This is a genomic window from Methylocapsa sp. S129, from assembly GCF_009765995.1.
Lineage (GTDB): Bacteria > Pseudomonadota > Alphaproteobacteria > Rhizobiales > Beijerinckiaceae > Roseiarcus.
In genome coordinates this window covers 53,708-167,213 of the sequence record NZ_LMUI01000030.1, presented here as the reverse complement: position 1 = coordinate 167,213, position 113,506 = coordinate 53,708, and the positions used below count along the sequence as shown (strand labels likewise).

Annotated in this window: 106 protein-coding genes and 1 tRNA gene (2 of these 107 cut by a window edge); 60 read left to right on the top strand and 47 right to left on the bottom strand. The window is 62.3% G+C overall.

Annotated features, from left to right (window positions below; genetic code table 11):
* The 4 genes from GSQ90_RS18430 to GSQ90_RS18415 form a co-directional block, all read right to left on the bottom strand.
* A protein-coding gene (locus GSQ90_RS18430) for a tannase/feruloyl esterase family alpha/beta hydrolase (protein WP_158816345.1) crosses the window boundary here: on the bottom strand, positions 1-914 show its 5' portion. The gene continues 817 nt to the left of window position 1, outside the view; only the first 914 of its 1,731 coding nucleotides appear in the window; it begins with the start codon at positions 912-914; its stop codon lies off the left edge, out of view.
* A gap of 284 nt (positions 915-1,198) precedes the next feature.
* A complete protein-coding gene (locus GSQ90_RS18425) occupies positions 1,199-3,328 on the bottom strand; it encodes an alpha/beta hydrolase domain-containing protein (RefSeq protein WP_158816344.1) in 2,130 nt (709 codons plus the stop codon).
* Between the two features lie 129 nt (positions 3,329-3,457).
* Entirely contained in the window at positions 3,458-4,492 is a 1,035-nt protein-coding gene (locus tag GSQ90_RS18420; RefSeq protein WP_158816343.1) for a Gfo/Idh/MocA family protein, read from the bottom strand.
* A 159-nt stretch (positions 4,493-4,651) separates the two neighbouring features.
* Positions 4,652-6,556, bottom strand: coding sequence for a bifunctional sugar phosphate isomerase/epimerase/4-hydroxyphenylpyruvate dioxygenase family protein (locus GSQ90_RS18415; RefSeq protein WP_158816342.1), 1,905 nt, complete (start codon positions 6,554-6,556; stop codon positions 4,652-4,654).
* Positions 6,557-6,627: 71 nt separating this feature from the next.
* Here GSQ90_RS18415 and GSQ90_RS18410 point away from each other — a divergent pair, with 71 nt between their 5' ends.
* The 8 genes from GSQ90_RS18410 to GSQ90_RS18375 all read left to right on the top strand — a co-directional run bounded on the left by GSQ90_RS18410 (position 6,628) and on the right by GSQ90_RS18375 (position 15,068).
* Positions 6,628-7,386 carry a GntR family transcriptional regulator gene (locus GSQ90_RS18410; RefSeq protein WP_158816341.1) on the top strand — a complete coding sequence of 253 codons (759 nt, stop codon included), beginning with the start codon at positions 6,628-6,630 and terminating at the stop codon, positions 7,384-7,386.
* Positions 7,387-7,568: 182 nt separating this feature from the next.
* Positions 7,569-9,353, top strand: coding sequence for a carboxylesterase/lipase family protein (locus GSQ90_RS18405; protein ID WP_158816340.1), 1,785 nt, complete (start codon positions 7,569-7,571; stop codon positions 9,351-9,353).
* 49 nt (positions 9,354-9,402) lie between these two features.
* On the top strand, positions 9,403-10,236 hold the full coding sequence (locus tag GSQ90_RS18400; protein WP_158816339.1) for a shikimate dehydrogenase: 834 nt from the start codon (positions 9,403-9,405) through the stop codon (positions 10,234-10,236).
* Between the two features lie 132 nt (positions 10,237-10,368).
* Complete coding sequence (locus GSQ90_RS18395; RefSeq protein WP_158816607.1) at positions 10,369-11,481, top strand: ABC transporter substrate-binding protein; 1,113 nt, start codon at positions 10,369-10,371, stop codon at positions 11,479-11,481.
* 235 nt (positions 11,482-11,716) lie between these two features.
* Positions 11,717-12,592 carry a branched-chain amino acid ABC transporter permease gene (locus GSQ90_RS18390; RefSeq protein WP_158816338.1) on the top strand — a complete coding sequence of 292 codons (876 nt, stop codon included), beginning with the start codon at positions 11,717-11,719 and terminating at the stop codon, positions 12,590-12,592.
* Complete coding sequence (locus GSQ90_RS18385) at positions 12,589-13,587, top strand: branched-chain amino acid ABC transporter permease (RefSeq protein ID WP_158816337.1); 999 nt, start codon at positions 12,589-12,591, stop codon at positions 13,585-13,587. The genes GSQ90_RS18390 and GSQ90_RS18385 overlap by 4 nt, the downstream gene beginning before the upstream one ends.
* Position 13,588: 1 nt before the next feature.
* A complete protein-coding gene (locus GSQ90_RS18380) occupies positions 13,589-14,332 on the top strand; it encodes an ABC transporter ATP-binding protein (protein WP_158816336.1) in 744 nt (247 codons plus the stop codon).
* Between the two features lie 43 nt (positions 14,333-14,375).
* Positions 14,376-15,068, top strand: a complete 693-nt coding sequence (locus tag GSQ90_RS18375) for an ABC transporter ATP-binding protein (RefSeq protein WP_158816606.1) — start codon at positions 14,376-14,378, stop codon at positions 15,066-15,068.
* Here GSQ90_RS18375 and GSQ90_RS18370 read toward each other — a convergent pair whose 3' ends face one another.
* The gene (locus GSQ90_RS18370) at positions 15,069-15,911 is read right to left on the bottom strand and encodes an EamA family transporter (RefSeq protein WP_158816335.1); all 843 of its coding nucleotides are present in this window, start codon (positions 15,909-15,911) and stop codon (positions 15,069-15,071) included.
* A gap of 351 nt (positions 15,912-16,262) precedes the next feature.
* Between GSQ90_RS18370 and GSQ90_RS18365 the strand changes: the two genes are divergently transcribed.
* Together GSQ90_RS18365 and GSQ90_RS18360 are read left to right on the top strand one after the other, a co-directional pair.
* Positions 16,263-16,973, top strand: coding sequence for a ribonuclease activity regulator RraA (locus tag GSQ90_RS18365; RefSeq protein WP_210254930.1), 711 nt, complete (start codon positions 16,263-16,265; stop codon positions 16,971-16,973).
* A gap of 29 nt (positions 16,974-17,002) precedes the next feature.
* Positions 17,003-17,947: a dihydrodipicolinate synthase family protein gene (locus GSQ90_RS18360; RefSeq protein WP_158816333.1), complete on the top strand. Its 945-nt coding sequence runs from the start codon at positions 17,003-17,005 to the stop codon at positions 17,945-17,947.
* 397 nt (positions 17,948-18,344) lie between these two features.
* Here the strand turns inward: GSQ90_RS18360 and GSQ90_RS18355 are convergent, their stop codons facing one another.
* The 7 genes from GSQ90_RS18355 to GSQ90_RS18325 form a co-directional block, all read right to left on the bottom strand.
* Entirely contained in the window at positions 18,345-19,604 is a 1,260-nt protein-coding gene (locus GSQ90_RS18355; RefSeq protein ID WP_158816332.1) for an LVIVD repeat-containing protein, read from the bottom strand.
* Positions 19,605-19,633: 29 nt separating this feature from the next.
* Complete coding sequence (locus GSQ90_RS18350; RefSeq protein ID WP_158816331.1) at positions 19,634-20,890, bottom strand: LVIVD repeat-containing protein; 1,257 nt, start codon at positions 20,888-20,890, stop codon at positions 19,634-19,636.
* Between the two features lie 118 nt (positions 20,891-21,008).
* Positions 21,009-22,136, bottom strand: a complete 1,128-nt coding sequence (locus GSQ90_RS18345; protein WP_158816330.1) for a substrate-binding domain-containing protein — start codon at positions 22,134-22,136, stop codon at positions 21,009-21,011.
* Between the two features lie 124 nt (positions 22,137-22,260).
* The gene (locus tag GSQ90_RS18340; protein WP_158816329.1) at positions 22,261-23,316 is read right to left on the bottom strand and encodes an ABC transporter permease; all 1,056 of its coding nucleotides are present in this window, start codon (positions 23,314-23,316) and stop codon (positions 22,261-22,263) included.
* Positions 23,303-24,916, bottom strand: coding sequence for a sugar ABC transporter ATP-binding protein (locus tag GSQ90_RS18335; RefSeq protein ID WP_158816328.1), 1,614 nt, complete (start codon positions 24,914-24,916; stop codon positions 23,303-23,305). Before GSQ90_RS18335 ends, GSQ90_RS18340 begins: the two co-directional genes overlap by 14 nt.
* A 22-nt stretch (positions 24,917-24,938) precedes the next feature.
* Positions 24,939-25,079: a hypothetical protein gene (locus GSQ90_RS18330; protein WP_158816327.1), complete on the bottom strand. Its 141-nt coding sequence runs from the start codon at positions 25,077-25,079 to the stop codon at positions 24,939-24,941.
* Between the two features lie 48 nt (positions 25,080-25,127).
* A complete protein-coding gene (locus tag GSQ90_RS18325) occupies positions 25,128-25,313 on the bottom strand; it encodes a hypothetical protein (protein WP_158816326.1) in 186 nt (61 codons plus the stop codon).
* Between the two features lie 12 nt (positions 25,314-25,325).
* On the opposite strand from GSQ90_RS18325, the gene GSQ90_RS18320 reads away from it, so the two are divergent.
* The gene (locus GSQ90_RS18320) at positions 25,326-26,006 is read left to right on the top strand and encodes a FadR/GntR family transcriptional regulator (protein WP_158816325.1); all 681 of its coding nucleotides are present in this window, start codon (positions 25,326-25,328) and stop codon (positions 26,004-26,006) included.
* Between the two features lie 127 nt (positions 26,007-26,133).
* Here GSQ90_RS18320 and GSQ90_RS18315 read toward each other — a convergent pair whose 3' ends face one another.
* The 3 genes from GSQ90_RS18315 to GSQ90_RS18305 all read right to left on the bottom strand — a co-directional run bounded on the left by GSQ90_RS18315 (position 26,134) and on the right by GSQ90_RS18305 (position 27,301).
* Positions 26,134-26,325: a hypothetical protein gene (locus tag GSQ90_RS18315; protein WP_158816324.1), complete on the bottom strand. Its 192-nt coding sequence runs from the start codon at positions 26,323-26,325 to the stop codon at positions 26,134-26,136.
* 97 nt (positions 26,326-26,422) lie between these two features.
* A complete protein-coding gene (locus GSQ90_RS18310) occupies positions 26,423-26,731 on the bottom strand; it encodes a hypothetical protein (RefSeq protein WP_158816323.1) in 309 nt (102 codons plus the stop codon).
* Between the two features lie 183 nt (positions 26,732-26,914).
* Positions 26,915-27,301, bottom strand: a complete 387-nt coding sequence (locus tag GSQ90_RS18305; protein WP_158816322.1) for a 5-carboxymethyl-2-hydroxymuconate Delta-isomerase — start codon at positions 27,299-27,301, stop codon at positions 26,915-26,917.
* Positions 27,302-27,560: 259 nt separating this feature from the next.
* On the opposite strand from GSQ90_RS18305, the gene GSQ90_RS18300 reads away from it, so the two are divergent.
* From GSQ90_RS18300 to GSQ90_RS18290, 3 genes are read left to right on the top strand one after another with little or no spacing between them, the layout of a single operon-like run.
* Positions 27,561-28,493 (top strand): SMP-30/gluconolactonase/LRE family protein, encoded by a 933-nt coding sequence (locus GSQ90_RS18300; RefSeq protein ID WP_158816321.1) that lies wholly within the window; start codon positions 27,561-27,563, stop codon positions 28,491-28,493.
* 42 nt (positions 28,494-28,535) lie between these two features.
* Complete coding sequence (locus GSQ90_RS18295) at positions 28,536-29,315, top strand: SDR family NAD(P)-dependent oxidoreductase (RefSeq protein WP_158816320.1); 780 nt, start codon at positions 28,536-28,538, stop codon at positions 29,313-29,315.
* A gap of 47 nt (positions 29,316-29,362) precedes the next feature.
* Positions 29,363-30,373 carry a DUF2891 domain-containing protein gene (locus GSQ90_RS18290; RefSeq protein ID WP_158816319.1) on the top strand — a complete coding sequence of 337 codons (1,011 nt, stop codon included), beginning with the start codon at positions 29,363-29,365 and terminating at the stop codon, positions 30,371-30,373.
* A 3-nt stretch (positions 30,374-30,376) separates the two neighbouring features.
* Here GSQ90_RS18290 and GSQ90_RS18285 read toward each other — a convergent pair whose 3' ends face one another.
* The 3 genes from GSQ90_RS18285 to GSQ90_RS18275 all read right to left on the bottom strand — a co-directional run bounded on the left by GSQ90_RS18285 (position 30,377) and on the right by GSQ90_RS18275 (position 33,935).
* On the bottom strand, positions 30,377-31,582 hold the full coding sequence (locus tag GSQ90_RS18285) for a Xaa-Pro peptidase family protein (RefSeq protein WP_158816318.1): 1,206 nt from the start codon (positions 31,580-31,582) through the stop codon (positions 30,377-30,379).
* 111 nt (positions 31,583-31,693) lie between these two features.
* On the bottom strand, positions 31,694-32,167 hold the full coding sequence (locus tag GSQ90_RS18280; protein ID WP_158816317.1) for a CMP deaminase: 474 nt from the start codon (positions 32,165-32,167) through the stop codon (positions 31,694-31,696).
* 868 nt (positions 32,168-33,035) lie between these two features.
* Complete coding sequence (locus GSQ90_RS18275) at positions 33,036-33,935, bottom strand: LysR family transcriptional regulator (RefSeq protein ID WP_158816316.1); 900 nt, start codon at positions 33,933-33,935, stop codon at positions 33,036-33,038.
* Between the two features lie 184 nt (positions 33,936-34,119).
* Here GSQ90_RS18275 and GSQ90_RS18270 point away from each other — a divergent pair, with 184 nt between their 5' ends.
* Positions 34,120-34,737, top strand: coding sequence for an FMN-dependent NADH-azoreductase (locus GSQ90_RS18270; protein ID WP_158816315.1), 618 nt, complete (start codon positions 34,120-34,122; stop codon positions 34,735-34,737).
* A gap of 229 nt (positions 34,738-34,966) precedes the next feature.
* Here GSQ90_RS18270 and GSQ90_RS18265 read toward each other — a convergent pair whose 3' ends face one another.
* The 3 genes from GSQ90_RS18265 to GSQ90_RS18255 all read right to left on the bottom strand — a co-directional run bounded on the left by GSQ90_RS18265 (position 34,967) and on the right by GSQ90_RS18255 (position 37,673).
* Entirely contained in the window at positions 34,967-35,911 is a 945-nt protein-coding gene (locus GSQ90_RS18265; protein WP_158816314.1) for an SDR family NAD(P)-dependent oxidoreductase, read from the bottom strand.
* 50 nt (positions 35,912-35,961) lie between these two features.
* Entirely contained in the window at positions 35,962-36,528 is a 567-nt protein-coding gene (locus tag GSQ90_RS18260) for a TetR/AcrR family transcriptional regulator (RefSeq protein WP_158816313.1), read from the bottom strand.
* A gap of 215 nt (positions 36,529-36,743) precedes the next feature.
* Positions 36,744-37,673, bottom strand: a complete 930-nt coding sequence (locus GSQ90_RS18255; RefSeq protein WP_158816312.1) for a LysR family transcriptional regulator — start codon at positions 37,671-37,673, stop codon at positions 36,744-36,746.
* A 139-nt stretch (positions 37,674-37,812) separates the two neighbouring features.
* Here GSQ90_RS18255 and GSQ90_RS18250 point away from each other — a divergent pair, with 139 nt between their 5' ends.
* The 7 genes from GSQ90_RS18250 to fdxA are packed head-to-tail and all read left to right on the top strand — an operon-like array spanning position 37,813 to position 44,238.
* On the top strand, positions 37,813-38,850 hold the full coding sequence (locus GSQ90_RS18250) for an ABC transporter substrate-binding protein (RefSeq protein WP_158816311.1): 1,038 nt from the start codon (positions 37,813-37,815) through the stop codon (positions 38,848-38,850).
* Between the two features lie 12 nt (positions 38,851-38,862).
* Positions 38,863-39,675, top strand: coding sequence for an ABC transporter ATP-binding protein (locus GSQ90_RS18245; protein ID WP_158816310.1), 813 nt, complete (start codon positions 38,863-38,865; stop codon positions 39,673-39,675).
* Positions 39,675-40,523, top strand: a complete 849-nt coding sequence (locus GSQ90_RS18240; RefSeq protein ID WP_158816309.1) for an ABC transporter permease — start codon at positions 39,675-39,677, stop codon at positions 40,521-40,523. Before GSQ90_RS18245 ends, GSQ90_RS18240 begins: the two co-directional genes overlap by 1 nt.
* 33 nt (positions 40,524-40,556) lie before the next feature.
* Positions 40,557-41,909: an FAD-dependent oxidoreductase gene (locus GSQ90_RS18235; RefSeq protein ID WP_158816308.1), complete on the top strand. Its 1,353-nt coding sequence runs from the start codon at positions 40,557-40,559 to the stop codon at positions 41,907-41,909.
* A 12-nt stretch (positions 41,910-41,921) separates the two neighbouring features.
* A complete protein-coding gene (locus GSQ90_RS18230; RefSeq protein ID WP_158816307.1) occupies positions 41,922-43,112 on the top strand; it encodes a CaiB/BaiF CoA-transferase family protein in 1,191 nt (396 codons plus the stop codon).
* The gene (locus GSQ90_RS18225; RefSeq protein ID WP_158816306.1) at positions 43,109-43,885 is read left to right on the top strand and encodes an enoyl-CoA hydratase-related protein; all 777 of its coding nucleotides are present in this window, start codon (positions 43,109-43,111) and stop codon (positions 43,883-43,885) included. Before GSQ90_RS18230 ends, GSQ90_RS18225 begins: the two co-directional genes overlap by 4 nt.
* An 8-nt stretch (positions 43,886-43,893) precedes the next feature.
* Positions 43,894-44,238, top strand: a complete 345-nt coding sequence (gene fdxA, locus GSQ90_RS18220; protein WP_158816305.1) for a ferredoxin — start codon at positions 43,894-43,896, stop codon at positions 44,236-44,238.
* 16 nt (positions 44,239-44,254) lie between these two features.
* On the opposite strand, the gene GSQ90_RS18215 is transcribed toward fdxA, so the two are convergent.
* From GSQ90_RS18215 to GSQ90_RS18205, 3 genes are read right to left on the bottom strand one after another with little or no spacing between them, the layout of a single operon-like run.
* A complete protein-coding gene (locus GSQ90_RS18215; RefSeq protein WP_158816304.1) occupies positions 44,255-45,613 on the bottom strand; it encodes an LLM class flavin-dependent oxidoreductase in 1,359 nt (452 codons plus the stop codon).
* A gap of 60 nt (positions 45,614-45,673) precedes the next feature.
* Positions 45,674-46,924 carry an SfnB family sulfur acquisition oxidoreductase gene (locus GSQ90_RS18210; protein ID WP_158816303.1) on the bottom strand — a complete coding sequence of 417 codons (1,251 nt, stop codon included), beginning with the start codon at positions 46,922-46,924 and terminating at the stop codon, positions 45,674-45,676.
* A gap of 42 nt (positions 46,925-46,966) precedes the next feature.
* A complete protein-coding gene (locus tag GSQ90_RS18205; protein ID WP_158816302.1) occupies positions 46,967-48,208 on the bottom strand; it encodes an SfnB family sulfur acquisition oxidoreductase in 1,242 nt (413 codons plus the stop codon).
* 166 nt (positions 48,209-48,374) lie between these two features.
* On the opposite strand from GSQ90_RS18205, the gene GSQ90_RS18200 reads away from it, so the two are divergent.
* From GSQ90_RS18200 to GSQ90_RS18175, 6 genes are all read left to right on the top strand, one after another.
* Positions 48,375-48,977: a carbonic anhydrase gene (locus tag GSQ90_RS18200; protein WP_158816301.1), complete on the top strand. Its 603-nt coding sequence runs from the start codon at positions 48,375-48,377 to the stop codon at positions 48,975-48,977.
* Between the two features lie 33 nt (positions 48,978-49,010).
* Complete coding sequence (locus GSQ90_RS18195) at positions 49,011-49,274, top strand: hypothetical protein (RefSeq protein WP_158816300.1); 264 nt, start codon at positions 49,011-49,013, stop codon at positions 49,272-49,274.
* Between the two features lie 238 nt (positions 49,275-49,512).
* Positions 49,513-50,589 (top strand): putative FMN-dependent luciferase-like monooxygenase, encoded by a 1,077-nt coding sequence (locus GSQ90_RS18190; protein WP_158816299.1) that lies wholly within the window; start codon positions 49,513-49,515, stop codon positions 50,587-50,589.
* Between the two features lie 3 nt (positions 50,590-50,592).
* Positions 50,593-51,201: a CMD domain protein gene (locus GSQ90_RS32475; protein ID WP_158816298.1), complete on the top strand. Its 609-nt coding sequence runs from the start codon at positions 50,593-50,595 to the stop codon at positions 51,199-51,201.
* Positions 51,202-51,216: 15 nt separating this feature from the next.
* A complete protein-coding gene (locus GSQ90_RS32470) occupies positions 51,217-51,825 on the top strand; it encodes an alkylhydroperoxidase domain protein (protein WP_158816297.1) in 609 nt (202 codons plus the stop codon).
* 58 nt (positions 51,826-51,883) lie between these two features.
* Complete coding sequence (locus GSQ90_RS18175) at positions 51,884-52,723, top strand: VOC family protein (RefSeq protein ID WP_158816296.1); 840 nt, start codon at positions 51,884-51,886, stop codon at positions 52,721-52,723.
* A 99-nt stretch (positions 52,724-52,822) separates the two neighbouring features.
* Here the strand turns inward: GSQ90_RS18175 and GSQ90_RS18170 are convergent, their stop codons facing one another.
* The 5 genes from GSQ90_RS18170 to GSQ90_RS18150 all read right to left on the bottom strand — a co-directional run bounded on the left by GSQ90_RS18170 (position 52,823) and on the right by GSQ90_RS18150 (position 58,899).
* Positions 52,823-54,142 (bottom strand): hypothetical protein, encoded by a 1,320-nt coding sequence (locus GSQ90_RS18170; protein WP_158816295.1) that lies wholly within the window; start codon positions 54,140-54,142, stop codon positions 52,823-52,825.
* 96 nt (positions 54,143-54,238) lie between these two features.
* Positions 54,239-54,967, bottom strand: a complete 729-nt coding sequence (locus GSQ90_RS18165; RefSeq protein WP_158816294.1) for an ABC transporter ATP-binding protein — start codon at positions 54,965-54,967, stop codon at positions 54,239-54,241.
* Positions 54,964-55,806, bottom strand: a complete 843-nt coding sequence (locus GSQ90_RS18160; RefSeq protein WP_158816293.1) for an ABC transporter ATP-binding protein — start codon at positions 55,804-55,806, stop codon at positions 54,964-54,966. The genes GSQ90_RS18165 and GSQ90_RS18160 overlap by 4 nt, the downstream gene beginning before the upstream one ends.
* 6 nt (positions 55,807-55,812) lie before the next feature.
* Positions 55,813-57,636, bottom strand: a complete 1,824-nt coding sequence (locus GSQ90_RS18155; RefSeq protein WP_158816292.1) for an ABC transporter permease — start codon at positions 57,634-57,636, stop codon at positions 55,813-55,815.
* Between the two features lie 93 nt (positions 57,637-57,729).
* Complete coding sequence (locus GSQ90_RS18150; RefSeq protein WP_210254927.1) at positions 57,730-58,899, bottom strand: ABC transporter substrate-binding protein; 1,170 nt, start codon at positions 58,897-58,899, stop codon at positions 57,730-57,732.
* A gap of 429 nt (positions 58,900-59,328) precedes the next feature.
* Here GSQ90_RS18150 and GSQ90_RS18145 point away from each other — a divergent pair, with 429 nt between their 5' ends.
* Positions 59,329-60,678: an LLM class flavin-dependent oxidoreductase gene (locus GSQ90_RS18145; protein WP_158816290.1), complete on the top strand. Its 1,350-nt coding sequence runs from the start codon at positions 59,329-59,331 to the stop codon at positions 60,676-60,678.
* A 51-nt stretch (positions 60,679-60,729) separates the two neighbouring features.
* On the opposite strand, the gene GSQ90_RS18140 is transcribed toward GSQ90_RS18145, so the two are convergent.
* Together GSQ90_RS18140 and GSQ90_RS32720 are read right to left on the bottom strand one after the other, a co-directional pair.
* Positions 60,730-61,680 (bottom strand): sugar phosphate isomerase/epimerase, encoded by a 951-nt coding sequence (locus GSQ90_RS18140; RefSeq protein WP_158816289.1) that lies wholly within the window; start codon positions 61,678-61,680, stop codon positions 60,730-60,732.
* Positions 61,680-61,808 carry a hypothetical protein gene (locus tag GSQ90_RS32720; RefSeq protein ID WP_256366616.1) on the bottom strand — a complete coding sequence of 43 codons (129 nt, stop codon included), beginning with the start codon at positions 61,806-61,808 and terminating at the stop codon, positions 61,680-61,682. Before GSQ90_RS32720 ends, GSQ90_RS18140 begins: the two co-directional genes overlap by 1 nt.
* Positions 61,809-61,962: 154 nt before the next feature.
* Between GSQ90_RS32720 and GSQ90_RS18135 the strand changes: the two genes are divergently transcribed.
* From GSQ90_RS18135 to GSQ90_RS18080, 12 genes are all read left to right on the top strand, one after another.
* Complete coding sequence (locus tag GSQ90_RS18135) at positions 61,963-62,922, top strand: sugar-binding transcriptional regulator (protein WP_158816288.1); 960 nt, start codon at positions 61,963-61,965, stop codon at positions 62,920-62,922.
* A 65-nt stretch (positions 62,923-62,987) separates the two neighbouring features.
* Positions 62,988-64,430 carry an extracellular solute-binding protein gene (locus GSQ90_RS18130; RefSeq protein WP_158816287.1) on the top strand — a complete coding sequence of 481 codons (1,443 nt, stop codon included), beginning with the start codon at positions 62,988-62,990 and terminating at the stop codon, positions 64,428-64,430.
* A gap of 179 nt (positions 64,431-64,609) precedes the next feature.
* Complete coding sequence (locus GSQ90_RS18125) at positions 64,610-65,524, top strand: carbohydrate ABC transporter permease (RefSeq protein WP_158816286.1); 915 nt, start codon at positions 64,610-64,612, stop codon at positions 65,522-65,524.
* Positions 65,525-65,533: 9 nt separating this feature from the next.
* Positions 65,534-66,391 carry a carbohydrate ABC transporter permease gene (locus GSQ90_RS18120; RefSeq protein WP_158816285.1) on the top strand — a complete coding sequence of 286 codons (858 nt, stop codon included), beginning with the start codon at positions 65,534-65,536 and terminating at the stop codon, positions 66,389-66,391.
* A 4-nt stretch (positions 66,392-66,395) separates the two neighbouring features.
* The gene (locus GSQ90_RS18115) at positions 66,396-67,490 is read left to right on the top strand and encodes an ABC transporter ATP-binding protein (RefSeq protein WP_158816284.1); all 1,095 of its coding nucleotides are present in this window, start codon (positions 66,396-66,398) and stop codon (positions 67,488-67,490) included.
* An 8-nt stretch (positions 67,491-67,498) separates the two neighbouring features.
* A complete protein-coding gene (locus GSQ90_RS18110) occupies positions 67,499-68,623 on the top strand; it encodes an ABC transporter ATP-binding protein (protein WP_158816283.1) in 1,125 nt (374 codons plus the stop codon).
* A complete protein-coding gene (locus tag GSQ90_RS18105) occupies positions 68,620-70,185 on the top strand; it encodes an FGGY-family carbohydrate kinase (protein WP_158816282.1) in 1,566 nt (521 codons plus the stop codon). Before GSQ90_RS18110 ends, GSQ90_RS18105 begins: the two co-directional genes overlap by 4 nt.
* Positions 70,186-70,214: 29 nt before the next feature.
* Positions 70,215-71,219, top strand: coding sequence for a 2-hydroxyacid dehydrogenase (locus tag GSQ90_RS18100; RefSeq protein ID WP_246731672.1), 1,005 nt, complete (start codon positions 70,215-70,217; stop codon positions 71,217-71,219).
* Positions 71,220-71,233: 14 nt separating this feature from the next.
* Positions 71,234-72,745 carry a glycerol-3-phosphate dehydrogenase gene (locus tag GSQ90_RS18095; protein ID WP_158816280.1) on the top strand — a complete coding sequence of 504 codons (1,512 nt, stop codon included), beginning with the start codon at positions 71,234-71,236 and terminating at the stop codon, positions 72,743-72,745.
* A complete protein-coding gene (locus GSQ90_RS18090) occupies positions 72,742-73,827 on the top strand; it encodes a class II aldolase/adducin family protein (protein WP_158816279.1) in 1,086 nt (361 codons plus the stop codon). The genes GSQ90_RS18095 and GSQ90_RS18090 overlap by 4 nt, the downstream gene beginning before the upstream one ends.
* Positions 73,824-75,086, top strand: a complete 1,263-nt coding sequence (locus GSQ90_RS18085) for an FGGY-family carbohydrate kinase (protein ID WP_158816278.1) — start codon at positions 73,824-73,826, stop codon at positions 75,084-75,086. Before GSQ90_RS18090 ends, GSQ90_RS18085 begins: the two co-directional genes overlap by 4 nt.
* 1 nt (position 75,087) lies before the next feature.
* Entirely contained in the window at positions 75,088-75,924 is an 837-nt protein-coding gene (locus GSQ90_RS18080; protein WP_158816277.1) for a TIGR01459 family HAD-type hydrolase, read from the top strand.
* A 92-nt stretch (positions 75,925-76,016) separates the two neighbouring features.
* Here GSQ90_RS18080 and GSQ90_RS18075 read toward each other — a convergent pair whose 3' ends face one another.
* Positions 76,017-78,071: a hypothetical protein gene (locus tag GSQ90_RS18075; protein ID WP_158816276.1), complete on the bottom strand. Its 2,055-nt coding sequence runs from the start codon at positions 78,069-78,071 to the stop codon at positions 76,017-76,019.
* Positions 78,072-78,465: 394 nt separating this feature from the next.
* On the opposite strand from GSQ90_RS18075, the gene rfbF reads away from it, so the two are divergent.
* From rfbF to GSQ90_RS18025, 10 genes are all read left to right on the top strand, one after another.
* A complete protein-coding gene (gene rfbF / locus GSQ90_RS18070) occupies positions 78,466-79,233 on the top strand; it encodes a glucose-1-phosphate cytidylyltransferase (RefSeq protein ID WP_158816275.1) in 768 nt (255 codons plus the stop codon).
* Entirely contained in the window at positions 79,233-80,297 is a 1,065-nt protein-coding gene (gene rfbG, locus GSQ90_RS18065; RefSeq protein WP_158816274.1) for a CDP-glucose 4,6-dehydratase, read from the top strand. The genes rfbF and rfbG overlap by 1 nt, the downstream gene beginning before the upstream one ends.
* On the top strand, positions 80,294-81,109 hold the full coding sequence (locus GSQ90_RS18060) for a transketolase (RefSeq protein WP_158816273.1): 816 nt from the start codon (positions 80,294-80,296) through the stop codon (positions 81,107-81,109). The genes rfbG and GSQ90_RS18060 overlap by 4 nt, the downstream gene beginning before the upstream one ends.
* Positions 81,106-82,008, top strand: a complete 903-nt coding sequence (locus GSQ90_RS18055) for a transketolase family protein (RefSeq protein WP_158816272.1) — start codon at positions 81,106-81,108, stop codon at positions 82,006-82,008. The genes GSQ90_RS18060 and GSQ90_RS18055 overlap by 4 nt, the downstream gene beginning before the upstream one ends.
* Positions 82,005-82,922, top strand: a complete 918-nt coding sequence (locus tag GSQ90_RS18050) for an NAD(P)-dependent oxidoreductase (protein ID WP_158816271.1) — start codon at positions 82,005-82,007, stop codon at positions 82,920-82,922. The genes GSQ90_RS18055 and GSQ90_RS18050 overlap by 4 nt, the downstream gene beginning before the upstream one ends.
* Positions 82,919-83,308 carry a GtrA family protein gene (locus tag GSQ90_RS18045; RefSeq protein WP_158816270.1) on the top strand — a complete coding sequence of 130 codons (390 nt, stop codon included), beginning with the start codon at positions 82,919-82,921 and terminating at the stop codon, positions 83,306-83,308. The genes GSQ90_RS18050 and GSQ90_RS18045 overlap by 4 nt, the downstream gene beginning before the upstream one ends.
* Positions 83,309-83,315: 7 nt before the next feature.
* On the top strand, positions 83,316-84,077 hold the full coding sequence (locus GSQ90_RS18040) for a class I SAM-dependent methyltransferase (RefSeq protein ID WP_158816269.1): 762 nt from the start codon (positions 83,316-83,318) through the stop codon (positions 84,075-84,077).
* 2 nt (positions 84,078-84,079) lie between these two features.
* On the top strand, positions 84,080-84,793 hold the full coding sequence (locus GSQ90_RS18035) for a trans-aconitate 2-methyltransferase (RefSeq protein WP_158816268.1): 714 nt from the start codon (positions 84,080-84,082) through the stop codon (positions 84,791-84,793).
* Between the two features lie 2 nt (positions 84,794-84,795).
* Positions 84,796-85,770 carry a glycosyltransferase family 2 protein gene (locus GSQ90_RS18030; RefSeq protein WP_158816267.1) on the top strand — a complete coding sequence of 325 codons (975 nt, stop codon included), beginning with the start codon at positions 84,796-84,798 and terminating at the stop codon, positions 85,768-85,770.
* Positions 85,771-86,007: 237 nt separating this feature from the next.
* Positions 86,008-87,642: a ShlB/FhaC/HecB family hemolysin secretion/activation protein gene (locus GSQ90_RS18025; protein WP_158816266.1), complete on the top strand. Its 1,635-nt coding sequence runs from the start codon at positions 86,008-86,010 to the stop codon at positions 87,640-87,642.
* Positions 87,643-87,669: 27 nt separating this feature from the next.
* Here GSQ90_RS18025 and GSQ90_RS18020 read toward each other — a convergent pair whose 3' ends face one another.
* Entirely contained in the window at positions 87,670-88,932 is a 1,263-nt protein-coding gene (locus tag GSQ90_RS18020; RefSeq protein WP_210254926.1) for an MFS transporter, read from the bottom strand.
* 268 nt (positions 88,933-89,200) lie between these two features.
* Between GSQ90_RS18020 and gcvA the strand changes: the two genes are divergently transcribed.
* Positions 89,201-90,124, top strand: coding sequence for a transcriptional regulator GcvA (gcvA, locus tag GSQ90_RS18015; protein ID WP_158816265.1), 924 nt, complete (start codon positions 89,201-89,203; stop codon positions 90,122-90,124).
* A gap of 293 nt (positions 90,125-90,417) precedes the next feature.
* On the opposite strand, the gene GSQ90_RS18010 is transcribed toward gcvA, so the two are convergent.
* Positions 90,418-90,492, bottom strand: a tRNA-Gly gene (locus tag GSQ90_RS18010).
* A gap of 183 nt (positions 90,493-90,675) precedes the next feature.
* Here GSQ90_RS18010 and GSQ90_RS18005 point away from each other — a divergent pair.
* The 5 genes from GSQ90_RS18005 to GSQ90_RS17985 all read left to right on the top strand — a co-directional run bounded on the left by GSQ90_RS18005 (position 90,676) and on the right by GSQ90_RS17985 (position 100,906).
* A complete protein-coding gene (locus GSQ90_RS18005; protein ID WP_158816264.1) occupies positions 90,676-92,109 on the top strand; it encodes an MdtA/MuxA family multidrug efflux RND transporter periplasmic adaptor subunit in 1,434 nt (477 codons plus the stop codon).
* A 25-nt stretch (positions 92,110-92,134) separates the two neighbouring features.
* On the top strand, positions 92,135-95,245 hold the full coding sequence (locus GSQ90_RS18000) for a multidrug efflux RND transporter permease subunit (RefSeq protein ID WP_158816263.1): 3,111 nt from the start codon (positions 92,135-92,137) through the stop codon (positions 95,243-95,245).
* Positions 95,242-98,547, top strand: a complete 3,306-nt coding sequence (locus GSQ90_RS17995) for an efflux RND transporter permease subunit (RefSeq protein WP_158816262.1) — start codon at positions 95,242-95,244, stop codon at positions 98,545-98,547. Before GSQ90_RS18000 ends, GSQ90_RS17995 begins: the two co-directional genes overlap by 4 nt.
* Before the next feature lie 372 nt (positions 98,548-98,919).
* Positions 98,920-99,495 (top strand): S-(hydroxymethyl)glutathione synthase, encoded by a 576-nt coding sequence (gfa, locus tag GSQ90_RS17990; protein WP_158816261.1) that lies wholly within the window; start codon positions 98,920-98,922, stop codon positions 99,493-99,495.
* A 337-nt stretch (positions 99,496-99,832) separates the two neighbouring features.
* A complete protein-coding gene (locus GSQ90_RS17985; RefSeq protein ID WP_174247500.1) occupies positions 99,833-100,906 on the top strand; it encodes a peptidyl-alpha-hydroxyglycine alpha-amidating lyase family protein in 1,074 nt (357 codons plus the stop codon).
* A gap of 241 nt (positions 100,907-101,147) precedes the next feature.
* On the opposite strand, the gene GSQ90_RS17980 is transcribed toward GSQ90_RS17985, so the two are convergent.
* The 13 genes from GSQ90_RS17980 to GSQ90_RS17920 form a co-directional block, all read right to left on the bottom strand.
* The gene (locus tag GSQ90_RS17980; RefSeq protein WP_158816259.1) at positions 101,148-101,609 is read right to left on the bottom strand and encodes a hypothetical protein; all 462 of its coding nucleotides are present in this window, start codon (positions 101,607-101,609) and stop codon (positions 101,148-101,150) included.
* 4 nt (positions 101,610-101,613) lie between these two features.
* Positions 101,614-101,940, bottom strand: a complete 327-nt coding sequence (locus GSQ90_RS17975) for a flagellar protein FlgN (RefSeq protein ID WP_158816258.1) — start codon at positions 101,938-101,940, stop codon at positions 101,614-101,616.
* A gap of 77 nt (positions 101,941-102,017) precedes the next feature.
* On the bottom strand, positions 102,018-102,602 hold the full coding sequence (locus GSQ90_RS17970; protein WP_158816257.1) for a rod-binding protein: 585 nt from the start codon (positions 102,600-102,602) through the stop codon (positions 102,018-102,020).
* Positions 102,603-102,694: 92 nt separating this feature from the next.
* Complete coding sequence (locus GSQ90_RS17965) at positions 102,695-103,093, bottom strand: hypothetical protein (RefSeq protein ID WP_158816256.1); 399 nt, start codon at positions 103,091-103,093, stop codon at positions 102,695-102,697.
* Positions 103,094-103,096: 3 nt separating this feature from the next.
* Positions 103,097-103,888: a flagellar biosynthetic protein FliR gene (locus GSQ90_RS17960; RefSeq protein WP_210254925.1), complete on the bottom strand. Its 792-nt coding sequence runs from the start codon at positions 103,886-103,888 to the stop codon at positions 103,097-103,099.
* Positions 103,885-105,975 carry a flagellar biosynthesis protein FlhA gene (gene flhA, locus GSQ90_RS17955; RefSeq protein WP_158816254.1) on the bottom strand — a complete coding sequence of 697 codons (2,091 nt, stop codon included), beginning with the start codon at positions 105,973-105,975 and terminating at the stop codon, positions 103,885-103,887. The genes GSQ90_RS17960 and flhA overlap by 4 nt, the downstream gene beginning before the upstream one ends.
* A gap of 153 nt (positions 105,976-106,128) precedes the next feature.
* Positions 106,129-106,395: a flagellar biosynthesis protein FliQ gene (gene fliQ / locus GSQ90_RS17950; RefSeq protein WP_158816252.1), complete on the bottom strand. Its 267-nt coding sequence runs from the start codon at positions 106,393-106,395 to the stop codon at positions 106,129-106,131.
* The gene (flgD, locus tag GSQ90_RS17945) at positions 106,392-106,796 is read right to left on the bottom strand and encodes a flagellar hook assembly protein FlgD (RefSeq protein WP_158816251.1); all 405 of its coding nucleotides are present in this window, start codon (positions 106,794-106,796) and stop codon (positions 106,392-106,394) included. The genes fliQ and flgD overlap by 4 nt, the downstream gene beginning before the upstream one ends.
* 12 nt (positions 106,797-106,808) lie before the next feature.
* On the bottom strand, positions 106,809-107,219 hold the full coding sequence (gene flbT / locus GSQ90_RS17940) for a flagellar biosynthesis repressor FlbT (RefSeq protein ID WP_158816250.1): 411 nt from the start codon (positions 107,217-107,219) through the stop codon (positions 106,809-106,811).
* 7 nt (positions 107,220-107,226) lie between these two features.
* Positions 107,227-107,574, bottom strand: a complete 348-nt coding sequence (gene flaF, locus GSQ90_RS17935; RefSeq protein WP_158816249.1) for a flagellar biosynthesis regulator FlaF — start codon at positions 107,572-107,574, stop codon at positions 107,227-107,229.
* Positions 107,575-107,690: 116 nt separating this feature from the next.
* On the bottom strand, positions 107,691-108,731 hold the full coding sequence (locus tag GSQ90_RS17930; RefSeq protein WP_158816248.1) for a flagellar hook-associated family protein: 1,041 nt from the start codon (positions 108,729-108,731) through the stop codon (positions 107,691-107,693).
* Positions 108,728-110,281 carry a flagellar hook-associated protein FlgK gene (gene flgK / locus GSQ90_RS17925; RefSeq protein ID WP_158816247.1) on the bottom strand — a complete coding sequence of 518 codons (1,554 nt, stop codon included), beginning with the start codon at positions 110,279-110,281 and terminating at the stop codon, positions 108,728-108,730. The genes GSQ90_RS17930 and flgK overlap by 4 nt, the downstream gene beginning before the upstream one ends.
* A 33-nt stretch (positions 110,282-110,314) precedes the next feature.
* Positions 110,315-111,595 (bottom strand): flagellar hook protein FlgE, encoded by a 1,281-nt coding sequence (locus GSQ90_RS17920; protein WP_158816246.1) that lies wholly within the window; start codon positions 111,593-111,595, stop codon positions 110,315-110,317.
* Between the two features lie 558 nt (positions 111,596-112,153).
* Here GSQ90_RS17920 and GSQ90_RS17915 point away from each other — a divergent pair.
* The 3 genes from GSQ90_RS17915 to GSQ90_RS17905 form a co-directional block, all read left to right on the top strand.
* The gene (locus tag GSQ90_RS17915; RefSeq protein WP_158816245.1) at positions 112,154-112,603 is read left to right on the top strand and encodes a hypothetical protein; all 450 of its coding nucleotides are present in this window, start codon (positions 112,154-112,156) and stop codon (positions 112,601-112,603) included.
* Positions 112,604-112,735: 132 nt separating this feature from the next.
* A complete protein-coding gene (locus GSQ90_RS17910; RefSeq protein WP_158816243.1) occupies positions 112,736-113,209 on the top strand; it encodes a hypothetical protein in 474 nt (157 codons plus the stop codon).
* Positions 113,210-113,303: 94 nt separating this feature from the next.
* On the top strand, positions 113,304-113,506 hold the beginning of the coding sequence (locus GSQ90_RS17905; RefSeq protein ID WP_210254924.1) for a RimK family alpha-L-glutamate ligase. The gene runs 1,057 nt beyond the window's last position; 203 of the gene's 1,260 nt are visible here — the first part of the coding sequence; it begins with the start codon at positions 113,304-113,306; its stop codon lies beyond the right edge, outside the window.

Genomic DNA, 113,506 nt, shown 5'->3' with positions numbered 1-113,506 from the left:
TGGAGATCGGCAAGATGAAACGCCTTCTGGCACGCTTTGATGTCGCCGACCATCCCGTCTTCAACGCCGTCAAGCTTGTCGCATGCGTCCAGAACCTTGCGGCTGATCAGCGCCATATCGGTCGGCGAAAAGGACTTCTTCACATCGGGATCGACCATTTCGAAGCTCTGCACGTCCCAGGCGTGCTGGATCGCGGCGCGCGGCAGATTGAAGCCGGGATCGCCGGCGACGAAGCCGTCATATTGGTCGCCCATGCGGGACGCCGCCACCATCGCGTGGCGCCCGCCATTGGAGCAGCCAAACATATAGGACCGCGCCGGCGGCTCGCCGTAGAATTTGGCGATGATCGCTTTGCCGATGGGTCCGAGCGTCGCGTCTCCCGCATAGCCGTAATCGTCGCGCGCCTGCGGATCGAGGCCGAAGGCGGCGCCGGATCCGAGGCCGAAGCTGGTGTTGGCGGGATCGGCGCCGCTATGGCCCTCATCGCTGCTCAACACCGCAAAGCCGCGCGCGAGCGCCGGCTTGCCGCCATAGGCGTTGAGCTCATGCGGATCGCCGATAGCGGGGACGACCTCGCCGTCGTTGCCGCCATTGACCTGATGAAGGAAGCGGCCATTCCATGGCGCGGGCAGCCGCATTTCAAAATCGAGCGCATAATGCCGGCCGTCCGCGCCGATGCGGTCATTGGCCACGCCCTTGAGGACGCAGGCCGCCGGCAGGCCCTTGTCCGCGGGTGCGGATTCGGCCGAGACGATCTTCACATTGGAAAGTCCGAGCGTCTGCGTCGTCAGTTGGTCGCAGGCGATCGGCTTGGCCCTGGCGGAGACGTCGTCCGCGCTCAACGCACCCGCCAAAGCGGGAAGAGCTGTCAGCGCGCCGATTGCCGCGCCCGCGAACAGGCCGATCCTTGTCATGATGTCCTCCCTGTCGCCCGCGCCGGCCGGGCGCGACAAGTCCGATCAAACTCGGACGAGCCCACCTCGCGCCCGCCAATTCGGCTGCTTCAGTATAGTTATATGGTATAACCTAATCGGCCTCAAGGCGCGCGGCTCATCGAAGTCCGACCGGTGCGGGCGTGCTCCATCGCAACGTGAAACTCATCCGTTGACGTTAAGGCCCGGCGGCCTTTGTTAGGCTGGGCGAGGATGCGAGGCGCCCGCGCGCGAACAATCGGGAGGCGTTTTGCGGCGGCGCTCTTCTACGGCCCCGTCCGCACGCCATCCTTCTCCGCTTCGGCGTTCAGGCGCTCGGCGTCCTCCTCGAGCAGGAAGCGCTGCGAAACGAGCGCATCGGTCGCTTTCTTCACGGCGTCGACATAGGCCGCTTTTGTCGGATAGCGTTCTTCGATCGACGGACGCGGATCGGCCGCCGCCTCGCGCTCGGCCTTGGTTGGCGCAAAGGGCACGAAACTGCCGGAAAAGATGCAGAAACCATCTTCGAACCTGTCCTTCCGGAACAAATTCCAGCCGGTATAGGTGCCGATCGGCGCCTGCAGGTAGACATCGCGAATGCCGGCCAGATCGATGCCGTCGGAATCAACCTGCGGCGTCAGGATATTGTAGCTCGCCGACCCCACTTTAGGCGGCTCGATGCTGATCACGCCGGAGGTTTCGGCGGCCTTGTAGCCGGGACCGAAATCGAGCGGATGCAGCCTGTCGACGACGCCGAGATAGCGCACCGCCGGTCGCTCGACGCCGCCATAGTTCGTGGCGGGGATCGTCGGAAAGCGCACGGCGTCCGGCGGCACGAGCGTCGCGTCGGCAATGCGCGGAATGGTCGAGGGCGGCGGCTCGCGCCCATCCTTCACCCATGCGGTGAGCGCGGCGAGGAGGGCGCGCATCGTCCAGGTATGCGGGTTCGGATTGGGTTGCTGCGCGCACAGGCCGAACGGCGCTTTCGCCGGTAGGGGTAGGGGAGGCGGGCCGTGCTGCGTGCTGGCCATGATATAGACCCGCACATTCGGCGGCTGCACCGCGTCTTGCAGGCCGAGCGGATCGGTAAGGCCGAGCGATTGGCGCGCTTCCCAGATTTCGAGCGCGGTCGCGGCATGGATGATGAACGGGCAGGTTTGGGTCGCCGCGCATCGGTCGAGAATGCCCTGCGTGCGGCCGGTGATGGGATCTTTTTCCGCGCCATAGGTGAAGGGAAAATCATAGGCGGGGTAGAGATGATCGATTTCCTCGCCCCAGGCGCGTCCGGGCTGGGCGAAACGCAGGCTGAGCGGCAGCAGGCCGCCGCCGATATGTGGCAGCGCCGCGTCGAAGACCTGTTTGCCGTCCTCGCTTTGATTGAAGCCAAGCATCAGGAACGTGCGGATCATGCGCCCGCTCTGCGAGGTGCCCATGACCAGGGCCTTCACCGCATCGCCATGCACGACAGGATTGACGGCGCCCGCGTCGTCTTTGACGGCTGTCTTCAGAAAGGCGCCAAGATCGCGCGTCACGGCATAGCCGAGGCCCATCACGACCGGATCCTTCGCTTTATAGATCAGTTCGTAGAGCTTGCCGGGCTGGAAACCGGACGGCATGCAGATTTGCTTGTCGCTCGGCGTCGGCGGCGCGCCATTCGGACAATTGGCGAAGCTCCATTGCGTATTCGGCACAGGCTCGCGCGGCGCTGTCTCACGAGACCGCATCGTCAGCGTCGGCAAGAATCCGTCCGCCAGCGGAACGCGATTGTCGATGTTCAGCGTTGGGTAGGAATCGTGAGTCATGCCGGTGAAGAAGCCGCTCGACAGGTTGAACGTCGTCGTTGGCGCGACGGGTACGAATTCGGCCCGCACGGGGCCGGTGATTGGCGAGCCGTCGTCGTTGTGCGCCACCGGCGCCCTGAAGGTCATGCGGCCATCGCCTGGCAGCACGTCCGCCTGCCAGCCGAAGAAGATCATCGTGTAGCCCTGCCGCTCCAACCAGCCGTCGCCAGGACTCGACAGACGGTTGATGTCGCCCACGACGCTTGGTTCATCGGCGTTGAACGGGACGAACAGGCCCTTGTTGCCGCGGTTGAGAATATTGAAAAGCAATATGCCGTTCGACTTCGCGGGATCGGCGGGGCGCAGGATCTCGATGTCGGTGGAATATTCCACCATGCCGCGCGCGTTCTTCGGCGCAAGGCCGATGTCTTGTATGCTGGCATTGGCGGGCGCTTTCGGGTCGACCTCGCCATAGGCGCGACCGACAAGGTGATCGAAGCCGCCGGCTGCGCCGAAGCTGCGGCCCTCAAAGGCCGGCTCGGTCTTCGTGATCTCGATGCGCGTGATGCCCGCTTCGGCCGTGGACGCCGTCAGGACGCATGTCGCCGCCGCCATGGCCGCCAACCGGTGAAGCATCAATTGTTCTCCTCAACTTTCGCCGTTCGTGGAATTCAGGCCGCGTAGCGCCATCATCACAGCGCGGCGACATTCCGGCAATGCCCGCGCAGGGCGCCCGCGACTGAGCGTCGCATCGCCGACAACATGTCAGGCGATCTTTATCATGGCGCCGGTCCGCGCCGATTCCTTGACCGCCTCGATCACTTTGAGCGTGTTCAGGCCTTCGCGCCCCGGCACGATGGGCGAGGCTTCGCCGCGGATGACGGCGCAGAAATGGCGGATCTGGACCTTCAACGGGTCTTCGGGAACGAAGGGCGCCTGCTCCCGGATAAGCGGCTCCCACCAGCCGCGCTTGCCGGGGTTGGACCATATCTCAAGCTGCGGGATCGAAAGGGCGCCGTCCGTGCCGCCGATCTGATAGCAGCTTTGGTCCTGGCGCGGATAGGCGGGATTTTCGCCGGTCGTCAGCTCCCAGCTCCAGGGCGCAACGACGCAATCGGATGCATTGATCGTGCCGAGGGCGCCATTGGCGAAGCGCAGCAAGATGACCGCGCTGTCCTCCACCGCATGGCCGCGAATGGCGCTGGACTCCTGCGCCTGGACCGAAACGATCTCGCCGCACAGATAGCGTAGGAGATCCACGTCGTGGATCAAGTTCAACAGAATCGGCCCGGCTCCCTTTGTGCGCCGCCAGTCGGGGACGAAATAATCTTCCGGCTTGATCAGCCAGAACGCGGCATGGACCGTCACGACGCGGCCGAGACGGCCGGAATCGATGATTTGCTTGGCCTTCTGGATCATCGGATTATAGCGGCGGTGATGGCCGACAAGCAGCGGCACGCCGGCCTTTTCGGCAGTGCTCACCAACGCCTCGCCGGTAGCGACGTCGGCGGCGATCGGCTTCTCGACGATGGCCGGCACGCCGGCCCCGACCGCTTTGAGGCCATGCTGGACATGAAGTTGATTGGGCGTGGCGATGATGATCCCATCCGGTCGATCGGCGTTCACAAGGTCGGCGAAACTTGCGAACCAGGGAACGCCAAGCTGCTCGGCGACCTGACGCCCGACGGGGGACGGATCGACGATCGCCGACAGCGTCGCGCTCGGTTCATCGGCGATGAGTTCGGCGTGTCGTTTGCCGATCATGCCGGCGCCGAGGACAGCAAGTTTCACGGGCCGCATGGAGTTTTCTCCGGCTGTCAAAGCGCTTCTGAAATGTTTGGTCCTCAGACGATCGGCGCCGATCGTCATCGGGCGCGAATTCAAGCCTCTGATCTTGTCGCATATCGGCGATCGGGGCGAGACCGATGAGCGATCAGGGAGAATACGACAGAGCTGCGATCAAAGCCCTAGGTCGAGCCTGAGACCCGTCTCGGCGTCTTGCGCAAGCGCTTGCGCGGCGAGTCGCGCGGGCGTGTTGGCCGCGCCGAACAGGTCGTAATTCCGGCGCTGGACGATTTCAAAGAAGAAGCGGTCTTTGAACGTGCGCGAATAGATGTGGAAGAATTCACCGTCCTTGACGCGATCGTAAAGCACGCCGAGCGACCGCATCCGCGCGAGAAGGTCGGGCACGAGGTCGAAACGGGCGGCGAGGTCATCGTAGTAATTGTCGGGAATGGCGAGGAAGGCGACCCCCTTGGCTTGCGCGGCCTCCACGGCGGCGAAAATGTCTGGCGTCGAGAGGGCGATCTGTTGGAAGCCGGCGCCGCCGAAGGCGTCGAGAAAGCGCGAGACCCCGGTGGCGCCGCCTTCGGAGACATTCAGCGCGATGCGCACATTGTCGCCAGGACTGCGCAAAGAACGGCTGAAGAAGGCGCCATGCGGATCGGCGATCTCCACCTGCGGTTCGAGGCGGAATCCGAGCACGGATTTGTAGAACAGCGACCAGGTGAGGAACTCGCTGCGCCGAACGACATTGGAGAGATGATCGATCTTCCGCAGCGCTGCTGAATCGGCGAAGGCGGGCTCCTCGATGAAATCGCGCTCCCAATGCGAAGCCGCGCCGGCGTCGATGAAATAGAGGAGACTGCCTTCGACCCCGCCGGCCGCCGGAATCAGGGCCTCGCCGGGGCCGATCTTGCCGAAATAAATCGGGCATTCCATCGCACGGGCGCGCTCAAGCGCCCGCTCGACCGCATCGACGCGCAGCGCCAGCGCGCAAACGGATGGGCCGTGCAGCATGTTGAAGGCATGCGCGAAGCCCTCGCGCTCGCGATTGACGACGAGATTGATCTCGCCCTGGCGATAGAGATCGACGTCCTTGGAGCGATGGCGCGCGGCGAGGCGAAAGCCCAGACCTTCGATCAGGCTCGCAAACGCTGCGCTATCGGCGTCGCCGGTTGCAAATTCGATGAATTCAATGCGCTCGACACGTGGCGCGGGCGGCAGCGGCGCCAGATCGATCAAGGGCGGCTCGTCGCGCTCCTGGCGCCGGGCCGCAAGTTGTTCGCCGGTCATGCGCAGCGCGCGCAGGCCGTCGAGCGCGATGGAATTGGCCGAAGCGCCGCGAAACTGATCGTTGAATATCTCCAGCGAAACCGGGCCGCGATAGCCGGTGCGCGTGATCGCGTCGAGAAAGTCGACGATCGGATAGTCGCCTTGGCCGGGATAACACCGGTAGTGCCGGCTGAGCGAGAGCGGATCCATCTGAATCGCAGGGGCGTCGGCGACCTGAACCAGCGCGATGCGATCGGCCGGCAACGTGCTCATCGGTTCAATCGGATTGTTGCGCACGCAGGCGTGGAAACTGTCGAGGACGATGCCAAGATTGGCGCGGTCGGCCGCGCGCACGATGTCCCAGGCTGCGGTCCAGTCCTTGACGTGGCGGCCCCAGGCGAGCGCCTCATAGCCGATCCTGAAGCCATGCTGGCGCGCAAGGTCGGCAAGCTCGGCCAGATCCTGCGCGGCGCGCTGGGGATCGTCGATCGCCTCGTCCGAGACATTCGAGCAGAGGCACAACAGGCGCGCGCCCAGTTCATGCATGAGGTCGAACTTGCGTGCGGCGCGCTCGAAATTGCGCGCCCGGATCGGATCGGGCATCGCCTCGAAATCGCGCATCGGCTGCAGCGCGACGATTTCAAGGCCGAGATCGGCGGCCATGTCGCGCGCCTCGCGCGGCTTGCCGCTGAAGAAGGTGAGGTCGTTTTCGAAGATTTCGACGGCCCGGAAACCCGCCTTGGCCGCCGCCGCGAGTTTGGCTTCCAGCGCGCCGCCCATGCAGACGGTGGCGATCGACCATCTGATCATTTTAAAAGTCTCCTATATTTTTGATAAAATGGCATATAGAAGAAATGTCGGCAATATGGAATATTGCCTCAATGCGCGAATCCACAAGAGGGGAGGCGGCGGTGACGTTGGCGTTTGACGGAAGAGCTGACGGCGGGGCGACCCTTACCGAGAGCCTGCATGAGCGCATCCGCCAGGACATCATTCTTGGCGCGCTGCAGCCCGCTTCCAAGCTCAAGCTTGAAAAGTTGAGCAAATCTTATGGCGTGAGCGTCAATACGTTGCGCGAATCCCTGTCGCGGCTGGCGGCCGACGGCATGGTTGTCGCCGAAGGTCAAAAGGGTTTCGCGGTTCTGCCGGTATCGACCGAGGATCTGCGCGAGATCACGGAAATGCGGCAATTGCTGGAATGCCATGCGCTGCGTCAGTCGATCGCCAATGCCGATCTCGACTGGGAGGCGAGGCTCGTGGGCGCCTACCACAAGCTCTCCAAAGTCGAGGCTTTGGTCGAGGCCGAGCCCGAAGTCTATGGCGAGGCGTGGGAACGCTACAATATGGAATTCCACGAGGCGCTGATCGCCAATTGCCGGTCGCGCTGGCTAAGCCTGTTTCACAGGGCGATGTACGATCACAGCCAGCGCTATCGCATGCTATCGCTGAAGACCAAGCCATTTCCGCGATCGCAATCGGCCAAGGAGCATCGTCAGATACTTGACGCGGCCCTTGCTCGTGACGCCGATACGGCCGAGCGCATCCTCGCCGCCCATATTCTCAAGGGTGCCGAAGCGACGAGCCTCTTGGAGGCCAAAACGACCGATCGAACAGTGCGCCGCAAGATCACAAAGAAATGATGGATATTTTTATAAAAACTGGATATTGACAGAATATCGTCATCAAACTACGAACGCCACCGGCGTGGGCCATGTTTTGCGCGACAGGCTGTCGCTTAGCGGTCGCCGGGGCGCAGGAAACTCATGCTTCGCGATGCGGGACAAGCGAGGATGCGCCGGCTTCAGCCAGAGGAGAGGAAGCTATGTTCCGATCGTTGCGGAGAACGCGCGCAATCTTCGACATCGACCACTCCAAGCAGAGAGCAACCGTGGAATTGCGGCGTTCGGACCGCGAGAATTGCAAAGCGCGATTGGCGGGCGGGGTCGCCGGCCTTCGCCGCGGGCTGACCGGCTTTGCTCTTTTGGCGCTGGCGATAGGGGCGGCGCCGCCGCTTTGGGCGTCTGTCGCCACGGCGCAAATCGTTGAAACGCCAATCCCCGAAGATCCGATCGCGATCGACAGCGGCGCGATCTCGGGCAAAGAGCTTGCTTCCGGCGTGAAGGCTTATTTTGGCGTTCCCTATGCAGCCGCTCCTGTGCGCGATCTGCGATGGCGCGAACCCCAGCCTGTGCAAGCCTGGAAGGGCGTCTATCACGCCGACCGGATGGCGCCCGAATGCATCCAGGTGTTGCGACGCCATAATCTCAATCATTATTTCGGCGAAGAGGCGACCAGTGAGGATTGCCTCTACATGAACCTGTGGGCGCCTGCCGACGCCAAAGCGGACGCCAAGCTGCCCGTCATCGTCTACATCTATGGCGGAGGCTTCACGCTGGGATCCAGCGGCATGGCGATGTATAGCGGCGAGAATATCGCCAAAAAGGGTGCGCTCTTCGTCAGCTTCAACTATCGGGTCGGCGCGCTAGGTTATATGGCGCATCCGGAATTGACCGCCGAATCGCCGCATCACGCCTCGGGCGAATATGGGTTCCTCGATCAGATCGCGGCTCTGCAATGGGTACAGCGCAACATCGACAAGTTCGGCGGCGATGCCGGCAATGTCACGGTTTCCGGCCAATCGGCTGGCGCGATGTCGGTCTCGGCGTTGGAAGCCAGTCCCCTCGCGAAGGGCCTTTTCCAGCGCGGCTTCGCCATGAGCCTGAGCCTGTTCGACAATCGCTTTCATTTTGCGCCTTTGGCCGAGGCGGAGAAGACGGGCGTTGAGATCCAGAAGGCGCTCGGCGCGGATTCGCTCGCCGAAATGCGGCTGGTTTCCGCCGACAAGATTCTGGCGCTGCAAAAGGACTGCCAACTCGGCTGCGCGGGAACGATAGCGGTATTGCCTGACGTCGATGGTTATTTTCTGCCTGACAGCGTTCCGAACATATTCGCGGCGGGAAAGCAGAACGATGTCGCGACGATCTCGGGCTTCACGCGCGATGAGAGCTCCAACGAATTGCGCACCGCGGTCAATCTAGAAGCCTATGTCGCCGCCGCGCATAAGCTCTACGGCGATCAGGCGGAGCGCTTCCTGAAGCTCTATCCCGCCGCCGACGACGCCCAGGCTAAGGCGATGGGTCTCATCGCCGCGCGCGAGGGACAGGCGGAGGCCGGCACGAGAAACTGGGCGCTGGCGCAAAGCGCGACCGGCAAGTCTCCGTTCTTCATGTACATGTTTTCGCGCGTGCATCCTTTCGCCGATGGCGTGAAGTTTTTCGACAACCCCAAGGCGATCGGCGCCTACCATACATCCGATGTGCCGTATTGGTTCCAGACACAGGATGCGATGAACCTGTTCCGGGAAACGCGCACGTGGACGCCTTTCGACCGCGAACTCTCGGAGCGGATGGCTGATTGTCTGATCGCTTTCGCGCGGACGGGAAATCCTGCGACCGCGACGACGCCATGGCCGGCATGGACGCCCGCGTCGGAGACATATGTTGAGTTCGGCGATGTCGCCAAGGTTCAGAGCGAGAACGTGGAGCGCCTGGAGTTCCACACCCCGGCGAACGTGACGCCGTCAACCCCGCGCACTTCGCGCGATTGAAACTGCGAAGCGTTCGCTCAAGCCGGCGTATCGATGAGGATCGAGTGAAATGATCAACGGCGACACCATTCTCATCGCGCATCTTGGCTATCCGACCAAGAGCTTCAAGGCGCCGATGATCTACAATCCTTATTTCGAAAAGATCGGCGTCAATGCGATCGTGATGCCGATGGGTGTGAAGGGAGAGGACTACGCCCAAATCGTGAAAGCGCTCTTTCGCCTCGCCAATATCCGCGGCGCGCTGGTGACGATGCCGCATAAGGTGGCGACCGTCGCGCTGATGGATGAAGTCTCGACCGCGGCGCAGATCGCCGGCGCCTGCAACGCCATTCTGCTGCGGCCCGACGGCACGCTGCTTGGCGATATGTTCGATGGCGAAGGCTTTGTGCGCGGCGTGGCGCGCAAAGGACGGCGGATCGCCGGGGCGCAGGCGCTTGTCGTGGGAAGCGGCGGCGTGGGCTCGGCGATCGCGGCCTCTCTGGCGGCGGCGAACGTCGCTCGGCTTGGCCTGTTCGACGCCAATCCCGCTGCGGCCGATGCGCTTGGGCGACGGCTTTCCGAACATTATTCCAAGCTCGACATCGCATGCGGGGATAAGGATCCGGACGGCTATGACATCATCGTCAACGCCACGCCGATGGGGATGAGCGACAGCGATCCGCTGCCGATCGACGTCGCGCGCATCGCCTCGTCCGCCTTCGTCGGCGAGGTCGTCATGAAACAGGAGATGACGCCTTTGCTGCGCGCCGCGCGAGCCAAAGGTTGCGCCATCCAGGTCGGCGTGGACATGCTGTTCGAGCAGATTCCAGCCTATCTCGAATTCTTCGGCTTCCCGACAACCACGCCAGAGGAACTTCGCGCCGTCGCCCGGCTCAGCTATTGAGCTCGCCGGAGGCGCGCCCCCAGGAACAGGATCTTGTTGGACAGGTCGCGCCTCACGCCATAGAACACCGGAAACGATGATATCAGGGAGGATGAAATGAACGGCAGATTGGTTTCGTTTGGCGTCGCGCTCATGGCGAGCGTTTTTGCGGAAGGCGCGCTCGCGCAATCGAGCGGAACGATCAATCTTGCCGATGTTGCGGAATTGTCGGGCTCGGGCGCGACGGTCGGCACCAACTGGAAGAACGGCATCGATCTGGCGGTCGAGGAAATCAACGCCAAGGGCGGCGTGCTTGGCGCCAAAATCGTCGTCACCCACGCCGACTCGCAGTCGAACGCGGGGACCGCCAAGGCCCAGGCGCAGAAGGCGCTCGACGGCGAGCCCTATGCTCTGCTCGGGCCGGGCTATTCCGGTTCGGTCAAGGTCTGCGCGCCGCTCGCCGCCGAGGCGGGCATAGCGGAAATCATGGGCGGCGAGGCGGCCGAACTGACCAAAGCGGGCAACAAGTTTGTGTTTCGCACCTCGTTCGGGCAGCAGACCAGCATGCCCAAGATCGCCAAATATATAGCCGAGACGCTGAAGGCGAAGACCGCCGCGGTCGTCTGGGTCAATAATGATTTCGGCAAGGGCGGCCATGATACGATCCTGAAGGAGTTTTCCGCGCGTGGCGTCAAGGTCGTCGCCGACGATTCGACCGAAGCGGGCCAGGCCGATTTCGCGGCGGACGCGCTCAAGGTGAAAGACTCCAATCCGGATGTGGTGTTCATCTATCTCAACGAGGAGGAGAGCGCGCGCATCCTCAAGGAATTGCGCAAGGCCGATGTGAAGGCGCCGCTGGTCGGCGAGACGACGCTGATCGGTCAGAAGGTGATCGAGCTGGCGGGCGATGCGGCCAATGGCGCGCTCGGCCATGTCGGCCTGACGACGGATGCGCCGGTTCCCGCGATCAAGGCGTTCCGCGACAAGTTCGTCGCCAAATACAATTACGTGCCCGATCACAATGGCATCAAGGGTTATCTGGCCGTCTACATGATCAAGGCCGCGACGGAGAAGATGGGCAAGCTCGATTCCAAGAATCTCGCCGCCGCTCTGCATGGCCTGACGATCACGCCCGACAAGGAGCCGGGCATCCTGATGGAAGTGACGATCGACGAGAACGGCGATCTCGATCGCCAGAGCTTTCTTGGCGAAGTCGTCAACGGCAAACAGGCGATCAAGGAAGTTCTTCCCAAGCTGAAGAACTGACGGCGCCGCCGCGAATGGCCTGCGCCATCCAAATTGATGGGCGCTCGCCTTCCCCTTCCCCCCTTGTGGGGGAAGGTAGGGATGGGGGGCCGCGCCGACTTGCCGAACAAAAGAAGTTGCGCATCAACGGGATTCTGCGGTGCGACCCCCCTCCCTAACCCTCCCCCACAAGGGGGAGGGAATATTGGCGCCTTTCAATTTAACCGACGTTGGTCACTAGATATCGAGGGGGCTTATGGCCAATTTCGTTGCGCTCTTGATCGCGGGTCTGGCCACCGGCGCTCTTTATGCGTTAGTCGCCGTTGGCTTCACGCTGCTCTGGCAGACGTCGCAGACGATCAATTTCGCACAGGGCGAATTCGTCATGCTGCCCGCCTTTTTCATGCTGGCGGCGATGCATGCCGGATTGCCGTTCTGGGCCGCGATCCTGGTCGGGCTGGCGCTTTCGGTCGCGATCCTCGGTTTCGCGTTCAAGCGTCTTCTCGTCGATCCGATGCTGCGACATGGCGTGCTGCCATTGGCGATCGCGACGATGGCGCTGTCGACGTTCCTGAAAGAATCGGTCAAGACTTTTTATTCGGCCGAGGCGTCGCCCTTTCCTTCAATCGCGCCCGATGCATATCTCCATCTGTTCGGCCTCTCGGTCTCCTGGCAGAATATCGTCGTGCTCGGCGTCGCGATCGCGGCGGTCGTCGCTCTGCAATTTCTGCTGCAGAGAACCCGCACCGGTCGCCAGATGCAGGCGGCGGCGCAAAACCCGACGGTCGCCCGCATTCTGGGCGTGCCGGTCGAGCGGATGATCCTCTATACCTTCCTCATCAATGGCGCGCTGGTCGCCCTCGCTTCCTTACTGATCTCGCCGATCTATCTGGCGAAATTCTCCAATGGCGACACGCTCGGGCTCGCCGCCTTCATCGCCGCCATCGTCGGCGGCTTCAACCAAATCCGCGGCGCGATCGTCGGCGGCCTTCTTCTGGGCATCGTCGACAATCTCTCCGCCGCTTACATCTCGACGCAATATCGCGGCGCCATCCCGCTGTGCCTGCTGATCGTCATCATCCTGTTCCGGCCCAATGGCTTGCTCGGACGGGCCGAGGAGCGCACGGTATGAGCGAGGCCGCGCGGACGCGATTGAATTACGCTGGCGTTGCGATCGCGCTCGCTTTCCTCATTCTGGCGCCGCTCGAATTTCATCGTTATGGAATCTACATCCTGAGCCAATGGGCAGTGATGACGATCGCCGCGATCGGCCTTAACCTGACGCTCGGCTATGCCGGTCAGGTCTCGCTCGCACAGGGCGCCTTTGTTGGAATCGGCGCCTATTGCGCGGCGATTTTGACGACGCAAGGTTGGCCGCTCATCGCCGCTATCGCTCTGGCGCTCGTGCTTTGCTTCGTCATCGGCTGGCTGCTCGGCTATCCCGCGCTGCGCGTGCAGCATCATTATCTCGCCTTCGTCACGCTCGCTTTTTCGACGCTCGCCTTTCTCGTTTTCCGCAACGAATCCTGGCTGACCAATGGCACGGAGGGGATCGACGGCGTTCCTCGTCCGACCGTCCTCGGCCTGTCGACCACGCCGCATTTGTACTATTACTATTTCTGCCTGTTCATGCTCGCGCTCGTCACATTGGCGACGCTTGGGCTTGTCCGCTCGCCCTGGGGCCGCGCTTTCATCGCCTTGCGTGAGAATCCGCTTCGCGCCCTTTCACTCGGCGTCGACACGCGGCGCTATATTCTGATGGCCTTCGCGATTGGCTCGGCGCTCGGCGGCCTCGCCGGCGCGCTTTATGCGCCGCTCGTCGGCCTGGTCGAGCCGCCCGCTTTCACGCTGACGCTGTCCTTGAATCTCCTGATGATGGTCATTGTCGGCGGCTCGGGCTATTTCCTCGGGCCGTTCCTCGGCGGGCTTGTCGCGGTGCTGCTGCCTGAATGGCTGCGCGTCGTCGATAATTATTACCTGATCCTCTATGCGCTGCTCGTGATGGGGCTGCTTATCTATTCGCCGACCGGTCTGATCGGCATTGTCGATCGCTTCCTCGTCGATCGCCGCACACGCGCCGCCTCAGCCGCCAGAGCCGCCGCCAGCGCCTCGATCGAGAGGCCCTGACATGACGGCGGTGCTTGAAGTCTCCGATATCAAGAAGCGCTTTGGCGGCATTCATGCGGTCGACGGCGTGTCTTTCGAAGTGCGCGAGGGCGAGATTCTCGGCATCATCGGCCCCAATGGCTGCGGCAAGTCCACTTTGTTCAATTGCATTCTCGGACAATTGCAGCCGAGCGAGGGCGAGGTGAAGCTCGACGGGCGCGTCACCACCGGCATGCGCCCTTGCGACATCAACAAGCTCGGCGTCAGCCGCACGTTCCAGCTCCTGCAGATTTTCCCCAAACTCTCGGTGCGGGAAAATCTCATCCTCGCCGCCCAGGAGCACAAGGGCACAATGATGTCGCGGCTGTTTGGGCCGCGCGACGCGGGCCTCAACGGCGCCGCCGACCAGATGATCGCCTTCTTCAAGCTCACGCATCTCGCCGACGAGCTTGCGGGCGGCTTGTCCTACGGCCAGCAGAAGCTGCTTGATGCGGCGATGGCTTTCATGGCCGGTCCGCGCCTCGTGCTGCTCGACGAACCGGCGGGCGGCGTCAATCTCACCATGCTCGGCAATCTCAGGGATCGGCTGAAGGCGTTCAATGAGGAGCGCGGCGCGACCTTCGTGGTGATCGAGCACAATATGGATTTCGTCATGTCGCTCTGCACGCGCGTGCTGGTTCTGGCGGAGGGCAAGGTCCTCGCCGAGGGGCTTCCCGCCGAAGTGCGCGCCAATCCAGCCGTCATCGAGGCCTATCTTGGACACTGATCCGATCGTCGAGTTGGAGAATGTCGTCGCCGGTTATGGCGCGATGACCATTCTCAACGGGACGAGCTTTAGAATCGCGCGCGGCGCCATCACCACGGTCATCGGCCCCAACGGAGCGGGAAAGTCGACCGTGTTCAAGACGATCTTCGGCCTGCTGCGGCCGCGATCGGGCAGCATACGCGTCGACGGGCGCGATGCGACGAAATGGTCGCAGCGCGAGCTTCTCGCCGCGGGCGTCTGCTACATCCCGCAGGGGCGCAATATCTTTCCCGAGCTCTCCGTCCGCCACAATATCGAGCTTGGCGCCGTCGCCGCCGGACCCGAACTGAAAGACATGCCCGCGCGCCTGGAGGCGGCGCTCGATCGTTTTCCCGCGCTCCGCCGCAAGGCCGACCGGCAGGCGTCGACGCTGTCGGGCGGCGAGCAGAAGCAACTTGAGATCGTGCGCGGCCTCCTGCTCGATCCCAAGCTGATCCTGATCGACGAGCCATCGATCGGCCTGTCGCCGCTGATGGTCCAGGAGACCTTCACGCTGCTTACGCAGTGGCGCGACAAGGGCGCGTCGATCCTGATGATCGAGCAGAACGCACGCTCGGCCTTGCAAATGTCCGACTACGGCCTCGTGCTCGAACTGGGCCAGACCCGGATGCACGACAAGGCGCAGGCGATCCTCAACGATCCGCAGGTCGCGCAATTGTTTCTAGGCGGCGTTATCGGCGGCGCCGGCGCCGTTTAATCAACCCAGTCGCAGAACAATGATGCCGGCCGCGATGAAGGCGGCGGCGGCGTAGCGCGGCGCCTTGAAATTCTCATGCAGGAAGAAGGCGCCGATGACCGCAGCGAAAATCACCGAGGTTTCGCGCAGCGCCGCGACAAGGCCGATCGGCGCCTGGGTCATCGCCCAGACGACGATCGCATAGGCGGAAAAGGCCGCTGCGCCGCCGATCAGTCCGCGCCGCCATTCGCGAACAAACACGAAAACGAATCCGGAACCCCGCAGCAGCAAGATCACGGGCGCGAACAGAACGGCGGTCAGCGCATCCGTCCAGGCGTTATAAGCGAACGCTTGCGCCGAGAGCCGCGCGCCTGCGCCGTCGATCAGCGAATAAAGCGCGATGACCGCCGCATTGACCAAAGCCGCGAGCAACGCGGCGCGGTCGACGCCGCCGCGCCTGACGCCCTCGACAGCCATCCAGAACACGCCGCCGATCAGCAGAGCGATGCCGCCGGCGACGGCGGGATCGAGGCTTTCGCCGAGATAGAGCCATGCGCCGATGGTCGTCAGCAACGGCGCCGCGCCGCGCATGATCGGGTAGGCGGCGGACAAATCGGCGTTGCGGTACAGCCGCCCGACAAGCAGGAAGTAAACAACATGCGTCACTGCGGACGCGCCGACATAAGGCCAGGATTCGGGAGCCGGCGCAGGCAACGGCAATGCTGCGCAGAGCGCGATCAGACCGCACCAGAGGCAAACGACCGCCGCGGCGGCGAATTTGTCGCTCCCGCTTTTGACGATCGAGTTCCAGAGCGCATGGAGGGCCGCTGCGAAAAGAACCGCCGCCATCACCCCGGAACTCATCCAATTCTCACCTCTCGCGTCAAAGAAAGGCACAATGGGCAGCCGGGTCGAAACTGTCCAGCGCACCGAGCGCATGGCTGCTTAGCAAGGTGAGCGGGCGGTTGCGATTTTTGCGCGTCGCGGCTCTGACGATAAGACCGCCGACGATACTGGCTGGTGGAGGAATTGAATGGCGCCGGGCAAGCCAGCCAGCGGGCTCTGATGACGCTCGATTTACGGGCATAAGTTCGATATGGTTCGACGGCGCGCAGGCGCTACGCCAAACGGACTCGTGCTTGCAGATTCGATCATCCCTCTCGATGATGGCGTGAGCGCGTGCGAGGTTGAGCGAGCGTTTATTCGAGAGCAGGAATTTCGATGGACCGGGAAGCGATTATCGCGGCTTTGAAGGGCGTCTCGACGGCGACGATCACGACGATTCTCCTGAAGAAAGGATTGCGCAACGTCTGGATGCGCGGCCCTCGCGTCCTGCGGGAGGGCCAGCCTCGGCTTGTCGGGCCCGCTTTCACCTTGCGCTTCATTCCGGCGCGCGAAGATTTGGCGACGCCGGACGCGTGGTCGTCGCCGCGCTCGACCCGGGCCGCCATAGAGGACATGCCGGAAGGATGCATGGTCGTGGCTAGCGCGCTGGGCATTGTCGACGCCGGCATCTTCGGCGACATCCTTTGCGCGCGCATGGCCAAACGCGGCGTCGCCGCCCTGATTACCGACGGCGTCGTGCGCGACATCGCTGGGGTGCGCGCCACCGGTCTGCCGGTATGGTCGCAGGGCGCGGCGGCGTCGCCTTCCGTCGCGGGTCTGCTGTTCGAAGGCTGGCAGCAGCCGATCGGCTGCGGCGGCGTTGCGGTCTATCCCGATGATCTCATCGTGGCGGATCAGGACGGCGCCGTCGTCGTTCCGGCGGCGCATGCGGAACATGTGGCGACCGCCGGGTTGGAACAGGAGCGGCTCGAAGACTGGATCATGTCGGAGGTCGCCAAAGGCGCTCCCTTGCCGGGCCTTTATCCCCCTGACGCCGCCACACGCGCGCGCTACGAGGCAAGGGCGACAGAAAAGAAATAGAACGCGATACAAGAAGGTCAGAGACAAACATGAAGCTCAATGAAACGGCCGCCGGCGTCTACCCGATCGCGGTGACGCCCTTCGATCCCGCTGGCAATGTCGATCGCGCCTCGGTCGATCGCATGATGGATTTCTATATCGGCTGCGGCGCGACGGGGCTGACCATTCTCGGCGTCATGGGCGAGGCGCCCAAACTCGACGGCGAGGAGGCGCTGGCGCTGACCAGGCAAGTGGTCGCGAAAGCCGGAACGCTGCCGATCATCGTCGGCGTTTCGGCGCCGGGGTTCGCCGCGATGCGGGCGCTGGCGCATGGCGCCATGGACATTGGCGCGGCCGGCGTGATGATCGCGCCGCCGTCGAACCTGCGGACCGACGAGCAGATCGTCGGCTATTACCGGCAGGCGGTGACGGCGATCGGCGCGGACATACCCTTCGTCATCCAGGATTATCCGCTGACGTTCCAGGTCGTGATGACGCCCAAAGTGATCCGCGAAATCGTGCGCGAGCATGCCTCCTGCGTCATGCTCAAACACGAGGACTGGCCGGGCCTGGAGAAAATTTCGGCATTGCGCGCATTCCAGGCTGACGGCTCAATGCGGCCGATCTCGATTCTGTGCGGGAACGGCGGCCTTTTTCTCGATTTCGAAATGGAGCGCGGCGCCGACGGCGCCATGACCGGCTATGCCTTCCCGGATATGCTTGTCGATGTGGTTCGACTTTCGCGCGGCGGCGAGCGTCAAAAAGCGCATGATCTCTTCGACGCGCATCTGCCGCTCCTGCGTTATGAGCAGCAGGCGGGCGTCGGCCTCGCCGCGCGCAAATATGTGCTGCAAAAACGCGGCGCCATCGCCTTCGACAGTCAGCGCGCGCCATCGGCCGGGCTGTCGGCGCACGCGAAGGCGGAGATCGATTTTCTGCTGGAGCGGTTGGCGCGCGTCGATGCGAGAGCCGCGTCGCGCGCGAGCGCCGCGTAGGGCGCTTCGCAGACAAGCAGCAACGATTGGCCGCTGTCGTCGCGCAACATTCTCCGGCGGGCAATAAGTTCTTTCTGAAAATAAGAATTCATGGTAATCTTGTCGTCTCTTTTTCAAAAAGGACGAGAGATGGAGAGGCTCGCCTTGAGCGCTCATATCCGTTCCGCTCGAAAGTCCGATCGCTTGGTCAGGGCGCGGGCGCGGCTTTGCGGCCGAAAATTTCGATGGGGAAGGCAAAACAGGGTCAAGTCCTTGATATCGCTCGTTTCGCGGATGGAAATGCGCTTCCGCGCGCGTGAGAATCAAGGACTTAGCGGGTGTTTTGATGGACCGCGGTCGTTCATTCGAGGGTTTCGGCTATTTCCGGGCTATTCCAGGTCGCTTCCGGCAAGGACGCTCACCCGCCATATTCCATGATGGTGAGGCCGGCGCCGCTCCAGTCGGTGCAATAGCAAAGGCCGTTCGTATCGACGAACACGTCCGCCGAATGCAGCACGACGGGCCGGTTGGGGCGCGGATCGACGAGCTTCTTCGGCGCTGGCGGCACACAGGCGCCGACCTCGACCGGGCGAAACTGATCGCTGATGTCGTAAACCCGCACGCCGGCGTTTTGATAGGTCGCGAAGATCAGCGTCGAGCTCTGGAAACTGCCCGGCCGGTTTTCGTGAATATTATGCGGCCCGAAATGGCCGCCGACGGCGACATAGTCGCGGTCGTCGGGCAGGGGGAAAGTGGCGATGCTGATTGGATTCGACTTCACCTGATTGTCGAAGATCCAGATCGGCTTGAGGCCGTCCTCCATATTGTCGAGCACCGTTTCGTCGAGAACGATGAGCAGATCGCGGTCGGGCAGAGGCAGGCAATTATGTGTGCCGCCGCCGAAGGGCGGCGACCAGTTCCTGTGCACGATCTGTTTGGGGTTGCTCTTGTCGGAGACGTCGACGCTGACCAGACAGCCGTCGCGCCAAGCGCAATAGGCGATATCGTCGGCGACGACCGCGTGATGCAGCCCGTAGCGGCCGCGCTCCAGCGGCCATTGGGCTTTTTCGCCCGCGGCCAGATTCATTCCCGGCAGCCAATAGCGGCCGGCGATCTTCGGCCTCGTCGGATCCAGCATATCAATGGTGATGAGAATGTAATCCGAGAATCCCTCCAGCATCGCCGAAGCATAGGCCCAGCGTCCGCCGACGTACCAGATGCGGTGCAGCCCTGTCCCCTCGACAGGCATGAAGCCGATCTGACGGGGCTCGGCCGGCCTGGAAATATCGAACACCGCCATGCCCGCGGACCAGTTTCGCGCATGCGGCGCTTCGTCATGGCCATGCGCGCCCGCTTTTGGTTTGTAGTAGTTTCGCTCGTCGGCCATTTCAGGCTGGGAGAACATGTCCCTGCCGTGAACGAGCAGAAGCAGGTCGTCATGCACCTGCAGATGGAGGCTCCAGGTGTTGGGCGGGTTCTGAATGTAATTGACCGTCTTCGGCCTGGTCGGGTCGCGGACGTCGACGACGGAAAAACCCTTGGAGCAGACATGGCCGATATAGGCGTAGCCGTTGCGCACCATGATCTGCTGGCCGTCGGCGCGGCCCGCCTGATCGGAATGACCGATCAGGCGCATGTTGTGCGCATAGGTCGGCTTGGGAAGGTCGCCGCGAGCCATGTCGTCAATCCTCCCGCTGCGGTCCTCGCTCAGCCCTTATATTCGACGATGTAGAGACCGGCGCTGAAGTCGGTGACGTAGCAGAGCGCGTTCTTGTCGACGAAGACATCGGCAGAGTGCAGCACGATCGGACGGTTCGGGCGCGGGTCGACCCATTTGGCGGGGGGCGGCGGCACGAAGGCGCCAATCTCTTTCGGCCGGAACTGGTCCTTGATGTCATAGACGCGCAAGCCAGCGTTTTGGTAGGTCGCGAAGATCAACTCGGAACTGACGAAGCTGCCCGGCCGGTTCTCGTGAACGTTATGCGGTCCGAAATGGCCGCCGACCTTGAGGTAGTTTTTGTCCGATGGCTGCGGGAAAGTCGAGATGCTGATCGGATTGGATTTGACCTGGTTGTCGAACACCCAGATCGGCTTGAACCCGTCCTCCTGATCGTCGAGCACGGTTTCGTCGACGACGATCAAGAGATTGCGGTCGGGCAACGGCAGCGCATTATGCGTGCCTCCGCCAAAAGGCGGCGCCCAGGATTTGTGGACGATCAGCTTGGGCTTGGCCTTGTCCTTGACATCGACCACGGCGAGGCAGGCGTCGCGCCAGGAGCAATAGGCGATGTCGTCGTGGATGATGGCGTGGTGCAATCCGAAGCGGCCGTTCTTCGTGGGCCAATTCGCCTTTTCTCCGGCGGCGACATTCATACCAGGCAGCCAGTATTTGCCCGCCATCTTCGGCTTCTTCGGATCCTTCAAATCGATGGTGATCAGGATATAGTCGGAAAAGCCGTCGAGCAGCGCCGAGGCATAGGCCCAGCGTCCCCCGACATACCACAGACGATGCAGCCCGGTGCCCTCGACCGGCATGAAGCCGATCTGCTTGGGATCTTCGGGTTTGGAAATATCATAGACCGCCATGCCGGCCGACCAGTTGCGCCCCGACGATTCCTCCTTGGCATGATGGTCGACCGAACCCTTGTAGTAATTTTTCTCGTCGGCGAGTTCGGGCTGGGCGAACATGTCCTTGTTATGGACGACGAGCAGCAGGTCGTCGTGCGCTTGCAGATGCAGCGTCCAGGTGTTCGGCGGCGACGCGATATATTTCACCACTTTCGGTTTGCTTGCGTCGCGCACGTCGACGATCGAGAAGCCCTTCGAGAAGATGTGCCCGATATAGGCGTAGCCCTCGTGCACCATGATTTGCACGCCGTCGCAGCGGCCCGCCTGATCGCTATGCCCGACAAGGCGCATGTTGCTGGTGGCGTGGGCGGGCTTGGGAAGGGCGTTGCTGGCCATCGTATCTGCTCCGGTGAGATTTGGGCGCCGCGCCGCAAGGACGGGCGTCGTTGATTGCTGAGAATGGACGGCGCACGCGGCGCCGTCCTTTGATTTTAAGGTTGAGGGAATCGAAGCGTTACTTGACGCCCCAGATCTTCTTGTACTGATCCTTGTAGCCGTTGCCGGGGTCGAAGATGTTTTGGTCGCCGCCGTCCTTGTCGATATTGGCCGGCGTGAACAAATGCACCGGCGGCACGTAACCGCTGGGTTGTTCGCCGGCGAAAGCGCGATTGAGTTCGTCGGCGAGCTGCCATCCCTGCAGGTGAAGCGGCTCGGCGACCGTGGCGATCTGATATTGCTTCTGCTTGATGCGCTGGAAGGCGGGAACGGAGCCATCGCCCGCCGAAATCTGGCGCGGATAACCCGAAGCCGGGTCGATGTTGGCGGAGACAAGCGAGGGAGCCGAGAAGTCGAAATAGAGATCATTGACCGCGATCGAATAGGTCCACGCTTTGCCATATTTCGACAGAAGCGAGGTCGTGAGCTGGCCCATGCGGTTAGCGAGGTCGCCGATCGGCGTATCCTCGACCGACAGCACCTTGCAGCCCGAGCAGCCCTCGATAGCCGCCTTCTCCGCATTGGTCTTGGCGGTCGCGATGGCGTAGATCGAATCCGTGAACAGAATGACGCCCGCTGTGCCGCCCGAATCCACGACGGCGTAGAGGCCTGAAGCCTTGGCGACTTCCAGCGGATCGGTCGTCACGTTGTAGAAGACCTGCGGGACGCCCTCGACCTTGCCTGCCTGCGGGCCGGCGTGCCAGCCGACGATCTTGATGCCTTCGGCCGCCGCCTGCTCGATCACCGGCTGCTGCTCCTTCGCGTCAACGCCGCCAAGGATGATCGCATTGGGCTTCAGCGCGATCGCCTGCGTCATGGCCGAGGTCCGCGCAGGGACGGAGCCCTGGCCGTCAAGCACGCGGAAATCCCAACCGAGCGCCTTGGCGGCTTCCGCGGCGCCGTCGCCGGCGCCCTGGGCGCCGCCATTACGCTGGTCGGTCGAAACGTAGATGACGACCCTCTTGCCCTGAGCTTTCGGACCGGTCGTCGGACCGGTCCAGGCCGTGACGGGCGCGGTGACCAGAGCAATATATTCCTTGGCTTTTGTCATGAAGGCGTCGTCGGCCGCCTGCGCGGCGGCGACGTTCAATGCGACAAGCGCCGTAGAGGCCAATAGGCCCCTGGCAATGAAACGAAACTTCGACATATTGTTCCCTCCCTTATAGCTGGCGAGCCATGGCGCTCGTCAGGCCGGTGTTCCGGCGCTTTTGCAGCGGCCATGATCGGTCGCTGATATCGAAGGCGAATGCTTGGTCGCCACGAATGCCTCGCTAGCTCGAGTCTTTCAGGTCTTTCACCACGCGCAGCGGCCGCGCCACGGTGCGCCGGCGTTGCGCGAAAGCCGCAAGCGCAATGGAGATGACCAATGTCGTGCCGTTGAAGAGAGGCTCGACGAAGAACGCGCCGCCGAGCTGCTGGATTCCGGAAATGCCGATGGCGAGGATCAGCACGCCAAATATCGTGCCCCAGACGTTGACCCGGCCTGGCCTGATGGTGGTCGAGCCGAGAAAAGCGCCGACAAGCGCCGGCAGGAGATAGTCGAGCCCGACATTCGCCTGGCCGATCCTGAGTTTGGCGGCAAGCACGCAGCCGGCGAATCCAGCGATCGCGCCAGAGGCGACGAACACGCCAATGACATAGGCGCGGACCGGAATGCCATTGAGCGCCGCCGCCTTTTCGTTGGCGCCGATCGCATAGATGTAACGGCCCAGCGGCAGCCGTTCGCTGACGATCCAGAGTACGACAGCCAGGACGAGCACATAGATCGCGGGTATTGGAATTCCGAGGATCGACGTTGTGTTGAGGGCGATGAATCCGAGGGGCAACTGACCGATGATCTGGCGCCCTTCGGTGTGCCAGAGGGCGAGCGCGTAAAGAATCGTGCCGGTGCCGAGCGTGGCGACGAACGCGTCGACCTGCGCGACTTCGACGAGCAGGCCATTGATGAGACCGACCAGCGCGCCGCAGCAGACGACGATCACAATCGCAAGCGGCCAGGGGACGCCGAATTTGACCTGCAGGCTGATCGCCAGGATGTGCCACATGACGATGCCGAAGCCGACGGTCAGGTCGATGCGGCCCGCCATCATCGGCAAGGTCGCGGCCAGCGACAAGAGCGCGATGATCGCCTTGTCGCTGAGGATGGAGCGCGCGTTCAGCGTGGTCGGGAAAGTGTCGGGTAACAGTACGGAGAAAAAGATGACCAGAAGGACGGTGAGGATCGGCAGGCCATAGACGGGCGCCAGACGCGCGATGGCCTGCATGCGCGACAGCGTCGCAAGCTCGGGTCGCGTCGGTTCAAGCGCGTTGGATTTAATGGACTGCATGAGCGTTCCGGGCCGGTTCGGAGAAAGCGGCGGGTTCACATTCCGGCGCATGTCGAATATTGGCGGAGGCCGCGGCGAGCAGATTTTCAACCGAAAGGTCGGCGGCGGCGAGTTCGGCGACGACTTTGCCGCGATCGAACACCAACGCGCGATGACAAACCTTGGCGACCTCCTCGAAATCGGTCGATACGATAATGATCGCGGCGCCAGCCTGGAGCGCGACATCGAAGAGCCGGTAGATCTCCGCCTTCGCGCCGACATCGACGCCGGCGGTCGGATCTTCGAAAACATAGATCTTTGCGGCCAGGTGCAGCCAGCGGCCGATGATGACCTTTTGCTGATTGCCGCCCGACAGCAGTTCGATCGCCAGCGTCGGATCGTTCGGCCTCAGGCCCACCTGCTGACCGAGCTTCAGCGCGGCGCGGGTTTCACGGCCCGGGCCGAGCACTGAAAACAGGCTCAGGCCCGCGGCGACCGGATTGAGGAACAGGTTCTCGCGCACCGAGAGGTTCGGCATGATCGACTCGCCGGTGCGATCGGCGCAGACTAGATTGACGCCATGACCCATCGCCTGGCGCGGCGAAGTCGCAGCGATCGCCACTCCGTCAAGCAGAATGAGGCCGCTCGTCGCTGGCGTCACGCCGAACAAGGCGCGGCCGAGACTCTCCTGGCCAGCGCCGCGCAAGCCGACGAACCCGACAATTTCTCCCGCATGAATCGTGCAATCGATCGGACCCACTCCGTCGATTGCGACCGATTGGAGCGCCAGCCGCGGTGCGCCGCAGCGCTCGGCGGGTCGGCGGAAGACCTGCGACGGTTCGCGCCCGACAATCAGCAAGATCGCCTCGTCGGGCGTGGTTTTCGTCACGATGCGCTCGCCGGCAACGCGGCCGTCGCGCAAGACGACCATCCGGTCGGCGATCGCAAACACTTCGTCGAGGCGATGCGACACATAGATCAAGCCGACGCCGCGCGCGCGCAAACGGCGCAAGGCGGCGAACAGCCGCGCCACCTCATCCGCCGGCAGGCTGGCGGTGGGCTCGTCGAGCACCAGGATTTCGGCTTCGGCGGCGAGCACCCTGGCGATCGCGACAAGCGATTTTTCGGTTCGGCTCAGGCTCTGGATGCGCAGGTCGGGGTCGATATCGGCGCCAAGCGCCTCCAAAGCGGCGGCCGCGCGCTTGCGCGCCGCGGCCCAATCGACCATACCGCGACGGCGCGGGAAGCCGAGAGTCAGGCAGATGTTCTCCGCCACCGTCATCCAATCGATCAGGCCGAGATCCTGATGAATGAAAGCGATAGGCAAGCGCCTGAGTGCGCTCGTGACGTCAGCGCCGCGAAAGCTCACGCTGCCCCTGTCGAGCCCGTGAACCCCCGCGAGAATCTTGATCAAGGTGGATTTACCCGCCCCGTTCTCGCCGAGCAGCGCCAGGACTTCGCCCGCGTTCAGACGCATGCTGACGTCGCTTAGCGCCTGGGTCCCGCCAAATTGCTTGGATATGTTCTGCACGACCAGGAGGTCATCGCCGCCTGCTGTCGCGCTTGTCCCGGACTCGTCGATCGAGTCCGTCGCGGCGACGGTCCGCGGGGCAGCATCCATTGGCGCTTCCTCCTCCCGTGGGTCATTCCTCCGCCACCCGCTTGGCGCGGATTGGCGGCCGTATCGCTGCGTCGACCAGCCGGCCGACGATGCCGGACAGTGATGGCCTCAACTTGCCCCCGGCGAGTTCTCGCCCGACACAAGCCTGCGCCAGCGCGATCATTTGCTTGCGCGCCCGCCCAAATTCGCGTAGAGGAATTCAGTAAACCTGTCAATCTGATTTGCTTTGAATGGTCAGGCTCACATCGTTAATTGCGACGCAAATCTGCGATATTTCGAGACGTTGTTTGAGATGCTGCCAGAATCTGTAAGACAACATGGCCAGATAGAACGTCCTGTCGCGCCCGGCGGCGTCGCGTGGGGACCGGTCGCGCCCCCGTTGCGCCTTGGCGAGCAATTGGCGGCTCGCATGGCGGAACTGATCGAACATGGGGAGTTTAGCGAGGGCGACCGGCTCCCGGCGGAGGTCGAACTCGCGGACCGCTTTGGCGTCTCGCGCCCCGTCATTCGGGAGGCGCTGTCGCGTCTGCGCCTGACGGGCGCCATCGTGTCGCGAAAGGGATCGGGCAGCTATGTTCAAAAGCGAGCCGATCTTGCGCCCCGGACCATGGACGCGGTCGGGTTCGGTCCCGTCAACAGCCTTGCCGAAGTGCGGAAGTGCTACGAATTCAGGATGGGCCTTGAAGGCGAAGCCGCCTATTACGCCGCTCAGAATCGCACGCCGGAAATGTTGATCATCATGCGCGAAGCGCTCGAGCGCATGGAGACGGCGACCGCCCAGGGGAAGGTGGGAATGAGCGCGGATCTTGAATTCCATATCGCGGTGGCGCGCGCATCAGGAAACGAGTTTTTCGAGGCGGTGATGCAGTCGATGCGCACGCCGATCGAGTTCGCGATCAATCTGGGGCGCAGCCTCTCGCTGACGCGACCGCGTGAGCACTTGCGCATCATCCAGACAGAACATGTCGTCATGATCGACGCGATCGAGGCCCGGGACAAGGACGCCGCGCGCCTAGCGATGCGAACGCATATCCAGAACGCGTGTTCGCGCGTGTTCGAAGGGCCGGGCGACAAGGGCAGGGGCGCCTGAATTTGCGGTAATTTCTGATTCCTGAATTCTTGCGGATCAAGCTCGGGACTATGGTCAAATCCCACGATCCGCGGCCAGGGCCGCAAATGCCCGTCGCGTCGATTTGGCATGGATTTTCAGCGCTGATTCAGTCGGCGCCCGGCTCGGGCATCTGGATGCCCGCTCCGTCTTCTCTCTTAATGAGCAGGAACCTGCGCCCTTCAGCGCCCTCGCCAGCGTCGACCTCGACAAGCGTGAAGACGCTGAAGAGCGGGTCATTTTCGACCAGCTCCTGCATCAGGCGTTCGTGCTCGGCGATCCTTCTCTCGGCTTCGCTCATATGCGCCTCCTATGTCCTATGACAGAGTCAACGGCCCAAGCCAGCATCGGTTGCCTGCTTCGGCGAACCTTAGCCGTCAGCGGAGAGATTGCGGAAATCAATACCGGCAATGGCGTCGCCGTCTCGGATACGCATAAACATAGGCGTGGGGCGCTGAGATCGCCTCGCCTCCGTAATAGGCGATGGGAATGGAATAACCATCGAGCGCCGCCGCGACGATTTGGCAGGGCACGACGGTCTCTCTTTGACCATCTGACACCGTGCAAGGTTGATTATAGAGCGCCGCGCCATTTCCCGATTGCCTCGACAGCAACCAGTCTTGGTAGCTTTGGGCGTGCGAAGGCGTCGAAAGACTGCCAAAACTGACGATGGCAATCCCGGCCGCTGCAAGATGACGACGTGACATCGCTGTCTCCTGAACGTTAATCAGCCTCGCGCCGCCCGCTATTCCTATGACCTTGCGAGGCAAAAGTCGCGGCTGATCCGGAACTGCCGGACGGCGCGAAGGTTCAATCCCGACCAAAAAAGCTTTCGCGGACGGTTAATTGACGGACTTGCGGCCCTGCCAGCCACCCAAAACCACACCGGATTAGTGAGTTTCAGGCGGGGATTTGATCGTCATGTGCCGGAACAGCATTTCGGGATCTATTTCGTGAACTTCCACGGTCAAGGCGATCGGCGTCGAAGGCGGCAGCGCGGCTATCGCTTCCTTTGCCGCTTGCAGCAGACTGTTCCCGAGCGCCTTTCGGTCTTCGATCGTTCGTCCGGCGCGAATGCGGGCGATAATATGCAGGAAAATGTTCCGCGGATCGCCGTCGGCGATGAGATAGAGGTCTCGTGGCAGCGCCCTGGTTCGCACCGCCGCCGGCTCGAATAATCCCGATTGGATGACGGCCTGGTGCAGCTTCTTGACCAGCGCCGGCGCGCTGATCCCAGCTTCAAGATTGCTCGAAAACTCAATCGTGATATGCGGCATGTCGACGCTCCTTTGATAGTCTCAAATACCATGGCGTTCGGTCTATGGCGAAGCGGCTGCGCCATCGGACGGTCAATTTGCGACGGGTCTTTGTCCTTCCGAGGTCGCCAAATGTCTTGCCGCCGCGCGCGACGGGAAATAGTGTCGCGGCGGCGTGCGGCCCCGTCGGCTTGCGAGGGCGGCCCGCATCGCCGGAAGGGCTTGGCGACATAGATCTTGCCCGTCGTTCCAGGTTCAAATCAAAAGGGGGAAATGTCCGATGTGGTATGGCGAAGTCGAGGGGACTGGCATCGTGGTCCTCGATCCGCGTTTCAAAGCCTGTTTCGCCGGCCATGTCCGCGTCGAACGCCTGTGGACCGGCGCCCGCTGGGCTGAGGGCCCAGCCTGGTTCTCTGCGGGCCGCTATCTCGTCTGGTCCGATATTCCGAACAATCGCATGATGCGCTATGTCGAGCCGAGCGGCGAAGTCTCGGTGTTCCGCGAGCGCTCCAACAATTCGAACGGCAATACCGTCGACAACCAGGGTCGCCTCGTCACCTGCGAACACCTCACCCGTCGCGTCACCCGCACCGAGGTCGATGGCACGATCGCTGTGATCGCCGACAAGTGGGACGGCAAGCGCTTCAATTCGCCCAATGACGTCGTCGTCAAATCCGACGATTCCATCTGGTTCACCGATCCGGCCTATGGCATCGACACCGATTATGAAGGGGATCGCGCGCCGCAGGAGATCGACGGCTGCCACGTCTACCGCATCGATCCCAAAACCGGCGAGGTTGCGCGCGTCATCAGCGATATGGTGCGGCCGAATGGCCTGGCCTTTTCGCCCGACGAGAAATATCTCTATGTCGCCGACACCGGCGCCACGCACAAGGAAAACGGCCCGCGCCACATCCGCCGTTTCACGGTCGGCAAAAATGGCGCGAGCCTCAAGGGCGGTGAAGTCTTCGCCGAATCGACCGCCGGCCTTTTCGACGGCTTCCGCGTCGACTGGAAGGGCCGCGTCTGGACGAGCGCGGGAGACGGCGTCCATTGCTACGACCATGACGGAACGCTGATCGGCAAGATCCTCATCCCCGAAATGGTCGCCAACGTCACCTTCGGCGGCGACAAGCTCAACCATCTGTTCATTTGCGGAACGACGTCGCTCTATTCGATCTATCTGACGACCAACGGGTCGAAGCTGGGCTAAGATCGCAGCCGGTTTGATCGCCCAATCAAGAACGTGGCGCTTATGGCGAATGCCCAGGCTTTGTTTCGCCTCGATCGTTCGGTCGCCCTGGTGACCGGCGGCGCGGGCGGCATCGGTCGCGCTACGGCTTTGGCGCTCGCCGCGGCCGGCGCGAAGGTCGTGGTCGCCGACCGCGATGAAGCCGCGTCGCAAGTCGTGGCCGCCGAAATCGCCGAAGCGGGGGGACAGGCTGTGGCGCTGTCCGTCGACGTGGCGAGCGAGGCGTCCATCGAGGCCGTTTTTGCGGAGATTGTGAAGCGCGAGGGGGCCATCGACATTCTCGTCAACAATGCCGGCATCGCGATCCGGCGCCCCGCTGTCGAACTCGCGCTTGCCGATTGGGACAAGGTCGTCGCGGTCAACATGACCGGCGTGTTCCTGTGCGCCCGCGTCGCGGCCCGCTGCATGATCGCGGCGGCCAAGGGCGGCGCTATCGTCAATGTCGCCTCGATCATGGGTCTTTCGGGCGGCGGCCTCTATCCGAATATTTCTTATCAGACGAGCAAGGGCGCGGTGGTCAATATGACGCGGGCGCTGGCGATCGAATGGGCGCCGCATGATATTCGCGTCAATGCCGTGGCGCCGACCTATGTGCGCACGCCGCTGATCGCGCCGCTTCTTCAAAATCCCGAGATGGTGGCGAGGATCGAGGCGATGACGCCGCTGAAACGATTGGCCGAACCCGAAGACGTCGCCGCGGCGATCTGCTTTCTGGCCAGCCCCGCGGCGGCGATGATCACCGGCCATACGCTGCCCGTGGACGGCGGGTTCCTTGCGCAATAATGTCGCGCTGATCGGATGGGGCGATGGCGCCGACCTGAAGGGAAACTGTGGCGGCAAGATCAAATCTCACGCCCGAATTGGCCGCATGGTTCGCCGGCGTCGCCCTTGGCCATGTGCGTCAGGAATATCCCAACAAGCCCGACCATGTGCTGGCCGGCCCCGATGATGCGCGCACGCCGAGCGCGTTGCATCCCGTGTTCTACGGCAGCTATGATTGGCATTCCTGCGTCCATTCTTATTGGATGCTGGCGCGGCTGCTGCGCCGCTTTCCCGAGCTTCCCGTCGCCGGCGACATTCGCGCCTTGTTCGATGAGCAATTCGTCGTCGAAAAGGTCGCGGTCGAATGCGCCTATCTCGCAGCGCCGACCGCGCGCGGTTTCAAGCGTCCCTACGGCTGGGCGTGGCTGTTGAAGCTGGCCGAAGAGCTGTCCTTCCACGACCAGGGACATTGGTCGCGGATGCTGGCGCCGCTGGCGGAAATCTTCGCGCAACGGTTTCGCGATTTTCTCCCCTTGGCGACTTATCCTGTGCGCGGCGGCGCCCATTTCAACACCGCTTTCGGCCTGCGCATGGCGGCCGACTATGCGGCGGTTGCGGAGGATTCCGCCCTCGCGTCGCTGGTGCGCGACACCGGCAAGCGCTGGTACGGCGAGGATGCCGATTGCCCCGCCTGGGGCGAACCCAGCGGCGACGATTTCCAGTCGCCGGCGCTGATCGAGGCCGAATGTATGCGCCGGCTCCTGCCCGCGAACGACTTTCTGCCCTGGTTCGGTCGCTTCCTGCCGCGGATCGCGCAAGGAGAGCCCGCAACCCTGTTTCGGCCGGCGACCGTGGCCGACCGGACCGATGGGAAGATCGCGCATCTCGACGGGCTGAACCTTAGCCGGGCCTGGTGCTGGCGTTCGATCGCGGCGGCGCTGCCGCCGAACGACGTGCGCCGTTCGGCGATTGAAGAGAATGCGGAGCGCCATCTCCAGGCGGCGCTGCCTCATATCGCCAGCGACTATATGGGCGCCCATTGGCTTGCGAGTTTCGCCGTGTTGGCTCTGGAAGCGTAGCCTTCACGAAGCGCGAACGCCGCCGCGGTTCCATCCGCGGCCATGATCGCCGAAAGCTTCCCAACCATTGTCCGTCACCGCGACCGTATCCTCCAGTTTGATGAAGCCGCGGCGCGGATGCTGCAGCGTCGTTTCGATCGAGATGACCATACCGGTCTCCAGCGGCCTGTCGGCGTCATAGGCGGGGTAGGGGACGGGGCCCCTGGCGGTGAGCCGCGGCGCCTCATGGCTGACGAGCCCCATGCCATGGGCGACGAACTCCAGCGAATTGCCGCGCCCCGACCTTTCCACCAGCGGATTCGCGCTCGCATAGATATCGCGGCCCAAGGCGCCGGCGCGAATGGGTTTGCGCGCCGCCATCTGGATTTCGTCGACCTCAGCGAGGAGGTCCTTGAGTTCGGCATCGGGCTCGCCATGGATCGCCATGCGGCAGAGGTCGCCGATATAGCCTTTGAAATTGCCGCCGGAATCGAGCGACAGAATTTCGCCCTCGCCCCATGTTTGCGCCGATGGGGCCCGATTGCAGTTCGCGCCGGCCGTGATGAGGCAATATTCGAAGGTCAGGCCGCGGTTCACTTCTTCGCGACGAAGCGCTTCGGTCAGTTCGAGCTTCGAGGCCCCGGGCCCATGTCCGGCGATGACCGCGAGCATCGAATCGACGACCAGGTCGGACGCTTTGCGCAAATGGTCGAGCTCCGCGGGCGTCTTGCGCGCGCGCAGCCGCTCAAGCGGCAGATGCGCCTCGACGAGCTCGGCATGGGAAAGCGCCCGGCGCAAGAGTTCGTCCGCGTCGGCGGGCAGGAACGCGCGCTCGACGCCAATGCGCTTCAGTTTTGGGCCAATCTTGCCGAGATGGTCCGCCGCGAGTTGCGCGGCGTCGAGGCTGCCGCGCGCCGCCTGCACGCTCGGCGTCCAGAATTTGCCGAGATCCCGCTCATAGGATTCCATGGAATGGCCGATATAGGTCGATTGATCGGGGCGGCCTTTGACATAGACGAGCAGAGGCAGATAGCGGCTGACGCCGATCGCGTCGAAGTGATCGAAGAAGAAGAAGCGATATCCGCCAAAAAGATATTGGATGTTATGTTTCGACGAGATGACCAGCGCATCGATTCCGGCTTCGTCAAGGAGCTTGTCGAGCCTTTCGCTGTCGAAAGGCGGCGTGGCTTGGCGCGCGTCAACGGCTGTCGCGCCCAGATGGTTGTCCATGGCTTTCCTCCTTCGCCCGGCATCCCTTGGATTGGGGCTTGATTGACGCTGAGGCTGACCCTTTCGGCGGATTTTGGCAAGTTCAATTGCTTGATGCGGGCTCGCGCGTGGTTATGGCGAAACGACGACGTCGACGACCCGAATCTCAACGCCGCCTTCCCTCAGGATGATCTGCGATCGTTCGAAGGCTGCGCCCCAGATCGGATCGTCGAAAGCGGGCGCAGGCGTGTCGAGACAGACGATGCCCGCCCCGACGATGGCGCGCGCGCAATCGATGCAAGGAAAAAATGTAGAGGTGATGTGGGCGCCGGCCGTCGCCACGCCGCGCCGCGCCGCTTCGAAAATGGCGTGGCGCTCCGCATGCTCCATCCAGACGAAGCGGCCGTCGCCGGCATGACGTTCTTCGATATCCCTGACGCCGGCGGGAAAGGTGTTGCAGGCGATAATCTCCGCGCCGTCGCGGGTCGCCAGGACCGCGCCGACCTGGCGAATGCGGTTCGGGCTGCTGGCGGCCGCGCGAAGCGCCGTCGGCATCCTGGCGCCGGGCGGCGGGGCGGGCTTATTCACATCGGCGTTGGGCGGCAACGGGGTCTCCTGAAGGGCTGACGGTCCTGCGGTGAATCGTGTTTTACGAGATGTGCCGTTTTTCTCCAGCGGCACGACTGATGACGAGACCAGGTTTGCGCTTCGTTTGGCGGCGCGCACGAGGGCGATAAGGGCTGCGGAGGGAATAGCGCCGGAATAGCCAGAGCGCCCGAATGACCAGAAATGGTCCGTCAAAATCCTCGCTAAGTCATTGATTTTCACCTGCCCGGAAGAGCGCGAGCTTCCGCGAAACGCGCGATATCAGGGGCTTAAACCTCTTTGAGCTTCCAAATCGAAATTTTCGGGCGCAAACATCGCCTGCCCGCGTCTTGCGGCGCTCGCATCGCGGCGGACGTAAGGCCGCCGGGCCGGCCGCGCGCCTTGGTCATACTTTCGGGTGGAAGGGACGGAAGCGTGCAGGGCGGGCCTCTTTGTTGATCGCTTTGGAAAACGCGACGAGAAGATTATCATGGATTCTTATTTTCAGAAATAGATATCGCTCCGACGCTCTTTGGGCGGAGGCCCGAGGGCTTCAGCCCTCCACGCGAGGAGGATATCGCAGCGCCTGACCGGCGGTTCGGCCAAGGCTTATCGCGCCAATGGTGAAAATCTGACGCCTGGTTCCCAGCAGAGAGGCCTGGAATCAACCTAAGTTGGACTTTTCGCCACCGCACTCAAACGACCGGAGTTGGCCGATTGCCGAGTGGCGGCGCTACGGCGCCCGTCTCGAAAAGAAGTCGCTGAGGTTCGATAACCGCTTCGGCAATTACCGATCCTACTCAGAGCGCCTTTTCGACTGACGGCTCGGTCGGTTCAAATTCGAGCATAGGCGAAACCGCACCCGTTGGACTCGGCGCGGCTGATCTGCTCACTTTGCCAGCCGTTTTCGCAAGTCGTCCAGAAGCCAGCGGCCTCCCAGTCCTAGTTGTCGACCTCGGACGTGTGCAGCATAGACCGGCAGTGTCCTGACAGGCGCTATGCTCTCGTCAGATATGTCCAACTCGACCAACCTGCCGTCTGCGAGGTAAGGCTTGACGACGTACGGCGGCATCTTGCACCAACCGAAACCCGCGAGCAGGAAATCAAGCCGTCGTCCCAGATCGACAAAACGCCAGACGCGCGTGCTGATGACTCCGTAGCTTGGTCCCTCCGCGCCAAAGCTATTCGACAGGACCAGTTGCACGTGGGCTTCGAGGTCGACCCGGTTCGGCTTGCGGCCGAGACGCGCGAGCGGGTGGTTCGCCGCAGCGACCGGCACGAGCTTCGAATCCGCGACAGGATAAACTGTCAGGTCGTTCGGGGGGGATGGCAACAGCAAGCAGAAGGCCAGCGATGCAGAGCCGTCGCGCAGGCGTCGCTCGGCCCCGCTCACCCCTTCTGTCGAGAAGGAGACGGGCAAGTTCGGGAAGGTGTCCTGAAGAGCGCGCAGGCTATCGATCAGCGGTTCGGTCGGGACGAGCGGATCGATCGCCAAGGCGAGAGTCGGTTCAAGCCCCATCCGCGTTCCCGCAGCGATGGCCGCAAAGCGATCTGCGCTCGCAAGAACAGTCCGCGCCTGCTCCACGAGCGCTTCGCCGACTGCGGTCAGGGTCGGCTTGTGTTTTCGGCGATCGAACAGTTCGATCGCGTGCGTCTCCTCCAAAGCCTTCACGGCTTGACTGATCGCAGATTGCACTCGGCCCAGAGACCGTCCAGCCGCTGAGAAGCTCCCGGCGTCGCTGATCGTCACCAGGACGCGCAGTTGATCAAGCGTGAGGTTGCCAATCAAAGTCCATCTCCAAAGATGATGGATTATATCATAATTTCATCCATTTTGAAGAAGGACTTGAGCGTCTAAATCGGTGGCGTGCGGTTGGGCCAGCCTTTCAACCACTCGGCGGCGAACAGGCCCACCCAACGTCCCGGGCCGATGCGTTCGACATCCGAGCCATCTAAAAAACAAGGAGTTTCCCATGCCTATTCTTCTGGTCGTCGAAGCAAGCCCCCGAGGCGAGCGCTCAATGTCGCGCGGCCTCGCCAAACGGTTCGTCGAGGCGTGGACGAAGAACAATCCCGGCGGTCGGGTGATCGAAAGAGACTTGATGAAGACCGATCTCACATTCGCAACTATGCCGTGGCTGGCGGCGTATTTCACCCCGCCCGACCAACACACGCCGGAGATGAAGGAACTTCTGCGTCTGTCCGACGAACTCGTCGCCGAAATATTGGCGGCGGACGACATTGCCATTGGTACGCCAGTCTACAACTACAACGTTCCCGCGGTGCTCAAGGCCTATATCGACCATATCGTCCGCAAAGGCATGACGCTGGGCCTCTCAGGCGAAGGTCTCGTCCACGGGAAGAAGTGCACGATCCTGATGGCGTCCGGCGGCGTCTATACCGAGGGCTCGCCTATTCGCGACCGTGACATTGCGACCAACTACCTGCGACTGATACTGAAAGTGATCGGCATCGAGAACGTCACGGTGGTGGCGGGCGGGAACGCAAAGGCCGTCGATATGGGCGAGACGACGCGAGAAGAGTTCCTGCAGAAGTTCGATTTGGCAGTCTCGGACGCGGCCAGAGCCTGATGGTTTGCGGGTCCGAGTCCATTGGTCGATCCCTGCGTGACGATAATGGATGGAGGATGAGGCCAACGGCGAGAATCCACCCGACCCGGCCGTTTCTGGAGCCGAAAGGTACGTCCGCTTTCGGGCGGTCCACAGACGCGCCGGTGGCGAGCGCCAACCGGGTCGGTTTTCGGCGCCCTGGTCTGGCGTGCTGGCTCGGCGAGTCACGCTGGGTCTCTCTTTATTGAATCTATTTCGCGGAAATCGCCGAGAGCAAGGCGCGCGTCTCGGCAACGACGCGATCCGTGAACTTCGGATCGCGCACGAGCGCGGAGGCAAGCATCGGATGGCCGCCCTCGTCGTAATAGGCGCCGGTCTGACCCGATGCGTCGATCATGACTTTGGTGAGCACGCGCGCGGCCCGCTTCGGCGTGCTCAAAACCTTGATGAAGGGCATGAACAGCGGCACGAGCAGCGGAATGATGTATTTCGACAGAAAGCGCACGAAGGCGCCGCCATCGCGCGCAAGACCCGTGGCCGGATTTACGCCCGGCTCGACCGCGTTGAAGCGCAGCCGCGGAGTTTCGCGGGCGAAGGCCATCGCCGTGGCGAGAGTGCACTGCTTCGACGTGGCGTAGGCGTCCGCGCCCGGCGTTTTGGAGCCGCCCGGTTTCCACTCGCCGCGCACGCTCGCCTCCGCGGAGATATAGCGGCCTCCGCGGAAGCCGAAGGTTTTGGCGGGTTTGTGTTCCGGATTTTCTACGGCCGAGGCGACGAAGACGACATTGGCGCCGTCGGGGAGGTGCGGCGCGAGCGCCTCCGTCAGCGCGAACGGGCCGAGATGGTTCGTTGCGAACGTCATGTCCCAGCCCAGCGCATTCTTCGTTGCGCGCGTCTGCATGACGCCCGCGTTGTTGAGCAGGCCGGCGATCGGAAGATTGAGCGCGATGATCTCGGCAGCCGCGCGCGCCACGCTCGCAGGATCAGACAAGTCGCACACGACGGAAACCGCGTGCTGTCCTTTTTGCCCGATGGCCTTCTGCGCCTCGTCGAGCTTTCGGCGATCTCGCCCGACCAGCACGATGTCGCCGTGCTTGGCCAGCTCCAGCGCCGTACAACGTCCGATGCCGGAGGTCGGTCCGGTGATGATATACGCCTTGCGAATTGACGCGTTGTTTAAACCAGTCTCCGGCACATATCTCTCCACTTTATTGTCTGTCTAGTCGGTCATTCGCGGGCAAAAATTTAGGCGACCATTCGCCAGAGAGCATCGAACGCAGCCGCGCCATGCTTCTCCGCTTGGGCTGGGTCATGGAGCATGAAGTCGATCGTCGCGTCCGCCATCGCGCTCATCAGGGCGACGACGAATCCTAGCGGCGCATCGCGCATGGGCCCATTCTCACGGCTGCGCTCCACAAGCTTTGCGATGCCAGCCATCGTCTGGCGCCCGGTCTGATGACTTTCCGGAGTGATATCGTCCGACACGCCCAGATGCGCGAGCGTCCGGCGCTTCTCGGGGCAGGCCGTCGCCCAGCGCAGCCAATGGGACCACATATGGAGCGCCTGCTCGCGAATGTCGCTCTCGGTCGGAATTCCATCCAAGGCGGCCGCGCCCATCTCCATCTTGAGCGCGACGTAGAGCCGGTTCATCAAATCGGCCTTCGTCTCGAAATAGGTGAATAGCGACCCATTGGAGACGCCTGCTTCCTTGGCGATAAGCGCCGTTGGCGCGCTCAGCCCCTGGGCGGCGATCACGCGGATCGCCGCCGCTATGATCGCATCCCGCTTGTCCCCGCTTTTCGGTCTCGCCATGCCCGTCAACCTAACGCTATCTTGAATCTATGATAGAGCGACTGATCAGTCAATAATTATGTTCAAAAAAGCATCGGCGTTGGCCGGAAGGCTGTGAAACGACATTCCGTAGGCGCTCTTGTGATCGCATTTGGCGTTGACTGAAGAGGGTTCGAAGACGATGACGGGCGCAAACTGGCCGCCGCTCGTGGGCGGAGGCAATGCTCGCGAACCACCTACGCCTGGCGGCGCGGGATCGATCGGATTTCCTCCTCCAGGGAGTTGAACTCGCGCTTCAATTCGTCGGCGACGATGCTGATATGATGGGCGGCGGAGCGGACCCGGTGCACGAAGAGCCCGATCTCGCTTTCCGCAAGTCTGGGCTCGGCAAGGGGGACGTGAACGAGTTCGCCGCGCGCGATCTCGTCGACAAAGCCGGCAGGCGTGAAAAACCCGACGCCAAGCCCCGCCCTGATCATGTCTTTCATCACGCTCAGCGAATTCGACGTGACGCGGGCGGAAAATTGCGCGCCGCTATGGATGAATTCGGTCTCCGACGCCGCGTCGAGCAGCCAGGCGTCGGACAGCATGATGACGGGATAGGCGGCGCAATCGGTGAGACTGACCTGCCTGGCGTCGGCGAGCGGATGGTCGGCGCGCATGATGGCGCCGAGCGCGGTGCGCAGGCGCGCCGCGATCTCGTATTGGCGATGCCGTTTGTCGATGAAGATGAGGGCGATGTCGGGCCGCGCGGCGCGCATTTCCTCGACATGTTCGGCGGGGTCGGCGTCGATGACGCGGAAGGAAATGTTCGGATAGCGCGCCGCAATCGCTGCGATCGCACGCGGAACGACGCGAACGAGCAGCGAAGGAATCGCGGTAACCCGCACTTCGCCGCGGATATCGCCCGAAATCGCCGCGATTTCCGAGCGCGTGCGCCGCCATTCGGCGAGCGTATTGCGGGTATGGCGCAGCAATTGCTCGCCGGCCGGCGTCAGCCTGACGCCATTGCCGCGGCGCTCGAAAAGCGGCACGCCGATCTCCGCCTCCAGTTTGAGGATTTGGCGATTGACCGCGGAGGAGGCGATATTAAGTTTTTCGGCGGCGCGGCGGATCGACCCGACGCGCGCGACCTGGTCGAGATAGCTCAGAACGACGGCATGCATGGCGGAGCCTGTCCCGAAACGGCGGCGATGCCGAAAAGGCAGCGCCTATCACGAATCTCTGCTCTTCCCAAGAGCGCTCGGCCTCCGCTACTGAAAGAAGGCGTCCCGCCGCTGGCGGCGCGCAAGGGGAGCAAAAACCATGACGAAGACGCTTTTTGCGACGCGGCGCGGCTTGCTCAAGGGCGGGGCGGCGATTGTCGCCGGCGCCGCGCTTCCCCTGGCGATCGGCGCGCGGGCCCGCGCCAAGACCGGCGCCCAGACGGTTAACATGCAACTGGGCTGGATCACCGGCGGCAACCAGATCGGCGAGGTCGTCGCCAAGCGGCTCGGCTATTTCAGCGAAGAGAACATCGATTTCGCCATCCAGGCGGGCGGACCCAACATCGACGGCGTCGCGATCGTCGCCTCGGGGCGCTACGAGGTCGGCCAGGTCTCCTCGAGCCCCTCGCTGATGCTCGCGGCGTCGCAGAGCATTCCGATCGTCTGCTTCGCGGTCGGCGCGCAGCAGCACCCCTATTGCTATTTTTCGCTGCCGGCGGCGCCGATCCACACGCCCCAAGACATGATCGGCCGCAAGATCGGCGTCCAGGCGACCGGACAGATCTTGCTGACCGCGCTGCTGCGCAAGAACGCCATTCCTGAGGACAAGGTGCAGAAGGTGATCGTCGGCTCCGACATGACGCCGCTGCTCACCGGCCAGGTCGATGCGATCGCGGGTTGGCGCACCAATACGACCGCGCTGAAAGTTCTCGGCCCGGACTACGTCACCATGCGCATGTGGGATCAGGGCGTGCGCCTCTACGGGCTGCCCTATTACACGACGATGGATTTTCTGAACGCCAAGCCCGACGCGCTGGCCGGCTTCCTTCGCGCGGCGGGCCGCGGCTGGGCCTACGCCAAGGCCAATCCCGAGAAGGCCGTCGATCTCTTGATCCAGGAATATCCCAATCTGGTGCGCGCCGACGAACTAGCCGCCGCACCGATCATGATGGATGTCGAGTTCACCGAGCGCACCAAGACCTATGGCTGGGGCAGTTTCGATCCGGCGGTCTGGCAGGAGCAAATCGACCTGAATGATGCGCTCAAACAATTCCAGGCCGGCAAGCCCAGGCTCGATCAGGTCATCACGACGAAAATCCTCGAAATGACCGAAAAGGACCGGCCGAAGATCGGCTGAGGAGCGAACGTCATGTCGCAAATCGCGCTGGATCGCGTGCCACCGGCGCCAGCCCTCGACGATGGGGCGGCGGTTCGTTTGCGCGAGGTGACCGTGCGTTTCACGACCGAGCGCGGCGTGACGACGGCGCTGGAACGGGTCAGCCTGTCGATCCCGCGCGGCGGATTCCTGACGCTTCTCGGTCCTTCGGGTTGCGGAAAATCGACCTTGTTGCGCGTCGTCTCCGATCTCATCCCGGCGACGTCTGGAGAGGTCGAGGTGCTGGGGACCTCGGCCGCCGCGGCGCGCGCCGCGCGCGACATCGGTTTCGTCTTCCAGGACGCCTCGCTGCTGGCCTGGCGCAATGCGCTCGAAAATGTCGAACTGCCGCTCGAAGTCGGGGGCGGCGGCAAGCGGCGCGGCGCCCGCGATCCGCGCGAACTTCTCGCCCTCGTTGGTCTGTCCGGCTGGGAAAAAGCCTATCCGCACGAATTGTCGGGCGGCATGCGCCAGCGCGTCGCGATCGCCCGCGCGCTCGTCAACGATCCCAAGCTTCTCCTCATGGATGAGCCCTTCGGCGCGCTCGACGAAATCACGCGCGACCGGCTCAATGAGGAGCTGCTTCGCGTCTGGGAGAACACCGGCGCAACCATCCTGTTCGTCACCCATTCGATTTACGAGGCCGCCTTCCTCGGCCAACAGGTGTTGCTGATGGCCGCGCGGCCGGGCCGGGTTCGCGAGATCGTTCCCGTGCCGCTGCCCAACCCGCGCCGCATCGCCATGCGCGATACGCCGCAATTCGTCGAACTCGCCGCGCATCTGCGCCGCGTGCTGGAGACATGCTGATGTCCGCGCCCGCGCTGTCATCGTCGAATACGAGCGAGGTCTTCGCCTCGGACGATTCCGCGCGGGCGCAATTTGCAGCCGCCGCGCGGCTATCGGCGTGGCGGCGTCGGCTGCTGCCGCTTGGCGCGGCGATCCTGCTGCTGCTCCTGTGGGAGGTCAGCGTCGTCTTCTTTCACATCAGGCCGTTCATTGCGCCGGCGCCGACGGCTGTGGCGGCGACGCTTTACGACAAATTCGGATTGCTGATCGCCAATCTCGCGCCCACAGCGGTGGAGGCGATCGCCGGCTTCCTGATCGGCAATAGCGCGGCGATCCTCCTCGCCACGGTTTTCGTCCATCAGCGCACGGCCGAGGAAGCGTTCTTCCCGATCGCCGTCATGGTCCACACCATTCCGGTGATGGCCTATGCGCCGATTCTGGTGCTGCTGCTCGGCAATGGCATGGAGGCGAAGGTCGCGATCGCCGCGCTCATCTGCTTCTTCCCGACGCTGGTCAATATGACGCGCGGCCTGCGCGCCGTCAGCCCGCAGCAGATGGAGCTGATGCGCATTCTCTCGGCTTCATCGAGCGAAATCTTCTTCAAGTTGCGGCTCAAGAGCTCGCTGCCCTATCTGTTCTCGGCCCTCAAGATCGCCGCTGCGACCTCGGTGATCGGCGCCATCGTCGGCGAATGGATCGGCGCGACGACGGGCATTGGCGCGCTGATCATCCAGGCGACCTACAATTTCGATTCCGCCTTGCTCTACGCGACCATCGTCGTCGGCTCGCTCTTCTCGGCGACCTTCTTCGGCGTGATCTCCTGGCTCGAACGCTATTTCCTCAAATGGAATGTGTCGCAGACCGGATGACCCAAACATTCTCGCTCTACCCAGGAGTTCTCCATGGCTAACCTCGATCGCATCATCGAGCCTGCGGGCGAGATTCCCGTCGTGCGCCGCGCCGATCTTGTCGTCGTCGGCGGCGGCCCGGCGGGCATCGCCGCGGCGGTCGCCGGCGCACGCAACGGCCTTTCCGTCGCGTTGGTCGAGCGTTACGCCTATCTCGGCGGCCTCGCCTCGGGCGGCATGGTCCTCGTGCTCGACGATATGTGCAATGGCGAGGAGATCAGCGTGCGCGGCCTGTGCGGCGAGATGATCGACCGCATGGAGCGCATCGGCCTGTGCGTCGTGCCGCCCGAATCCGAGCGCCGTTCCGATCCGGCTCTGTACCGCAAATGGTCGCGCTGGGGCGTGTTCGACTTTCATTCGCACGTCAAGCCGCAACCGATCTGCTACGCCGCCGCCTTCGACCCGGACGGCTACAAGCGCGTCGCCAATGCGATGGTCGGCGAGGCCAAGGTCGATCTCAGGCTGCATAGCTGGTTCTCCCGCGCGATCGTCGAGGACGGCCGCATCACCGGCGTCGTCTGCGAGACGAAGAGCGGACGTCAGGCGATCATGGGCAAGATTGTCGTCGACGCCAGCGGCGATCTCGACGTCGCCGCTTCGGCCGGCGCGCCGTTCAGCCACGGCTCCTATATCGTGACCACCGTGTTCCGCCTTGGCGGCGTCGACACTGAAGAAGCCGAGCGCTTCGAATATGAGCAGCCCGCCGCCTTCAATGCGATCGACCGCGAGGCCAAGAAGATCATGGCGGGTTCGTGGGACAAATGGTGGCTGAAGACGCCGCTGCCCGGCATCGTCTGGTGCAATTGCCCGCATATGGCGGGTCTTGACGGAATCAGCGTCGAGGATCTTACCCGCGCCGATTTCCTGGGGCGCGAACGCATCGCGGCGCTTGTCGCCTTCGTGCGCGAAAAGCTGCCCGGATTCGAGCAGGCCTTCGTGGTCGATGTCGCGCCGCAGATCGGCATCCGCCAGACGCGCCTGCTCGACGGCGTTTATGTCATGAGTAAGGAAGACGTGGCGCAGCGGCGGCATTTCCCCGACAGCGTCGCGCGCGGCCGCGATTATTATTATCCCTACCGCACCATGCTGCCGCGCGATGTCGGCCAATTGCTGGTCGCCGGCCGGCATTATTCGGCGACCTCGTCGGCGCAGCGCAGCTCGCGCGAGATTCCGCCCTGCATGGCGATGGGCGAGGCGGCGGGCGTCGCCGCCGCCCTCGCGCTCGACGCCAATGTCGGAGTCGATCGCGTCGATGTCGCCAAACTGCAGGCGAAGCTGCGCGCGCAGGGCGCCGATCCCGGCGATCGGCCCGCCTCGAATGCGCTCGTCTCGATCGCCGCCGAATAAAGGGATTTGTTCATGCAAGATTCTTCCGCGCAGCCGCTATCGGGCGTTCGCGTCATCGATTTCACCCAGGTGATGCTGGGCCCGAGCGCGACGCAGGTGCTCGCCGACTACGGCGCGGATGTCGTCAAGATCGAACGGCCGGGCGCGGGCGATCTGTCGCGCTCGTCTCTGCCCAATGATCCCGACGGCTTCGACAACCCGGTTTTCCGCAGCCTCAACCGCAACAAGCGCTCGATCGCGCTCGATCTGCGCAAACCCGACGGCAAAGCGATCATCTATGATCTCGTGCGCGACGCCGACATCGTCGTCAACAATTTCCGCGCCGGCGTGATGGAGCGGATGGGCTTCGGCTATGAAGAACTCGCCAAGATCAACCCCCGGATCATCTGCGCCTTCGGCTCCGGCTTCGGGCAGAGCGGGCCGCTCGCTTACAAGGGCGGCCAGGACATTCTTGCTCAAGCCCTTTCGGGCGTGATGCGGCGCAAATGCAACGATGGGGAGCCGCTCACCGTCTACGCCACTTCGCTCTGCGACTATACCGCCGGCATGCATCTCGTGCAGGCGATCCTTCTCGCGCTGCTGCAGCGCGCCAAGACCGGCCGCGGTCAGCAGGTCGCCGTCTCGCTGTTCGAATCGATGCTCGCCATGCAGATGCAGGAAGCGGCGATGTGGCTGCAGCGCGGACAGCATTTCAGTTGGGGCTCCTATCCCCTGACCGGCGGTTTCGAGACGACCGACGGCGCGATCGTGCTGGTCGGCGCGTTCAAGACCAATCCCTTGCAGGATATTTGCAAGGCGCTTGATCTGCCCGATCTTTCCGCTGACGCGCGCTATGCGACCTTCCAAGACCAGGTCGACCACAAACCCGAACTCCAGGCGATGTTTCGCGAACGGTTCGCATCGAACACCACGCAGCATTGGCTGGCGCGGCTCGACGAGCAGGATTTGCTGTGCGCGCCAGTCCTGACGCTGGCTGAGGCGCTTGGACATGAGCAGACCAAGACGAACGGAACCGTCGTGACGCTCAATGGCGGCGCCAAATCGATGCCGCTGATCGGCACGCCGCTCAGCATGGAGGCGAGCGCCTTCCAGATCCGACGCCCGCCGCCCAAGCTCGGCGCCGATGGCGAGGCGATCCTCACTGAGGCGGGCTATCCCGCCGAGCGCATCGCGGCGCTCAGAACCGCGGGCGTCGTCGCATGAGCGTCGAATTCACAGTTCAGGACCATATCGCGCGCGTCACGCTCAATCGGCCCGATCGCCTCAACGCGGTCGATCAGGCGACCGAAGCCGAATTGATCCGTATCTGGGGCGCGATCGAGCAGGACCGCGACATCCGCGTCGTCGTGCTGACCGGCGCCGGCGAGCGGGCGTTCTGCACCGGCGCCGATATGAAGGGGGGCTCTGGCTCCAGCGGGCTCGAATATTGGGCGGCCCCGCGCCCCGGCGGCTTTGGCGGCATTGCGCTGCGTGAGACGCTCGATGTTCCCGTCATTGCGCGCGTCAACGGTCATGCGCTCGGCGGCGGCATGGAGATGGTGCTGGGTTGCGATATTGTGGTGGCTTCCGACAATGCGACCTTTGGTCTGCCCGAGCCGCGCGTCGGACGGCTCGCGCTTGACGGCGGCATTGCGCTGCTCGCGCGCCGCATTCCGCATGTCCACGCGATGGGGATGCTGCTCACCGGACGGCGCATCAACGCCGTCGAAGCGCTGCGTCTTGGCCTCGTCAATGAAGTGGCTCCGCTGCAAACGCTCGACGATGCGGTTGCGCGCTGGGTCGCAGACATTCTCGCCTGCGCGCCATTGTCGGTGCGCGCGATCAAGCAGATGACGCGGGCCGGCGAGGGCCTGTCAGCCGCGCAAGCGCAGATGCTGCGCCTGCCGGCCCTTGTCGAGGCGCTCAAATCGTCTGATCAGGACGAGGGCGTGCGCGCCTTCCAGGAAAAGCGCGCGCCGCAATGGCGCGGGCGCTAGGGTTCGCCATGACCTACGTGATCGCCTCGACCTGCATCGACGTCAAGGACGGCGCCTGCCAGGACGTCTGCCCGGTCGAGTGCATCTATGAGGGCGGCCGGATGATGTATATCCAGCCGGACGAATGCATCGACTGCGGCCTCTGCCTCTCCGTCTGTCCGGTCGAGGCGATCTATGCCGAAGAAGACCTGCCGGCGAGCGAGCGCGCCTTCGGAAGCGCCAATGCCGAATTCTTCGGCCCCGCGATCACCGGCTGGGGCTCGCCCGGCGGCGCCGACGCGCGCCATATCAGCGCGCGCGACCATCCGCTCGTTGCGGCGCGCCCCGGATCGCCTGCGCCGCACGATAAGTGAACGCCTCGCCTCCGCGCTACCGGAACCGCGCCGCGAAATGGGGTTGCTGAAGACGCGCCGGTCCGTTGAAGAGCTTTTCCCTGAGAGTTCCCGGCCGATAAGCTTTCTTATAGCGACCCCGACGCTGCAGTTCGGGCACGAGCAGGTTCGATACATCTTCGAAAGTCTCAGGCCGGACCGCGAAGGCAAGGTTGAACCCGTCGACATCCGTCTCGTCGACCCACGCTTCCAGTTCGTCGGCGACGGTTGACGGCGAGCCGACGATGACCGGTCCTATGCCGCCGATCGAGACATGTTCGGCGACCTGCCGCACCGTCCAGCTTCGATGCGGATCGGCGCGCGTGATATTTTCAAGCGCCGTGCGACCCGCCTGATTCTCGACATGCTGCACGATCTGATCGGGATCGAGTTTGGAGAAATCGATCCCGGTCCATCCCGACATCAGCGTCAGCGCGCCTTCGAGATCGGCGTAACGGCGATAGTCCACGATCTTTGCTTGCGCTTCAGCATCCGTCGGCGCGACGATCACGGTGAGAAGCGCGAATATCAGGATGCTTGCCGGATCGCGACCGGCTTTGGCTACGCCCTCGCGAATGGCGGCGACGCGCGGCGCGATCACGGCCTTTGACGGACCCGAAATGAATACGCATTCGGCGTGGCGGCCGGCGAATGTTCGGCCGGCCGGCGAGGAGCCGGCCTGATAGAGCACCGGCGTGCGTTGCGGCGAGGGCTCGCTCAGATGCACCGCGTCGACCCGGAAATGCGCGCCCTGGTGCTTCACCTTCCGGACCCGGTCGGGATCGGCAAAAATCCCGCTCCCGCCATCGGCCTTCACCGCCGAATCGTCCCAACTGCCTTCCCACAACTTGTAGACGACCTCCATATATTCCTCGGCGATGGCGTAGCGGTCGTCGTGATCGGTCTGTCGCTCCTTTCCAGCGCCCTTGGCGGCGCTGTCGAGATAACCGGTGACGATGTTCCAACCGATGCGACCCTCGGTCAGATGATCGAGCGTCGACATGCGCCGGGCGAAGCCGTAGGGAGGCTCGTAAGAGAGGTTCACCGTCACGCCGAAGCCGAGGTTTCTTGTCGCCGCGGCCATCGCCGGCACCAGCAGTAGCGGATCGTTGACGGGCGTCTGCGCCCCATGCGCAAGCGCCGCCCGTTCGTCGCCGCCGAACACGTCATAGACGCCGAGCACGTCGGCAAGAAACAGCCCGTCGAACAGGCCCCGCTCGAGAATCTGCGCCAGCTCGATCCAATAGTCGAGACGCTTGTAGTCGCGCGACCGGTCACGTGGATGTCGCCACAGACCGGGCGACTGATGGGCGACGCAATTCATTTCGAAGGCGTTGAGACGAATTTCTTTCGCCATGGCGCTATTTCGCGCCGTTCATGTCGAAGGCGTGGAGAGGGATATCGCGCGTCATGGCGTTCAGATCGCTCCATGGCGCGGCGGATTGATTCCGTTCAGCCAATAATCGCCGATGGCGCGATATTTCCAGCGCACGGGATCATGCACCGTATGGGTGCGCGCATTGCGCCAATAGCGATCGAGGCCATATTCGGCGAGGGTTGCGCGCGAGCCCGCGAGCTCGATCAGTTTGCTGGCGACATGGAGCGAGGCTTCGGTCGAGGCCGCTTTCGCCTCGGCGACGGCGACGGAGGCGGCGGCGACCGTTTCGGTCGTCGGATCGTCGACGGCGACATCGACGAATCGTCCCGCACGCTCGAGCAGCGCGTCGGACGCCGAAACGCGGAGTTTCGATTCACCGATCTGGGCGATCGTATAGGGGTCTTCGTGAGCGTGGTCGACGCCGGAATCCTTCCAGGGCCGCGAACGATTTTTCACGAAGGCGATGGTCTCGGCGAGGGCCGCGCGCGCGATGCCGGCCTCGACGGCCGCGTGCATGATCTGCGCCACTGGCCCCATCGAGGTCGGTCTTTCGAACACCGCGCGCAGCGACAGGATCGAGAACGGATGCACTTCGACATTGTCGAGAATGGTCGTGCCTGACCCTGTGACGCGCTGGCCGAACCCCGACCAATCGTCGATGATGGCGATCCCCGGGGTCTCCTTGGGAATAAAGGCGATCGTCGAATTGTTGTCGTCGTCATTGGCGACCACCGCGACCCAATGAGCAAACAGCACGCCGGTCGAATAGAATTTCCGGCCGTTGAGGCGATAGACCGGCCCGTCGCGGCTAATGCGCGTCTTGTGATCTTGCGCGGTCTTCGTGCCGATCTCCGACAGCGCGTTGCCGATGCGCTCGCCTGCGAGAATGCGGCCGTAGAAAAAGCGCTTCTGTTCCTCGGAGCCCTGCAGGCGCAGCGCCTCCAGCATGAAGAAGTGATTCTGCGGGATTTGTCCGATCGAGCCGTCAGCTTCGGAAAGGATCGCGATGACCTCAGCCAACGTTCTGGCGCTCACCTCCGCGCCGCCATAAGCCTTCGGCACGGTTATCGCGAGGACGCCCGCGTCGGACAGCAGATCGAGTTCTTCATAGGGCAGCCGCCGCTCGCGATCGCGCGAGACGGCCTCCTTGGCGATGGTCGTGGCGATTCGGCGGGCGGCCGCTATGGCTTCCGCGTCGTCTCGTATCACGCGGGCGGGACGGCGACGCATCGTCGGCGAGTGAAATTCGATGGCGGGCGTTTGTTGAATCTTGACTACATTCGCTGACATTCGATTCATCCAATATAGGGCTGTCCAGGGCGGTTCTTCCGCTCAACTCCAGGCGTGACGCGGCGGGTTGATTCCGTTGAGCGCGTGGTTGCCGACGTGAAAATATTTCCAGCGCACGGGATCATGCAGCGTATGCGTGCGCGCGTTGCGCCAGTGGCGATCGAGATTGAAGTCGGCCAGCGTGGAGCGCGTTCCAGCCAGTTCATGCAGCTTGTTGGCGGCAAGGATGGCGATCTCGGTCGTCAGGATTTTGGCCTGGGCGACGGCCACTGTCGCCGCGCCCACGCTTTCCTCCGTCGGATTTTCGACGATGCCGTCGATAGCCAGCCCCGCCTTTTCAAGCAAGGCTTCGGCGGCGTGCAATTTGATTTTCAGATCGCCGATCTGGGAGATCGTGAACACGTCTTCCGAACCGCGCTCCTGGCCGCTGTCGATCCAGGGGCGGGTGAATTGGCGGACGAAGGCGATCGTGTCGTCGATGGCGCTGCGCGCGATGCCTGCGTCGACCGCGGCCTGGATGATCTGCGACACTGCGCCGTTGGACGACGGCTTCTCGCCGCCGAAATAGGCCGGGATGACGCCCTCCGGTCCCACCCGCACGTTGTCGATCAGGACATTGCCGCTGGCTGTCGTGCGCTGGCCGAAGCTCGACCAATTGTCGATGATGGTGAGGCCCGGAGCGTCGCGCGGAACAATCGCCAGCCGCACTTTTCCGTCTGGCGCGATGGCGCCGATATGGATGAAATGGGCGAAGAGCGCGCCCGTGGCGTAAAACTTCTCGCCCTTGACGATATACGCGTCGCCGTCGGGCGTCAGCGTCGTCTCAAAGGCGCCGACATGTTTGCTCTTGGCCTCGGAGAAAGCATTGCCGAGGCGAAAGCCGCGCAGCACACGGCCGAACCACAGTTTCTTTTGCTCCTCGGACGCGGTGACGCGGATCGCGTCAAGCGCCGCGAGATGGTTTTGTGGGATTTGGCCGATCGAAGGATCGGCGGCCGATATCAACTTGATGACTTCGGCAAGCGTGGCGAACGAGACGCCTGCGCCGCCATAGGCTTTAGGCACGGTGACGCCCCACAGCCCGCTCTTGGAAAACCGGTCTAGTTCGGCCGCTGGCAAAATGCGCTCACGGTCGCGTTTGGCGGCCTCGGCGGCGAATTCCGCCGCTAGGATTTTTGCCGTCTCAATGGCTTCGGCGTCCGACCGGATCACATGCGCTTCCGGATTGAGATCGAAGACCGGCGAGCGGGCGGAGATTTTCGGTTCTCGAACAGCAACGGTCATGATTGGGCTCCGTGAGGACGGCTGGCGGTTGAAGCGAGCGCGCGCTTTTACCGAGGCGATCATAGCGACTAAGAACATATTGTCTATCAAATTAGTTGACTGATAGCATTGAGCGTGATTTCCTCCAATCGTAAATTCGCGAAAACGCGCGCGGAGGAGAAGCAAAATGTCAAAGATCGTCGACGAAGTCGTTGCCGCCAATCGGTCTTATGTCGGCTCGTTCGGCGCCAAGGCTGAGCTTGCTCTGCCTCCCGCACGGCAATTCGCCATTCTGACCTGCATGGATGCACGACTCGATCCGGCGAAATACGCGGGCCTCTCCGAAGGCGACGCCCATGTCATTCGCAACGCCGGCGGACGCGCCACCGACGACGCCATTCGCTCCCTGGTGATTTCGCACAAGCTGCTCGGCACGCGGGAATGGTTCGTCATCCACCACACCAATTGCGGCATGGAGCTATTTGCCGACGAAGTGATCGCTGACTTGCTCGACGACGATTTGGGCACGGCGTCGTTCGACGGCAAGACATGGTCGAACCCGCATCATCACGGCGGTCATGCCGCCGGCCATTTCATCAAATGGCACACGATCAAGAACCAGGAGGCGAGCGTCGCCCAGGACGTTCGTCGGATACGCGAACATCCGCTCGTGCCCAAGAGCGTGCCGATCTATGGTTACGTCTATGATGTCCATACCGGGCGTCTCAATGAGGTCAAACAAGCGACCGAAGCAGGCAGGGCTCCGAGCGTCGCATCCTCCGCAAAATGACCGAGGCGTCGCGCTTTTTTCGGACATTTGGAGATGCTTCAGGCTACATCGCAAACCTTGCCGACGCTCGATTTTCGTCGCTTCGACGCCGAACCTGCCGAGCGCGCATCCTTTCTCGCTGAATTGAGAGGCGCTGCGCGTGGTCCCGGCCGGTACATCCAATTCCAGACCGCCTGTTCTGGCTACGCCAACGTCTATGCGAAGCTGTTGATTGTGGCGGCGCTTTGCTCGGGCCTTGTCAGGCTGCTGTTCGTCGGTCGCGACGGGTCGCTTAATCGGCGGAAGGGATTCATCTAGAGCGCCTCGGGAGCCGCGCGCATTTACGTTACCGTGAGGGAGAAATCCGGCGATGCTTGCCAAGGTGCGCTCGGGCGTTCCAATGTCGCTTCGGGCGACGGACGGTCATCAGAGCGCTCAAAACCAGGCTCGTTTCATTTTTCATAGAACGAGGATGGTTTGATGATAAAAACCATCGCGGCCGCGACGACAGCGGGTCCAAGCCCTCTGATCAAGCAAAAGGAAGCCGAAAAGCCTCATGACTGTACGGACGAAAGCAAAACGGCTTGGCTTCTTCACCAGGCTTCTTGACGAGGCCAGCGCCGGGGAACGTTATCGTCTCGCCACCGAGCAGATTGTTCACGCCGAAAAGCACGGCTTCGACACGGCCTGGGTCGCGCAGCATCATTTTCATGAGGAGGAGGGCGGCCTTCCCGCGCCATTCGTGTTTCTCGCCCAGGCGGCGGCGCGGACCTCGGCCATTCGTCTGGGCACCGGGATCGTAACGTTGCCGCTCGAAAATCCCGTCCGGGTCGCCGAGGACGCGGCCGTGTTCGATTTGCTTTCGGGCGGACGTCTTGAATTAGGGGTCGGCTCGGGCGGCACGCCTTCGGCCTTCGCCGCCTTCGGTCATGACAGCGCCGACCGGGCCGCGATCTTCGACAGGCACATGAAAGTCGTCCGCGACGCCTTTGCTGGGAGGCCGCTCGGCAGCGCGGACATTCTTTATCCGGCGGCGCCGCAATTGCTCGACCGGATCTGGCAGGCGACCTTTTCGGCCGGCGGCGCAATACGGGCGGGCAAAGCCGGCGACGGCCTCATGCTGTCTCGCACCCAGCCCAGAACCAGGGAAGCGCCGCACGCCTCGCTCGCCGATCTGCAGCGCCCGATCGTCGACGCCTATCTGGCGGCGCTGCCGGAGGGCCGCGAGCCGCGCATTCTCGGTTCTCGCACGCTCTTCGTCGCCGATGACCGCGACGAAGCGATGCGCTTTGCCGACATCGGCCTGCGCCGCATCGTCGATCATTTCATCGCGGCGGGACATGTTGTCTCCGGGCAGTCCCTGGCGGAGCTGATCGCGACGTTCGACGTGCATATCGGAACGCCCGATGACGTGATCGCCTCGCTCAGCGCCGATAGGACGCTGCAAAGGGTGACCGATCTGGTGTTCCAGGTGCATTCGGTCGATCCGCCCCATGCCTATATCCTGCGCTCGCTCGAACTGATCGCGGAAAAAGTGGCGCCGGCGTTCGGCTGGTTGCCTCAGGCGCCGGAAGGACAGAGCGCCGCGCCCTTGCGCGCCGATGGCAAGAAAATTCGTTTTGAAAGAGGATAGGCCATGAGCGAATCCGAACCGGACGTCATCGATTTGCTGGTCGGCGTCGAGAAAGGCTCGCGCCTCGACGCGATCCGCGCGCAGCGCCCGGAGGCGCGCGACAATGCGCAGAAAAGCTATCTCACGCTTTTCGCGCCGAAATTTCCCGGCGAAATGACCGGGGAAGAGCGTTATGCGCTCGCGACATTCGTGGCCGGCCTGCACGGCGACGCCGCTATCCTCGCTTTTTATCGCGACGGGCTCGCCAGGCAGGGCGGACCATCCGGCATTGCCGCCGCCGTGGAGGGGGAGATCGCGCGCGGCGCCGCCCAAGGCCCCTACGGGTGCTATCCCGTAGGGCCGCTGAGCGTCGAAGATAAGGCCGGTCCGATCCATCGCGTGTCCCCGGCAAACCGGTCGGCGCTTGGCGCGCGTCTCTCGGCCGCGCTCGAACATGCGCATCTCCTGGTCTTCCGGCCGCGCGACGCGAGCCCGGCGGCTTTGCAATCTCTCTTGGACGCGGGCTGGTCGACGACGGGCATCGTCACCTTGTCGCAACTGGTCGCCTTCCTGTCGTTCCAGATCCGGGTGATCGTCGGATTGCGCGCCCTCGCCGCCAACAGCCATTCCTGAGTAGGAGCGATCGAAATGAGCGAGAAGACCATCGCCGTTGCGCATGCCGACCGTCCCGTCGTCTTCACCCAGGATGAGATCGGCTGGGCGCCCTGGCTCGAACCGCTCGCGGCCGACCAATTAACCGATCGGCATTGGGCCGGGCTTGTCGACGCCTCGCGCGCCAAGTCGCCCTATTTCATGCTGCTGGCGCGCGATCCCGAGATTCTCGAAGCGCGCACGAAAACCGACAAGGATATTTTCTACAATCCCGCGGCCGGCCTTCCACGCGCGGAGCGCGAGCTTTCGGCCGCCGCCACATCCCGCGACAACGGCTGCATCTTCTGCGCGTCGGTTCACGCGCGTTTTGCGACCACGCATTCCAAACGCCGGGAAGACGTGCAGCGCCTGCTCGATGAAGGCGTCGGCGTCGACATCGACGCGCGCTGGAACGCCGTCATCGCGGCGTCCGTCGCGCTGACCTCCACGCCGTCTGCGTTCGGCCAAGGGGAGATCGAACGCCTGCGCGCCGTTGGCCTCGACGATCTCGCCATCGCTGATGCGATTCACGGCGCCGCTTTCTTCAACTGGGCCAACCGGCTCATGCTGTCGCTCGGCGAGCCCACGGCCGCCGAGAAGAAATGAAGGAGACGGCCGTGATGAAAAAGCGCCTGGCGATGTCTTCGGATGGGGACGCATAAGCATGCCGCTTTCGGTAAACGCTATCGATCATTTTGTCATTCGCGTCGCTGATCTCGACGCCGGCGAGAAGCTGTTCACCAGACTCGGCTTCACGCTGACGCCGCGCGGCTTCCATGCCGGACGCGGCAGCGCCAACCATACCGCGCCTCTGTCGAGCGGTAATTACTTCGAGATCATCTACTGGCCCGCCGGCGCCGACGCGCCGTTTCCCGAACGGCCCGAAGGGCCGGTGGCGCTGGCTCTTGCGCCGAGCGACAGCCACATAGTCTATGCCGAGCTCACGGCGCTCGGCTATAAGATCGAACCGCCGCGCGATCTCGCCCGTCCTGTTCATTTGCCGGAGGGGACGCGCGAGGCGCGCTTCGTCAACGTCAGCTTTCCGCCCATCGCGCCCGAAGCGATCGGCTTCTTCGCCTGCCAGCATTTGACGCGCGACCTTGTCTGGCGGCCCGAATGGGAGGCGCAGCCGAATGGCGCCGAGCGCGTGACAGGCGTGATCGTTGTGCATCCCTCGCCGGCCGATCTACAGGCGACGTACGTCAGGCTCTACGGAGAGGCCGCGGTCAGCATCTACGCTGATGGTCTCATCGTCACGCTTGGCGGCGACAAGATCAGCTTCCTGGCGCCGGAGGCGTTCAAGAGACGCTTCCCGGCCGTCGCGGTTCCCAAAGACTCGGCGAATGGCTGGTTCGCCGGCGCCACGTTGCGCGTGCGTTCGCTCGACAAGGTCGCGGCAATCCTTGTCGGAGCCGGCATCGCGGCGTCCCGCACGCCATCGGGTTCGCTGGTCGTCGCACCTTCAGAAGCCGCCAACACCTTGCTCGAATTCGAGGCGGCGTGACAAAGCCCGACGGCGCCGCTCGGGTTGGGAGCCGAGACAACGCTTGCGGCCGGGACGGCGATCGGACTTCGCTTGTCCGCCGCGTTCATCGCGCGATCGTCATTCCGGCGGCAGCGGCGCGGGGGGAGACGTTGGCAACGGAGAAAAGCCCACGCCGGGTACGCAGGTCGTCGTTTGGGAAGCGCAGGTCCCGTCCGCCCACCCTCTGACCGCGCCGGCTGGCGCATCGGTTTTGGCGAGCGCCTTTTCGCCTGGTCTCAGCCCGACTTCGACATGCACCCAATCGCCGGAACAGCCGAGAATGCGGCGGGGTATCACGGAATCGCCCACGGGATACTCGCCTTTGACATCCTGCAGGTCGACGACGTCGGAGGAGGCGCCGTTTGGCGCCAGTTTGAGCTTCTCGCGCAGCAATTGCGCCGTCACGAGGTTCGCGGCGACCCAGCCACGGCCAGTATAAACCGGCTCTCTCGGCCGCTGAGGAGACCAGACCGCTTCAAATCCATGCTCGATGAGAAACCATCCCTTCTTGTAGCCGATGACATCGGCTCCGAAAGTCGAATAGGGCTGCGGGTCGTTCGGCTCCAAGCGGCCGAAGGGCAAGCGGCCGAGAATGCGCGCATTCCCGTCCGGCTCGGCGCGCACGTTCAGTCCTGCCGGGTCGTGATCTCTACTGAAGGCGAAGAAATTGCACTCCGTGATCCCGGATGGCAACGGCGACCAGGGATAGTCGAACTGCCGCCGCACACATTGTCCCATGACATCAAGATCCGCGCAGGTTCGGTCGGTCCACCCACGCACAGTCCCGTTCGCCGACGCCGGCGCTCCGGTCAAGGTCTTCGCCCCGGGAAGCCGGATCTCGACTTCGAACCAGCGCCCCGAACAGCCAAAGACGCGGCTGACCGGAACCGTCTCGGGGGAATAGAGAGAGTTGGCGTCGGCGTCGTAAGCGTTGAGGTAGACAACGTCCGACGCGGCGTCGTTCGGCGCCGCCTTGAGCGTCTCGCGATAGAGGCGCACGGTCACCGATCGGCCATCGACCCACCCCTTCCCGCCAGGGGACGGGAGACTCCTAGGATCGACGTAATTCGCGCCTTCAATCTGAAACCAACCGTCCTTGGCGCCGAGGACATGGAACCATGGGCCTTGTTTGCTCTCCTCGTCAGAACCCTCCTGCTTGTCCTCGATCCTGGGGATGTATCCGAGCGCCTCCGCCGCCGCGTCCGGGGCCGCGCGGAGGGCAAGTCCCTGCTCGCTGGCGTCGCTGCTTTTCGCCGTGAAATCGCAGGCGGCGACGCCCTGCGGCGCAGGCTCGCCCGCCGTCGTTTGCGCGCCTGCCGGTTCGCCCGACAGCACGACGATGACAAACAAGAATGCGAGAATAGCGCGGCCGTATACGCGCTCGATCATCGTGCTCATCGGACTTTCTCCGCGTTCTACGTCCGCTCTCCACCCAAAGCGGCCATTCTAATTCCAATAGACCCATCCTCTGGAAAGCCGCCAGCAGGCCTTCCCTCAAGCCGCGATCGGGCCGCCGAGATAGGCCTCGCGAATGCGCGGGTCGTCGCGCAAAAGCGCGGCCGATCCCTGCAGGACGATGCGGCCGGTTTGCAAGACATAGCCTTCATGGGCGATCTGCAGGGCGAGATTGGCGTTCTGCTCGACCATGAAGATGGTGACGCCCTGGCGGTTGATCTCGGCGATCAATTCGAGCACGCGGTCGACGAATAATGGCGACAGGCCCATGGTCGGCTCGTCCATGCAGATCAGACGCGGACGACCCATCAGGGCGCGCGCCATCGCAACCATCTGCTGCTCGCCGCCTGACAATGTGCCGGCGCGCTGGTCGAGGCGCTCGGCGACGCGTGGGAATAGCTCCAGCATGCGGGCGAGATCCTCGGCGATGGCGCGTCGATCGCTCCTGACATAGGCGCCCATCGTCAGGTTCTCGCGCACCGTCATCAGCGGGAAAATTCGCCGCGCTTCGGGCACGGATCCGACGCCCGCGCGGATGATCCGGTGCGTCGGCAATCCGCTGATTTCAGCCCCGTCCAGCGTGACGGTTCCCGAACGCGGCGAGACAAGGCCGAGAATGACTTTCATCGTGGTCGATTTGCCGCTCGCATTGCCGCCGAGCAGGCAGACAATCCGGCCGCGGCCGACTTCAAGAGACAGATCGAAATGCGCCTGCACGGCGCCGTAAAACGTATTGATCCGATCAAGGCGCAACAGCGGCTCTGTCATGCGACCGGCTCCGGCTGCGGCCTGGCCTGGCCGATTCCCGAATGGCCGAGATAAGCCTCGATGACCGCCGGATCGCGGCGCACGTCCTGCGGCGCCCCTTCGGCGATCTTGGCGCCATTGTCGAGCACGCAAACCCGGTCGGACAAAGCCATCACCATGTCGAGCTTGTGCTCGATCAGCAGGATCGTCAGTCCGCTGCTTTTCAGCGCTGCGATCAGCGCCTGCATTTCGCCGGTTTCCGTCGGATTCATGCCGGCGGTCGGCTCGTCGAGCAGCAAGATACGCGGCTTGAGCGCCAGGGCCCGCGCGATTTCGACGCGGCGGCGATTGGCGTAGGACAGGCTATAGGCGGGATGATCGAGACGCGGGATCAACCGGTCGCCAAACAGCGCCAAAATGTCGCGCGTCTCGGCGCGCAACGCCTGTTCTTCCTGCTTGACCGCGCGCGGACGCAAGAGGGCGAGCGCGAGTTCGCCGAGCGGTCCGATCACCGGCCAGCGCGGGCGCACGGCGCTCAGACGCGTATGCGCGCCGACCAGCACATTGTCTTCGACGCTGAGGTTTCCAAACACCCGTCCGTGCTGGAAGGTGCGCGCCAGACCGAGCGCCGCGATCGCTTCGGGCGCCATCCCGCCGATCGATTGGCCGCCGAAGACTATCGTTCCGGCGTCCGGGCGATCGAGCCCGCTGATCAGATTGAACGAGGTTGTCTTGCCGGCGCCATTGGGCCCGATAAGACTGACGAGTTCGCCCTCCGCGACCGCAAGATCGAAATCCTTGACGGCGGTCACGCCGCCGAACCGGCGCGTCAGGCCCTTGATTTCAAGCAGCATGGACATGCGGGTTCACAAGGTTCCCATCAGGCCCTGGGGGCGAAAACGGATGAGCAAAAGGAGCACAATTCCATAGATGAGTATGCGATATTCCGCAGTCAGGCGGAAGAGTTCCGGCAATCCAGCCAGCACGATGGCGCCGAGGATGGCGCCCACGACATTGCCCATGCCGCCCAGAATGACCATCGTCAACGCCAGCAGCGAGACCTGCGAGTCGAAGGTTTGATGGTTGATGTAGGAATAGAGATGGGCGGTGATGGCGCCGCTGACGCCGGCGCCAAAGCCGCCGAAGGCGAAGGCCAGGGCTTTGTAGCGGTCGAGACGAATCCCGTAGGAACGCGCGGCGACGTCGTCGTCGCGAATGGCGCGCAGGGTGCGGCCGAAATGCGAGGTCAATAGCCGCGTTTGCACAAGCGCCAGCGCGACGACGATCGCCAGGCACAGCCAATAGACTTCGCGAGGGGCGTAGATTTCGTGACCGAAGATGGAAAGCGGAGGAATGCCGGTCACGCCCATGGCGCCGCGCGTCAGGCTTTCCCAGTTCAGGATAACCAGGCTGACGACTTCGCCGATCGCCAGCGTCGCGATGGCGATCGTATGGCCGCGCAATCGAAACGCCGGAAAAATCAGGAGCGTGCCAAGCGCGCTGGTGATCAGGCCGGCGGCCGGGATCGTCAGCCAGGTCGGCGCGTTCAGGTCGACGGTCAGGAGCGCGGACGCATAGGCGCCGATGGCGAGGAGCCCGGCATGGCCGAACGAAATCTGCCCCGCCGTGCCCGCCATTAAGGTGAGGCTGAGGGCGAGCATGGCGGCGAGCCAGGCGTTGGTCAAAGTCTGCAGGAGATAGGGCGCGCCGAAAACAAGCGGCAAGGCGAACGCCGCGCCGGTCATCGCCCATAACGCCCATCGCGGCAGGCGCAAAGGCTTGCTCGGCGCGATGAAAGCGCCCGTGAGCGGTTCGCTTTGCGGCGCGGAGCGCCCCCCGAACAAACCGTTGGGCATCCATATCAGGAACAGGATCAGCAGCACGAAGGCGAACAGGTTGCGGTAGGTCGTCCCCAGCAAGGCGATGCCATAGCTCTCGATCAGCCCGAGCAACAGGCTGCCGACGATCGCGCCGGGCACGTTGCCGACGCCGCCGATGACCTGCGCGACAATGCCCTTGAGGGTCGCCTGAAAGCTCATCGCGGGGTCGATATGGTTGTAATACATGCCGACCAGCAGGCCGCTGATGCCGCCGAGCGCCGAGGCGATCGCGAACACTGTGCTGTTCACGGCATTGACGTTGACGCCCATCTGCAGCGCCGCTTCGCGATCCTGCGCCGTTGCGCGCACGGCAAAGCCGAGTTTGGTGAAGCGCAGGAAGACGAACAGCAGCGCCGCGGCGCCGACGCCGACGCCGGCGATGAGCAGGTCGAGCGCGCCGATCGAGCCGCCGCCGATGTCGATGCGCCAGTCCGGAAGATCGTTGGGCAAAGCGCGCGGGCTCGCCGAAAATACAAGCTGCACGACCTGATCGAGCACAAAACTGATGCCGATCGTCGCCAGCAGCGGCGCGATGCGCGCCGACCCTTGCAGAGGGCGCAGGCCGATGCGTTCGATCGCCATGCCGACAAGCGCGCAGGCGACAAAGACAATGGCCATCGTGACCGGCAAGGGCGTGTGCAGAAAGGTGATCGCCGCCCAGCCGATATAGGCGCCGATCGTATAGACGGAGCCATGCGCGAAATTGATGAGATTGGAGACGCCGAAAATCAGCGCCAGGCCGACCGCGAGCAGTGCGTAGATATTGCCGATGACGAGGCCGTTGACGGTGTAGTCGATAAACGAACTCAAGTCGCGGCGTCCTCAATCGGAAAAACCAGATGAGCCGAGCATAGCGTCAATGGCCGCGGGCGGCCATTGACCAGATGGAGAGGTTTGTGTCGCTCAGCTCGCGTTCGGCTTCTTGCCGTCCCATAGGACGAACTGGCCGTTCTTGACGACGAGATAAACGGCGCGCGCGCCCGCGACGCGCCGCGTCTGCGTGTCGAAACTCGCTTTGCCGTAAATCACGCTTGGCACGTCCTTGATCTGAGCGAGGCCGTCGCGGATCGCAGTGCGATCGACGCCATATTTGTCGATGACCGCCGCCAGCAGGATGATCGCATCATAGGCGACCGCGTTGAAGTCGTCCGGCTCCTCATTGTATCGGGCTTTGAACTTGGTCACGAAGGATTGGACTTCGGGGCGTGTGTCGTTAGGGAAAAAGTTCGATTCGGTGAAGACGCCATTGCCGGCTTCGCCCGCAAGTTCGATGAATTTGGGCGAATAGACCGATCCGCTGGCGACGATGGGCTGGGTCAGTCCGACCGAGCGCGTCTGCCGCGTGATCAAGGCGCCGTCCGCATAATAGGAGATCAAAATGATCGCGTCGGGCTTGGCGTCGCGAACGCGAACCAGCGTCGAACGGAAGTCCTTCTCGTCGGGCTGGTAGCCTTCCGACGCAACGACGTCGACGCCGAGGCTCTTTGCCGATTCGGTGAAAATCGTCTGGCTGCTGCGGCCCCAATCGGTGTTGAGATAAAGCACCGCGACATGTTTGAAGCCGAGATCGGCGGCATATTTGGCGAGCCGCGGCTGCTCGTCGGCCTGGCTCACCGAATTGCTCCACATATAGTCGCCGCCCTTGGTGAAATTGGGATGCGAATTGGTGAAGCCGAACTGGACGAGGCCGCCGCGCTGATAGATCGAGGAGGCGGCCATCGACGCGGTGCTTGAGAAATCGCCGACTTCGACGACGATCTTCGGATCGCTGACGAATTTTTGCGCGATGGCGACCGATTGGCGCGGATCGGCCTGGCTGTCTTCGAAGACATATTGCAGCGGCCGACCCTGGACGCCCTTGACGTTGACCTCGTCGAGCGCGAGATCGAAGCCCTTCTTCCATTGCGCGCCATATTGCGCATTCTGCCCCGTCAGCGGCCCGCTGACGCCGATCGTCACCGGTTCGCCGGCGGCTTGCGCGAAAGCCGCCGCTGCGCCGCCGCTGCCAAGCGCGATCACAATCGCCAAGCGATTGAGCCAATTTGTGAGGCGACGATTGGAATTTGCGGGCATGTTCATTCCCTCTTTGGGCGGGCGACAAAGATTGCACCAGGACGCAGCAAGGATTGCGCCAAGACGCTGCAAGCGAAACCGAGCCAGTCGACGCCAGCGGCTTCGTCGATCCGACGATGTTAGCATAGGAGACCAAATCTGGTTTTTAGTGTAATAAAATATATTGTCTACAGAAATAATATTGAGATAATATCCATCATTTCGACGGACCCCTCGCAACCGCCGGGCGAATCGTCATTCCGCCTTACGGCAAGCGCTGCTTTATCGCTCAGGCTCATCGATAATCGCGACAATGCAAGACATGGCGGCCGATTGATGGATTGAGGAAAGCCAAAAGGAGCGATCGGACGCGGCAAATTGCAGCCCTGGCGCCTATATCCGGTCCAGAGTCCGCGCGCGTCAACGCCCGTCGGCGACATGGAGATTGGGATGACTTCGGCGCGTCAATTACGGCTCGGCGCTTTCATGCGGCCGACAAGCATTCACACCGGCGCCTGGCGCTATCCCGGCGCTTTTCCCGACGCGAATTTCAATCTCGCGCATCTGCAGCGCTTCGCGCAGACGCTGGAGCGCGGCAAGTTCGACGCTTTCTTCATGGCGGACCACCTCGCTGTGCTGAACATGCCGCTCGATGCGCTCAAGCGCAGCCATACCGTCACATCCTTCGATCCCATCACCCTGCTGCCGGTTCTGGCGATGTCGACCAATAATCTTGGCCTTATCGCCACCGCTTCCACCACATTCGAGCAGCCCTATCTCATCGCCCGGCGCTTCGCCTCGCTCGACCACATCAGCGGCGGCCGCGCGGGCTGGAACATCGTCACAACCTCCAATCCGGACGCGGCGCTCAACTTCGGTCTTGAAGAACATCTGGAGCATGGCGAGCGCTACCGTCGCGCCCGCGAATTTTATGACGTGGTCACCGGCCTCTGGGATTCGTGGGCGGACGACGCCTTCGTCCGGGATGTCGAGACCGGAACCTATTTTGACCCTTCCAAGCTGCATGTCCTCAATCACAGGGGGCCTTATCTCTCGGTGCGCGGGCCGCTCAACATCGCCCGGCCTATTCAGGGTTGGCCGGTCATCGTGCAGGCGGGCGCTTCGGAGGCCGGCCGTCAACTCGCCGCGGAAACTGCGGAAGTCGTATTCGCCGCGGCTTCGCGGCTCGCCGACGGGCAGGCCTTCTACAAAGACGTGAAGGGCCGCATGGAGGCGCTCGGGCGCAATCGCGATCATCTCAAGATTTTGCCGGGGGCCTTCGTGGTCGTGGGCGAGACCGTGGACGAGGCGCGCGACAAGCGCGCGCGCCTCGACAGCCTCGTCCATTACGAGAGCGCCATCGCCTCGCTTTCGATTGCGCTTGGCCATGACGCTTCGCGCTTTGATCCTGACGCGCCGCTGCCCGATGTTCCCGAGACCAACGCCAGCAAGAGCGGGCGCGAGCGCGTGATCGCGCTGGCGAAGCGGGATGGCCTCACCGTTCGCCAGCTTGCGCAGCGGCTGGGCGGCTATGCCGGCCTCGCCTTCGTTGGCACGCCGCAGACCATCGCCGACGAGATGGAGGAATGGCTTGTCGGAGAAGGCAGCGACGGCTTCAACATCATGTTCCCTTACCTGCCCGACGGCCTCGATGATTTCGTGAATCGCGTCGTGCCCGAGTTGCAAAGGCGCGGTCTGTTCCGCAGGGAATATGAAGGCAAGACGCTCAGGGAAAATCTGGGATTGCCGCGGCCGGACAATCGCTTTTTTCCCGGCGCGGCGGCTGGCGCCATGAGTTGAAGCGCCCGCTTCCGCGATTTGATCGATGCGGTCCTCGCCCGCTGCGCCGTTTCATCCCCGCATTCCGATATCGGCATAGGGCGCCCAGAAGGCGACCGATTCCCTGATCATGGCGATGACATTGCGATCGGCGGGTTCGCGTTCGCGGAACGCCAGCTCCATGCATAATTCGTTGCCGCCGCCGCCGCCCGACCGGATCGCCTCGAGCAATCTTTCGGGCGCAATCCGGCCGTCGCGATTGTGGTCGGCGGTGAAGGGCCAATGGCCGCCCTTGTTGGCGGAGCTTTGCTTGATGTGAATGATCGGCGAGCGTGCCGCGAAGGCTTTCGCCCACGCATAGGGGTCTGTGTCGGCGGGATTGGGCGAGGAAACGTCGCCATGGTCGATGTCGATCATCGCCTTCAGCGGAACCGCGAGCCCCGCCGCGTCCAGCTCATCCTGAAGTCCGAGCGCGTCTTTAATCGTGTGTCCGAGTTCGCGACCGACCGACATCGGCTCCCAGAACAGGAAAGCCAGGCCGCGCTTTTCAGCATGTTCGGCGACGGCGCGCCAGCATTCCAGCGCGTCGTTCATTCGGCTCTCGCGCCGGGCCGGGTCGTCATAGTCGCGATAGGTCAAGATCGCGAATTGGGTTCCGACCGCCGGACAGCCAAGATCGGCCGCAATATCGACAAGGCCCTTGAACCAACCGACGTAATATTGGCGCACTTCCGCATCGGGATGGCCGAAATGATTGAGCCGGCCATAGGGCCCCGTCATGAGCGAAGTGATCTTGACCCCGAACGCCGCGCAACTTTGCGCCATCTGGTCTGTGAGGCGGCGGAGGGTCGGCGCCGGCCACGCCGGATTGATGAATTCATGGGTGAGTTGGATAGCGCCGATGCCGATCTCTTCGGCGATCGCGCCGATCAGTGCGTCGGGCTCGGCGAATCGATTGACCAACGGATTGACGTTCAGCGAAAGCCGGAACGACGTCGCTCTTTCCGCTTTGCCCGGCCCCATCAAAGCTTCCCGTATTTTCTATCGATCCGCCCGATCGCCTCGCCATTGCCAGCCGACAGGCCGCACGGCGCGGCTATCGCGTCAAGCATTGGCTTGCCGGCGTCGTCGGCGCACCGAGCGACTTTCATGTTTCCTCTCCATGGCGCGGCGGTCGCCCATCTCCGAAAGGCCTGGCGATCTTTCGTGATGTTTCGGCCCAACGAACAGGCCGCCGCTTCCCTTGACAAGGGCATATCAAAATGAAACAAACTTCACCACAAGAAAAATTTATCGGTTCAGAAAATGCTGACCAAGCCCCCGAGGAACGCCAATAGCGAGGATGTCGACCTCTGCGTTCGCGCGGCCTGGCTGCATTACGGCGCGGGGCTGACCCAGGGGCAGGTGGCCAAAAGGCTCGGCATTCCCAGCCTGAAAGCGCATCGTCTGATCGCGCGAGCCAACAAGGACGGTCTCGTTCGCTTCTCCATCGACGGCGACATCTCCGAATGTCTTCGCCTGGAGGACGCGATATGCGCCCGCTTTGGCGTCCAGTTCTGCGAGGTTTGCCCCGATCTCGACGACGAAGCGCTGCCGCTGCAAACGCTTGGGATGGCCGGTAGCCGGTTTTTGCGTCTGGCGCTTGAGAGCGGCGCGGACAAGGTCATCGGGTTCGGCCATGGGCGCACGCTCGCCGCATGCGTCGCCATGTTGCCCAAAATGAATGTCCGCAACACCAAATTGGTGTCGCTGCTGGGCGGCCTGACGCGGCGTTATTCGACGACGCCGTTTGACGTGATCCATCGCCTGGCGGAGCGCACCGGCGCTGAAGCCTACGTCTTGCCGCTGCCGTTCTACGCCAATTCCGTCGAGGATCGGACGGTGTTCCTGGCGCAGCGCGGAGTGCCCGCCGTGATGGAGCTCGGCGTATCGGCGACGCTGAGAATTGTCGGCATTGGAACCATGGAGGCCGGCGCGTCGATTCTATCGACTGGAATGATCGAACGCGACGAATTCGAAGAGGCCCGCAGAGCCGGCGGCGCAGGCGAAATCCTCGGCCATATCTTCAGCCTGACGGGCAAGTTGATCGAGAACGATCTTTCGGCGCGAACCCTTTCAATGGCGGCCGCCGACATCGGCCGGCAGAAGACGGTCGCGATCGCTGGCGGACGCTCGAAAATCGATCCGATCAAGGCGATTTTGGCGAGCGGCCTGATCTTTGGCCTCATCACCGACGAACGGACGGCCAAAGCGCTGACCGCTTGAAATCCGGGCGAGAGAACCCGGATCAACAAAAAGACCGGAGTTAAGAAACCCAAGGAGAGAACGCTATGTCGCAAAAAGCAAAAGACTTCTTTGAACAATACAAGGCCGGAAAAATCAGTCGGCGCGATCTGATGCTGGGCGCCGGCAAGCTCGGCATTTCGGCGGCGACCGCCAATTTCATGCTCAACGCCGCGAGCACGCAAGCGCTGGCCGCCGATTTCGACTGGAAGAAATTCAAGGGCGCGAAGCTTCACCTGCTGCTCAACAAGCATCCCTATGCGGATGCGATGATCGCCGACCTCGATAATTTCAAGGCGTTGACCGGCATGGAGGCGACTTATGACATTTTCCCGGAAGACGTTTATTTCGACAAGGTGACGGCGGCCCTGTCGTCCAAGTCATCGCAATACGACGCCTTCATGACCGGCGCCTATATGACCTGGACCTATGGTCCCGCCGGATGGGTCGACGATCTCGGCGCCTATATCAAGGACCCCGCCAAGACCAATCCGAAATATGCATGGGACGACGTCCTTCCCGGTCTTCGCGCCTCGACGGCGTGGAACGGCGTGCCCGGCGGTGCGCTCGGATCGGCCGACGCCAAACAATGGTGCATTCCGTGGGCCTATGAGCTCAACTCGATCGCCTACAATCGCAAGATGTACGACAAGGCCGGCGTCCAACCGCCTATGAATATGCCGGACCTCGTGGAGAAGGCCGCCAAGCTAACCAAGGATCTGGGCGGACCCTATGGCATCGGCGTTCGCGGCTCGCGCTCCTGGGCGACGATCCATCCGGGCTTCCTGTCCGGCTACGCCAATTACGGCCAAAAGGATCTGACCGTCGGCGCGGATGGCAAGCTGAAGGCGGCGATGAATACGGCGGGATCAAAAGCCTATCACAAGCTCTTCATTGAAATGGTCCAGAATTCAGGCCCGAAGAACTGGTCGACCTATACCTGGTATCAGGTGGGCACGGACCTTGGCGCCGGCGCTTCGGCGACCATCTACGACGCCGACGTTCTCGGTTATTTCATGGACGGCGGCGACAACAAGGAAAAGGGCAATCTCGGCTTCCACGCCTTCGCCCCCAATCCTGAAGCAAAGGCCCCCACGCCCAACATCTGGATATGGTCGTTGGCGATGAATTCCTTCGGCACGCAGAAGGACGCGGCCTGGTATTTCATGCAATGGGCGTCGTCCACCGAACACGACTTGTTCGGCGCCACCAAGACGGACTTCGTCAACCCGGTCCGCGCCTCCGTCGCGAATGACGAAGCGTTTAAGACGCGCCTCAACAAATCCTATGCCGGTTATGTCGATCAATTAGCGGCGTCGTCGCCTGGCGCCAAAATCTACTTTACGCCGCAGCCGTTGTTCTTCGACGTCACGACCTTGTGGGCCGAGACATTGCAGAAAATGGTCGCCAAGGAAGTGCCGGTCGATGAAGGCCTCGACCAGCTCGCCGCCACGATCGACAAGCAATTGAAGGATGCTGGCCTCGGCTGAACCACCGGCCTCGCCAGACGGCGGGCGGCGCGCGCAATCTCCCTCCCGGCGCGAGCCGCCCGTCTTTTCCTGTCGCCTTCGAAAGCGATATAAAATCCCTCCCGCGTATCGCGGTCTCTTGCCTACGATCGCCGGTTGCGATCATCATTTCTTGGATGTCGGACGATGAGCGTCTCAACATGACGGCCGAAACCATCCAAGCGCCGCGGCGGCGTCGCAAGACGAAGCTTTTGCCATATCTTCTCAGTCTGCCGGCGCTGCTCGTATGCGTCGGCATTCTCATCCCGTTCGTCACGGCCGTCTATTATTCGATGCTGCGTTTCCGCCTGAACTTGCCGGCGATGAAGGGCTTCATCTGGTTCGACAATTACATCAATTTCCTCAGCGATTCCGAGTTCTGGAATACGGTGCGCGTATCGCTGCTTTACACTGGCCTGACAGTCGGCGTCGAACTTGTCTTCGGCCTGGCGATCGCGATGCTGCTGCAGAAGCAGACGCGCTTCAACAATCTCGCCTCGATCCTGCTTCTGCTGCCACTGATGACGGCGCCGGCGCTTGCGGCGCTGATGTGGAAGCTGATGACCAATCCGAATTTCGGCGTCTTGTCGTATCTCGTGCAGCTTGCGGGCGTGTCGGATTTCAAATGGGCGTCGGCGCCGAGCACGGCGCTGTTCACCGTCGTTCTCGTGGACGTGTGGGTCTACACGCCGTTCATCATGATCCTGTTGCTCGCTGGATTGCGCTCCCTTCCCAGACAGCCCTTTGAGGCCGCCGCCCTCGACGGCGTGCCGCGCCGCTTCGTTTTCTTCCGCATCACTCTGCCGATGCTGGCGCCTTATATGATCACGGCGACGCTGTTCCGCCTGCTCGATTCTATCCAGCAATTCGACATCATCTATTCCATGACGCAGGGCGGTCCCGGCAACACGCTGCTGGTGTTCCAGGTGCGCTCCTACCTGGAATTCTATCAATACACGAATGTCGCCAAATCGGCCGCGCTGCTGGTCATCCTCTGGGCGATCACCTATGCGCTGTCGAATATTTTCATCAAGCAATGGTTGAAATTGCGCGAGCGCGCGCGCGGATCGGCGTAGGAGGGACGCATGGAGCACACATCGCGCCTGGAAAGAATCATACGCATCGTGCTGGTCGCGCTGATTCTGATTTTCTTTCTGTTCCCGATTTTCTGGATTTTCCTGATGTCGTTCCAGACGAACGAGGACATTCTGCGCATTCCGCCGAGTCCGTTCTTCACGCCGACGATCTCGAACTACCAGGCGCTGATCACCGGCAAACTCGTTTCCGCCGCCGGCACGCTCGATATTCCCTTCATGCGAAATCTCTGGAATAGCGTGTTGCTATCCTCTGTATCGGTCGTCATCGCGCTCATCCTTGGCGTTCCGGCCGCCTATGCCTTCGCGCGATTCAAATTCCGCTTGGGCGAGGATATCGCCTTCACGCTTCTGTCCTTCCGCTTCGCGCCGCCGCTGCTCGTGCTATTGCCGCTGTCGCTGTATTTTCAGGAGATCGGTCTGACCGACACCTATGCCGGCCTGATCTGGGTTTACCAATTGATCGCGCTGCCGCTGATCCTGTGGATCGTGCGCGGCTATTTCGAGGATATCTCTCCCGACATCGAATATGCCTATCGCATCGGCGGCCATTCGTGGTGGCGCACCTTCACGCGCATCGCCGTGCCGCTCGCTGGGCCGGGAATTGCGGCGGCCGGCTTGCTCGCCTTTATCTTTTGCTGGAACAATTTCGTCTTCGCCTTGATCCTGGCGTCCGCCGACAAGCAGCCGGTGACGGTCGGTTCCTTGGCCTTTGTCACCGCGTCCGGCATTCAATATGGACAAATCGCGGCCGCCATCGTTCTGTCGGTCACGCCGACGCTGGCGATCGCGCTTTACGCCCAACGCTATCTCGTCGAGGGGCTTTCCCTCGGCGCGGTGAAAGGCTGAACCGGTGGCGCAGGTCGAAATTCGAAACATTCACAAGGGATTCAAGAGCGGCGCAGTGCTCAGCGACATCTCGCTGACGGCGGAGACGGGCGAGATCGTCGTCGTGTTCGGGCCGTCGGGCGCCGGGAAGACCGTGCTGCTGCGCCTTATCGCCGGCGTCGAAGAGCCGGATGAGGGCGCCATCTTTCTTCAAGGCCGCGATGTCGCGGATGCGCCGCCGGAGGCGCGCGGCCTTGGCATGGCCTTCCAGAACTTCGCCTTGTTTCCGCACATGTCGGCTTATGACAATATTGCGAGCGCGTTGACCGCTCGCGAAAGATCGCCCGCCATCATCAAGGCGAAGGTCGACAACGTCGCCAAGTTGCTGAAGATTTCCCATGTGATGCAACACGCGCCGCGCGAACTCTCCAATGGACAAAAGCAGAGAACCGCGCTGGCGCGGGCGCTTGTGGCCGATCCGCGCATTCTTCTTCTCGACGACCCCCTGCGCAATGTCGATGCGAAACTGCGCTATGAAATGCGTCTCGAACTGCCTTCGTTACTTAAGGCCTCCGGGTCGACCGTGCTTTATGTCACGCAGGACTATAAGGAGGCGATGGCGCTGGGCGACAAGATCGCCGTCCTGCTTGAAGGCGGCTTTGTCCAGATCGCCACGCCAACGGAAGTTTATCGCGCGCCGGCGACGCTGGGCGTGGCGCGCCTGTTCGGCGACCCGACGATCAACGTCATTCCCGCCGAGCCATCGTTGCGCGACGGGCGCTCTGTTTTCGACCTTGGCGGCGTTTCGCTGTCGCTGCCCGCGCGCTATGCCGCCGTGGCCGGCAAATCCTGCATGCTCGGCATCCGGCCCGAATCGATTATTGTCGAAGAGGCGCCCTCGGCGGAAAGTTTTCCGGTTGAAGTTGTCGCCATAACGCCGCTGAACGAAAAATCCGTGCTGCTGTTGCGCACCTATGATGGGCGCGAGATTTTGGCGGCCGAGGCGGGGGTCGAACAATCGTCCCGCCGCATCGGCGCCGCCTGCGCGCGCCTTGACGCTGACGCCGTTCTTGTTTTTGACGCGGCCAGCGGCCGTCGCATCGCTCCTGTGCAGAGCTAAAGGCTGACATGTCCGATATCGTCCTCTCGATCGATAACGTCGACAAGATCTATCAGCGTCGCGGCAAGTCGCCGGTTCATGCCGTCAAATCGCTTGATATGGCGGTCGAGAAGGGTGAGATCGTCGCGCTGCTTGGTTCGTCCGGCTGCGGCAAGACGTCGACGCTTCGCATGATCGCTGGCTTTGAGGACGTCTCGAATGGCGCCATCCATCTTGCGGGACGCCGCATCGAGCATTTGCCGCCCGCCAAACGCAATGTCGCGATGGCTTTCGAGGGCTATTCGCTCTATCCGCCGCTCACGGTGCGCGACAACATCGCTTTCGCCCTGAAGAGCTCAAATCTGCATTCGGCGGAAGTCGTGCGCGCGGTCGCCGATGTCGCGGCGCTGGTCGAGATCGATGCGATCCTCGATCGCTATCCCTCTTCGATCTCGGGCGGGCAGCAGCAGCGCGCCAGTCTTGCGCGCGCGCTCGTTCGCCGCGCCGATCTTTATCTGCTTGACGAGCCGATGGGCCAGCTTGAACCCCAATTGCGCGCGGTGCTGCGCGGCCGCCTCAAGAGCTTGCTTGCCGATCGGCGCATGACGTCGATTTTCGTCACCCACGACCAGACCGAAGCCAATGCTTTGGCCGATCGCATCGCGGTGATGGAAGGCGGCGTCCTCCAGCAATTCGCCAATCAGAAAGAATTGAAAGAACGGCCTGCAAATCTTTTCGTCGCGACCTTCATCGGTGAGCCGCCGATGAACGTCTTCGACGCCGATGTGGCCAGTGCCGACCACGTGTGTTTTACGATCGCCAACGGCCCGAAGCTGGACTTCGCCGCCTCGGAAATTCCGGAAGCGGTGCGCAACGCGATAGGTGGTCGGAAGCAAGTCGTTGTGGGCGTGCGTCCCCATTCGGTGAAGATAGGAGGCGGGCGGCATGAGGCGCGCGTTGTCTCCAATCAATGGCTTGGCGACCAAAGCCATCTCGCCATGGATGTCGCGGGCAAGTTGATGGTGGCGGTCTCGCATGCGCCGGTTCCGGCGAAGGCGGGCGAAACATTGCGCTATCAGATCAACCTGTCGAGCCTGCATCTGTTTGACGTCGCCTCAGGCGCCGCGCTGTCTCACGGGCTGGAGGCGGCATGAACAGAGACCTCCTCATTGGCGTCGACGCCGGCACGTCGGTGATCAAAGCCGTCGTCTTCACAATTTCCGGCGAACAGGTCGCGATGGCGTCGCGCCCCAACAGCTATGCGACGCCCGGACCCGGCCAGGTCGAACAGGACATGCTTCGAACATGGGCCGATTGCGCCGCGACTTTGCGCGAGCTCCATGACCGCACGCCTAATCTTTCGGCGCGCGTCGCGGCGATCGCGGTGACGGGGCAGGGGGATGGAACATGGCTGATCGATCGCGATGGCGAACCGGTTGGCGGGGGGCTGCTGTGGCTCGATTCGCGCGCCGCCGATCTTGTCGCGGCCTATATGAGAACGCCCGATTATGCCGCGCATTATTCCAAGACAGGTTCGGGGCTGAACGCCTGCATGGCTTCCGGGCAAATGGCCTGGATGAAGCGCTGGCAGCCCGAGCGCCTCGCGCGGGCGACGACGGCCTTTCACTGCAAGGACTGGCTCTATTTCAAGCTGACCGGCGAGCGCGTCACCGATCCTTCGGAGGCTGTTTTCACTTTCGGCAATTTCCGCACGCGCGCCTATGAGCCCTCGATTCTGGAGGCGATGGGCATCGCTGATTGCGAGCGGCTTTTGCCGCCGATCGTGGAAGGGACGCGCGTTTCGCATCAGTTGAGCGCGGCGGCTGCGTCCGTCACGGGTCTGCCGGAGGGCCTGCCGGTTGTCCTTGCCTATCTCGACGTCATGTGTACGGCGCTCGGCGGCGGCCTCTACGATTCCTCGGGCGAGGTCGGTCTGTCTATCTTCGGTTCGACGGGCATGCATATGCGCTTCGTCGCGATGCCCGAAGACGTGAGGCTCAACGAAACCCGTTCGGGCTACACCATGTGCTTTCCGATGCCCGGCGCCGCCGCCGCCGTGCAGTCGAATATGGCGGCGACCCTCAATATCGACTGGTTTCTCGACATGGCGCGCGAAGCCTCGGCGCTCGCCGGCACGCCGACGACGCGGGCGGCGCTGCTTGCGAGAATAGACGAGCGCATTCTCGCCGCTCCGCCCGGCGCGGCTCTCTATCATCCCTATATATTCGAAGCCGGCGAGCGCGGACCGTTTCTTGACCCCAACGCCCGCGCTCAGTTCACGGGCCTGTCCACGTCGACGACTTTCATGGGGATGATGCGCGCCGTCTATGAGGGCCTCGCCTTCGCCGCGCGCGATTGCTATCTGGCGACCGGATCGATTCCCCGCGAAGTGCGCCTTGGCGGCGGCGCGGCGCGCTCCTCCGCGATTCGGACCATCCTCGCCTCGGTCCTTGGCGCCAAGGTGCGCGTCGTCAAGCGCGAGGAAACCGGCGCCGCCGGCGCGGCGATGGTGGCGGCTTTGCGCCTGGGCCTCTATGAAGATATGCCGGCCTGCATCGAGGCTTGGGTCAGCCCGGCCTTGGGGGATTCCATACTTCCGGACGCCCATCTCACCAAAATGTACCAGGAACTGTATCTGGCCTATCTCGCCATTCGCAAAGCGATGCCGCCTGCATGGGAAAGGCTTGCGCAAATCAGACAGGAGACATCCGCGTGACCGCCATCGCAATCATCGGCGACCGATTCATGCTGCCGGGCATGTTCGAGAAGGCAATTCGCCAGAAGTGCCGCGGCGATCTCGACATCCGCTCGCATGAATTGCCGTGGCCCGACGAGCCGATGAAACCCGGCGGCACGGAGGCCGGTATGGACGACTTGAAGGAATATCAGGGTGGCGTCGACGAAATCGTCGCGCTCGTCGGCGACGCCGAGATCGTGGTGACGCAACTTGCGCCCTTCTCGGCTCACATCATGGATCGTTTGCCAAGCCTGAAGCTGATCGCCGTGTCGCGCGGAGGGCCCGTCAATATCGATATGAGAGCGGCGCGCGAACGCAAGATTCTCGTCGTCAATACGCCGGGCCGCAACGCCAGCGCGGTCGCTGAGTTCACCATCGGGGCGATTCTCACGGAGACGCGTCTCATCACGCGCAGCCATGAATCTTTGCGGCGGGGCGAGTGGCGAGGCGATCTCTATCGCGCCGACCTCACCGGCGAAGAATTGTCGGAAATGACGGTGGGCGTGGTCGGCTATGGTCACGTTGGAACGAAGGTCGTGCGCCTGCTCAAGGCTTTCGGTTGCAGGATTCTGGTTTGCGATCCCTATGTGCAATTGACGGTCGACGATCTCCGCGACGGCGTCGAGCAGGCCTCGATGGAGCGTATCCTTCAGGAGAGCGACGTTGTGACGCTGCACGCGCGCGTCACCGACGAGACGCGCGGCTTCTTTGGCGCGGATCAGTTCGCCGCGATGAAGGCGGGCGCCTATTTCATCAATACGGCGCGGGGGCCGCTGGTCGATTATCCAGCCCTGACGGAAGCTTTGAAGACCCGTCATCTGCGTGGAGCGGCGATCGAGACATTCGGCATCGAGCCCGTTCCGCCTGATTGGGAGCTTCTGCGCCTCGACAATGTGACATTGACGCCGCACATTGCAGGCGCTTCGGTGAAAACCGTGAAGTTCGCCGCCGAGGCGGCCGCCGAGGAGGTGCGCCGCTTCATCGCCGGGGAGCCTCCGTTGAACCCTTGCTGATCGGGATTCGCGCGATGAAAGACCTGGGATCATTCGATCTCATTGTGGTGGGCGGCGGCATCAACGGCGTCGGCATTGCGCGTGACGCAATCGGGCGGGGGCTTTCCGTTCTGCTGTGCGAGAAGGATGATCTTGCCCAGGGCACGTCGTCGCGTTCGGGCAAACTTGTGCATGGCGGCTTGCGCTATCTCGAATATTACGAGTTCAGACTGGTTCGCGAAGCGCTGATCGAGCGTGAGGTCTTGTTGAATGTCGCGCCGCACATCATCTGGCCGATGCGTTTCGTATTGCCGCATAGCCCCGAACAGCGCCCCGCCTGGATGATCCGCATCGGGCTGTTTCTCTACGACCATCTTGGCGGACGCAAGAAGCTGCCGCCGACGCGCAGCCTCGATCTCGCCATCGCGCCCGAAGGACGGCCGATCCGCAAAATTTTCAGGCGCGCCTTTGAATATTCGGATTGCTGGGTCGACGATGCGCGGCTTGTCGTGCTCAACGCGCTTGATCTGCAAAAGCGGGGCGGCGTTGTCAAACTGCGGACGTCGCTTGTCACGGCCCGTCGCGAGCGCGACGGCTGGAGCGTCGAATTGAAGGATAAGGCGACGGGCGAGGCGCTGGGCGCGCGCGGCAAGGCGATCGTCAACGCCGCCGGTCCCTGGGTCGAAGAGGTTCTGCGCAGTACGGGACGCAACGCCGATAATCGCGTGCGTCTTATCAAGGGCAGCCACATCGTCACCCGCAAATTCTGGGAAGGCGACCAGGCTTATTTCCTGCAGAACGCCGACACTCGGGTGATCTTCGTCAACCCCTATGAAGGCGACCTTTGCCTGATCGGCACCACCGACATTCCTTTCGATGGAAAGCCGGATGAGGTCGAGATTACGCCTGATGAGGTGGACTATCTGCTCGCTGTCGTGAATCGTTATTTCGAGATCGCGCTGACGCCGGCCGATGTCTTGCATTCCTTTGCGGGCGTCCGCCCTCTCTATGACGACAATGCCGCCAACCCCAGCGCGGTTACGCGCGACTATGTCTTCGACATCGATGCGCCCGATGGCGGCCCCGCTCTGCTGTCCGTGTTCGGCGGCAAGATCACGACTTATCGCAAGCTGGCCGAACATGCGCTGGAGAAGCTCGCGCCGTTTTTTCCAAAGATGGGCGGCGCATGGACGCAGAATGCGGCGCTTCCGGGCGGCGACATGCCGGGAGCCGATTTTGCGCGGATGAGCGCGGATCTGGCGCGCCGCTATTCCTGGCTGCCGGCGCCGGTGGCGGCCGGATATGCCCGGCGCTACGGGACGCGCGCCGACGACTTGTTGCGCGGCGCATCGTCGCTTGCCGATCTCGGGCGCCATTTCGGCGCCGCGTTCTACGAGCGCGAAGCGCGTTTCCTGATCGCACAGGAATGGGCGACGACGGCGGATGATATCCTGACCCGTCGCACCAAGCACGGCTTGCATCTTTCGGCGCCGGAGCGCGCCGGATTTGAGGCGTGGTTCGTCAGCCTCGAGACCTCGACGCCATGAGCCAGCCCATCGACAAAGACCCGGAATTCATTGCGCTACGCGCACTCTCGTCGGCTCTGGGGCGCGACCCCAGCCGCACCCAGGCAGCCGGCGGCAATACATCTCTGAAACACGACGGCGTGCTGTGGATCAAAGCTTCCGGCACCTGGCTCGCGCATGCCGAAGAACGGGACATTATGGTCCCCGTCGATCTCAACGGGTTGCTTGACGCTCTCGCCGCGGACGATCCGCGCGCCGAGACGGCGGCCAGTTTTGTCGATGAGGCTCGCAATCCAGTACGCCTGCGCCCGTCGATCGAGACAAGCGTTCACGCCGTCATTCCCCACGCCGTCGTGGCGCATATTCATTGCGTCGAAACGATCGCGCTCGCGGTGCGCGCGGATGGCGAAGCGCTGATCGCCGAGCGGCTTGGCTCTCTGGGCGATGTGGCGTGGATCTATGTTTCCTACCTTCGGCCAGGCCTTCCGTTGTCCAAAGTCATTGCGGCGCGATCGGCGCCTAGCGTGAATGTTATCATCCTCGCCAATCATGGGCTCGTCGTCGCCGGCGCGACCGTTATGGAAGTGGCGGACCGGCTCGATCGCGTCTGCCATGCGCTGGCTTCGCCAGCGAGATCCGCGCCGTCCCCCGATTTGTCGCGGCTTGCCCAGGCGATAGAGGGCAGCGACTATCGTTTGCCGGCCGATGCGGCCGCTCATGGACTCGCGCTCGATAGCGCAAGCCTGTCGCTGGCGCGGGGCGGCTCTCTCTATCCCGATCACGTCATTTTCCTCGGGCCCGGAATCGTCGTCGCCCCCAATGTCGACGCCGGCGCCGCGGCGCGTCCCGCCGGCGCGCGCGATGGACCGCCGCCGATGGTGACGATTCCCGGCCTTGGAATCGTCATGCATCGCTCGGCGACGAACGCGGCTGATGCGCTGGCCCGTTGTTTGGCCGATGTCGTCTCTCGCATTCCACCCGGCGCCGAGATCGTGCGTCTGACGCCCCTGCAAGAATATGAATTGACGCATTGGGAAGCTGAAAAATATCGGCAGGCGCTCGACGCCAGAACTTCAAAGCAAGGCGAGGCCCCAGCGCCATGATCGCACGGGCGCTTGGCATTGATGTCGGCACAACGGGCGTTCGCGCCGCGCTTCTTTGCGCTGACGGCGAAGTCGTTGGGACGGCCTCGGCGAGCCTGGCGTCGATCGGCGATGACCCCACCGCGCCGGAAACCTGGTGGCGCGCCGCTCTCGCCTGTATCGCGCGTCTGAGGGCCGACTGCGACCTCTCCGGCGTTCTCGCCGTCGCGGTTGACGGGACGTCGGGCACTATGGTCGCGATCAACCAAGGCGGCGCGCCGGTCGGCGCGGCGCGCATGTATGACGAGCCCTGCGAAGACGAAGCGATCCTCGCGCGCATCGCGGCCGAGGCGCCGCCCGACAGCGCGGCCCTCGGCCGCACGTCAGGGCTCGCGCGCGTCCTGGCGATGCAGCACCGCACAAACGTTTGCCGAGTCATTCATCAGGCCGATTGGATGGCCGGGCGTCTGAGCGGACGCTTCGATCGATCGGACGAGAATAATGCGCTCAAGACCGGCTACGATCCCGTTGTGCGCCATTGGCCCGAGTGGATCGCGCGGACCGGCGTTGATATTGCAAAATTGCCCGAAGTGATCGAGCCGGGCGCGCCGATCGGTCCTGTCAGTGAAACCGCAAGGCGGCTTGGCTTGCCCGCCGCAGCCGTCGTGCACGCGGGAACCACCGACGGTTGCGCTTCATTCATCGCGACGGGCGCTTCGCAGATCGGCGAGGCGGTCACCGCGCTCGGTTCGACCCTGGTGATCAAGATATTGTCCGACAGGCCGATCTCGGCGCCGGCCTACGGCGTCTACAGTCACCGCCTTGGCGAACGTTGGCTGGTCGGCGGCGCATCGAACACAGGCGGCAAGGTGATCCAGCACCTCTTCCCTTCCGCCGATTTGAGCGAACTCTCGGCGATGCTGAAGCCCGATGAGCCGACCGGGCTGCACTTTTATCCGCTGATGCGTCCGGGCGAGCGCTTCCCCATCAACGATCCGCAGCTCGCGCCCCGCCTTACGCCCCGGCCGGCCGATGAAGCGATGTTTTTCCAGGCGATTCTCGAAGGAATCGCCGAAGTCGAGGCGCTCGCCTACCAGCGTCTCGGCGAATTGGGGGCGCCGGCGCTGAAATCGGTGCGCAGCGTCGGCGGCGGCGCGAGCAATTTGGCTTGGACCCGCATTCGCCAACGCCTCCTCGCGGCGCCGTTCGAAAAGGCTCTTTCGCAGGACGCATGCGTGGGGACGGCGCGTCTCTTGCTCGCCAGGATCAAGGCCGCCTGAAATGAGAAAGCCATCGCTGTTCAGCGCCTGTTCGGCAGCCTTCAACTTCATATTCATCGACCAGTATGGCGTGCTGCACGACGGTCAACGCTCTTATCCCGGCGCTGTCGACGCTCTCAGCGAATTGAAAGCGCGTGGAACGCGCGTCGTGATCCTTTCCAATTCGGGCCGCTCGGGAGAAGCCAATGCGCGGCGCATGGAAAGGCTGGGATTTGCCCGCGACCTGTATGATCATTTCCTGACCTCCGGCGACGTCGCAAAAGCCGCGCTGCTAGATGGAGAATTGCCGGCGAAGCCCGGCCCAGCGACGCGGTGCCTGACTATTTCCTCGTCGAGCGAGCATGATCTCGCGGATGCTCTTGGTTTCACCATCGCCCACGACGGCGCGCAGGCCGATCTCGTCATCATTAGCGGCAGCCAGGGCGACCGCGTTTCCCTCGACGCATACGAACGACAGATCGCGCCTGCCGCCCGGCGTCAAACGCCGTGCCTGTGCACAAATCCGGACAAGCTGATGTTGACTTCCGAGGGAACCCATCCCGGCGCCGGCGCCATAGCTGCGCTTTACGAGCAACGCGGAGGCGTCGTCCGCTGGATCGGCAAGCCCTATCCGGAGATTTACGCCGTCGCCGCCCGCCTCGTCGGCTCGCCTGCGCCCAATGAGGTTCTGTGCATCGGCGACAGCATCGAGCACGACATTGTCGGCGCGCATCGCTTTGGCGCGGCGGCGGCGCTGGTGAGGACGGGCATTCTGGCAGATCTGTCGGAGTCTGAACTGGCTATCGAATGCGCAAAGCACGGCGTCGCGCCCGACGTGATTCTGCGCGGCTTCGCATAATAACGGCGCGGATCGACATGACGGACATGCGGTCGGCTTGGCGGCGGAGCCGCCAAGCATAGATACTATACCCCGAGACATTGCGGCGATGGCTATTGCAAGTTTGGCTGATACCGGATCGCATGATACGCGCCAAAGTCCATTTCTTCGGTCTTGAGATAGGAGGCTTCGAGCAAACGCTGCCACCGGAGCGTCTCGGGCACATTGTCCACATGCTTGGCGATGACCAGCCACCCCGGACTCTTGAGCCTTCGCATCGTCCGATCGATCAGCTTGGCGATAAGGCTGTCGGGCAAGAAGTAGAAGTCGATCGGGTCGTGAATGGCCGACCACGCCTGTGGGCCTATCGGCGCCATATCCATGCCATCGTCGATCTTGATCAGCGGTTCATGTCTGACCGACGAGACATAAAATACCGCACGGGCCGCGTCGGCGGGGTTGGCGCCGTCGAGCCTGGATTTCTTAGGGCCTTGCTGGCCGCTTGGCTCTTGGCTCGCCTGAGTGTCCGATAAGGCAATAGCCGCATCGCCGGTTTGTTCCGCGGTTTGCCCTCGTATGTAGGACATCGAAGCGGCCGCATCAGCGCTAGCGTAGTCAGATAAAGAAGTCTGACGCCACGCCGACCAGCTAAAAAACATCGCCAAAGCAAGGTTTGAAGCCAGTGCGACTTGTGCGCTTCGGGACAAAGCAGGGATAGTTGCAAAGCTCTGTATGGCCGCAAGGACCATTACGATAAAGGGCATGAGGTTCAGGATATTGTTGTCGTGGCTCCGTCCAACGTAATAAGAAAAGACGGCGAACAGAGAAAGAATACAGACGAACAGACTCGCAAATTCGCTGCCAGCGTCTTTGTTTCTGACCAACAACGCCGCCGCGCTGATTCCTGCGATCATGATATAGGCGAAAAACCAGATCGAACCGAGCGGATTGGGCGGTTGGGGCCCGGTGGGGTTCACGACATAGGCGACGTAAACATCGAAGCTCGGGACCACTCCGTAATGGAGATAAAACAGAGAGATAAAGACGATCAGCAGCGCTGCGGCTACTGCGACGATCTCAAAGCCCGCCAGAGCTGCGGCTCGGACAGGTTGGGCGCTCAAGTTGCTTGCGCGCCATAGCAGGTAGGGCCACCAGACAAAGCTCAAATAGAAAGCGGCCTCCGGCGCCCAGACCGCTCCAAGGCACCAAATGGCATGCCCGTAAAAGCGCGACGGCCGGCTTTCGTCCGGGCGGGATTCCCGCCAAAGTATGAATAACAGCAGGGCGGCAAGCGGAATAAAGCGCAGTCCGCCAGTCGAGGGAAAGCTCCAGGGCCCGCCCAGTTGCGGCGGATAGGAGGTCCACAACATGCAGGCGGCGGCGGCAGCCAGCACGATCACGCCATAAGTCCAGACGCTGTTCGCCTTACGCGCGATGACGCTTGCCGAAGCGACGATGAGAAACGCATAGATGATGCTTGCTATGGTCGTGATCCAGTACATCCCGATCCAGCAATTATTTCCGCAAGTAGATGCGATCAACAGAGTCGGGCCGAAGCCATACTGAGCAGGAATGTCATATAAAAGACGGGCGCCGGATAGCACCGTCTCGCTGGGGCCGATATAGGCGCCCCAGTGATGGCGAACCGCCGTATAGACGCCGCTATCCAGAAGAACCGACATGTTGAGGCTGTGCTGGATAATGAATATAGATATAATAACTAAAATACATGCGTCTATGATTATATTTCTCACGCTCCGTATTAGGGTAACCAACGAAATTGCAATTGCCGCAGCGAAGAAATAAGTCAGATAGATGTTTTCAACAGTCAGGTTGTGGACTTCGTCGTATTTCCACCAGAGGAGAGTTCCAGAAGCGCCAATAGCGACAAGTGAAAAGCATAGCGTTCGAAGTCTATCTCTCGGCGTAAGGCTGGCGACCAGCACGCTAAGGAGAAGGCTTCCAGTCAAGAATAAGGCGCCGTCAAGTACGATAATTCCCGCGGCGGCGAGGAGACAGGCAACAATGATTATTGCTGAACGAGGAATGCGCTTGACAATATCCCGACTTTCGCCGCCTTGCCGGAGAATAACATAAGCGATTGGCGCCGATGCTAGCGCCATTCCAGCTATAACGTATGAAAACGCAAATAAATCCTGTCCAGTCAATTAACCCTCCAGCACTAACGTCATAGTCAATTCTCCAGCGATGCGCGCCGCGCATACGTCCGGAGCGCGCCTGCCACCCTCGTCATCCGATCGTCGTGGACCAGCCGCCGATGTCAATGCTCCCCCGACTCGGCCGCTGAGCCGCCATTCATTGCGTGGTTCGCGCCGCCTTTGCAATGTCTGAAACAAGTCCCCGCGGCAGGGAGCGCAACTTGCGGCGTGAGCGTCGATGGGAGACGTAATCAATGTCGGCCAAGTGATCTTTCACTGTTGAACGGCCGGAAAGAAATGAAAAGGTCAACATGATCCGCTCTTGCAGGTTTACCTGCTCTGGGCGATGCAGTATTGAACGCGGTCATAGTGCCCAAAGCACGTCGATGAATCGGATGAACTGATGCAGGCAGTGATTTTGGCTGGAGGATTAGGCACAAGACTCAGCGAAGAAACCACATTCCGGCCCAAGCCTCTCGTCGAAATCGGCGGGCGGCCTTTGTTGTGGCATATCATGAAAATCTATGCCGCCCACGGCATCACCGACTTCATCGTCTGCCTTGGCTATAAGGGCTATCTGATCAAGGAATTCTTTGCGAGCTACGCGCTGCATCTTTCCGATGTTACATTCGATTTGAGAGCAGGTTCGGTCACCACCCATCGCCACGAGGCGGAGAACTGGCGCGTCACCCTGATTGACACCGGGCAAGCGACGATGACAGGCGGCAGGGTGGCGCGTGTGTTGAAATATATCAAGGACGACGCCTTTTGCCTGACCTATGGCGACGGCGTCGCGGATGTCGACGTCGCCGCTTCCATCGCTTTCCACCGCGCGCATGGGAAGTTGGCGACCGTCACCGCCGTGTATCCGCCCCGACGTTTTGGCGTGCTTGAGATGCAGGGCGACCGCGTCACGGGTTTCCGCGAAAAGCCCAGAGGCGAGGGCGGTTTTGTCAATGGCGGGTTCTTCGTGCTGTCGCCTGATATTGGTCGTTATCTCGACAGCGACGAAACCGTGTGGGAGCAGGAGCCGCTGCAGCAACTCGCAGAGGAAGGCCAATTGCGCGGCTTTCGCCATGAAGGCTTCTTCCAACCGATGGATACGTTGCGCGATCGCAATTACCTGGAGCAGATCTGGGCGTCGGGCCACGCGCCCTGGAAGTGCTGGTGATGGCGGGATTTTGGGCCGGCCGTCGCGTCCTCATTACGGGGCATACCGGCTTCAAGGGGGCGTGGTTGGCTTTCTGGCTGGCCGAGTTGGGGGCCGAAGTGTCAGGCCTCGCTTTGCCGCCGGACACCAAGCCGAACCTGCACGACATTCTGGATCTGCCGAAGCGTGGTCGCTTCGTGCATGCAGACATCAATGACCGCGCCGCGCTGGATGCGCTGATGCGGTGCACGCGCCCCGAGGTCGTCATCCATATGGCGGCGCAGGCGCTTGTCCGCCGCTCCTATGCCGCCCCGATCGAGACCTTCGCCGCTAACGTCGTTGGCGTCGTCACCCTGCTGGACGTCGTGCGCCATTGCCCGGAGACGCGCGCCGTGGTGATCGTCACCAGCGACAAGGCCTATGAGAACCTGAACTGGTCCTGGGGCTATCGGGAAACGGATTCTCTGGGCGGACACGATCCCTACAGCGCCAGCAAGGCCTGCTCCGAAATCGCCGCCGCCTCGATGCGCCGCGCGTTCTTCCATCCCGGCGGCCATCCCGCCCGCATCGCCACGGCGCGAGCAGGCAATGTGATCGGCGGCGGCGATTGGGCCGAGGACCGGTTGACGCCCGACATCGTGCGCGGTTGCCTGGGCGAGGAAGGCGTCGTCCGCTTGCGCAACCCGAGCGCCGTGCGCCCCTGGCAGCATGTGTTGGAGCCGCTCGGCGCCTATCTGATGCTAGCCGAGCGCCTGTGCGCCGCCCCCGATGGCGTCGACGAAGCCTGGAATATTGGCCCCGACGCCGCGGAGAACCGGCCGGTTCTGGCTGTAGCCGAGGCTCTGGTCGCCGCTCTTGGCCGCGGCCGCATCGAAGTGACGCCCAAGGTCGACGCCCCGCATGAAGCGCATCTGCTGGCGCTCGACTGCGCCAAGGCGCGGGCGCGTCTGGGCTGGCGGCCGCGTCTCGATTTCGACGCGACAATCTCTTTGACCGCATCCTGGTACTCCGCTTGGGCGCGCGGGGAGACGATGGCGCCCATCACGCGCGGGCAGATCGCCGCCTTCACGGAGGCTGGGACGTGACTCGGATCGACACGCGCGAACTGGCGCGCCGATTGCGTGGCCATGCGTTGCGTATGACGCATCGCGCCCGCGCATCGCATATCGGCTCCTGCCTCTCGATGGCCGATATTCTCGCGGTGCTCTATGGCGCCGTGTTGCGGATCGATCGGGCGCGGCCGAATTGGCCCGACAGGGACCGGCTGGTGGTCAGCAAAGGCCACGCCGCGGCGATCGTTTACGCCGCGCTGGCGGAAACCGGTTTTCTGCCGATCAGGGAGCTGGACGCCTATTCGGCCGATGGCGGGCGGCTGGCGGGCCATGTGACTAAAACGGCGCCGGGGGTGGAGCTTTCCACCGGGTCGCTCGGCCATGGCCTGCCGGTCGCGGCCGGCATGGCGTTGGCGGCTCAGCGCGCCGGCGCCGCCTGGCGCGGATTCTGCATCTTGAGCGATGGCGAATTGGATGAAGGCTCGAATTGGGAGGCGGTGCAATTCGCCCAGCATTTCCGGCTTTCGAACCTTGTGGCGATCGTGGATTACAACAAGATTCAGAGCTTCGGCAGCGTCGCGGAGGTCAGCGACCTGCATCCGCTGGCCGACAAGTTCCGCGCTTTCAACTGGGGCGTCCACGAACTGGACGGGCATGACCATTCCGCGCTGCAAGCGGCGTTGAGTGGGCCGCCGCCGCTCGCCGGTCGCCCGACTGTCGTCGTCGCCCATACCATTAAGGGCAAAGGCGTCTCCTTCATGGAGGGGCAACTGGCCTGGCACTATAAAAACCCGGATGCGGCGCAACTTGAGGCCGCGTTGGCCGAACTTGAGGTCGGCGCGTGAGAACAGAGACGATCGACGCGCTGACTGCTTATGCGCGCGCTAACCCGGATGTCATGTTGCTGACGGCGGATCTGGGATATTCGGTGCTGGAGCGCTTCGCCGAGGCGTTGCCGGCCCAATACGCCAATGTCGGGGTGTGCGAACAGGCGATGGCCGGAATCGCCGCCGGTCTCGCGCTTTCGGGGCGCCGGGTCGTGCTTTACTCGATCGCAAATTTCCCGACCCTGCGTTGCCTCGAACAATTGCGCAACGACGTTTGCCATCATGATCTGCCGGTGACGGTGATCGCTGTGGGCGGCGGCCTCGCTTATGGCGCACAGGGCTACACCCATCATGGCGTCGAGGATCTCGGCATCATGGCGATGCTGCCCAATATGGCGGTGGCCTGTCCGGCCGATCCGCTTGAAGCGATGGCCCTGCTGCCGCAGCTCCTGGAGCGCCGCAGGCCTGCCTATCTGCGTCTCGGCCGCGCGGGGGAGCCGGCGTTGCATCAGGCCGGCGCCGAAATTGCGCTTGGCCGCGCTATCTGGATGCGCCGAGGCGCCGACATCGCCCTGCTCGCCACTGGGCCCATCCTCGGCCGGGCGCTGCGCGCGGCCGATGCGCTCGCTGCGCGCGGCGTTTCGGCCAGCGTGGCGAGTTTTCATACGTTTTCCCCCCTTGATGCGGCCTTGGTGCGTGAGGCGGCGTCAAGTCATCGCGCGGTCCTCACCATCGAAGAGCATTCGGTCGAGGGAGGCTTTGGCAGCCGCGTAGCGGAGGCGCTGCTGATGGCGGGTCAGGCGCCGCGTTTTGGCAAGTTTGGGGTGACGGATGCGCTGCGTGGACGGATCGGGAGCCAGTCCTGGTTGCTCGATACGCTGGGCTCCGTCGAAGATCACGCGCAGGCGCTGCTGTGAGACTGTTCATCACAGGCGCTTCCGGGTTCGTCGGCGCAGCCACTCTTAGCGCGGCTCTGGAAGCCGGCCATGAGGTGGCCGCGCCCGTGCGGCCGGGTAGCCCCGTGCAACGCCTGGCGCCGTTCGAGGGGCGGTATCGCCGTCTCTCGCTGGATCTGCGCGACACCGCGGCCGTGGCGGCCGCCATGGCGGCGTTTCGGCCCGACGCGGTGCTGCACCTTGCTTGGTGGGGGGTGGCGAATTCAGCGAGATTCGAACGTCGTCAGGTGACGGACAATATCGAGGCCGCCTGCGCGTTGACCGAGGCGGCGGCGGCTTCGGGCGCCCGCGCCTTTATCGGTATCGGCAGCCAGGGCGAGTATGGCGCGGGCTCGACGATGCGCGAGGATGCGCTTCCTCGCCCCACAAGCCTTTATGGCGCGTCGAAGGTCGCGGCGCTTTTCCTCACGCGGCAACTTGCCGAGCAGGCCGGATTGCGTCACGCTTGGCTACGTTTGTTTTCCGCTTATGGCCCAGGCGATAATGACGTTTGGCTGATCCCGATGCTGATCAACGAGATGCTGGCCGGGAGGCGCCCTCGCACAACGCTTGGCACGCAATCTTGGGATTGGCTGCATGTCGACGATGTCGCGCGCGCGATTCTCGCCGTCGCTATGACGGCGACGGCCGAGGGCGTCTTCAATCTTGGTTCGGGCCGCGCGACGCCTGTGAAATCGGTGGTCGAGCGCATTCGCGATCTCGCGGCGCCGGGAATGGAATTGGTCTTCGGTGAAATTCCGTTCCGGCCTGATCAGGTGATGCATATGCAGGCCGATATCTCCCGGCTGACCGCGGCGACCGGCTGGCGGCCGGATATCGCCATTGAGGAAGGCCTGGCGGCCACAGTGGCGTGGTATCGCGCTCATGCGACATGAGAAGCGACTGGCTGCTGTTTTTGCGTTTCCTCGCCGTGGGCGGGCTGAATACGATCTTCGGCTATGTCAGCTATGCCGCTTTTGTCTTGGTTGGGGCGCCGCTCTGGTTGGCTGTGGTGGGCGCGACCGTCCTGGCGTTCCTTTTCAATTTTATCAGTTACGGCGGCATCGTATTCGGAAGCACCTCGCATCTGCTTTTGCCGCGCTTCCTGATTTTCTATTCGGGCCTCGGCATTCTCAACTTCGTTCTGTTGCGCGTGCTGACCCATCTCAACGTTGGATCGCTCTGGGCGCAGGCCCTATTGCTGCCGGTGCTGGCGGTGGTCGGATTTGTCGGAATGCGCAAATTTGTATTCCGCGGCGCCAAGCGCGACATCGCAGCGTGAGGAACGAATGACCGGTTCTATCGCCACCGAGGAATTCAAGCCGATACCGGTCCGGCGATCCCAAGGCTTTCTGGGCGATTTGCGATTCAAGCTGCGTCTGCTGGTCGATCTTCAGGTCCTGACCTGCCAACGCTTCCTCGCGCCGCGTCTTGCAGGTCTGAGCGGCGCATTGCTGGATGTCGGATGCGGTGAAATGCCTTTCCGGACGCTCCTCGGGCCGGGCTCAACTTATACGGGCCTGGATGTGCCGCGCGCGGACGCTTTCGGCATGAGCCAGAATCCCGACATCGTGGCCTTTGACGGGCGCACGATCCCTTTCCCCGACGCTTCCTTTCAAAACGTTTTGTGCACCGAAGTTTTGGAGCATGTCGAGGATCCCGCGGGTTTGGTCGCGGAAATGCTGAGGGTGCTACGGCCTGGCGGGACCTTGCTGGCCACCGTGCCGTTTTCAGCGCGCGTGCATCACGCTCCCTATGATTTTCACCGGTTCACGCCTTTCCGGCTTGCGGCGCTGTTCAAGGATTTCACCGAGGTCGAGGTGGAAGAACGCGGCGACGATCTCGCCGTCATCGCCAACAAGCTCATTGTCGTCGCAGCGCGGCTTGCGCGGCCGCGCCCCCTCGTCGCCCTGTTGTGGCGCTTGCCCTTGCTCGTCATTCTGCTTCCCGTCGTCCTGATCGCGCTTTTCATCGCGCATCTTTCTATGCTGTTTGGTTGGGGTTCGCGCATGGACCCGTTGGGCTACGGCGTTCGAGCGGTCAAGGGTTGATCATGGCGGGGATCGGTCTGCAGGACGAACGCGGGTTCAATCAGATCTTCGCGCCAGTGGGTTCGACGCCCTTTCGCGCAAGCCGGCGCTATGGCTGGTTCATTGCCGAGGCGCAGCGGATCGGCGCCCGGCGAATCCTCGAACTGGGTTGCGGGACAGGCGAGGCTTCGGCTTGCGTAGCCGCTGGGGTCGAGGCTGAGGTGGTGGCCGTGGATATCAGCGAGACTTTCCTGGAGCGCGCCCGCGCGACGCATGTTCTCCCGAATCTGCGCTTTGAAAAGCTGGATCTTCTGGGCGACGACGTCGGGCGGCTCGGCCAGTTCGATCTGGTGTTTGGCAACGGCATCCTGCATCATCTGGTTGTGCGGCTGAACGACGTGCTGCGCGCGCTCCACGCCCTGAGCAATCCAGGCGGCGGCCTTGCATTCATCGAACCGAACTTCCTCAATCCGTACTGCGCCTTCATATTCGGCACGCGCGTCGGGCGCCGTTTCGCCAAGCTGGAGCCGGACGAAATGGCGTTCACCCCTGGCGAATTGCGTCAGGCCCTGCCGAAGGCGGGGTGGCGAGACGTGCAGGTGACGACCCGTGATTTTCTGCTTCCTGGCATGCCGACTGGTCTGACGCGTCCTATCCTTGCGATCGAGCCGGCGCTGGAGGCGACCATGTTGACGCGCTGGCTCGCGCAGTCGCATTTCATCTCGGCGAGGGCCTGAGCGTGGCGCGCATTTCCATCATCTCGCCATGCTTCAATGAAGAAGAGAATGTCGAAGCGTGCTATGCGGCGGTCGCCAAACTGTTCGCGCCCGATGGCCCGCTCGCGCATTACGAGCGTGAGCACATCTTCGCCGACAATGCGTCCGAGGACGGCACTGTGGCGATCCTTCGGCGACTGGCGGCGGCCGATCCTTGCATGAAGGTCATTCTGAACTCGCGCAATTTCGGCCCTTTCCGGTCCAACTTCAACGCGCTTCGTTACGCCACCGGCGACGCCGTCCTCGTCTTTCTGCCCGTTGATCTGCAAGATCCGCCGGAATTGATTCCCGAAATGGTGCGTCATTGGGAAAACGGCATCGAGGTCGTCGCCGGCGCACGGGCGAACCGAGAGGAAACCTTGGCGTTGCGGACTTGCCGCCGCATTTTCTACCGCATCGTCAGCACGCTTTCGGAATTCGAAGTGCCTGAGAATGTCGGCGAGTTTCAACTGATCGATCGCAAGGTATGGGAGGTCGTGGTGAGCCACCACGATCAGTATCCTTATATACGCGGCATTATCGCCTCGGCCGGATTCCGGCGGCTGATCCTGCCCTACACCTGGCGAGCGCGTAAACGTGGCATTTCGAAGAATAATGCGCTGCGGCTGGTCGACCAAGGGATGAACGGGATTTTCTCGTTCACTAGCGCGCCTATGCGCTTCAGCAGCTTCATTGGCTTTGGCATCGCCTCGCTTTCGCTCCTGTATGCGATCACCACGATCCTTCTAGGATTGTTTATCCCCGGCCTCGCCCCGCGCGGCACGCTGACGATTATCGTCGCCTTGTTTTTCTTCTCCGGCGTGCAGCTCATGTTCATCGGCATTTTGGGCGAGTACATCACGGCGATCCATGCCCAGGTGAGGCGCGGACCGATGGTTGTTGAGCGCGAGCGAATCAATATCGAGACATCGCCGCCTCCCACGACTCGCCTTCGATGAGGCCCGTTTTTGCTTGCGGTTGCTAAGGTGTAGGCTGGCCGCCTGATTCGCCGGCGCGGGGGAGGGGGCTCATCGGCGCTCCAGGAGTCTGGCGGCCAGTTCAGGCGATGTCGACGAGACATGGCGATTGGCGAGCGATGCCCGCGGTTTGCCTTGGCTTGCCGCGCGCGAGAAGTCATCCTCTCTTGCTTTGTGACCGGGCGTCGTCGTAAATGCGCGGGGGTATGGGCTGGGCGGATGAATAACAGATGGGTGTTGCCCGTCGCTGCGGGCATGGCGATGTGCTCGCTGAGCGCGCGAGCGCAAACGCCTGCGCTCGCCCTCGTCCCCAATCCGGGCCTGATCAACAATCAGAACCAGCAAAACCAGCAGCAGCTTGAACAGAAGAACGCCTTGCCGCAAGTGCCGGCCGTTCTTGCGCCGCCCTCCGCCCAAGGCAATGTCGTCATCCCCGGCGGGCCGACTTTCGTTTTGCGCGGCGTCGTTCTCGACAAGTCGCAGTTTCTGTCGCAGCAAGAACTGGACGCCATCACCGCCAAATATGTGGGAACGCGCGTCGATATCGCCGGCATCCAGCGCATGCTGAAGGAGATCAATGATCTCTACGCGCAAAAGGGGATCGTGACGGCGGCGGCCTATCTGCCGCCGCAGAAGCTGAAGAGCGGCATTGTCCAGATCAAAATCGTGGAGGGCCGGCTCGGCAAGATCAAAGTCACGGGCGCCAATGTGCTGTCGAACGACTTCGTCCTGTCCCATATCGATCAGAAGGCGGGCGAGGTCGTCGATGTGCCCAAGGTCACGCAGGACCTGGCGTTCTTCAACAAGACCGGGGTGGCGCGCATTCAGGCCCTCATGCAGCCGGGCGCGCAGTTCGGGCTGACGGACGTCGAACTGGCGGTGACCGAGCCGCCGCAAAACCTCGTCCAGGTCTTTGTCGACAATCAGGGGGTGCCTTCGGTCGGGCAACTCGAAATGGGCGCTCTTCTCCAGCGCTACGCGCCTCTGGGCCTTGACGACAAGCTGACGCTCTATGCCGTCAAGTCGCAGGGCAATGTCAGCGGCAACATCGCCTATAACATTCCCTTCAATCCCTGGGGCGGACGCGTTGGCGTGAGTTTTTCGCGCGGGGCGATCGATGTCGTCTCCGGGCCCTATAAGACGCTCGACGTGACGGGCGAGTCGGAGGTCATGGCCCTCAATGCGAGCCAGCCGCTGTTCGCCAATTCGGAATGGCTGTTTCTTGTCAACGCCTCCGTATCGCATGACATTTCTTTGTCGGAACAGACCGATGTGCGCGTCACCGGCGATCGCACGACCCTGGAAACGGGCGGCTTCACGTTCGGCTATACGGGAGGGAGCTTTTCGGCGAGCGTCTCGCCCACGGTCTCGAACGCGCATTCCTACAGCGGCATTTCCGGTCTGAACAACAATTTCGTGCTGCAGGGCGGGACGTTCAATTCGACGGCGCAATTGCCGCTAGGCTTCAATGCGACGCTCGGGGGCGCCTGGCAGGCCGCGTCGAAAGAGCTGCTGCCGGGCGACCAATTGTTCCAGGTCGGCGGCCCGACGACGGTTCGCGGCTATCCCGCCAATTCGGTGGCGGGACCAGACGGCTATTACGGCAATCTGGAGCTGCACCATGCGGCGCCCATTCTCGGCGCCAGCGTCGACGCCTATGTTTTTTACGATCATGGCGCCGTCTACAATCACTTTCCGGCCATTCAGAACCTGGATTCGACGGGCCTGGGGTTTTCGTGGTCGTTGAGCAAATATTTCGTCGCCGAAGTCAGCGCCGGATTCCCCCTCGATAGAGTCGTTGACCCCCAGGCCCCCTATCAAATCTATTTCAGACTCACCGCTAAATTGCAGTGATGGCGGGGCGAAGGTTCAGCGCGGCAATCATCGCTGGTTGACGCCTAATCTGTTTGGGGAAGCGCCGGCCGTGTTCGACGTGGCCGCCACGATGCCGGCGGCTGCGATATTCGCGCAAATGCTGGCGAGTATCGGCAGCAAGTAGCTGTGGCTGATGTCGAAGGCGAATCCAGCCGCGCTGGGGCCTACCAGGGTGCCGAACGCCACGCTCGTGTAGAGGATGCCAATGACGGCGCTGATATTGCGTCCGCCGAAATAATCCATGACGAGCGCCGGAAGCAACGCAACGAATCCGCCATAGAACACGCCGTAGGCGAACGCAAAGGCGGCGAGCCCCCAGAATGCGGTCGAGAACGCCCAGACGGCCAGGGCGAGCGCCATGCCCGCAAACATGACCAACAGCGCGCGTTGACGACCCATCCGGTCGGCCAAGCCGCCGAGAAAAAAGCGTCCGGCGGTGCTTCCAACGCCAATCACGCCCAGCAGCAGGACAGCCGAAGACTGCGGAACGCCGTGATCCAACGCATAAGGGACGAGATGAACGAAAGGGACGAATAGTCCGAACGAGCAAATCAAGCAGGCGGCGTAGAGGCCGATGAACCGCCGAGACTTTATCGCCTCCCGCACGGAAAAACCGGTCGGCGGAGCCAAATGCGCGCCCGACGGCGCGGGATCGCCGTCAGGATTTAAGCCCCGACTGCGCGGATCGTTTTCGATCAGCAGAGCCATTCCGACACCCGATATGACGGCAAGACAGCCGAGGATGAGATAAGCGTCGCGCCATCCCACAGCCTCAATGAAAAACGAGGCGAGCGGCGGCATGACGAGCGTGCCGACGCCAATCCCGCTGACGGCAAGTCCAGATGCGAAGCCGCGGCGTCGGACGAACCAGCGCTGCACCGCGCCCAAGGCCGGGACGTAAGCACAGCCGACGCCAAGTCCAACGCCGAGCCCGTATGCCGCGTAGACCTCCGCCAGGCTGCGCGCCATGCTCGCGGCGATTAGGCCCAATCCGACCAGGGCCATGCCGACGACCGCTAAGCGGCGGGAGCCCCATCGGTCGGCGAGCGGACCGCTGACGATTCCGAGGCCGAAGTAGAGAAAGCCGGCCAGCGAGAATACGAGAGAGACCGACCCGCGCGAGGCCGCGAAATCCCTCTGCAGGGATTCGACAAAGGCGCTGAAAGTATAGGCGCTTCCAAAGCCGACGAAGGTCACCGCAAACGCGCCGGCGACCACAAGCCAGCCGCGGAACAGGCGGGGTCTCGCCAGCACTGCGTCACGGCTCACCGCGGTCTCCTTCGCGTCGCATTGATGAAGCGGGATCGATGACCGACGCGGCCGCCAGAGACCCTCCCGCCAACCTGATGAAGGCGGAGCACGGATGTGGCGATTTGGAGCAATCTGTCCTCCCTTCTTTTAGATAAGATAAACTAATGTGACGAAGGCTTGCTCGGCGTAGTAGGATGATTTCATATCGCATCACATGTTGAACATCTTCCGAGAAGAGCCCGAGCGCAAGCCAGATATTCTGCATCGTTCAGATGAGATTAACTAAATGATTGACCGACTGCCGCCGCTGAATGCGTTGCGCGCCTACGAGGCGACCGCGCGCCATCTCTCCGTGAAGAACGCGGCGAAGGAGCTATACGTGACTCCGGGCGCGGTGAGCCAGATGCTCAAAGCGCTGGAGGCGCATCTTGGGGTCGCGCTGTTCCGCCGGGTGAACCGCGGCATTTTCCTGACTGAGGCCGGACAGAATTATCTGCCGCCGGTCCGCAACGCCTTCAGGCAGATCGCCGAGGCGACCCGGCGCGTGACGGTGAGCGCCGACACCGGCATACTGACCGTGAGCGTCACTTCGGGCTTCGCAGCGGGCTGGCTCGTGCCGCGTTTGAAGGATTTCCAGGACGCCTATCCAGAAATCGACCTTCAGGTGGCGACCGGCAAGGGGCTGGCGGATTTCTCACGCGACGGCGTGGATGTCGCGGTCCGTCATGGTCTGGGCCGCTACCCCGACCTATGCAGCGAGCGCGTTTTCGCGGTGGAGCTTGTCCCGGTCGCAGCCCCGACGTTGGTTGCGCGATTTGGCGCGCCGAAGACGCCCGCCGAATTGACGCGCTGGCCGCTGGCGCATGACGCCGGGCGCAAGGATTGGCAGCTCTGGTTCCAGGCGCAAGGGATCGACGAGGTCGGCGCGCCCCGTGGTTCCGCCTTTGACGATTCCAGCTTGCTGCTGAAGGCTGTGCTCGCAGGTCAAGGCGCCGGCCTGCTGCCAGCCGCCATGACGGCGCTCGATCTTGCCGAAGGACGGCTCGTTAAACTCGCGGAGATCGTCTGGCCTGAAGCCTTCGCCTATTATCTTGTTTACCCGGAAGCCAGCCGCGAGCGGCCGAAGGTCGCCGCCTTTCGCACATGGATTCTCAACGCGGCCGTTCAGGGGACGCCGCGCCGCGATGGCGGTCCGACGGATTGCCGTTGAGTCCTATTTATAATGCCGTCCAGCCCAAGCGACGCTATCGCGTCGCCGCTACGGTAGTGGCGTTGCGCATTCTCAACGAGTGGATTGTCTGAACAGTCCTGCACTGTTCCCGTCTGGAGAGATATCGATCACGCATCGTTGAGAGCCATCGCAAATTCTGCCGCTGCGCCCTGTCTCGAATATGGATCATGTGACAATGAAACGCATTTCATCGTCCTTCTGCGTCTCGCCAAATATACATTCGCCGCGCGCTCTCGCGAGCGTCAGCAAATGTCTGATTTTATGGGAAAATCTGGAGCGGGCGAAGGGATTCGAACCCTCGACCCCAACCTTGGCAAGGTTGTGCTCTACCACTGAGCTACACCCGCATCCACGACGGCACCGCCGCCAGCGGCGCTTATGCCGCAACCGCGCGCGGATTGCAACTGTCTCACGAAGACGTGTCGCGAACCCTCGATTTGGCGTGGTTGGATAATACCGTAAAGACAATGGCGTGAGTTGAAGTTTCTTTGCTGGCGTGCGATGCGAAAGAGTCTTTGCGAGGTCGTCTCATGAACGAAAACGTCGATCCCGCGCGGGTCGAGGCCAGGCCGCAATCTCCACAGCCGTCGACCCCGTCGCCGGCTTCGCCGCATGATGCGCCGGCTCCCCCGACGCCGCCCAAAAGCCGCCGTCTCGCAAAATGGTTGTTTGTGCTGGCGATCGCCGTCGCGTGCATTTTCGCCTGGCAACATTTCGAAGACATTGCGCCCACGCCGGATGTCGCCCCCAAGGGCGGGCGCGGCGCCGGCGGGGCGACGCAGACCATTCGGGACGCACAGGCGACTAAGGGCGACATTCCGCTCTATGTGAATGCGTTGGGCACCGTCACTTCGCTCGCCACCGTGACGGTTCGCACCCAGATCGCCGGGAATTTGCAGCAGATCGGCTTTGAGGAAGGCCAGATCGTCAAGGCCGGTGATTTTCTCGCGCAGATCGATTCGCGCCCTTATCAGGCGACACTGGCGCAGGCGCAGGGACAATTAGCCAAGGACACCGCGCTTCACGCGCAGGCGGTCGCCGATCTCGCCCGCTACGTGACCCTGGGCAAACAGGATTCGATCGCCACGCAGCAGATCGACGACCAGAAATTTCTGGTGGCGCAGGACTTGGCTGCGATGGCCACTGACCAGGCGCAGATCGACGCCGCCAATCTTAACATCACTTATTGCCGTATTGTCGCGCCCATCAGCGGCCGCGTCGGCCTGCGCCAGGTCGATCAGGGCAATTACGTCCAGGTTACGGACACCAATGGCATCGTGGTGATCACGCAAATTCAACCCATCAGCGTCATCTTCTCTACCCCGGAAGATAATCTGCCGCAGATCGCCGCGCGCATGAAGAGCGGCGCGACCTTGCCCGTGACGGTTTTCGACCGCGCCAATGTCGCGCAACTCGCGACGGGATCGTTGACCACCACCGACAACCAGATCGACACGACAACCGGCACATTCAAGCTGCGTGCGAGCTTCGCCAACGACGATGGCGCGCTATTCCCCAACCAATTCGTGAACACGCGCCTGCTGGTGGACACGCTGTCGGGCGCCGTTCTCGTGCCCAACGCGGCCGTTCAACTTGGTCCGAACGGCAATTTCGCCTATGTCGTCAAAGACGACGACACGGTCACCGTGCGCGCCATCAAGATCGGGCCGGCCGACTCCGGCAATACGGCGATTACGTCCGGTCTCGCGGTCGGCGACAAGGTCGTGACCGACGGCGCCGACCGGCTTCGCGAGGGCGCCAAGGTTACGGTGCGCAACACGCCCGCCGCCGGCGCCTCCACTTCTGGCGCTGCTGGCGCCGCGCCGCCATCGAGTTCGGGCGCGAGCGGACAAGGCGCCGCCGACCCGACCCAGGCCGGTCAGCATCAGCACAAACACCGCCAGAACCAGGACTCGGGCGCCGCTCCCTCGGGCAGCGCTCCCGCCGCAAGCCCACCCCCGTGACGCCCATGCAGCGGAAGGACGCCCCTTGAACCCTTCTCGCCTTTTCATCGAGCGGCCGGTTGCGACCTCGCTGCTGATGGTTGCGATTCTGCTGGTCGGAATCGTCGCCTACAAGTTCCTGCCGCTGTCGGCTTTGCCCGAAGTCGATTATCCCACGATCCAGGTGCAGACCTTCTATCCCGGCGCGAGCCCGGAGGTGATGACCTCCTCGATCACGGCGCCGCTGGAGCGGCAATTTGGCGAAATGCCCTCTCTCGCGCAAATGTCGTCGCAAAGTTCGGCGGGCTCCTCGGTCATCACCCTGCGCTTCACCCTCGACATCGGCATCGATATCGCCGAGCAAGAGGTGCAAGCGTCGATCAACGCGGCGGGCAACCTGCTACCAGCCGATCTGCCGGCGCCGCCGATCTACGCCAAGGTCAATCCGGCCGACGCGCCGATTCTCACGCTTGGCGTGACGTCGACAACCCTGAAGCTCACCGATGTCGAGGATATCATCGAAGGACGCATCGCGCAGAAGCTGGCGCAATTGCCCGGTGTCGGCCTCGTGTCGATTTCCGGCGGCCAGCGCCCCAGCGTGCGCATCCACGCCAATCCGCTCGCTCTGGGAGCCTATGGACTCAATCTCGACGATCTGAGAACGACGATCGGCAATCTCAACGTCAATACGCCCAAGGGCAATTTCGACGGGGCCTCGCAGTCGTTCTCGATCAACGCCAATGACCAGATCAAGAACGCGACCGACTATGTCGATTCGGTGGTTGCGTTCCGCAACGGCGCGCCGGTGAAACTTTCCGATGTCGCCACCGTCGAGCAGGCCCCGGAGAATGGCAAGCTCTCCGCCTGGATGAATGCGACCCCGGCGCTCATCGTCAACGTTCAGCGCCAGCCCGGCGCCAATGTCATTGCGGTTGTCGACAGCATCAAGGCGCTGCTGCCTTCCATCACCGCCGCGATTCCCTCTTCCATCACCATCACGCCGCTGACCGACCGCACGACAACCATTCGTGCCTCGGTCGAGGACGTGGAATTCGAGCTTTCGCTGGCGGTGGGCCTTGTCGTGCTGGTGATTTTCCTTTTCCTGCGCAATATCCCCGCGACCATTATTCCGAGCCTGTCCGTGCCGCTCTCGCTGGTCGGCACGCTGGCTATCATGTATCAACTCGGCTTCAGCCTCGACAATCTCTCGCTGATGGCCTTGACGATCGCCACCGGCTTCGTCGTCGACGACGCGATCGTTATGATCGAGAATATTGCGCGATTCCTCGAAATGGGCGAGACGCCGTTTCAGGCGGCGCTCAAGGGGTCGCAGCAGATCGGCTTCACCATCATCTCGCTGACGATTTCGTTGATCGCCGTGCTGATTCCACTGTTGTTCATGGGCGACGTCGTCGGCCGCCTGTTCCATGAATTTGCGATAACGTTGGCGGTGACGATCGTCATTTCGGCCATCGTGTCGCTGACGCTCGTTCCCATGCTATGCGCCAAGCTGTTGAAGCCTCAGGTTGCGGGCGAGCATAAGTCCTCCCACGCAAGCGGCGGACGTTTCTTCAAGTTCCTCGTGCGTCTTTATGGCAGCACCCTGAGTGTCGTTCTGGATCATCAGATCATCACGCTGATCGTAGCCCTGGCGACTTTCGTTGTGACCGGCTATCTCTACGTGGCCATTCCGAAGGGATTTTTTCCCATCCAGGACACCGGCGTCATCCAGGGCATCACCCAAGCCGCCCAGACCACCTCTTTTTCCGCGATGGCGCGCCACCAGCAAGATCTGGCCGACGTCATCCTCAAAGATCCGGATGTCGTGAGCCTGTCTTCCTTCATCGGCGTCGACGGCTCCAACGTTACGCTCAATTCCGGCCGCTTTCTCATCAATTTGAAACCGCATAGCGATCGCAAATTATCCGCTAGCCAGATCATCCGGCGCCTGCAGGCGGAGACGGCGCAAGTGTCGGGCGTCGCCCTGTTCATGCAGCCGGTTCAGGATTTGTCGATCGACACCACCGTCAGCGCGACGCAATATCAATTCACGCTCAGCAATCAGGATTTGGGCGTGTTGCAGACATGGACGCCGCAACTCTTGGCGCGGTTGCAAAAAACGCCGGAACTCGCCGACGTCGCGAGCGATATGCAACAAAGCGGGCTGTCCGCCTATCTCACCATCGATCGGCCGACCGCGGCGCGTTTCGGCATCACGCCGGCCACCGTCGACAGCGCGCTCTACGATGCGTTCGGCCAGCGCATCATCTCAACCATTTTCACTCAGTCGAACCAATATCGCGTCATTCTCGACGTCGATCCTTCCATGCAGCGCTCGGTGGATTCGCTAGGCTCGATCTATTTGCCTTCCTCAGCTTCGACCACAGGCCAGGTTCCGCTATCGGCGATCAGCCAGACCACGATCCAGCCTTCGCCTTTGCAAATTTCGCATTTGAGCCAGTCGCCGGTGACGACGATTTCGTTCAATCTCGCGCCCGGCGCATCGCTCGGCGCCGCGGTCGACGCGATTCTGGCGGCCGAGCGCGAGCTGAACCTGCCGGCGAGTTTTGCGACCGCCTTCCAGGGCGCCGCATCCGCGTTCCAATCGTCGCTGTCGAATGAACTGCTGTTGCTGCTCGCCGCCGTCGCGACGATGTATATCGTATTGGGCGTGCTCTATGAGAGCTTCATCCACCCCGTCACCATCCTGTCGACCCTGCCCTCGGCGGGCATCGGCGCGCTGCTGGCGCTGATGATCGCGGGAGCCGGCCTCGATGTGATCGGCATCATCGGCATCGTGCTGCTAATCGGCATCGTCAAGAAGAACGCGATCATGATGATCGATTTTGCGCTGGATGCGCAACGCAATGAAGGCAAGAACGCGCGCGACGCGATCTATCAGGCCTGCCTTTTGCGCCTCCGCCCCATTCTCATGACGACGATGGCGGCGATGTTTGGGGCGTTGCCGCTGATGCTGGGAACCGGCGTCGGCTCGGAACTGCGCCATCCGCTGGGCCTCGCGATTGTCGGCGGACTGGCGGTCAGCCAGGTTTTGACCCTGTTCACAACGCCCGTGATCTATCTCCTGTTCGAGCGCATCGGCACACGTCTTGGCGCCTCGGCGGCGTCCGGCGCCGTCGCGGCGGAGGCGCCGTGAACAATAGCATTTCCGCCTTTTTCATCCGTCGGCCGGTAGCGACGACGCTGCTGACCATCGGCATTGCGCTTGCTGGCGCTTTCGCCTTCCGCCTGTTGCCGGTCTCGCCGCTGCCTCAGGTCGATTTTCCGACCATTTCGGTGCAGGCGACGATGCCGGGCGCGAGCCCTGACAATATGGCCTCGAGCGTCGCCTCGCCGCTCGAGAAACATCTTGGCCAGATCGCCGACGTGACCGAAATGACGTCGCAGAGCGCTCTCGGCAGCGCACGCATCACCCTGCAATTCGGGCTTGACCGCGACATCAACGGGGCCGCGCGCGATGTGCAAGCGGCGATCAACGCGGCGCGCGCCGACCTGCCCACCAGCCTTCGCTCCAACCCGATCTATCGCAAGGTCAATCCGGCCGATTCGCCGATCATGATCATCGCGCTGACTTCGCCGACGCGCACGCAGGGCCAGCTTTACGACGCCGCGTCAAACGTGATGCAGCAGCGCCTGTCGCAACTCACCGGCATCGGCGAGGTCGATGTCGGCGGCAGCGCCTTGCCGGCGGTGCGCATCGAGTTGAACCCCGGCGCGCTCTTCAAATATGGCGTCGGCCTTGAGGATGTGCGCGCCGCGCTCGCATCCGCCAACGCCAATAGCCCGAAGGGCGCGATCGAGGACGACACGTTCCACTACCAGATATACACCAACGATCAGGCGAGCCACGCCGACCAATATCGCGACCTCGTTGTCGCCTACCGCAACAATGCGGCGATCAAACTGACCGACATCGGCGAGGTCAACGATTCGGTCGAGGATTTGCGCAACGCCGGGCTGTCCAACGGCAAGCCTTCGGTGCTCGTCATTCTTTTTCGTCAGCCCGGCGCCAATATCATCGACGCCGTCGACGCCGTTAAAGCTGAATTGCCGCGCCTCGCAGCGTCGCTGCCCGGCGACGTCGATCTGACGGTCACAGTGGACCGTTCCAAAACGATCCGCATCTCTTTGGCCGATACCGAGAAAACGCTGGTCATCTCGGTCGCCCTGGTCACGCTCGTCGTCTTCCTGTTCCTGCGCAATTTGCGCGCGGCTGCTATTCCCAGCATCGCTGTCCCGGTGTCGATCGTCGGCACCTTTGGCGCCATGTATCTCCTGGGTTTCAGCCTCGACAATCTGTCGCTGATGGCGTTAACGATCTCGACCGGCTTCGTCGTCGACGACGCCATCGTCGTGCTCGAAAACATCTCCCGCCACATGGAGCTCGGCGCGACGCGTATGGAAGCGGCGCTGGTGGGCGCGCGCGAAGTCGGCTTCACCGTTATTTCGATCAGCATTTCGCTGGTGGCGGTTTTCTTGCCCATTCTGCTGATGGGCTCGATCATCGGTCGTCTGTTCAGGGAATTTGCAATCACCCTGTCGATGGCGGTGGCGATTTCCCTGTTCATTTCGCTGACTGCGACGCCGATGATGTGCTCGCGTTTTCTACCCAATCCGGCCGACCATTCCAACGGCTGGTTGTACCGCGTGACCGAGCGCGGTTTCGACGCCATGCAGAACTTCTACCGCCGCACGCTCACCGTCGCGCTGCGGCATTCCCTGATCGTGGCGCTGGTGCTCATTTCGACGATCGGCCTGAATGTCTATCTTTTCGCGAATATCGCCTATGGCCTTTTTCCGGCCCAGGACACCGGCCTGTTGATCGGCAACATCCAGGGCGATCAGAGCATTTCGTTTCAGGCGATGAAGCTGAAACTCGCGCAACTGCAGTCGATCGTCCAGGCGGATCCGGCGGTCGACAGCGTCGCTGGCTTCACGGGCGGCCGGCAGACCAATTCCGGCTCCGTGTTTGTCTCCCTCAAGTCGGTCGCTGAGCGCGGGGTTTCCGCCGATGTGGTTGTCAACCGGTTGCGCGGCAAACTGGCTCAGGTTCCTGGCGCGGTCCTGCGCTTGCAGGCGGCCGCTGATTTGCGCACAGGCGGGCGGCAGAGCAATGCGATGTATCAATTCACATTGCAGAGCGACGACTCGGCGACGCTTTATCGATGGGCGCCCCGACTGACCGCGGCGATGCAGAAGATCGACGTGCTGACCGATGTCAATTCCGATCAACAACAGGGCGGCCTGCTGGCCGATCTCAATATCGATCGCCCGACGGTGGCGCGGCTTGGTCTCAGCCTGAACGCCATCGACAACACGCTTTACGACGCCTTCGGCCAACGGCAAGTGTCGACCATTTATGCGGCCCTCAATCAATATCACGTCGTGATGGAAGTGGCGCCGCGCTACTGGCAAGATCCGCAGACCCTGAAGGATATCTGGGTCTCGACCTCTGGCGCCAATCCTTCGGGAACGCAGAGCACTAACGCGACCGCCGGCACCTTTTCCGCTTCATCGGCGGCGACCAGCACGGCCTCGACGATCGCCGCCGATTCCGCGCGCAATCTGGCGATCAATTCGATCGCCGCGACCGGTCATTCCAGCGCCTCGGCCGGCTCCTCGGTGTCGACCAGCCAGGAGACGATGATTCCTCTGGCCGCCTTCGCTCATTTCGGATCCGCTTTGACGCCGCTGGGCATCAACCATCAAGGCCCGTTCGTCGCCACCACTATTTCGTTCAATCTCGCGCCCGGCCATGCGCTCAGCGAGGCGCAGCAGGCCATCAAGGATGCGATGGTCGATATTCGCATGCCTGCGACGGTCCGCGGTTCTTTTGCGGGAACGGCCCTGACCTATCAGCAATCCCTGGCTAACGAACCTTTGTTGATCGCCGCGGCGTTGGCGGCGGTCTATATCGTGCTCGGCGTCCTCTATGAGAGCTACATCCATCCGCTCACCATCATCTCAACCTTACCTTCCGCCAGCGTCGGCGCCCTGCTCGCAATGAAGATGTTCAACACGGAATTCACGATCATCGCCTTGATCGGCATCATTCTGCTGATCGGCATCGTCAAAAAGAACGCGATCATGATGATCGATTTCGCCCTGCAGGCGCAAAGGGCCGGCCTCGCGCCGCCCGAGGCGATCTTTCAAGCCTGCATGCTGCGTTTCCGGCCCATCATGATGACGACGTTCGCCGCCTTGCTTGGCGCGTTGCCGCTCGCTTTTGGAACCGGCGAAGGGTCCGAATTGCGTCATCCCCTGGGAATTTCGATCGTCGGCGGCCTGATCGTCAGTCAGGCGTTGACGCTCTACACGACCCCGGTCATTTATCTCTATCTCGATCGCCTCAGCCAATGGCTGGGCCGCCTCTGGAATCGCGTCTATCTGGGTCAGCCTGGCGACCATGGCGCTGCAGTGGAGCGGCACGAAGCTTAGTCGCTGAAGCGCTCACCGGGCCGCCATTCCATGTCGCCGGTAGCCAATCTTAACTCAAGGACGCATGAAGCAGCAGGCCCGCCGCGACAAGCCAGGGTCATTGTGATGGTGTCGACGGCGTCCACACCATCGCTGCGATGCCTCGGCGCGAAGTCGCGCGCCTACGAAGCAATCTGGGGCTGAGTGCGCGGGACGGCGCAGCCGTTTGACACGTAGCAGATGGCGGGCGCACCATCCACCTCATCCGATTGATCATGGCTCCCGCAATCGCGCGTTCCATCAATCGGCTCGCAAATCGGCCGCCCCGTTGTGACCGAGATGCAAAAACGCCCGCGAACAAACGTCGGGTTGGCCAAAATCGAGGAGGAAACCATGCCGGAGACCGTGAAACTTCATCCAAAGATTGATGGCGGCGTGAAGCCGACCGATCCGAGCTTTGCGGGAGGCGTGCTTGTCTGCCTCTGCCAAAGCCGTCCCGTCAAGGTGCGCGTCAAGGGACAAATCGCCCATAATCACGCTTGCGGCTGCACCAAATGCTGGAAGCCGGACGGCGCCGTCCTGTCGGTCGTCGCCGTCGCTTCGCACGAAAACGTCGAAGTTCTCGAGAACGGCGACAAGCTCAAAATCGTCGATGCGAGCGCGCTTATTCAGCGCCACGCCTGCGTCGAGTGCGGCGTTCATATGTACGGCCCGGTCGAACGCGAGCACGCGTTCAAGGGATTGGACTTCATTCATCCCGAAAGGTTCCAGGAATCCGGTTGGGCCGCCCCGGGCTTTGCGGCGTTCGTCTCATCCGTGATCGAGGCAGGCGTCGATCCTGGCCGCATGGACGGCATTCGGGGACGATTGCGGGAGTTGAAACTTGAGCCCTATGACTGTCTTTCGCCAGGCCTCATGGATTACGTCGCAACATGGGCCGCAAAACGTTCCGGGGCGTTGAAGGGCTGAGTACAAGCAGACTACGCGGAGGCGGCGAGAGGCCTCCGCGCTAACCGCTTTGGGCCTAAGCCGCGAGCCGATGACGCCCGCCCAGGCAACGTTGACGCCATTATAGCGCGGGCGCTTGCCACGAAGTCTGTCGCCGCCGTCAAGTTCAAGCGCCGCACGGAGCTGCAGCTCGGGAACCCGTGCAATTACAATTTGAAGCTTTCGGTGGACAGTCGGCAAGGGCCGCGAAATAGTCCAATGCAATCGACGAATGGAGGGAGAAATGAGGCTTCGAATTCGGCCCTGCTGCCCGTGTTGTGGCGATGGTCTGAGTGGAGGCTTGGATCGACGCCGCTTTATGTTGGCCGCTGGCGGGAGCATTGCGGGGCTCACACTGTCGCCGCGACTTGCCTTCGCCGATACGGCGCCAACGATCGCTTACGACTCCGTTCACAATCTGCTGCGTCTGCCCCCGGACCTCTACTTCGGTGAAGTTTCGGGCGTTGCGCTCAATTCCAAAGGACACGTATTCGTGCTCTCGCGCGGCAACACAACGGGGCCAGCCTATGGCGCGGCCGCGGCTCAACTTCTCGAATTTGGTTCCGATGGACGGTTTCTGCGCGAGATCGGACATAATCTCTACGCGTGGTCCTTCGCTCACACAGTGAAGGTTGACCCGCACGACAATATTTGGGTGACCGACAAAGGCTCGGACATGGTGATTAAGTTCACGCCGGACGGCCGCGTCGACATGGTGTTTGGCCGCAAACAGGAGGCGGCGGACGAGGAGACAGGCCCTTTAAAGCATCCCAATCCGCCGCTGCCGGCCGAAAACGGCCGATTCCGCCAGGTGACGGACGTGGCCTGGGACGCCGCCGGCAACACCCATATTAGCGATGGATATATCAACTCGCGCATCGCCAAAGTGGACAAGGACGGAAACTGGATCAAGTCATGGGGCGAGCGAGGCTCTGGCCCGGGCCAGTTCCATACGCCGCATAGCATTGCGGTCGACGCCGGAGGCGACGTCTATGTCGCTGATCGCGGCAACCGACGCATTCAAGTCTTCGACGGCGACGGTCATTTCCTGCGCCAGTTCACCATCGATGCGCCGGCGCCGCCCGATGCGCAGCCGGCAATCGGCAACATGCCGGATGAAGCGGCGATCGCTGCTGGCACCTTCGCCCCCGGTTCGCCGTGGGCGATCTGCATCTCGCCGGGGCCGAACCCCGTACTCTATAGCGCCGACGCCTTTCCGGGTCGGATTTACAAGCTGACGCTCGACGGCAAGCTGCTGGGGGTCCTTGGCCAATCTGGCAAGCAGCTCAAGCAATTCGGATGGATTCACCAGATGGCCTGTCCATCGAAAGACGTACTCTATGTCGCTGAACTCCTGAACTGGCGCATACAGAAGCTTGTTTTGCACGCGTGAGGTCTGGACTCGATGAGGAGGTCCGAACTTCGTTTTCTGAATCCGGGACTGCGGCAAGGTCATAAGAGTTGAAGCGGAGAAATAGACCGATCGAATGACAGCTTCGGGTCGAAAGCCGCCCGTCGACCAATCAGGCGCCAGCCGTCCGATTTTATTCGTCAGGATTGCGACAAGAAGCTCGATCGCCGCCGCATCGGCGCGAATAGGCCGACATGCCGTCGCGCTCGACAGCCGCGCGCGGCTACATCTGCTTCTTCATGTCCGAGCGCGTCATATAGTTGAATTCCTGAATCAGCACTTCCTTGACGACGTTGGCGTTCAGGCGGGTGTTGACGTTCTGCACCAGGGTTTTGGTCAGTTTTTGCAGGTCGTATTTCTTCATATTATTGAAATCCATGGAATCGTCCGCATAGATGTAGCGGAACGCCTCGTCGAGCAGAAAGGCTTCGAGCGGCGTCGCAAGATTCTTCGGCGCGCTCGAATCCACGGAATAAGACAATTGCGCGATGATGTAGCCCTGAATCGCGCCGTCAGCGATTTTGGGAACGTTGAATTCCTTCGTCTTTTTATATTCGACGTTTGGCGAGGCTTGCGCGACCGCCGCCGCCGCCTTTTCCTGGCTCGCTTTCCAATAGCTCGCGCCATAGCTCGATGCGAGCGTCATCAGGCATGCCCAGACGCCAACGAGAACGAGCTTGACCATGGCCCTAGTCTCTCCAGGAGTGGGCGGAATAGGTGCCGTCGGATTGTCCGGCCTGGATCGTGCGCGCGATAATTTCCGAGACTTCCTGGACTGCCTTCAATTGCACGCGCAATATCCGCCGGTTGTCCTCGAGCTTGGCCCGCAACCCGACCAGCGCGACGCGCAGGCTCAAGCCGATCTCGGCGCCCGCCAGCGCGGGCATGAGGCGCGACAATTCCAGCAAGCCCTGGCTCTTGCGCAAATTGAACTCTTTGAAATCGACCACCCTGCCGCTGGCGATCTGGGCATTCTCGGCGTCAAGCGCGTTCTGCAATCGCTCGATCGCCGGCATGAGCATTTCTACAGTGCCTGCCAACCGGGAAGAGGCGACGGCCGCAGACGACATAAGCCGGCGAGGCGACGGGCTGCTCATGATCTGTTGCTGACTCCCGAGAGAAATGCGCCGTGGCGAAAGCCGCCCTCAAGGCTGTCCCCTGCGCCGCGCGCGGCTGCGTCGCTCAAGACGCCGGATGCTGCGGCGATTGTATGAGCGTGGCTGGGCAGCGGATGCGAGGAGAACAATCGCTTGGAAATGCCAAACGCGCCGGATTTGGCGATCTGCCTCGCGATCTGATCGGCGAGCATCGACTTCCAAATATCGCCTGCCGTACCCTGTCCGTAGACGTCCGACTCGTCCTTGGGCAGGATCGCGTCGACGAAAGTTTTCAGGATCGAGGCTTCGAATTCGAGCTGCGTTCGCGCCGCTTTTTGATCATTGGCGGCATCGAGGCTGATGCTGTCGAGACGATCGCGCATATTGGCGGCGTTTGGGGCGACTTCGGGGCTGGCGGCGGGCGGTTGCGCCGTAGCGTCGAGCGCTTTGGCGAAATCGTCCGCGTCCTCGACGCTGCCCGCGCCAAGCGCCTGGAGCCTCTGGGTCGTCGCCTGGGCGCGAAGAGGATCTGCGGCCTTGAGCACCTCAAGTACGATATCCGAGGACGGTTTGATGGCCATAAGCTTCTTCCGTGCGGGCTTTTTGCGCGCAAGACATCCCAGGCAAGTCTTTCCAGGCGAGCCTTGCGTGGCGACAATATCGTCCACAGGCCTTATGCCGAGCTTGCGCTTCCCTTGGCGAGCGAACGTTCGATCAAATCGCCAAGGTCGCTGCGCTCCTGCTGCTTGCGATATTTGGCGTCGACGCTGTCGACCAGACGTTCGGCGAGCTTGGTGCGGACGCCCTGCTCAAGCGAAAGCCGCGTTTGCACGACGTGCTCGGACTTGACCGCTTCGATCTTCCGGCCGATGCCGCGCAAATGGCGGGTCGCGCCGGCAACCAGAACGCCGTTCATCGTCACGTCCCGATCGATCGCCTCGATCGTCTGTTTCTGCGCTTCTTCAAGCGCGGCGCGCTGCTGATCGAGCGCGGCGAGCTTCCACGCGTTCAATTTATGCAGCTGATCCTGAAGGGCCAGAATTTTCGCCAGAGATTTGCGCCGTTGCTTCATTATCTATCCCGCCGAGAGCCAAGATAAGAATCCAACCATAAATTGATCAAGGAATGATTTGACGACCATATAGGTCAGGAACAATCCGCCGAATATGACGAAGGGCGTCGAGATAAAATATATCGAGATGTACGGCGTCAATCGATTGATCACGCTGACCGTTGTTTGAATGATGACGGTGTAGATGATGAACGGCGCGCTGATGCGCAACGCGATCTGAAATGTGCTGGTCAACAATTTGCTGAATTGAAGCAGCGAGAAATTGACGTCGAAATTTTCCTTGACGGGTATTGCGACATAGGAATCGGCGATGCCGCGAAAGACTTCCCAATGGAGGTCCATCACGAAAATGAGCGCCGTCGCCGACAGGGTGATGAGAGTGACGAAGGGCGGCAGGATTTCCGATTCCTCGCCGACGACGCCGAACGGATTGGAAAGGCCGATCGCCATCGCGCCGGCGGTCGCCATCGTTTCCAGCGCAAGCAGGAAGAGACGTCCGAGCATGCCGATCGTGGCGCCGACGAGAAGCTCGGCGCCGATGAACCGCAGGGCCGTCAGAGGCTCCTCGCTGAGCGCCTGGAGCGGGATATGGGCGAGCAGGAGAGGCGCCAGCGCTAGAGTGACGGCGAGGGCGAGAAACAACCGGACATGAGTGGGGATTTGCGGGCTGGAAAACCCCGGCATCAGCATGAGGCAGGCGCCGACGCGGCAGAACAGGATGAAGGTCCCCAGGATCATGTGCGGACCCAGCGCCGTATGCGGATCCAGGCCGAAATCCGAGGCGAAATCCGTCACGCAATCGTTCCCAGCGATTCGACGTCGAAGCCGCGGGCGATTTCGAGCTGCGACAGGACCGGCAGCGTCGCAAACATGCGCTCGAGGATCATGCGGACATAGGGCCGCGTCTCCGCGGTGGCGACAACCGCGAACTGGTGGCCAGCGTCCATGCGGGCGCGAATGGCGGTGGAGGCCTCGGCGCCAAACTGCTCCACCAGGCGCGGATCGATGTCGAATTCGACGACATCGCCTTTGGCGTCGCGCTTGAGGCTTTGGTGAAACGCCAGATCCCAGCGATTGCCAAGGCGCAGCACCTTCAGCACGCCCTTGTCGGTGAGATCGCCGCAGATTTGCTGCGACATGCGCACGCGAACATGCTCGGCGATCTGTTCGGGCCGGCGCGCATGAGGAGCGATCTCGGCGATCGCCTCAAGGATCAGATGGAGATTGCGGATCGACACGCGCTCGGCGAGCAAGAGTTTGAGCACAGCCTGCAGACCCGAATAGGAAATCTGCGACGGGCAGATTTCATCGATCAGCCGCTTATATTCCGGGTCCAGCCGGTCGAGCAGGGCGCGCATGTCTTTGTAGGAGAGAAGCTGCGACAAATTGTTGCGAATAACCTCGCTCAAATGGGTCAACAACACGGACATCGAGTCGACGGTATTGAAACCTTGTCGCTTGACATCATTGAGGAAGGCCTCGGAAATGCTCATCGCCTTCATGCCGAAGGCCGGTTCGCGAACCTCATCCCCCGGCACATTCGGCGCCCGCCCGTCGCCGACAATCACCAGAAACTCGCCAAGCCGCAATTCCTGCGTCGCCACCACCGTGCCGTGAATGCGGATCTGATACGACTTAGCGGGCGCCTTGAAATCGTCTGTGAGTTTGATCTCGGGTACAACGAAGCCGTATTGGCGCGCAAATTTTCGACGCATTTTAGCGACCCGCGATCCGATCTCCTCATGCGAGGCGAGAAACTTTGTGGTGAGCTGCCGGCTCAGGCACAATTCGATCTCGTAGGCCTTGAGTTGTTCCTTGACCGAGCCCTTCGCCTCAGCTCTGGCTTTTTCCTCGCTCAAAGCCGCTTCCGCCGCGACCACGGCGCGATCCTTCGCCAGTTGCTTAGGGAGCGCATAGCCGACAAACGCCATCACGCCGCCGAGGATCGCGAAAGGCGTGAAAGGAAGGCCGGGAACCACACCCAGAATGAACATCAGCAACGCCGCCAGAAACAGAGCGTGCGGATAATGGCTGAGCTGGCCGAGCACCGCCTTTTCCGTCGAGCCGCGCGTTCCGCCCTTCGCGACCAGAAGGCCCGCCGCGAGCGAAATGATAAGCGCGGGGATTTGCGACACTAGACCGTCGCCGACCGAAAGCTTGGTGAATATATCGGCGGCGCTCGACAAGGTCAGGCTGTGGCGCGTGACGCCGATGACAATGCCGCCGAAAATATTGACGGCCAGAATGATCAGCCCGGCGATCGCGTCGCCGCGCACGAATTTCGAGGCGCCGTCCATCGAGCCGAAGAAGGAGCTTTCCTCCTCGAGTTCGCGCCGACGATGCTGCGCCTGCTTATCGTCGATCAACCCGGCCGAAAGGTCGGCGTCGATCGCCATTTGCTTGCCCGGGATGGCGTCAAGCGTGAATCTCGCGCCGACTTCGGCAATACGCGTGGCGCCCTTGGTGATGACGAGGAAATTGATCGTTATCAGGATCAAGAAGACAATGATGCCGATGACGAAGTCGCCGCCCATGACAAGATTGGCGAAGCCGCCGATGATATAACCCGCCGCGGTCATTCCTTCGGCGCCATGCGATAGGATCAGACGCGTGGTCGCGATATTAAGCGCGAGACGCAGGATCGTCGCAACGAGCAGCACCGTCGGAAAGGCCGAAAATTCGAGCGGCTTTTGAATCCACAGCGAGACCATCAGAATCAGGACGGACAGCGCTATCGAAAAGGCGATCCCCAGATCGATGAGGATCGCCGGGATCGGCAGAAAGAAAAAGCAGAGAATGAGGACGATGGCGACCGCAAAGCCGATGTCCTTGCCGCCACTGCGGCTTGCAACGGGCGCAGCCGCCAATGCCGTGCTTGTCATACTGTGCCCCTCATCTCAACTTTCGACAAGAGTGCGATACCAAGCTTGCGCCAGTCTCCCCATCGAGGAGGTTTCCCGGCCAAGCGGGTGGAGATTTGCGCGGGAGTTTTTTTGCCGGAATTCTGAGGCCGCGCGGTCGTCACGCGAACCTCTTCAGAAACCTTTTTCGATTCTCCCGTAGACCATTTCGGTGAAGGCGTAGACTTGGCCGCCGATGAACGGGGCGGTCAGACTGATGACGGCGAAAATGACCACGATTTTGGGCACGAAAGTCAGCGTCATCTCCTGCACCTGCGTCAACGCCTGGATCAGCGCGACGACAATGCCGACCGCCATCGCCGCGGCGACCGCCGGGCCCGAACCGACAATGATCGTCCAGATCGCCGCCTGGATCAGGTCGAGCGCGTCCGCCTCGTTCATGAGCCGATGCTTATGCCGGAGGTCAGAGCGAGCGTGCTTCCGTTCGTCAGGGTCGCTGTATTGCCCGTCGAGGTGACGGCGACGGACGCGACGGTGCCCGTTGTTTTTCCATCCGCAGAGGTGACCGTCTGGCCAACCAACCATGCGGCCTGCGACAGCGATGAAGTCGTCAACAGGGAGCTGAGCGTGGCGTTGGATTGCATCGCCTGCTGGACGCCCGAAATGGTCGCGAGCTGAGTGACCGACTGCGTGGGATCCATCGGTTGAGTCGGATCCTGGTTTTTTATCTCGGCGATCAGCAATGTAAGAAACTGATTGTAGTCGACAGTGGCCGACGGCGCGGCCGCCGCGGCGCTGGACGAGGTGGTGGACGATACTGAGGAAGTGGGGCTGACAGTCATGGCAAATGCCTTTCAGGCGGCGTGAGAGGTGGACGCTTTCGGGCTTCCGGTCATGGTGGCTCGCTCCAGGGGAAACAGGGCGCGAAGAGTCTTCATCGCATCGAAATGGCGCGAGCAAACGACCATCTCGTCGACCGCTTTGAGGCCTGACAGAATCTCCCGGTTCTCAAATGTGCGCAGCGCCGCGTCGATCAGCTTACGCGACAGTTCCAGCGCCGCCGAAGCCGCGCCGGGGTCCATCAGCATGATCTGAATGACGAAATAAATTTGCCGCAGCGGCGTCGTCGCATCATGGGCCTGCATGACGTGCGCTTCGAGAAGAAACGTCACGTCATTGAGCAATTCTATCGAGACTTTCCGATCGACGCGGAAAACGGCGCCGTTGATATAGAGTTTTTCGTCCGCGCGGAGTGAGATATTCATTGTCGCCTCACTTCAATCCGTCGCGAATAATTTCGGTGATTTCGATCATTGCAGTGAGGTCATTTGCTTTTCCGGACCGGACAAGCTCGATTTCCTTGACCATCCAGATGCCAATGGAGATCAGCCCAGCGCGCAATTCCTCGGGCAATTCATTTTCCGGATTTGCGAGATCGTCCATGAATATCGACCAGAGGCGCCGATAATAGAAAAGAGCGTCGACGAGCGCTCTTGATCCCGGTCCCTTGCTGCGAGCGACGTGTAGAAGTTCGAGCGCCTGATCGAGAACGCGCCGCTCCATCCCCCGCATTTCCTGCGGCGATTCTTCGGCGACTTCTGCGTAGGAAAACTGATACATTTATCATCCTCGATGGCGCCTGTGACGCTTTCTATCGAAGCGGCGTCCGCTTCGCGTGAAAATACCGAAACAAAGACCTGAAACCCGTTTCGATTCCGCCCTGGGCGGACAAGGCTCTAGAGATAATCCACCAGACTGAGCTTCTGCAGCGCAGCGGTCAGCGAATAAGCGGTCTGGATTTGCGTCGTCAGGGAACTGACTTCCGTTGCGGTCTGATACGCGTTGACATTATCGAGGTTGCCGATCTGCGTTTGCAGAATGGTCATCTGGGCGGACATATTGTTATTGGCGTCGGTCACGCTTTGCTGGGCGGAGCCGATTGTCGCTTCCGTCGTGGTCAAAGACGTCAGGCCCTGGTTGATGAGGCTGCTGGCCTGGTTGGCAACCACTTGCAGCGCCGCCGAATTGATCGTCGTGCCCGTGAACTCGCTCAGCAGCGCATAGCCCTGGGCAAGCTGTTGAAATCCGGGTTGGTTGGCGTTTGTCGTTGATTCGATCGTCTCGGTCGGTGAAATGTTGCTGCTGATATTGGTGCTGGAAGCCGACGACCAGTTGGCCGACCACCCCGCGCCTTGAAACAGGTTGGTGAGGCTTGGCGACGCCAGGAAAGTCTGCATCTGCGTGGCCGTGACCGTTGCTGCGGTGGCTGGCGGCGAGAGCCCGGCGAGATAGGTCGAGAATGCGTTCTGAACGGCGGTCTGCGTGGCGGTGCCGGTATAGGTGGTCATTGGCGCCACGCTGGAGTTGATGCCTCCGAACACATATTGCCCGCTAACCGACGTATTGGCTGTCGCGATAAGGGATTGCAACCCGGAAGAGCCAAGAGTTTGGAGCTGCGATCCGGAATCCGTCTCCCCCGACCATTCGGTCAAGCTGTTGATCGTGTTTTGCGCGTTCGTCCGAAGCGTGTCGAGCGCGGTCGACGTCGTACTCAAGCTCGTCGCGACCGCCGCATTGGTGTTGGTGTACGTCTGAAGCATGCCGTTCTCGTTCTGCAACGAGATTTCCTGCCCTGCCTGGCTGCCCAGTTGAAGCCCGAGATCGGCATATTGTCCCGTTGTGGATTCGTTCTGCGCAGTGGCGAGCTGCGTCTGTAGCTTCAGGATGGAAAGCTGGAGAGAGGATGACAAATATTGCGTGGAGATGAAGTTTGTCATGCAGGGAGCACCGCAGTTACAGCCGTCAGCAGCGAAGAGAACATATTGTTCACCGTCGTGAGGAGTTTGGCCGTGGTTTGATAGGAGTTTTCAAGGCTGAGCATTTGCGACGTCTCGTTATCGAGGCTGACGCCCGTCGCGCTCGACAGCGCCTGCGACGCCGTCGTCGCCAAGGCGCTTGAGGACGTAGCCTGATCGGACGCCTGCTGGTATTGACCTTGCACCCAACTCACCGATGCGTCGGCATAGGCCGTGAGGCTGTCGCTCGATCCGGCGCCGGCGGTCGGATCGAACGACTGGGTTGCCGAAATCCCGCTGATCATCTGCTGAATTCGCGTGGTGTAGCTCGCGGCCCCGGTCGTATTGTAGGTGTAATCCGTATCCCCCGTGGGCTCGCCCGCCGTGGTGTTGGCGATGCCGCCGTCCCTTAGGAGATTGGCGTTGCCGCCCTGGCTGGGGTCCACGCTTGCATTGACTTCGATCTGGCCCGCGAGCCCGGCGGGAACGGTCGTGGCGGTCGGCAAGACGGTCGCGGAGGTAACGCCGGGATAGGTGAAAAGTCCCGGCAACGGATCTGGCGTCGCCGGATTTGCCTGATTGGTTTCCGCGAATGCATTGATCAACCCGCTCGCGATCTGGTCGAGCTGGGCCTGGTATTGAGGCGCTACGGTGTCGCGCAACGTCGCCAGACCCGCAAGCGCGCCCGACTGGATCGCCATGGGCGACGAAGATCCGGTGATTGGGACGCCATCGACTATCACGGCATTGCCCGATGCGCCCGCCGTCAATGTCGGCGTCGCGGTGAAAGTCACAGCGCGCGCGGTCGTTTGAAAGAGCGTCACGCCGCTATCGGTGTAGATGGACTCCGAGCCATTGGCGCTCGTCACCGTCGAGATGCCAATCTGCTGGGAGAGCTGGCTCAGGATGTTGTCGCGTGAATCCTCGGCGTCGGTGACGTCGGCGCCGCTTTGAAGGCCGCTGACGATCGTGTTGTTGACGGTCTGAAACTGGCCCAGCAGCGAATTGATGGTGGCGACGGACGTCGCCATGCCAGCGTCCGCCTGGGAGCGAACCTGCTGCACCGTCGCCGTTGCGCTATTGAGCGAGGAGGTCAATTGCGAAGCCGCGGTGATGACCGATTGGGCGACCGTCGCATCGCTCGGCGACGCCTCGTAATTCTGAAGCGCCGAGTCCAGGTTCGCCAGCATCGCCGAAGGCGATTGCCCCGACGCGGTGGTCGTCGACGACGATGAGGAGACCGACGTGCTGTCGTTCACCGTGGCGCTCAATTGGGTGAGCCCGTTCGCCAGCGCCGACTGCTGGGCCGAGGTTGAGTTCGCGGCCAGCATTTGCTCAAGAAGGGCGACATTTGTCGCTCGGGTGATGGAGCTGACCTCCACGCCGCCGTAAGAGTTGGTGGCGAGATTGGCGGTCTTGAGCGTATATCCCGTAGTGCTCGCGTTCGAGATATTGCTCGATATAGCGGCCGTCTGGCTTGCGTTTGCATTGAACGATGAATTGATAATGTTGAACGCGGAGGACAAGCTCATGAGCGGGTTCCCTGAACGCCAGACGCTGGATGGTTACGCCTGAATTTTGTTTAGGATGTCGAGCAGATTGGCGCCCGTCTGAAACACCTTCGAATTGGCTTCGTAGCTGCTTTGCGCCTGGATCATCGCCGTCAGTTCGGTGGCGAGATCGACCGTCGAGCTCTCAAGAGAAGAGGATTCGATTGACCCGAATCCGGCCGTGCCCGCCGTGCCGACCTGAATCTGGCCTGAATTGACATTGGTCGAGAAAACCGTGCCGTTCACCGAGGTCAGGCTGTCCGGGCTCGCCACATTGGCAAGCGGAATGTCGTAGGCGGCCGTCGTCGCGCCGCTGGCGTAAGTGTAGGACAGAGTCCCATTGGCGCTGATGCTCAGCCCGGTCGGAGTTTCGGGCGCATTGCCATTGGTGGTCGCGGTGCTGACAGCATAAGCGGACGCGACCTGCGTCATGCCGCTCATATCCAGACTCATGGTCTGGCCGTTGGGAATCGCAATCGACAAGTCCCCGTTGGTCAAATTGGAGCCCCCAGTCAGGGTGCCGGTCGTTGGACTGAAAACGAGAGTCGACGTCGCCATAGGCGTTGCGGGTGTGTAAGGAAGGCCTCCGCCCGCAGCGGCGTCCGCTGAATTGTAAACGTCCACTTCCCATTGCGGATCGCCGGCAGCGTTATTCCCCAGGTTCGTCATATATACGTCCAGCGTCACGGGCGCGCCGAGATCGTCATAGGTGACGAGCGATGTTTTCTCCGTATAGGTCGTGCCGCCTGCGGCGGGCGCAGACGCCGTGGGAACGACGGCCGCCGTCGACGGCAGGTTGGCTGAGAAGACCCCCGATGTCGTCGCGGTGGGTAGCGGCGGACTGTTCTGGTCCACATTGACTTTCACCAAGCCGGTCGTCGAGTTCGCCGATGGGCTGGCGGCGCCAGCCGCTGTGCTGTAGCCCATCAGATAATAGCCGGCCGCATTGACCAGATTTCCCGAAGAATCGGGCACAAACGAGCCGTCGCGGGTGAGGAACGTGTCGCCAGCCGAGTCGCTGACCACGAAGAACCCATTCCCCTGGACCGCAAGGTCGGTTGTCGTGGCGGTGCCGACGACGCTTCCCTGCAGGCTGTTCATCGACACGGTGTTCGTGGCGACGCCGCCCGCCGAATAATTGCCGGCGCCGCTCTGGTCGACGAGAGAGGTGAACTGCGTTTCGGCGTCCTTGTAACCGGTGGTGCTTGAGTTGGCGATATTTTGGGAGATGCTCGCCAGCCAGCTCGTTTGGGCGTTCATGCCCATTACGGCGGCGTTCATAATATTGCCACTCATTGACCTGTCCCTCAGACTTGCGGTGAACTCGACTTAACACCGGCACCCTTGCGCGAAGCTGATGAGCGACGAGGATTCTCGCTCAGCGGCGCCGATAACTTGCCCGGACGGGCTGTGCGATTCGCGCGCGGGCGGCGTTACAAAACATCTCTGAAAGCAGCGGCGCATGCGCCCGGATCGCCTGGCCGGCGAGGAGGAGATCAAGCGCGCGAATAAGCCGGGGGGTGAACGCCGCGAAGACGTCAGACAATTCGCAAGAGCGGGCGTCGCCTCACCCGATCGCGCGTCTCAAACGCGACGATCGCGCGAAGCTCGCACAGGCAGCGCGCCAATGTTTGCTCCACCAGAGCGGATTGCGGCTCGTCGTTTCGCGCCGAAATCGCAGAATGCAATTGTTCGATCTGCTCGATAACCCGGCGCACCATACGCAAACTCGGCTCTTCATGACCTTTCGGCAGACTAGCCAAGTCGATTTAAGAAATCGCAAAAGTCCTGCGGCTTGTGAGCCGCCGGCTTTACGAAGCGACTCTCAGCGCCTGATTGAAGCGAGGCGCCGGCATGGAAGGCGAACCCGCTTTAGCGGCGATCGTTTCGGCGATCGCCCTCGCCATCCGGCTTTGGCTGCTGGTCGCGCCGGGCGCCGTTGTTTCGATATGCGGCCGGATGTTCGAGACCGTGGCGGAAGGCTCGCTTGGCGATGCGTCGACAGGCTTCGGCGGCGCGACACGGTTAGGCGCGGCCGGCGCGGACAAATTCAAAATATCCGAAAGCTCGAGAATCGTCCGGTCGATCACCGTCAGCGCCCGAAATTCCGGCGATTCGTTCAAGCGAATACGGAGTTGGTCGCCGAGCGCCCTCAGAGAAGACAATGTTTCCTGCGTCATGCTGTATCAGCCCTTTCCACGAATGCCTCACCCTCTGATAGAATCACAGGCTGGCGCGAAACTGGAGAATGGACGCGAAGCCGGGGTCGACCCGCTGAATATCCCCAAGACGGCCGCTTCATGACCAGCGTCAGTCTGGGAAAAGCCATCGCTGCGAAAATGAACGCCTGAAGTTGAAGCGCCGCCGCGAATGCGACCGGTCAGGCGTATCGAAACCTTGCGAGCCAATTGGCTTGCGGCTTGCCGGAGGGCGTCGATGGCGGTGAATTTGGAAGGGGTCCGATTGCACCGCTGGCCGGCGCCTTCCGGCCTCAAGCGCCTGATGACCAAGTCTCTCGCGCGTCAGAGCTTGGTCTCCTATGAAATTGTCTCGCCGCCGCCAAACGATCCGCCCGTTGGCGAAAGGCCCAGAGAGAAGCGATCGAGCGCGCGTCGACGCCTTCGTCTGCGCTCGGCCAAGCTGCTCGACTCGCAGAGCGCTTTCATTTGCGAATGCCTGGTGCGCGATCAATCCGCCCAAGGTCTCTGCCTGAAGCTGATGAAGAATGTCGGTCTGCCCGCTCGCTGCGTGCTCTACGATGACGAAACAGGCGCCCTCAACGTCGTCACGACGATATGGCGCCGGGGCTCCTTGCTCGGCGTTCGCTACTGCCCGACCTCGGCGCCTGTCTCGATAAAGCCAAGCGACCGGGCGGCGCTGCGCGGGCGATATTACGCGGTGCCCGATTAGCGCCGCCAAGCGCGCGATCAGCCAGCCCGAAGCAAGATTGGCTGGATAAACCTGATGTCGCCGAAGGCTTCTTCTCAGCAAAAAAGGCCCCCCTGTGATCGACTCCGATATCCTGGATATTGCTAGGGAAGAACAACAACCGCCGATCCTCATAGGACTTGCCGCACTCGCCAAGATGGCGTTCCGCGGCGCCGATCTCGGGCCGATCACGCAATCGCTGATCGATCGCAGCCGGCGCAATTCGGAAGACGCCGGCGCCCTTATGGACCTTTCCTTGCTGGAGCTTTTCCGGGGACG

What these genes read in the sequence shown, in the direction of transcription:
- GSQ90_RS18320 (WP_158816325.1), top strand. Translation starts at nt 25,326, where the DNA reads ATGGCGGAACTGATCGAACATGGGGAGTTTAGCGAGGGCGACCGGCTC.
- flhA (WP_158816254.1), bottom strand. Translation starts at nt 105,975, where the DNA reads ATGACAAGCACGGCATTGGCGGCTGCGCCCGTTGCAAGCCGCAGTGGC.
- GSQ90_RS17980 (WP_158816259.1), bottom strand. Translation starts at nt 101,609, where the DNA reads ATGGTCAAGCTCGTTCTCGTTGGCGTCTGGGCATGCCTGATGACGCTC.
- GSQ90_RS17965 (WP_158816256.1), bottom strand. Translation starts at nt 103,093, where the DNA reads ATGAAGCAACGGCGCAAATCTCTGGCGAAAATTCTGGCCCTTCAGGAT.
- GSQ90_RS18150 (WP_210254927.1), bottom strand. Translation starts at nt 58,899, where the DNA reads ATGCCCGCAAATTCCAATCGTCGCCTCACAAATTGGCTCAATCGCTTG.
- GSQ90_RS18175 (WP_158816296.1), top strand. Translation starts at nt 51,884, where the DNA reads ATGCCGCTTTCGGTAAACGCTATCGATCATTTTGTCATTCGCGTCGCT.
- GSQ90_RS18225 (WP_158816306.1), top strand. Translation starts at nt 43,109, where the DNA reads ATGAGCGTCGAATTCACAGTTCAGGACCATATCGCGCGCGTCACGCTC.
- GSQ90_RS18080 (WP_158816277.1), top strand. Translation starts at nt 75,088, where the DNA reads ATGAGAAAGCCATCGCTGTTCAGCGCCTGTTCGGCAGCCTTCAACTTC.
- GSQ90_RS18315 (WP_158816324.1), bottom strand. Translation starts at nt 26,325, where the DNA reads ATGAGCGAAGCCGAGAGAAGGATCGCCGAGCACGAACGCCTGATGCAG.
- flgD (WP_158816251.1), bottom strand. Translation starts at nt 106,796, where the DNA reads ATGACTGTCAGCCCCACTTCCTCAGTATCGTCCACCACCTCGTCCAGC.
- GSQ90_RS18270 (WP_158816315.1), top strand. Translation starts at nt 34,120, where the DNA reads ATGCCTATTCTTCTGGTCGTCGAAGCAAGCCCCCGAGGCGAGCGCTCA.
- GSQ90_RS18395 (WP_158816607.1), top strand. Translation starts at nt 10,369, where the DNA reads ATGGCGAGCGTTTTTGCGGAAGGCGCGCTCGCGCAATCGAGCGGAACG.
- GSQ90_RS18405 (WP_158816340.1), top strand. Translation starts at nt 7,569, where the DNA reads ATGTTCCGATCGTTGCGGAGAACGCGCGCAATCTTCGACATCGACCAC.
- GSQ90_RS18385 (WP_158816337.1), top strand. Translation starts at nt 12,589, where the DNA reads ATGAGCGAGGCCGCGCGGACGCGATTGAATTACGCTGGCGTTGCGATC.
- GSQ90_RS18215 (WP_158816304.1), bottom strand. Translation starts at nt 45,613, where the DNA reads ATGGCGAAAGAAATTCGTCTCAACGCCTTCGAAATGAATTGCGTCGCC.
- GSQ90_RS18335 (WP_158816328.1), bottom strand. Translation starts at nt 24,916, where the DNA reads ATGGATGCTGCCCCGCGGACCGTCGCCGCGACGGACTCGATCGACGAG.
- GSQ90_RS18205 (WP_158816302.1), bottom strand. Translation starts at nt 48,208, where the DNA reads ATGACCGTTGCTGTTCGAGAACCGAAAATCTCCGCCCGCTCGCCGGTC.
- GSQ90_RS18110 (WP_158816283.1), top strand. Translation starts at nt 67,499, where the DNA reads ATGTCCGATATCGTCCTCTCGATCGATAACGTCGACAAGATCTATCAG.
- GSQ90_RS32470 (WP_158816297.1), top strand. Translation starts at nt 51,217, where the DNA reads ATGAGCGAGAAGACCATCGCCGTTGCGCATGCCGACCGTCCCGTCGTC.
- GSQ90_RS18085 (WP_158816278.1), top strand. Translation starts at nt 73,824, where the DNA reads ATGATCGCACGGGCGCTTGGCATTGATGTCGGCACAACGGGCGTTCGC.
- GSQ90_RS18380 (WP_158816336.1), top strand. Translation starts at nt 13,589, where the DNA reads ATGACGGCGGTGCTTGAAGTCTCCGATATCAAGAAGCGCTTTGGCGGC.
- GSQ90_RS18375 (WP_158816606.1), top strand. Translation starts at nt 14,376, where the DNA reads ATGACCATTCTCAACGGGACGAGCTTTAGAATCGCGCGCGGCGCCATC.
- GSQ90_RS18350 (WP_158816331.1), bottom strand. Translation starts at nt 20,890, where the DNA reads ATGGCCAGCAACGCCCTTCCCAAGCCCGCCCACGCCACCAGCAACATG.
- GSQ90_RS17920 (WP_158816246.1), bottom strand. Translation starts at nt 111,595, where the DNA reads ATGAGTGGCAATATTATGAACGCCGCCGTAATGGGCATGAACGCCCAA.
- GSQ90_RS18420 (WP_158816343.1), bottom strand. Translation starts at nt 4,492, where the DNA reads ATGCGGCCCGTGAAACTTGCTGTCCTCGGCGCCGGCATGATCGGCAAA.
- GSQ90_RS18045 (WP_158816270.1), top strand. Translation starts at nt 82,919, where the DNA reads ATGAGAAGCGACTGGCTGCTGTTTTTGCGTTTCCTCGCCGTGGGCGGG.
- gcvA (WP_158816265.1), top strand. Translation starts at nt 89,201, where the DNA reads ATGATTGACCGACTGCCGCCGCTGAATGCGTTGCGCGCCTACGAGGCG.
- GSQ90_RS18160 (WP_158816293.1), bottom strand. Translation starts at nt 55,806, where the DNA reads ATGTCCATGCTGCTTGAAATCAAGGGCCTGACGCGCCGGTTCGGCGGC.
- GSQ90_RS18310 (WP_158816323.1), bottom strand. Translation starts at nt 26,731, where the DNA reads ATGTCACGTCGTCATCTTGCAGCGGCCGGGATTGCCATCGTCAGTTTT.
- GSQ90_RS18305 (WP_158816322.1), bottom strand. Translation starts at nt 27,301, where the DNA reads ATGCCGCATATCACGATTGAGTTTTCGAGCAATCTTGAAGCTGGGATC.
- GSQ90_RS17910 (WP_158816243.1), top strand. Translation starts at nt 112,736, where the DNA reads ATGGCGGTGAATTTGGAAGGGGTCCGATTGCACCGCTGGCCGGCGCCT.
- rfbF (WP_158816275.1), top strand. Translation starts at nt 78,466, where the DNA reads ATGCAGGCAGTGATTTTGGCTGGAGGATTAGGCACAAGACTCAGCGAA.
- GSQ90_RS17915 (WP_158816245.1), top strand. Translation starts at nt 112,154, where the DNA reads ATGGAAGGCGAACCCGCTTTAGCGGCGATCGTTTCGGCGATCGCCCTC.
- GSQ90_RS18390 (WP_158816338.1), top strand. Translation starts at nt 11,717, where the DNA reads ATGGCCAATTTCGTTGCGCTCTTGATCGCGGGTCTGGCCACCGGCGCT.
- GSQ90_RS18120 (WP_158816285.1), top strand. Translation starts at nt 65,534, where the DNA reads ATGGAGCACACATCGCGCCTGGAAAGAATCATACGCATCGTGCTGGTC.
- GSQ90_RS18210 (WP_158816303.1), bottom strand. Translation starts at nt 46,924, where the DNA reads ATGTCAGCGAATGTAGTCAAGATTCAACAAACGCCCGCCATCGAATTT.
- GSQ90_RS18105 (WP_158816282.1), top strand. Translation starts at nt 68,620, where the DNA reads ATGAACAGAGACCTCCTCATTGGCGTCGACGCCGGCACGTCGGTGATC.
- GSQ90_RS18100 (WP_246731672.1), top strand. Translation starts at nt 70,215, where the DNA reads ATGCTGCCGGGCATGTTCGAGAAGGCAATTCGCCAGAAGTGCCGCGGC.
- flbT (WP_158816250.1), bottom strand. Translation starts at nt 107,219, where the DNA reads ATGAATATCTCACTCCGCGCGGACGAAAAACTCTATATCAACGGCGCC.
- GSQ90_RS18250 (WP_158816311.1), top strand. Translation starts at nt 37,813, where the DNA reads ATGACGAAGACGCTTTTTGCGACGCGGCGCGGCTTGCTCAAGGGCGGG.
- GSQ90_RS18370 (WP_158816335.1), bottom strand. Translation starts at nt 15,911, where the DNA reads ATGAGTTCCGGGGTGATGGCGGCGGTTCTTTTCGCAGCGGCCCTCCAT.
- fdxA (WP_158816305.1), top strand. Translation starts at nt 43,894, where the DNA reads ATGACCTACGTGATCGCCTCGACCTGCATCGACGTCAAGGACGGCGCC.
- GSQ90_RS18245 (WP_158816310.1), top strand. Translation starts at nt 38,863, where the DNA reads ATGTCGCAAATCGCGCTGGATCGCGTGCCACCGGCGCCAGCCCTCGAC.
- GSQ90_RS18410 (WP_158816341.1), top strand. Translation starts at nt 6,628, where the DNA reads ATGCGCGAATCCACAAGAGGGGAGGCGGCGGTGACGTTGGCGTTTGAC.
- GSQ90_RS18090 (WP_158816279.1), top strand. Translation starts at nt 72,742, where the DNA reads ATGAGCCAGCCCATCGACAAAGACCCGGAATTCATTGCGCTACGCGCA.
- GSQ90_RS18360 (WP_158816333.1), top strand. Translation starts at nt 17,003, where the DNA reads ATGAAGCTCAATGAAACGGCCGCCGGCGTCTACCCGATCGCGGTGACG.
- GSQ90_RS18125 (WP_158816286.1), top strand. Translation starts at nt 64,610, where the DNA reads ATGACGGCCGAAACCATCCAAGCGCCGCGGCGGCGTCGCAAGACGAAG.
- fliQ (WP_158816252.1), bottom strand. Translation starts at nt 106,395, where the DNA reads ATGAACGAGGCGGACGCGCTCGACCTGATCCAGGCGGCGATCTGGACG.
- flaF (WP_158816249.1), bottom strand. Translation starts at nt 107,574, where the DNA reads ATGTATCAGTTTTCCTACGCAGAAGTCGCCGAAGAATCGCCGCAGGAA.
- GSQ90_RS17985 (WP_174247500.1), top strand. Translation starts at nt 99,833, where the DNA reads ATGTTGGCCGCTGGCGGGAGCATTGCGGGGCTCACACTGTCGCCGCGA.
- GSQ90_RS18135 (WP_158816288.1), top strand. Translation starts at nt 61,963, where the DNA reads ATGCTGACCAAGCCCCCGAGGAACGCCAATAGCGAGGATGTCGACCTC.
- GSQ90_RS18230 (WP_158816307.1), top strand. Translation starts at nt 41,922, where the DNA reads ATGCAAGATTCTTCCGCGCAGCCGCTATCGGGCGTTCGCGTCATCGAT.
- GSQ90_RS18035 (WP_158816268.1), top strand. Translation starts at nt 84,080, where the DNA reads ATGGCGGGGATCGGTCTGCAGGACGAACGCGGGTTCAATCAGATCTTC.
- GSQ90_RS18130 (WP_158816287.1), top strand. Translation starts at nt 62,988, where the DNA reads ATGTCGCAAAAAGCAAAAGACTTCTTTGAACAATACAAGGCCGGAAAA.
- GSQ90_RS18355 (WP_158816332.1), bottom strand. Translation starts at nt 19,604, where the DNA reads ATGGCTCGCGGCGACCTTCCCAAGCCGACCTATGCGCACAACATGCGC.
- GSQ90_RS18190 (WP_158816299.1), top strand. Translation starts at nt 49,513, where the DNA reads ATGACTGTACGGACGAAAGCAAAACGGCTTGGCTTCTTCACCAGGCTT.
- GSQ90_RS17970 (WP_158816257.1), bottom strand. Translation starts at nt 102,602, where the DNA reads ATGGCCATCAAACCGTCCTCGGATATCGTACTTGAGGTGCTCAAGGCC.
- GSQ90_RS18235 (WP_158816308.1), top strand. Translation starts at nt 40,557, where the DNA reads ATGGCTAACCTCGATCGCATCATCGAGCCTGCGGGCGAGATTCCCGTC.
- GSQ90_RS18140 (WP_158816289.1), bottom strand. Translation starts at nt 61,680, where the DNA reads ATGGGGCCGGGCAAAGCGGAAAGAGCGACGTCGTTCCGGCTTTCGCTG.
- GSQ90_RS17930 (WP_158816248.1), bottom strand. Translation starts at nt 108,731, where the DNA reads ATGACAAACTTCATCTCCACGCAATATTTGTCATCCTCTCTCCAGCTT.
- GSQ90_RS18425 (WP_158816344.1), bottom strand. Translation starts at nt 3,328, where the DNA reads ATGCTTCACCGGTTGGCGGCCATGGCGGCGGCGACATGCGTCCTGACG.
- GSQ90_RS18195 (WP_158816300.1), top strand. Translation starts at nt 49,011, where the DNA reads ATGCTTCAGGCTACATCGCAAACCTTGCCGACGCTCGATTTTCGTCGC.
- GSQ90_RS18255 (WP_158816312.1), bottom strand. Translation starts at nt 37,673, where the DNA reads ATGCATGCCGTCGTTCTGAGCTATCTCGACCAGGTCGCGCGCGTCGGG.
- flgK (WP_158816247.1), bottom strand. Translation starts at nt 110,281, where the DNA reads ATGAGCTTGTCCTCCGCGTTCAACATTATCAATTCATCGTTCAATGCA.
- GSQ90_RS18025 (WP_158816266.1), top strand. Translation starts at nt 86,008, where the DNA reads ATGAATAACAGATGGGTGTTGCCCGTCGCTGCGGGCATGGCGATGTGC.
- GSQ90_RS18415 (WP_158816342.1), bottom strand. Translation starts at nt 6,556, where the DNA reads ATGATCAGATGGTCGATCGCCACCGTCTGCATGGGCGGCGCGCTGGAA.
- GSQ90_RS18300 (WP_158816321.1), top strand. Translation starts at nt 27,561, where the DNA reads ATGTGGTATGGCGAAGTCGAGGGGACTGGCATCGTGGTCCTCGATCCG.
- GSQ90_RS18040 (WP_158816269.1), top strand. Translation starts at nt 83,316, where the DNA reads ATGACCGGTTCTATCGCCACCGAGGAATTCAAGCCGATACCGGTCCGG.
- GSQ90_RS18145 (WP_158816290.1), top strand. Translation starts at nt 59,329, where the DNA reads ATGACTTCGGCGCGTCAATTACGGCTCGGCGCTTTCATGCGGCCGACA.
- rfbG (WP_158816274.1), top strand. Translation starts at nt 79,233, where the DNA reads ATGGCGGGATTTTGGGCCGGCCGTCGCGTCCTCATTACGGGGCATACC.
- GSQ90_RS18240 (WP_158816309.1), top strand. Translation starts at nt 39,675, where the DNA reads ATGTCCGCGCCCGCGCTGTCATCGTCGAATACGAGCGAGGTCTTCGCC.
- GSQ90_RS18200 (WP_158816301.1), top strand. Translation starts at nt 48,375, where the DNA reads ATGTCAAAGATCGTCGACGAAGTCGTTGCCGCCAATCGGTCTTATGTC.
- GSQ90_RS18165 (WP_158816294.1), bottom strand. Translation starts at nt 54,967, where the DNA reads ATGACAGAGCCGCTGTTGCGCCTTGATCGGATCAATACGTTTTACGGC.
- GSQ90_RS18260 (WP_158816313.1), bottom strand. Translation starts at nt 36,528, where the DNA reads ATGGCGAGACCGAAAAGCGGGGACAAGCGGGATGCGATCATAGCGGCG.
- GSQ90_RS17975 (WP_158816258.1), bottom strand. Translation starts at nt 101,940, where the DNA reads ATGCCGGCGATCGAGCGATTGCAGAACGCGCTTGACGCCGAGAATGCC.
- GSQ90_RS18285 (WP_158816318.1), bottom strand. Translation starts at nt 31,582, where the DNA reads ATGGACAACCATCTGGGCGCGACAGCCGTTGACGCGCGCCAAGCCACG.
- GSQ90_RS18400 (WP_158816339.1), top strand. Translation starts at nt 9,403, where the DNA reads ATGATCAACGGCGACACCATTCTCATCGCGCATCTTGGCTATCCGACC.
- gfa (WP_158816261.1), top strand. Translation starts at nt 98,920, where the DNA reads ATGCCGGAGACCGTGAAACTTCATCCAAAGATTGATGGCGGCGTGAAG.
- GSQ90_RS32720 (WP_256366616.1), bottom strand. Translation starts at nt 61,808, where the DNA reads ATGAAAGTCGCTCGGTGCGCCGACGACGCCGGCAAGCCAATGCTTGAC.
- GSQ90_RS18340 (WP_158816329.1), bottom strand. Translation starts at nt 23,316, where the DNA reads ATGCAGTCCATTAAATCCAACGCGCTTGAACCGACGCGACCCGAGCTT.
- GSQ90_RS18095 (WP_158816280.1), top strand. Translation starts at nt 71,234, where the DNA reads ATGAAAGACCTGGGATCATTCGATCTCATTGTGGTGGGCGGCGGCATC.
- GSQ90_RS18330 (WP_158816327.1), bottom strand. Translation starts at nt 25,079, where the DNA reads ATGATCGCGCTGGCGCAGGCTTGTGTCGGGCGAGAACTCGCCGGGGGC.
- GSQ90_RS18295 (WP_158816320.1), top strand. Translation starts at nt 28,536, where the DNA reads ATGGCGAATGCCCAGGCTTTGTTTCGCCTCGATCGTTCGGTCGCCCTG.
- GSQ90_RS18005 (WP_158816264.1), top strand. Translation starts at nt 90,676, where the DNA reads ATGAACGAAAACGTCGATCCCGCGCGGGTCGAGGCCAGGCCGCAATCT.
- GSQ90_RS32475 (WP_158816298.1), top strand. Translation starts at nt 50,593, where the DNA reads ATGAGCGAATCCGAACCGGACGTCATCGATTTGCTGGTCGGCGTCGAG.
- GSQ90_RS18345 (WP_158816330.1), bottom strand. Translation starts at nt 22,136, where the DNA reads ATGTCGAAGTTTCGTTTCATTGCCAGGGGCCTATTGGCCTCTACGGCG.
- GSQ90_RS18170 (WP_158816295.1), bottom strand. Translation starts at nt 54,142, where the DNA reads ATGAGCACGATGATCGAGCGCGTATACGGCCGCGCTATTCTCGCATTC.